The organism is Paenibacillus rhizoryzae, from assembly GCF_059686995.1.
In genome coordinates this window covers 230,687-346,029 of the sequence record NZ_JCAALT010000006.1, presented here as the reverse complement: position 1 = coordinate 346,029, position 115,343 = coordinate 230,687, and the positions used below count along the sequence as shown (strand labels likewise).

Here is a 115,343-nt window from a genome sequence, read left to right as displayed (position 1 = left end):
GGGCTACATGGGACTGGAATACTTCCCGGTTGCCGCGCCGGAGGTTGGGTTAAGGGAGCTGCTTGCTGAATTGAGCGTTTAGTAGCGGCAATAGCAAGCGTTCAGAACAAGTAGCAAAAGCAATGACAGTAGCATCGGCAGAAACAGTAGCAATAGCAGTTCTGTAACGCAAGATAGAGTGCTGTGCATGAAAGACATTGGGAGGAGCATGAATGATGAAGTTGACGGATGAGCAGCTTGCGTTCTTTGACACCTTTGGCTTTATTAAGTTTGCCGGACTCTTGAAGGCTGAGAACAGTTGGATCACGGAAGAATTTGAAGCGGTTTTTCCAATGCTGGAGGAGAAGCATGACGGCTCCAAGCGTACGATGATCGTGCCGTTCGTCGACCAGCGCGAGCGGCTGTGCTCGTTGGTCGACGATCCGCGAATTGCCGGAATCGCGAAATCGCTGCTAGGCGAGGATTTCAATTACATGGGTAGTGACGGGAACTATTACACCGGCGATACGCCTTGGCATCGGGATGGGGAAAATCGGGCGCGGCGGCATATTAAGATCGCGCTGTATCTGGATGAGCTGGATGGGTCAAGCGGTGCGCTTCGTGTGATGCCGGGTACGCATCGGTTGGATGACCAGTACGGACAGGATGCGGCAAAAGTTTGCCGGTCCATCGGACAGCTAGGCATCCATGGTGCAGACCTGCCTGCGCAAGTACTTGATGTCGTGCCGGGCGATGTGCTGGTGTTTGACCACAATCTATTTCACGCTTCCTTCGGAGGAAGCTCACAGCGCAGAATGTTCACCTTGAATTTGTGCCAGCGCTTTAAGGACGAAGACATGGATGAGCTGCGCAGCTATATTCTGATGCATGCCCATTTCCGCCGCGACCACTATTATGGTCAAGCGATGCTAAGCAGCGCCACAGAGGAGCGGCGCACCCATCTGGAGCAGGTCGACGCCATCTGCGGCGACTACGCCAAACGGACCGAGCATCTCCCGCGCCTCCCGATGCGGATCGGAATGCCTTAAATTGCAAAGCCCCACTGAGGAACGGTTATCCGTTCTTTGGTGGGGCTCTTTATTTTTGTGGTGGTGGGAGAGTCGAGCTCTCAGCGAAAGAAGGGTACGAGGGGATCTACAAAAGTAACTAGTCTCGTGAAAGTGTTGCTCATGTAGCTACTCTTTGCTCGATTTAGCGGAATTTCGGTGAAAGTGTTGCTCAGGGAGCTACACATTGCTCGATTTAGCCAAATTTCGGTGAAAGTGTTGCTCTGGAAGCTACTCCTTACTCGATTCTTCGAAACGTGCTCATGAAGCGCACTAGGGGATCTACATGGTAGCGTAATTGGAGGAATGAGCAAAAGAAGGGTACGAAGGGATCAACACAAGTCTGAACGAATGACGCCGGAGCAATTTCGGAACCTATGCGGCTAACATTCCCAACAACAAAAAGGGCAGCAGCCAAGCCATCTCGCGATGAGCCTAAGAGCTGCTGCCCCTTCGTGCGTTTACAATTTAAACCGGTCTACTCGTTCCTGTAAATCTTCGGCCATCTTCGTCAGGAAGGCTGCCGATGCGGCGATCTCTTCCATGGATGCCAGCTGCTGCTGCGCGGCGGCGGATACATTTTGCGTAGCCATTGCGTTCTCTTCCACAACCTCGGAGATGACCCCGATCGCGGCGACGGTTTCCCTTCCATCGCTTGAAATCTGCTGAGAGACATAAGTGACCTCTTTAATCTGCGATTCCACCTCGAGTACGGAGCCTTGAATTTGTTTGAACAACACGCCTGCACGGCTGATAACGGCAATTCCCTCTGTTACTTCAACCGATGTGGCCTGCATAGATTCAACGGCCATATGCGTACTGCTCTGCATCGATTGGACAACCTCGATAACGCCTTTGGAGGAAAGGGCGGTTTGCTCGGCAAGCTTCTTCACCTCTTGAGCGACCACGGCAAAACCTCTCCCATGCTCGCCGGCCCTAGCCGCTTCAATAGAAGCGTTCAAGGACAGCAGGTTGGTTTGGCTCGATATCTCTTGAATCATACCGACCATTTGGCTGATTTCTACCGATTGCTCGGATAAATTAGTAATGACGTGGGACAGATGCTCAAACGTGAGCTCGATGGACTGCATTTGCGCGACCGCAGTTTGAATCGCTTCGTTTCCTTCAGCCGAGATATGGGAGGTTTGAACGGCCACCTCCGTGACTTGCTGTGCATTGGATGCGATTTCCTCCACGCCTTTAGACATCTCATCGACGGAGGAGGAACCGATTTTGACGCTGTTTACTTGCTTCTCGGCTCCGATCGCCATCAGTTGAATATTCTCTGCGATGAACTGCGTAGCGACCGATGTTTGATCGGAGCTGGCGGACAGCTGCTCGGAGGAAGCGGCGAGCTGATGAGAGGTTTCGTTCACCTCAGTCAGCAACGTCTTCAGGGAATGAATCATATCGTTGAAGCTTGTGCCTAGCTGAGAGATTTCGTCATTGTTGCCTCGCGAAGTATCGATAACGACTGTTAGATCACCGCTGCTGATTTGCTTGGAAACGGTAATCAGTCTGCGAATCGGTGCGACGATGGAACGAATAATGAGATAGATGAGCGCTGCGCCGACAACCATGCAGATCACAATAACAAGAATGGTTTGATATAGTATCGCTGCCGCATCCTCATTGATCTCATCCACGCTGAACGTGCCTGCAAGCTTCCAGCCTGTCATCGTGTTCGTAATGACGGATTCCTTCATCGTCTGACCCTTCTCTTCGTAGGTGAAGAAGGCGGAATCAGCACTATACATCGGTGTTGCAATTGCTGTAGGCACGGGAGTACCAGGCTGAGCCTTCGGGTGAATCAAGTAGGTTTTGTCTGCACCGGAGATCGTGACATAACCGTCTTTGCCGATCTTGACCATTTGAATCTGTTTGGATAGCGCGCCTAGATTAAGGTCAACACCGATAACGTACGAATGATCCGGTGCGGATTTAGCAATGGTGACCACGATTTTACCGTCCGTTGCATTCACATAAGGGGCTGTAACGATAATTTGACCGTTCTGTTTCATCGCTTGCTCATACCAAGGGCGTGTCCGCGGGTCAAAATCCTTCGGCAGCTCCTGCTTAGGCGTGAGCAGCATTTCTCCGGTTGCGGTGCCGACAAACGTGTTGTCAATCTCCGGATGAAGATCGCCGAATTTCTCCAGTTTGCCTAGCAGGTCAGAGGGAGCAGCCGCGGATAGACTTTGCGAGAGGAAATCAACGTCTCTGCGAATCGGCTCGACATAGCCGGTAAGCATTTGATCCAGCACCCGAACATTTTCGTTAACGGTGGCGTTCATTCGTTCTTCAATTTGATCCTTGGCCGTTCCGTACGAGAACCAGCCAATAGCCAGGCTCGGGATCAGCAGGATTGCCGTGAAGGCCAGAATAAGCTTGTTCCGAAGCGTTAGTGAGAATAAAGTGCGTTTCATGAATAGGACCAACTTTCTATCGTCTCATTTTATGGAAGCTGTGGTTCATTAAAGGGCGTAGTTGCTGCCTAAATCATTATCCACCTAAACTATTAAATAATTTTGTGAAAAGGCGGGGGAAAAGGATTAGTTTTTTGTTAGTTCTGTTAGAGCATGAGGAAGAGCATAAAAAAACGAGACCCTAATGGTCTCGTTTGATGAGTATCATCGTTATTTGGTAAAGCAAAGCAGATTGTCGTCGCTGTGAAGATGATTAAGAATCGCTTGCTGAATGAGCTCCGGATCCTTGGTTTGAAACGCATCGAGCAGATCCTGATGATCCTTCTCCATGTGGTCTAAGTCGTAGAACGGAAGGTTTTTGGAGAAATGGAGGCGGATCTGATTGACGATGCTTTGCCAGGTGAGCATAACCGTCCGCTCGGTTGCCATCTCCAGAATGGATTGGTGAAAAAGAATATCAAGATCAACGAGACGACTCTTCGCTCCGCTCGCTACCGCTTCTCTCATCTCATCAATGATGCCCTGCTGCTTGCTGAAGAAATGGTCATCCAGCTTGTCTAGGTAGCGCTTCACGACGAACCATTCGATATGGAAGCGGATCGGCATAAGAATGTTCTGGACTTCATCGGCATCCAAATCCGCGACGACGGTTTCCTTATAGGGAACGGAGAGGAGCAGTCCTTCGCGTTCGAGCTGGCGGATCGCTTCGCGAATAGGGCCGCGGCTGACACCCATTTGCTCGGCAATCTCCATCTCTTTAATGCGCGCACCGGGCTGCAGATGACCGTTAAGTATCGCTTCTCGTAAATCATGCGTCACTTTCTCGCGAAGTGACGTATTGGCTTGCTGCTTGAATGTGAAATCAGCCATATCAGAATTGCTCCCTTGTAAGTGTAAGACTCGCATGATGATGCCTATGTAATCGATAAATCCTAGTATACGTTGAATGCTGAAAAAATGCACTTTGTTTGTATTTTGTTAACAATCTACAATATACAATCAGGGTAAATATTGTTGACAATAATTCGAGCCCAGCACTACAATAAGCTTATTCCAATGTAAGCGCTATACTGTTTAGGTGATTAATACAGTCCTAATGCCGCTATTTGCAGGTTGGCAATTATGAATACGATGAACATTTTACGGCATGAAGACACTACGCGAGCAGGGGGAACTGGCTATGAGAATTACAGAAGTGGAATCGATTTATCTGCGTATTCCGGATTTGGATGCTGAACGCTGCGATGGCACGCAGGACACGCTTATGATCCGCATTCATACGGATGAAGGCATTACCGGCTATGGGGAGGTTGACTCTGTTCCGCTCGTGGCGAAGGCTGCCATTGATGCGCCGCCTTCCCATTCGATTGCTACGGGACTTCGTTCGCTTCTTATAGGAGAAAATCCGCTTGAAATCGACCGTCTGTGGGACAAAATGTACCGCGGTACGATTTACTTCGGCCGCGGCGGTCCGGTCATGCATGCGATGAGCGGCATCGATATGGCGCTATGGGATATTGCCGGCAAGAAAGCTGGCCGTCCGGTATCCGAGATGCTCGGCGGCACGTACCGTTCCAAGCTGAAAGCCTATGCAAGCTCGCTTATGCCCGACACGATTGAAGAGGCGGTTCACCTGGCAGGGCAGTTCGCATCGGAAGGCTACAAGGCGATGAAGTTCGGCTGGGGGCCGATCGGCCGCGATCCGAAATTCGATGAGCAGCAAATTCGCGCGATCCGCGAAACCGTTGGCGAAGACATGGATGTGATGATCGACGGCGGTCTGGCTTGGGATCTGAAAGGCGCGCTCCGCATGGCGGAAGTGTATGAGAAGTACGGCGTGTTCTGGCTTGAGGAGCCGCTCCATCCGGAGGATTTGGTTGGCTATCAGGAGCTGTCCAGACGGACGACGCTTCGCATAGCGGGCGGTGAGCAGGAAAGCGGCGTGACTGCGTTCCGCCGGTTAATTGAGGACGGCGGACATGATATTGTCCAGCCGGATTTGGGCCGCTGCGGCGGATTGACCGAAGGTAAGCGTATCGCGTACATGGCGCATGAGCGTCATAAGCTTGTTGTACCGCATGCGTTCAAGACGGGGATTCTGGTTGCGGCGAGCACGCATTTTGCTGCGGCGATTCCGAACGGATTCATGATCGAGCATACCGCATCCACCTCGCCGCTTGCACGCGACTTGGTCTCGGAGGCGATTACGTTCAAGGACGGCTACGTGTATGTACCGGATCGTCCGGGTCTTGGCGTTACGGTCGATGAAGCAGTCGTGGAAAAATATCGCGTCAAATAGGAGGATTCATCTCACATGGCGAAAGCGGGCAGGTTTGACGGCAAGGTGGCGCTGATTACAGGCGGCGCAACAGGTGTCGGCTATGCCACGGCGTGCCGTTTGGCCTCGGAAGGCGCGACGGTCGTCATTACGGGACGCCGCTCGGATGTCGGAGAGCATGCTGCTGCGAAGCTAATTGAGCAAGGCTATCAAGCTAGGTTCATCGCATGCGATGTATCGGATGAAACCGCGGTTGCCGCGATGTTCGCGCAAGTGGAGCGCATCTACGGGCGGCTGGATATTCTGGTGAACAATGCGGCGACGTTCGAACCTATGCGGTTCCTCGGCGCAGAGATAAAGGATTGGCGCAAGGTTTTCGATATTATCGTAAACGGTACCTTCCACTGCACACAAGCCGCTGCGCGCATGATGACGGCCAAGGGCATTCGCGGCTCGATCATCAATGTATCCTCGATTAACGGCAGCCGCGCGCTGGATGAATCATCGAGCTACAATGCGGCGAAAGGCGCGATGGACCAGTTGACGCGCAATACGGCACTGGAGCTAATCGACGTCGGTATTCGCGTGAACTCGGTCGCGCTCGGGTTTATCGAGACGCCGATGTCGGTGGTGGATGGCGTGAAGGAACATGAGACGGACTGGTTCCAAGATATTTACGTCGCCCGCGGCAAAATCGCCCAGCGGCGTCAGGGCCAGCCGGAGGAAGTGGCCGGCGTCATTGCATTCCTCGCATCCGAGGATGCCTCTTATATGTGCGGCGCGGTCATTCCGGTTGACGGCGGATTGTCGATAACCTTTTAAATAAACGAGAGAGGTGCGGGAGAATGGATTCCTTGCGCCTCTTCATCCTGAGAGGAGATTAGAGTCTATGCAGGCACTTATCTATGAAGGTCCGAAGGAAATGAATGTGAGGGAAGTCGAGGCGCCGGTCGCTGGGGAAGACGAAATTGTCATTCAGGTTGCGTTCAGTGGAATATGCGGTTCGGAGCTAAGCGGCTTCTTAGGCAAAAATTCACTACGCAAGCCTCCGATGATCTTCGGCCACGAGTTCTCCGGCACAATTGCCTCCATGGGTAGCCGGGTTGAAGCCTCCGGCGCTTGGGCGATTGGACAGCGCGTCACGGCGAATCCGCTTGTGACCTGCGGCCATTGCGATAAATGCGCGAGCGGCAGGCAGCAGCTATGCGTATCGCGGAAGCTGCTTTCCGCTGCGCTGCCCGGCAGCAACGCGGAATATGTGAAGATTCCGGCAGCCTTCGTCTATGCGGTGCCGGATGGGATGACATTGCAGAAGGCTGCGCTGGCGGAGCCGACTGCTTGCGCAGTGCGTGTTGCGGAGCTCGCCGCCGCGAAGCCGACGGACAAGGTGCTCATTCTCGGCATGGGGCCGATTGGACTGCTGGCTCTTCAAGCCGTATTGCAATATGGCGTTCAGGAAGTGATTGCCGTGGACATGAACGAGGATCGCCTTGCGATTGCGCGGCGTCTCGGCGCGAAGCACGTCATCTGCCCGGCAGGCGTAGATACGCTGGAGGAAGTGAAGCGGTTGACCGGGGGCAGCGGCGTGAACATTGCTATAGATGCGGTGGGCGCTGGCTTGACGCGCAAGCAGTGCGTGCTGGCTTGTGCGACCGGAGGCCGGGTTGTTTTCACAGGGCTGCATGAGGAAGAGTCTGCGCTGCCGATCAATATCGCGATCCGCAGCGAGATTACGATGACGGGCTCTTTTGCTTACTCGGCTACGAATTTCCGTACGGCGCTTCAGTGGTTGGAGGAAGGCCGAATTGGGCTTGATGAAGGTGTAATTGAAGCACCGCTTAGCGATGGCGCGAAATGGTTCGAGGTGTTGCTTGGTTCGCCGGGCAACGTGTCGAAAGTATTGCTAGTTCCCGGAGGTGCATCGTAATGCCGCGTTTTGAAGAATGGCACTCGCCGATTGCCGGCATTAGCCGCAAAATATTCCGCCCCGGCCAAGCGATCATGAGCATGATGCTTACGCTCGATTCGGGCTCGATCGGACCTGCCCACTCACACCCGCATGAGCAGCTTACCTTTGTCATCAGCGGCAAAATCGCCATGACGATGAACGGCGAAACGGCAATTGTCGGCGCAGGCGAGCAAATTCATGTGCCCGGCGATGCGGTGCATGAGGTGAAGGCGCTGGAGGATACGGTGATGATCGAGAACTTCACGCCGCTGCGCGAGGATCTGCTGGCTACGATTACGGAGTAGGGCTTAGAATAACTTAACCTGCTGGGCGAAAGGATCGGAAGGGCGAGATTGAAGTCTAGAGCTTAGTAATCTGCGGGGCGAAGGGGTGGCTTGGCTGTGACTGTTAAGGTGGATACCAATTGGACGTACAACGACATTCGAACGGTGCTGCTGGAGAATGAGCTGATTCGCGTCCTTATTATGCCGGACCTAGGCGCGAAAATATGGCAGATCACGTTCAAGCCGCGCGGCAAGGATCTTCTGTGGCATCATCCTCGCATGAAACCGAGAAAGCTTGCGCTGCATGCCGTCTACGATGATCACTTTTTCGGCGGCTGGGATGAGCTGTATCCGAACGATGTCGCGGAGCCGATCGATGGCGAGATGTTCCCGGATCACGGGGAGATTTGGACGCTGCCGTGGCAATATGCGCTGGAGCGCGTGGATAGCGAAGAGGTTACGCTCCACATGTGGGTGGAAACGCCAATCAGCGCAACCCGCCTGAGCAAGCGGGTTACGCTTCGCGCCGGTGAATCGAAGCTGCGTTTTGCCCATACGATCACGAATATCGGCCGCAAACCGCAGCCGTATTTATGGAAGCTGCACGCGGCGATGGCAGCGGATGAGCATTCGCGGATCGATCTGCCTGCCCGCACCATGGAGATGGAGGGCTTCGGCACGCCGCGTACAGGTAAAACCTCGTACAGCTACCAGTGGCCCTATTCCGAGGATGATGCTGGCAAGGTGCATGATATGCGGCAAGTGCTGCCGCATTCGTCGGGCGTCAGCGAGTTCCAGTATGCCACGGACATGCAGGCTGGATGGTGCGCTCTGACGCATACGCGGGAGGGCATCGGGTTTGGTCTGAGCTATGATAACCGCGTGATGCCAACATGCTGGTTGTTCGCCTCCTATGGCGGCTGGCGGGAGCTCCAAACCGTCGTGCTGGAGCCATGCTCCGGCTATCCGGTCGGCTTGCAGGACGGGCTGGAGCGCGGAACGCATCAGGTTTTGCAGCCTGGAGAGACGGTGTCCTGCACCGTCATCGCTACGGTGTACGAAGGATTGTCTGCCGTCGATCATATCGATGCGGACGGCGAAGTGACGGGTACGGCGGTTTGAGCAACCTGTGCTAAAATGCTACCCCGTAAGCACTAAGGAGTAGTTGGAGGATAGCTGAGAGTAGGATTTTCCTACTCTCGGCTATTTTTATGTGCTGATTTCGCGCTGAGAGTCGGGTTTTCCGCCTCTCGGCCTCAGAACCGGGGGTTAGTTGGTGGGATTGTCCGCTGAGAGTTTGGTTTTGGAACTCTCAGCTGCTTATAGGTGCTGATTTGGTGCTGAGAGTTCGATTTTCGAACTCTCAGACGCCGAGTTGGGGGTTAGTTGGAGGGAATGCCGGCCGAGAGTTTGATTTTGGAACTCTTAGCTGATTATAGGTGCTGGCTTGGTGCTGAAAGTTCGATTTTCGAACTCTCAGACGCCGAGTTGGGGTTAGTTGGAGTGAATGCCGGCTGAGAGTTTGAGTTTCGACTTCTCAGAGGGAGAACATTGCGAGAGTGGAGCAAATATGGAGCAATGGCGACAACTTAAGCGGTATATCCGCTTAAGAACTCCAAAGCAAGCTAGTTTGCACGATATAAGCGGAATAGCCGCTTGCAGCAGATGGACATTACGAGAAAGCAGCAAATATGGAGCGTTCGCGACAGCGCTAGCTTAACAGCCGCTGGAAGGGCATGTAACTTTTCCCCGTGAGCGCCGTCTATAGAGGTGAATCGCAAACGAGAGTTGAGAGGAGCATGTCGCAATGAAATTATGGAAACATACCACGCTTGCGTTGGTGGCGGCTGGTCTGTTGATGTCCGGCACCGCGGTAGCCTCTGCACAAGCAACCGCAGATCCGAATACGAGCTACGATGGCCAAACGATGCCGGCTGTGTCGAATAAGGTTCCTTTTGCTAAGCCGGTTTGGACGGTTGATCTGGACAAACCTACGATAGAGAACAGCTACCAAGTCCCGATTGTGATCGATAACGGTACATTTTATACCATTAAAGCGGGCGTGCTGCAAGCGCGAACGATTCAAACCGGCAAGCTGCTCTGGGCCTACGGCACGAAGCTGCAGACAGGAGCCATTCAACTACTAAACGGCAGCCTATTCGTAAGTGGGCAGGACGGCGCGGTCTATCAAGTGGCTGCCAAAACGGGCACGGCCAAGCGAGTATATCAAGCGAACAAGAAGTCCGCATTCAGCCAGTTCAAGGTGGAAGGGAATACGCTGTATTTTGCCTCCTCGCTGGGGCTCGTCTCGGTCAATCTCGCAACGGGCCATGAGAAATGGCGCAACACGGATGTGAACAGCATCCCTGAGAAGGTCGGCGGCAAGCTGCTCGTGCTGGCGATGGAGTCCGGCGCGATTACGGTGACGACAACGTATGCCATCGATGAAGCGACCGGCAAAACCATGTGGAGGCTGGCGGGCAGCCATTCGCATGTGCTGAAGGCGGATGGAGAGAAGCTTTATTTTGAAAACGATTGGCCGAAGTACGATTCCGCCAAATTTCTTGTAGACCTGGATGTCGTCGATTTGGAGACGGGAAGCGTCGTGGATACCAAATCTTTTGTCCCTGTTAAACAAGGGGAAGACCCGATGTATCAATATGCAACGAAGCTTGTTGTGGAAGGAAACGATGTCTATGTGTCCACCATGGACCATCAGGTTTACCGCTATAATTTGAATGCCGATCCAGCGGTAGTGAAACCGGAGATCATCCAGGATGACGGCACATGGATCGCCGGACCCTACAACGGCAAGCTGATTTATAAGAATGGAGACAACATCGGCCTGCATGCGCGCAAAATAGTCGATCATTCGCCGGTGTTCTATCAGGGGCTCGACAATCCGGCTAGCCGTGTGGATCTTATCGATTCGGGTCTTTATGTCGGGCAAACCGATGGTGAGGTATATGCGCTGAACGTTGCGACTGGCAAAGCCCTTTCTCGTTATCAAACTCCCGCTCGGAGCTATGGCCCTTTCCAAGTGGCGGGAGACAAGCTGCTCGTGCAGGCAGAGGGTAAGCTCTACGCGTTTACGCTTCCGGCCGAATTACGCAAGCCGATCAGCGGCATTGGGCTCGGAACAGGAGCTTACTTAAAAGCGGATGCCAGCCTCTCCATCGATGGCCAGCTGAAGAAATTCGAGCCGAGTATGATGACAACCGGCAATCGGATGCTTGTTCCGCTTCGTTTTCTCGTGAGCGAAATCGGGGCCAAAACCAGCTACAATACACAAACCAAACAAACCACCGTCACGCGGGGCGACCGCTCGATCATTTTGGCGGAGGGAGCTCCTTTTGCAACCGTGGGAAGCGGGCAGACGGCGTTGTCTTTTGCACCTGTTGTGCTAAGCGGCAGCCTATACATCCCGGTCAGCGATATCGGCAAACTGCTCGGAGTTGACGTGAAGTGGGACGGCGGAACGCGAACGGTCGAAGTGAGCACGAAAGGGTAAGTTGGCCATGCCATCAAGCTGGAGATGATGCTATGAAGAAAATGATTTTTTCAATCCTTCTGCTGCTTGTTTGTCTGACGGGGTGCAAGAACGATGAGAGTTCCATCTCGCTCGCTGATGTGAAAGAGATTTTTGGCCATAATGGCATACTCCTCGAGCCGATGCAAAACGGAAATCCGGAGTCTGTATTTGCTAGGGCGTATAATGGCGTCACTCCAAGCCGATTTGTGGTGGATACGAAGCAGACCATTAGCATCTATGTGTATCCTTCCCCGGGGGAGGCTGTTAAGGGGATTAAAGATTTCGAAAACAAGACGGCCGCCGCCGATGTCATTGCGCATACCCGCTATCCAATCAACAATATCGTGCTGTATGACATCACGGATCTCAAGCCGAACAGGGATCATGTAGCGAAGGTGATTCAGGATCTGCGAAGGTATGCTGCCGTGTCGAATCCACCTGTGGAACTGACGGAGGCGAGCAAAGCGAAGTACCGTGAGATCGCTTGGGCTACGGTTGAAGAGGAACAGCGCAAGCATGTGACGGGACGCAGCACAGATGCCGAAGTGACAACGATTATTATGAATAATCAATGGATTACGCCTAATAAAGATCGTACAAAGCTCCGCTATCATAAGCTTGTTACCGTGACGTTCAATACCGATCAAGACGGGCTGCTCGGCCCTATTGTTGTGGTTATTAACCCTGCTAATCATGAGGTGGAAGGGTATTATCCAAGGTTTTAGTTGTCGCGCACGGGCTCTCCCTAATCACCTGTAGAACTGACAAAAACCGCTGGCGTTCGGAGATGGAGCGATTCTGCGGCGAATGCTACGATAGCTTCAGGTTCGACTTGCTTGCGGAAGTTGAGGGGAGAGGGATGACAAGGATGACGACACAACGTTTGGACTTCATTGCGCCAAAGGAAGTTGCTTTTGTAGAGGTGGAGAATAGTCAGCTGGAAGCGAAGGAAGTTAGATTGACGACGCTGTACTCCGGGATTAGCGCCGGAACGCAGTTGACGGCCTATCGCGGCCTTAATCCTTTTGTGAAAAAGCAATTCGATCAAGAACAACGGATCTTCACGGAGCGAATCGAAGAAGAATCGTCCTTGTATCCGGTGCGGGGCTGCTGGGGTTACGAAGAAGTCGGCGTCGTATCGGAAGTAGGCTCGGCCGTTAGCGGCATTAATAAAGGCGATGTCGTGTATGGAACATGGGGGCATAAGAGCTCGCATGTCGTAACGGAGGACTTCGCGCGCGATCATCTGCTGCCGCAAGGACTTGATCCGGTGGCCGGTATTTATTCGCAAATGGGCGCGATTGCGCTGAATGCAATTCTGGATGCGGATATCCACATCGGGGAAACCGTCGCCGTGTTCGGACAAGGTGTACCCGGACAGCTGGTTGCTCAGCTGGCTAGGCTAAACGGAGCGGAAGTGATCGCGATTGATTTGGATGATTATCGGCTTGGGTTCTCCGAGCAATTCGGAGCAGCGCATACGATCAATTCAAGGAATTGCAACGACGTCGCCAGCCGCATTAAAGAGCTGACAGGCGGCAGAGGAGCGGATGTCGCGATTGAAATTTCCGGTGCTTCCGGAGCGCTGCATGAAGCGATTCGCTCGGTCGTCTACAACGGCCGCGTGGTGACTGCAGGTTTCTATCAAGGCGGAGCGAAGGATCTGTACCTCGGTGAGGAGTTCCATCATAATCGCGTGCAGCTCATTGGCTCGCAAATCAGCGGCATCAACCTGCAGCTTACGAATCGCTGGGACCGTCTTCGGATGGAACGGACGATTATGGAGCTGGCGTTATCCGGCCGCTTGAAGCTGGCGGAGCTTATCACACACCGAGTTCCGTTTGAACTAGCGGCAGACGCCTACCGGATGTTAGATGCCAACACGGAAAAGTCCTTGCAGGTGGTATTGAAATTCTAATAATTGCTGAGATAGAAACTCCGGCGAAGTTGCCGGAGTTTTTGTTTAGGCGGTGGGCTGAGGATAGTAAGCGAAGCGAATGGTTATACATTGTGGCAGCACGGAGCTAGATGCTCATTCACGCTAACGAACCGTGAGGGCCTTATTTCAACCATTTGGCTGGTTTTGAAATGCTAACGAACCGTACAGGCGTTATTCGATGTCAAACCCCGTATTTTCGCTTCGATTTCGTACAATAGCGCCCTCACGGTTCGTTAGATTCAAAAAGGGGCTATTATTGTGCGAATAAGGCCCGCAGGGTTCGTTAGCGCGAAAACCATGGGGAAGCTCCTCGAGGTTTTGCATCACCAGTGGACGGAAATCCCCCACCATCAGACAGTTTTCCCTCACGAGGTCAACCAAGCTGTTTGTATAATAGAAGGACAACAGCCCATGCCTCATCTAGCGGGGCAGTGAGGAGTTTTACATGAAGAACAATCATCCGTGGCTTCCGCTTATTGAGAAAGCTTCGCTTCATATGCTGGAGCATGATTTGCACAGACGAACCGAGCTGCGGCAAGTGAACCGCAAACTTCCTTTCTATATTGCTTCCTACATCAAAGAAGGCTCGTGCAGGCTCCATATCGCGGGCCGTGATTATTTTGCCGGCCCGGGGGATGTCGTGTTGATTCCGCCTTACGAGCTGCATGACCATGTCAAAGACACGAACGAGGAAACGGAATTCCTCTGGTGGCATTTTACGCTGCAGGTTGCGGGCTGCATTGATGCCTTGCAGGCTTTTCGCTTCCCGGTTATTTTTCGATTGCCGAAGCCGGAGCAGTTCGAATCGGTGTTCCACGAATACAGCCGGATTGCGGGCGGGATGAGCTCGCTGTCGGACAGCCTGATGAAGAAGGCCAAGGCGCTTGAGCTTGTCGCCATTCTCATCGACGCGGCGATCCATCATCCGGATGTGCTGCTAAAGGCGGAGCATTCCGATCCGTTCATGAGCATCATGACGGAGCTGCTGGACAATCCGGAACGCCGGATCGATCTCGCGGAGCTTGGCAAACGCTATTATATGCATCCCACCTACATTGCGGAGCGCTTCAAGAAGCTGTTCGGCATTACGCCGACCAGGCTGCAGCTGCAGCTTCGACTTCGCAGAGCGAAGCAACTGCTCGAAACCGAGAGCCGTCCGATTACGGAAATCGCGCGGTTGACCGGTTACGAGGACATTGACGATTTTTCGCGCTTTTTCAAAAGCAAAACAGGCCTCTCCCCGCTCAAATACCGGACAAGCCGATTAGCTAGCGGAGTAGGCACCCCATTCAACTAACCCATTGGAGGAAAACATAGCATGCTGAAATCAATTCGAGTTGGTATTGCAGGACTTGGCATGATGGGACAGAAACATGCACGTAATTTGCTGAACATCCCAGGCGTTGAAGTCACCGCGGTTTGCGGCACATCGCTTGAGAAAGCCGAAGCATTCCGTGAAGCGCACACAGGCGGCGCAGCTAACGCCTATGAGGATTTCAACACCATGCTGGAGAAGGAAACGCTAGATGCGGTATACATCTGCCTCCCGCCTTATGCGCATCAAGGTCAGGTAGAAGCGGCGGCGAACAAAGGCATCGCGGTTTTCCTTGAGAAGCCGATCGCGCTGAATACCGAAATTGCCGAGCGCATGACTGCGGCTGTAGAGGGAGCGGGCGTCGTGTCGCAGGTTGGCTACCACAATCGCTTCGGCGCTGCGGTCAAAGAGTTGAAACGACTGATTGAGGACGGTACGGCCGGCATCCCAACGTTATTCGACGGCCGTTACGATTGCAACTCGCTGCATTCGTCTTGGTGGAGTGATCGCAGTCTCTCAGGTGGACAGGTGTTCGAGCAGGTCATTCATACGTATGATCTGGCGATGTATTTCTTGGGTACGCCCGATAAGATCAGCGGCTTTACGGCGAATTTGAACCATCGCGAAGCGGAGGGCTATACGGTTGAGGATACAAGTGCAGCGGTTATTCGTTTCCGCTCCGGCGCGATGGCATCCATTACGGCTTCCAATTGCGCGGTACCGAATGAATGGAACTGCAGCTTCACGGTCATTTGCAGCAAATTGACAGCTTACTTCACAAGCGCGAACGATGCGGAATTCGTGTTTACGGGCGGATCCGAGAACGTACGTCAGACCTTCGCCTCCGAACTCGACGTTTATGAGGACGAAACGGTTGCCTTCATTGCGGCATTGCGCGGAGAAGGACCGGAGGTTTGCCCGATTCGCGAAGGGCTTCGCAGCCTGCGATTAGTCGAGAATGTGATGCAGTCGGCCGATGATGACGGCAGACAGATCGCTTACGTCGAATAAGAACGAACAATTTTGGGGAAAAGGTGTGTGTACGCTCATGCGGGCAAAAGCGATTTGGTACGATGAGTCCGGACAAGGACGCAATCTCTATGCAAGGTTCAGACTGACGCTGGATTTGAGGAGCAAACCGGAGAAAACGATTCTCCATATGTTCGCGGATACGACGTACCAGCTGTACATTAATGGTAAGTATGTCCGTTTGGGCTCGCTGCGATTCGATCCCCGGCATCCGGTGTACGATTCCCATGACCTAAGCGACTTGCTTCATGAAGGTCGCAACGTGATCGCGGTACAGGTCAATTACGTGGGGCACAAAACGTTCATCACGATGCTGTCGCAAGCCGGTTTCACGGCCTGGGGCGAAGTTACGCTTGCAGGCGGCGAGCGAATCGATCTGGCAACAGGAAACGCAGCATGGAAAGCGTCCTCGGCGCCGGCTTTTCGGTATGCGGCCAAATCGAGCCTGTTCTTGAAAGCGGGCGACCTCTATGATCAGCGTTTGGAGGAAAAAAACGACTGGAGCGGGTTCGAGTTTGATGACAGCAGCTGGATCAGCGGCGGCGTAGAGCTCGCGAATCAACAAGCTTGGGGCGAACCGGAGGCACGGGGAATCCCGTATATGTCCGGAGAGCCGGTTCCGGTAGAACGCGTGCTGCATCTGATGCCGCTTGAGATGCAGGAATTGCTCTGCTCATTCAGCGTGCCTATGCCGCATGTGAACGAAATCCATGAGCCGGAGCTGACCAGCCGTTTCATGGCGGTGAAGACATGGATTTATTCACCGGAGGACATCGTCATTACGATGGGACTGTTCTACCAGAACAGCTGGATCAACGGGGAGCCGATTGCCAAAGGACTGTACGCCGATGACAAAAGCATGCGTCTGAATCACCGCGTAAGTCTGCGCAAAGGGTGGAATGCTTATTTTGCCAAATGCGATTCGCTTCAAGATATGTATCACCATTACCTCGCACTGCCCGAAGGCTTCGGGTTAGTCGTATCCGCGGATCGCGATCCGGAAGGTACGGTGCAATTCCACCGTTCGCCGGTTGTCTCGCATGACCTGTACGCATCGGCGCTAAGCGGGCGCGAGCTGCCTTTTGCAATTGATGATGAGCTAGCTGACGTTGGCGGCTGGATTGAAGTCACTGTACATGAACAAGGGGAAAGCCCGACGATGTCCACCGGATGGGACACGTACGGCCATGCTTTTGAATCCATCGAAGCGGACCAATTGACCGATCGTGTCTTCTCCTTAACAGACTATCCGAACGGCTTCTCGCTGCTGCTCGATCTGGGCCTGACTCGGCTTGTACTTCCACGTGTTGTGCTTGAAGGTGCGGGTGGTGCAACAATTGATTTGACCTATGGCGAGCACTTGAACGCGGACGGCAAGCATCTGCGCCATTACCATTGGTATGGGCTTGGCGACAGAGCTTATGGTGACAAACGTCGCACACAATTGGATTGGCGGTTAACGCAGCCGCGGGGCTTCCGTTATGTTCAATTGACAGTACGGTATCCGAAGCAGGATGTGGTGCTGAGAGGCTTGGAGCTTGCATCTGCAAGTTACCCGGTGGAGACAAAAGGAACCTTCCGCTGTTCCGACCCACTGCTTGAGCAGATTTGGGAAATGGGCGTTCGGACAGAAGCGGTTAACATGGAGGATGCCTATACGGATTGCGTGACACGTGAGCGTGGGCAGTACATCCGCGATACCATTATCCAATACCATAACAATCTAGCGGTATTCGGTGATCAAGCGCTTATGAAGCGCAGCCTTCAGCTTATGGGGCAATCGCCGGATGCGACCGGTAAATTCAGAGCGGTTTATCCGAATACGGGCGACTATACGATATCGGATTTTGCACTAAACGCGCTGGAAGGTTTCTGGGCGTACTATGAACAAACCGGCGATGCACAGCTGGTAGAGACGTACTGGAAGGCTATCCGGCATAACTTGGCTTGGTTCCATGAGCTGGCCGATGAGCGGGAAGATCTGCTGCTCGACGCGGAGTGGGATGTGAAGCGCGGTATTAAAGCGCACTACGGCGGTTTCCATGGCGATCTTGCTATTGTGAAAGGGTACATGGACATCACGGGCGTTCACTGTGTGTTCAGCTGTACGTATCTGATTGCGCTGCGTGCCGCGGCGAAGCTGGCGGAAGCCATCGGCAGACATGAGGAAATCGGCGAGCTGGAGCGTAGAATTGCGGTCGTAGAGCGAGCGATCCGCGATACGTTCTGGGATGAGGAGCGCGGCTGCTACAGCGATAACGAGCAGAAGCTGTCGCATTCGGCGCACGCGAGTTTGTTCGCTGCGCGTGCCGGCGTGCTGACGGATGAACAGCTGGAGCCGGTCCGCGCACATGTACGCCGCGATCTCAAATCGCTGTTCGTGAATGGATACGGGCCGGAGGATGGCGTGTATGTATCCCCGAGCTTCTCCTTTTATATTTTCGAAGGGCTGTATTTGATTGGTCTGACGGACACGGCAGAGCGGATGATGCGTCAAGGCTGGGGCTGGTTCCTGCAGAAGGGGCTGAAGCAGACGCCGGAGTATTACGATCTGGGCCAAAGTCTATGCCACGCATGGTCTGCATGCCCGACATACTTCATGTCTACGCATGTACTTGGCGTCCATCTGCCGACGATTGAGAAACCGGAAGAGGTTATCATTCATGTGCAGACGGCAGAGGTAACCGAGGCCGAAGGCGCTGTGCCGCACGCACTCGGACTGATCGAAGTGAAGTGGCATACGGACGAGAATGGAGCGCGCGTCTTCGACTATGTTCGCGTTCCGGAGGGCTTGAGAGCTACGGTTGTGGAGTAACGCCAACAATGTGTAATTGAACACCTCAACTCAGCCGGGAACGGTTGGGGTGAGGTGTTTTTGCGTTGGCTGTGCAGCTGTAATAAGCAGTAATGCTGCACAACCTGCAACATTTGACCCGAAAATCAAAGTTGGTAGTAGCAGATGTTGCGCAGAATGCATCATATTGCGGTCAAAACAGTCTCGTAGAGTCCGACACAAGCGGAAATGTTGCATATCCGGCAGGATTTGGCAAGAACTGCTGTCCGTCGACCGTCTACCACCGCCCCATCTTTTCCCGCTAACGAACCATAAAGCCCTTATTTCAGCGAAATAACGGCATTTGTAAATCTAACGAACCCTACGGGCACTATTACGTGTCGAGAAGCTTCTTTTCGCTTCATTTCTCCTCAATAGCGCCTCCACGGTTCGTTAGCGTCCAGAAAGCGCTATTTTCGTTCAAATAAGGCCCACAGGGTTCGTTAGCGCGACAAGCAATTACTCATCGTCGATTCAACCCAGCGACTCTACTAAAAATTCTCCCCCTCTTTCAAGCAAATTGTCTCATTCACATTTTGTCGTTTCAGGGTATGATAATAAGTTGGGAAGCTCTTTTTCCCATCTGGCGGGTGAAAGCAGAAGCGAGAGAGGGATGATTGCTTACGAAGACGGACTTCTTGCGGCTCAAAAACGTGACCTTTAAAAACAGAATCATAATTATCTTCCTAATTAGCAGCTTGACTCCGTTTATTTGTTTGGGGTTTATATCTTTCTATACGATTGATTCCATCATCAGCAACAAGGTGGAGAGCGCGCTTCAAAGCAATTTGAAGCAGGACTTGATGACGCTGGAGAATGCGATCAACAACTTAAACCATGTCTCCCAGCAGCTGGCTTACGGCGGCGGAACGAATAGGCTGCTCGAACAGCTCGCTGCGGAGCAAGAGCCGTACGAACGGCTGAAGCTCACGAATGATATCAAGACGGAGCTGAACGTCATCTCTTTCTCCAATCCGAATGTCGGCTTAATGATGTTTTACGACCCGGAGAAAGACACGCATGATTTCGAGAACTTCAGAGTTCGCGGAACCTTCGCGCCGAAGCAACTCCCGGTACTGGCGGAATTCCCGGAGATTACGTACTATGGGCCTTATAAAAGCTACAATGGCTCTATTAATCAGTTTGTCTTCAGCATCATGAGGAAAGTGAATTTGCCGGATCAGAACATTTACTTATACATAGAAACAGGTCGAAGCGCCATTGAGTCGTTATTCGCCCCGCAGAATCGCAAAGAAAGCTCGCGCCGCCTGCTCATTCTGGATGATCAGCGGCGGATTGCCTTCAGCGAAGTGCAGGATACTTTTCCGGAAAACAGCGTGTTTCCGGCCTCAGATCAGGCATCCGGGTATCACGGCGAATATTTCTGGAATCGGGAGATCAGCAATCAAGGCTGGAGTATCGTCTCGGTTACGCCGGGGAATGAGCTGAACCAGGAACGGAACCGATGGTTATTTCAGATTACGGGTATTTTCCTAGCTTTCTTTGTGGGTGCCGTCTTCTTCTCCTGGCTGCTGTGGAAAATGGTCTACCGGCCGCTGGATAAGTTTAATACAGAGATTAAATCCTTGATCCACTCCAATGTGAAGGAACATACGGAAGTGACGCATATTCCGGAATTCGATTATTTGCTCTATCAGACGCGAAGCATGAAGGGCAAGATATGGGCTTTATATGAAGAAATCGAAGTGAAGGAGAAGCGGAGGGCGGATTTGGAGGTAGAGAAGCTGCTCTATCAGATCAATCCTCATTTCCTCATGAATACGCTCGATACCGTGCACTGGCTGGCCTTGATGAACGGACAGCACGAGATTGACAAGCTGGTGCTTTCCTTAAATAAATTGCTCTATTACAATCTCGGCAAAATGGGCGAGGTTTCAACGATCGGCGATGAGATTGACGCATTGAAGGAATATTTGCAGCTGCAGCAGATTCGCTATGATTTCCAATTTGATGTGGATCTGGACGTGGACGAGAAGGCGCTGACGATTCCATGCCCGCGGTTTCTCATGCAGCCATTAGTCGAGAATGCGCTCTATCATGGGGTAAGCGACGACGGTTACATCTATGTAGGCGTGCAATGGAATGAGCAAGCGCTGCAGATTACGATTCAGGATAATGGAGCGGGCATGCCGCAGGAAACGATCGATCGGCTGCTGGATGATGAGGCCAAAGACAGCCATAAAGTAGGCATGGGCATCGGCATGCGCTATGTGAAGCGAATTTTGCAAGCCACTTACGGCGAGACGGCAATATTAGAAATCAGAAGCGAGATAGGGAAAGGGACGATTGTATCGCTCCGCCTTCCCATCTTAAGGAGTGGAGTATAACGGATGATTCGCGTATTGATCGTAGATGATGACAAGCTGGTACGCAAAGGTCTTGCTTCGGCCATGCCCTGGAAGGAGTTCGGGATGGAGGTCATAGGCGAGGCGAATAACGGCGAGAATGCGCTCAAATTCATGGAAGAGAGCAAAATCGATCTGCTCATTACCGATTTGTCTATGCCCGTCATGTCCGGTATCGAGCTCATGAGAATCGTCCGGCAGCAATATCCGCATGTTCAAATTGTGGTGCTGACGCTCCATCAGGATTTCGAATATGTGCAGGAGGCGCTGAGGCTCGGAGCCATTGATTATATTGCCAAGGTGCAGCTGGAGAGGGAGCAATTCGAGGAAGTATTGGGCAGAATCAAAACACTGATGGAGCAAAAGGAAGGCTCCAAAGCGGCCACTCTACCGGATGAGGAAGCGGAACAAGCCGATGAATGGTTTGTTCTGTACTCGCTGCATCCGCTGAACGAAGATTCCAAATCGTCGTCTACCGAGTATGCCCTCCCTAATCAGGCGCTGGAAGCGGAGGCCGGTGTCTGGTACTGGACCGGCAGCTTGCCGGTATCCTACCTGCCGGATCCCAATGCGGCACTGGTATGCTTTCAGAGCTTATCCGGGATAGACAAGAAGTCGGTGCTGCAGCTGATAAGAGGATATAGGAAGAGCGATTTGTTCTATGATTTTGACCCCTCGGAGTCTGTTCAATTCGTGAACGCTGCCGAGCTATTGCTTCGGGAGAAGGCGGACAGAAGCTTCGGAGTCGATCAGATAAAGGGGAAATGGCTATCTGCGGACTGGATCTATGAAGCCTCGGTATTCGAGTCGATGATGCGGGAGCTGAAGGGCTACAAGATGCCGCCGATCCGGCTGGCCCGCATCTTCTTCTCGCTGTCCGACGAATGGAACAGGCTGTATCAGCAGATTCTGTCTGAGCCGATCCTGATCGAGGATTTCTTCTCCAGCTGGTTCCGGTTCGAAGAATGGCTAACGGATGTACGCGATAGGATCAGCGCGGCTAATACCAAGCCGCTGTTCTCGAAGGAAATCCAGAACAGCATCGTGAAAGCGATGAATCTGGCGCAGATGAACATCAGCGAGCCGATTGCGGCGGCTGATATTGCCCAGCAGGTGAACATGAGCAGCAGCTATTTCAGCCAATGCTTCAAGCAATATGTGGGCCAGACGTACTCGGACTATGTGCGAGATATTCGCATGGAGAGGGCCAAGGAGTATTTGCGAAACACGACCAAGACGATCCAGTGGATCGCGGAGCAAATCGGCTACAATGACGAGAAATATTTCAGCCGTTTATTCAGGGAGCAGGTGGGGGTTCTGCCGAGCGAGTTCCGGCAGCTCTCGGAAGGACGTACCAAATAGGGTAGAATGCGTACGAAAGATGGGTAGACATTTTTCGTGCGCATTCTTTATTTTGCGAAGAATCGTCTACCTACTACGGAATAGCGCTCTAACTCGGGAGAATAAAGAGCCATGCTATATTGAATTTGTCAGAAACAAACAAACGAAATTTCCACGAGGGGGAGCAAGATGAGAAAGGGTATATTATCGACCATGGCTGTGCTGCTGGTAACGGCAAGTCTGGCCGCTTGCGGTAGCAACAACGACACCAACGGTACAGCGAGCAATAACAAGGCAGAGAACAGCAAGGAAACGGCGAACAACACCAGCAACGCACAGGCTGGTAATAATGCGGCCGCCAACACCGCAGCAGATGAAGTCATCGATCCTTTCGCGAAGTTCGCGGAGCCAACCGAGGTATCGATCGGCAGAGCGATCGACCCGAACTACAAGTTCGACGGTACGGATACGGCAGAAGACAATGTGTACACGCGCTGGTTGAAAGATAAATTCAACATCGTGGTCAAGCATACATGGGAAGCGGCTCAAGGTCCGGACTATCAACAGAAGGTCAGCCTGGCGATCTCCAGTAATGACCTGCCGGATGCGATGGTCGTCAATGAAACGCAGCTGAGACAAATGGTTAAAGCGGGCCAACTGGCAGATTTGAACGAGGTTTATGATAAATACGCAAGTCCGGAATTGAAGGCGGTTTACGATTCCAACCCGGGGTTATTGGATGGCGTAACGTTTGACGGCAAACTATATGCCCTTCCGGAAACGACGCTTCCTTCAGCGCCGCTGACCTGGATTCGAAAAGACTGGCTCGACAAGCTGGGCTTGCAGCCGCCAAAATCGCTGCAGGATTTGGAGAACATCGCCAAAGCCTTCATCGACAACAAGATGGGCGGAGACAAAACAGTCGGGATCGTGGGTACGCAGCAAGGCGGCACGCTCTACTCCACATTCCTGAACTCCACGGATCACTGGTATAACTTCTCTTCCTTATTCTTCGCTAACGATGCTTATCCCGGTATCTGGGTGAAAGACAAGGACGGCAATGCGGTATACGGCTCCACTACACCGGAGACGAAGCAAGCACTGGCGATGATGAAAGACTGGTACGCCAAGGGAATTCTCGATAAGGAGCTGGGTGTTCGCAAAAGCACGGCCGAAGTGGTTGCAGCCGGACAGACGGGCATTTTCTTCGGACCTTGGTGGTCTGCGTATAACAACATCCCGGATAACATCAAGAACGATCCGAAAGCGAACTGGAGACCGTATGCGGCGCCGCTCGATGCTGCAGGCAAATTCAACTCCAACCAAGCTACGGGAAGCAGCTATATCGTGGTAAGCAAAGGCGCTAAACACCCGGAAGCCATCGTGAAGATGACTTCGATTCATAAATGGGGCAAGGACGAGGAATTCAACAAGCTGACAGCAGGTAAGCAAATGACTTCGCAAGAGGTGCCGTTGTTCTTGATTCTTGGCGCCGGCGACCAGCTTGAGTATGCGGTAAACTCCCTGCGCAAGCATTTGAAGGGTGAAATGAAGCTCGAAGATTTCGATCAAGTGAACTATGGCTGGGCTTATGAAATGGCGAAGCACGTAGACGCGATCAAGAAAGAGCCTTTCGACAGCTATGATATCAGCACGTTCGACCAAGCAGCAGACCCTGGATTCTTCACGCATATCTATGCCCATCTGAACGGCGGTTCGACTTTCGTTGACGCGGATATCAATTGGGTACGAAGCATCGCGACGGCTCAAACGAAAACAATGGAATCCAGATGGACGAACCTCAAGAAAATGGAAGACGAAACCTTCCTCAAAATCATCATGGGCAGCGAAGATCTGAGCGCCTTCGATACGTTCGTGACGAAATGGAAGGATCAAGGCGGCGACAAAATCACGGAAGAGGTTAACGAGCTTAAATAGTTCGGAAGAAACGGCTGGCGCCGATCTGAAATGGCGCAGTAAATCTCTTCCATAAACTGGTCAAGACGGGTACTCGCTACTCGTCTTGACTTCCTAATAAGGGGAAATCAAGGATGCAGACACACAAAGGATTCGCGAAACATTATTATCTCATGCTACTGCCCGGACTGGTTTGGTTGTTCTTCTATAATCTGTTTCCTATGTACGGCATCATGACGGCCTTTAAAGATTTTAATCCGGGGATGGGTATATTGAAGTCACCCTGGATCGGTTTGGAAAACTTTCAATATATGTTTGAGCTTGACGACAGCAAGATTATTTTCCGGAATACGATCTTCATTGCATTAGCCAAAATGGTCGGTAATCTCGTTGTTCCGCTGGCATTTGCGCTGATGCTGAATGAAGTGAAGAATAGAGTGTTTACCCGTGCGGTTCAGACCGTCGTGTATCTGCCGCATTTTCTATCCTGGGTCATTGTTGCCGGCATGATGCTGGATATTTTCTCTTACTCCGGTCCCGTGAATCAGATTTTAGCCGGTTTTGGACTGGAGAAGGGATTGTTCTTCGCAGATGCGCACATCTTCCCCGTTCTCGTTGTCGGAAGTGACGTGTGGAAGGAATTCGGCTTTAATGCCATCATTTTCTTCGCTGCTTTAACGTCCATTAACCCCGAAATGTATGAGGCCGCCGCGATTGACGGAGCATCCCAGTGGAAACGATTGACCCGCATTACGCTCCCGAGCATTATACCGGTTGCTGTGCTTCTAGCGACTTTAAGCATGGGCAATATTCTAAACGCAGGCTTCGATCAAATCTTCAACTTATATAATCCAACGGTCTATTCTACCGGCGACATTATCGATACTTGGGTGTACCGGGCAGGACTCATTGATATGCAGTATGGCTTAGCAACGGCGGTGGGGCTCTTGAAATCGGTTGTCGGATTCGTCTTAATTGCCGTTTCGTACAGCTTGGCTTACCGGTTTGCAAACTACCGAATTTTCTAAGGTAAAGGATGAAAGCATGATGATTACCGAACGTTCAGCGGTTTCCAGACTATTCAACGGATTGAATATCATTCTTCTCTTGGCGATTATGCTCTTATGCTTGTTGCCGGTCTGGTATACCTTATCCATTTCATTAAGCGATAAAGCTGCGGCGTCGGCAGGGCAAGTGTTCTTGTGGCCGAAAGGCTTCACGTTCGGTTCTTATGAGACGATCATGAAAGATGGGCAATTTTTCAAATCGTTCTTTATTTCGGTGCAGCGCGTCCTCTACGGATCTGCCATTTCCTTCTTCGTAATTCTGTTAATGGCTTATCCGCTTTCGAAGAGCGGCAAGGAATTTAAAGCCAGAAACGTGATCATGTGGCTTCTGGTTTTCGCGATGCTCTTCAATGGCGGCTTGGTGCCGTGGTATCTGACGATGAAATCGCTCGGCATGATCAACAGCATCTGGGGGTTGGTGCTTGGCGGGGGCTTGCCGGTATTTAACGTCATTCTCGTCATGAACTATTTCCGGAATATGCCGAAGGAAGTGGAAGAATCCGCGCTGATGGACGGGGCGGGGCCGTGGCGGATCTTGTTCAGCATCTTCTTGCCGCTTGCTATGCCCGTGCTTGCTACGGTGCTCGTATTTACGATCGTGTATCATTGGAACGAGTTTTTCCAAGCGCTCGTGCTGATGAATAAATCGGTTCACTACCCGCTGCAATCCTACATCAGGCAGGTCGCGGTGGTGATCGATCCGACCAAGATGGATGAGGAATCGGTCAAACGAATGTCCGAGTTATCCAACCAGACGCTCAATGCGGCCAAAATCTTCATTTCCATGCTGCCGCTGCTCGTCATTTACCCCTTCTTGCAAAAGTATTTTGTCAAAGGGATCACCCTTGGCTCTGTAAAAGGCTAATAAGCGAACGGATGGTGAGTCATAGTCATGAAGCGCTTTGTTGCGCTGCCTCTGGCGGTTTGTCTGCTCAGCTTGGTTGTTCTGGTCTCCGCCTGCAGCAGCTCGAATCGCGAAGCAGAGGTGAAAGCCGCGGCTGATCAGAAGCAGGATGAGGACAAGAAGCCGGTGCAGAAAACCATTGGAACGGCGGTTCCGGAATGGTCAGAGAAGGCCGTCATGTACGAGGTCAATATCAGGCAATACACGAAAGAAGGGACATTCAAGGCATTCGAAGCCCATCTGCCGCGGCTCAAGGAGCTTGGCGTGGATATCTTATGGCTCATGCCCATTCACCCCATCTCCAAGAAGAACCGCAACGGAACCTTGGGCTCCTATTATGCGGTTGATGATTATAAAGCGGTCAATCCGGAGTTCGGGACGGAGGCGGATTTCCAGGCGTTGGTGAACAAAGCCCACGATATGGGCTTCAAGGTCATGCTGGATTGGGTGGCCAATCATACGGGCTGGGACAATCCATGGACAGCGAATCCGGACTGGTATACGACAGATGAGAATGGCCATATCGTGCAGCCTCCGGGTACGAATTGGACGGATGTAGCCGACCTGAATTATGACAATGCGGATATGCAAGCCGCCATGCTCGATGCGCTGAAGTATTGGGCCAAGGAATTTGATATCGACGGCTACCGCTGCGATTATGCCGGCGGTGTGCCAACGGCTTTCTGGGAGAAAGCGCGAATGGAGCTGGAGCAGATCAAGCCGGTCTACATGCTGGCGGAGGATGATCAGCAGATCGGACTCTTGAAGCATGCGTTCAATGCCAATTACGGCTGGCAGCTGTACAACATGATGAATCGGATTGCCAAAGGACTCGGCAATGCGGAGCAAGTAAAGAAATACGGGGAGCGGCTCGCGAAGACATATCCCGGCGGCACCTATCCGCTGAACTTCACGTCCAATCATGACGAGAATTCCTGGACAGGAACGGAGTATGAACGGCTGAAGGATGCGGTGAAGCCGATGGCGGCACTCAGCTTCACCATGCCGGGCATGCCCTTGATTTACTCCGGACAGGAAGCCGGTTTGAACAAGCGGCTTCAGTTCTTCGAGAAGGATGAGATTGCGTGGGATGATTTAGCGATGTCGGCGTTGTACACGGATCTTATTCGATTGAAGCATGACAATCCGGCGCTGTGGAACGGCAATGCAGGCGGTGCTTATCGCACCTTAGCGGCCGCGGGCAACGGCGATATCCTTGCTTTCGAGAGAACGAAAGACAGCAACAGGGTCATCGTCGTTATGAATTTGTCGGATGAACCCGTGAAGAGTGCGATCCAAACAGGAGAAGCTGCGGGAAGCTATAAAGCGTTTCCTTCCGGGGCGGCAGTGGATGTCACGGCCGAGCAAGCGGTCGAGTTAGCCCCATGGGAATACCTGATTTATACGCATTAAGAGAACGGAGTCCGGGGCTGCCCGGGCTCCGAGCGTTAGAAAGCCCAAAATTGGATCAAGGTGGAGTCTATTTATGCGGAAAAGCCAGATGCGCCGATTATCGATGCTCGTTATGGTCCTGTTTGTGCTGGGCACTTACTTCCCTGTTTTTCCCGGTGGGGGAGCCCAGACTGCGGGGGCTGCTGGAGTAGTGGAAGGAAATCAGTCTCAATTCGTGCGGATACAGAACAATTACACGGGGAAGTTTCTGTTTGCCTCGGAAGACGGGAAAGTCGCTTACGGTACGCCTGAAGAGACGGATCAAGCGTCACATTGGGAGCTGGAGGCTGTCTCCTCGGATGGGGATGTGCAGACCGTCCGGATCAAGAATCGCGAGACGGGTACTTATATGTCGGTGGAGAACTGGGAGAATTACGGAAGTCCGGTTCAATTATCGGCTTCAAGTACAGATTCGTCCGTTTTGGAATGGCATGTTTTGAATGCGGTTACAAACGGGTTCGTGAACATTCAAAGCAAGGTGAATCCAGCGAATTATCTACATATGGAGGATAAGACGGGGTATGCCCAATCCAGCTCCATCCCGCCGGAATGGGGTTCTGCGCAGTGGAAGCTGGCGCCGGTAACCGACTATGTCCGGTTCAAGAACTACTACAAGCCCAATCTGGCAGACCCGGATAAATATTTAATGGCAAAGGACGGCAAAGTCGGCTACGGCAATCCGGACCCGGCAGACCCTGCCTCCCATTGGGTGATCGAACAAGATGGCGATCAGGTGAAAATCAAGAACCGGGCAACCGGCCAGTACATGTCGGTGGAGCATTGGACAGATTGGGCAAGTCCGGTTGAGCTGCTGGATGTTGGCGAGAACCCGGCGTATGTGCAGTGGAAGATTCTGGACGCCGTTAATGCCGGCTTCTATGTCATCCAATCCGCAGTCGATGCGAATCGCTATATTCATGTGCAGGACAACACCGGCTATGCCCAAGGGGGCGTCATTCCCCCGGATTGGGGTACCCCGCAGTGGGCGATTGAAACGGTAACCGGTAAGGAGCCGTACAATCCGAATCCCGATCCAGGTGAGTCGGGTCCGGCTTATGTACGCATTAAGAATGATTGGCTGGGCTTGTACATGATTGAAGATAATGGCGAGCTGAAGTATGGCAACGCGCTGCAAGGCAACCGTGCATCGCATTGGTCGGTTGTGAAGGAGGACGGAGTTCAGCGGCTGCAAAATCGGGAGACCGGCCACTATATCAGCCTGTCGGGCATCACTTCTGACATAATGGCGGTCAAGGTCGTGGCGGCGGATGAGAGCGCGCCATCGGAGCAGCTCATTATCGACAACTTGAATACGGCAGGCAACAAGCTAATTCGCAGCGCTTCGGTGGAAGGTCAGTATCTCCATGTAGAGAAGAAGCTTGGTTTTGTACAGTATGGATCGATTCCCGCGGAGTGGGGCAGTCCGAAATGGTCGTTCATTCCGGTACGCGATCAAGATACTCCCCATTATATTCGTTTGAAAAACAGCTACAGAGGCTCGTATTTGGTCGAAGAGAACGGTCAAGTCATGGCCGGTGATGCGGTAGCGGATAACGCGCTGTCCCACTGGCAGCTGGTGGATGCAGGCAACGGATTGATGCGAATTAAGAACCGAGCTACGGGGCATTCCATGAATGTAGAGGGCATGCAGGAAGGGCCGGAACCTCACAAGAATCCGCTGCGCAGCACGGAGGTTGAGGAGAGCTGGACCAGTGCCAAGTGGACCGTATCGGAGCCTTCATCCGGCGTATATGTGTTCAGAAACGGTTATCAGACGGATCAAGTGATTCATGTGGAGGACAATTTGGGCTATGCCCAATCCAGCAATATTCCCGAGTTCTGGGGAAGCGCGCAGTGGGTAGCGGAGGATGCGCCCGCGTCTTCGGAGACGGTGCTGCCGGAAGGATTTGTCCGCCTGAAGAATGCGGATACAGGCTTATATATGCTGGAGAACGAGCATGGCGTTGTCCTCTACGGATCTGCGAATGCGGACGATGCCCGCTCGCATTGGACATTCAGCCAGCTAGGGCAGACGGAAGGGCATTATCAACTGATCAACCGAGCGACAGGGCATGTCGTTGTTATGGACCCTAATCTCCCGTACCTCCAAAGCAAATCGTTAACCGTGAGTACCGCTGCCGATCAATGGACGGTGGAAACGGCGCAGGGCAATTCGAACTTGCTGCTGCGAAGCGTGGAGCATCCATTGGAATATGCCCATGTGCAGGACCGGATGGGATTCGTGCAGCTTGGACTGCGTTCGATAGAGTCCCCGGCGCTGCAGTGGGTCTTAGAGACCGCACCGGAGGAAGGCAGCATTCCGGAGATTGGCAGCGGAACCGAGTCGATCTGGACGGGACGGACCGATGCAGGCTATTTCAAGCTTATTAATGAAGCAAGCGGTAAAGCCGTTGCCGATCTGAACGGTGTTCCGGGAACGGCGGCTTCGGACGCCGGCGCGACGAATATGGATTGGCTGCTGCAGGATGAGAACGGCTACAAGCTGATTCGCAATCTGGCATCAGGGGCATACTTGTCGGCCGATCAGAATGGTGAGCTTGTGATGCATCCGTCCGTAGGAGCCGGCACGGCTTCGGAGGCTGCTATGCAGTGGCGAATGACGGAACGAAATGGCATAACCTTGCTGGAGAGTGTGGACGAAGCAGGAATGCTGCTCCAGGTTTCAGGCAGCGGGGTTGCTCTAGCAGAGGGGCAGGCCGGTTCGCCTGCAGCCGGACAGAAGTTTACCCTTGTTGCGGTGAAGATGGACGTAGACTATGAGGCGGAGCAAGCTTTTGTGGCTGGCGGTGTGGAAGCTTCGATAGAGGCGAAAGGCTACACAGGTACAGGATTTATTGACGGATTCCAGAGCGTTGGCGATGCTGCGGTATTATCCGTATTCGCAGATCAAGCAGGCGAGTATGATGCGGTGATTCGTTATGCGAACGGCTCAGAGTCCGACAAGCGATTAACGGCTAAGGTTAATGGGTTGAAAGCGGACAGTCTTAGCTTCGGCGCGGGATCGTCTTGGGATGATTGGAAGTCGCTTGATCTGAAGCTGAAGCTTCGCAGAGGCTTGAATACAGTAACGATTGCGTATGAAACCGGGGACTCGGGCTCCGTTTTCTTGGACCGGCTGACTTTGAAGAACGCGGTGTCTCCTGCTTATCGGGGAGCGAGTGTAACCTATGATCAATTGGAAGCAGAGCACGCGAATACAAACGGTGAAATTCTCGGACCGGATCGGACCTATCATGAAGCGGTTTCCGAGGCATCGGGCAGGCAAGCGGTGCGCCTCAGCGAGACGGGAGATCGGGTGACATTCACCCTGAACCATCCCGCTAACCGAGTAACAGTCCGTTATTCCATCCCGGATTCGGCAGATGGAGCCGGCACGGAGTCGAAGGTTGGCTTGTATATCAATGGGGAGAAGCAGTCCGACATGGATTTGACCTCCAAGTACGCATGGGTGTATGGCTCTTATCCATGGACGAACCGCCCGGAAGATGGCGATGCCCATCGCTTCTTCGATGAAAGCAGCTTCGAACTCGGCGATCTTCCGGCAGGAGCCACCCTTGAGCTTCGTAAAGAAGCAGACAGCGATGCGGACTACATCCTTGTGGATTTGATCGAAACAGATTGGGCCGATGCTCCTTATGAGATGCCGGCGGGTTTCCTGTCCGTTGCCGTATTTGGCGCGGTTCCGGATGACACGCAAGATGACACGGAAGCGATTCGCAGTGCGATTGCGGCAGCTAAGCAGCAGGGCAAAGGGGTATGGATTCCAAAAGGAACCTTCCGCGTAGACAGCGGGCCAATCGAGCTGTCGGATATTACGCTCCGCGGTGCAGGCAAATGGCATACGGTGCTGGCAGGCGGCGGTTTTATGGGGAAAGGCAATCGCATTCAAGTGTTCGATTTGGCGATTGACGGCGAAGTTACCGCAAGGCGGGATGACAAGCAAGAATCCGGCTTCGACGGCACCTTTGGCGTAGGATCGACCATCCAGCAGGTACGCATTGATCATACAAAAGCTGGCATTTGGGTCACTCGACAAGAGCTGGCTGACGGCACGTCGCTGGCTACGGACGGACTGTACATTGCCGGCGTTCAAATTCGCAACACCTTCGCGGATGGCATCAACTTCAGTACAGGTACGAAACATGCCATGGTCGAGCAGAGCCAACTGCGCAATACAGGGGACGATGCGCTCGCAATATGGGCAAACGGCGAACAGTCCGTAGGCAATACGTTCCGTTTCAATACGGCACAGCTGCCATGGCTCTCCAATACTATTGCGGTTTACGGCGGCCAAGATATCCGGGTAACCGATAATCTGGTTACGGATACGGTAGCCTTCGGGGCAGGAATAAGCGTTAGCACGCGCCATAACCCGCAAGCCTTTGAAGGCGAGACGATCGTGGAACGCAACACGCTTCTTCGAACAGGAGGACGGGAGCATAACTGGCCGGCAGACTTCGGCGGATTGTTCTTGTTCACCGACAGCAGGGAGATGACCGGGAAGATTGCGATTCGGAGCAATCTCATTCAAGACAGCACCTACCAAGGCCTATCGCTGCTCGGCGAGAAAGCAACGGCAGGCATCGTGCTCGAGAATAACGTTGTGGACGGAGCCGGAACCTGGGGCATCCATGCAGCCGGTAATATTAGCGGCACGGCTCTGTTCGGCAATACCGTCGTCAGAGGTGTCCGTGTCGGAGAATTCATGGACGGGGCACAAGGCTTTGAGTTTCTGACAAAGGATGCCGGGTTTAGCTTTGACGCGAAGCCTTTCGAGGTTCTGCTTGACGGGGTTTCCACTTCGGTTGCCTCCTATCAGCTTGAAGCAGGAGCGTCTAAGCAAGCAGCCGTTCGTGTGAATCAGCTTCCGGTTACAGAGGGAGTTAACTGGTCCATTTCCGATTCAGCCATCGCATCTGTGAGCGAGGCTGGTTTGGTAACTGCGAAACGAGCTGGCAGAACGACGATGACCGTTACCAAAGACAGCATGGCCAGAGTGTTCACCTTGGAGGTAACGGATCGGACAGCTCCGAAATGGGATTCCGGCAGCAAGCTGGAGCTTTCGGCGGATACAGGCACCGCTTGGAGTGTTGAATGGCCTGCTGCACAAGATGACAGCGGCGTTTCGGCCTACCGCATTACATGGGGCGGGAAGTACCGAACTGTAGCTGCAAATGTGCTTCAACTGCAGCTAACCGATTTGGCTTCGGGTGCAGGGTACGCAGTCCATGTGGATGCACGCGACTCGTCAGGTAATTGGACGGCGGTTCCGCTTACGGCTTCTTTCACGACCGCGTCGGTATTGCCGCCGTCTGCACCTGGAGGCGTCGCTGAGCATACGTGGATTCGTGAAAGCGAGACAGCACAAGGCATACCAGTATTCACAGTAGATCAAGCGGAGCTGAAGCGCAGATTGCTTGAACTGCAAAGCGGAAGCGAGGCGAAAGAGCTGGTTATTGCGACCGGTTCGAAGGAGCCTGGTGCTGAGGTCTTGCTGCCGGCTACAACTTTGCGTGATGGCGCTGCAGTTGCAGCAGAGACCAGCATCGTGATTAGGCACGCAGGGGCATCCTATGTGCTTCCGCTTAGTAAGATTGCGGCGCTGCTCCCTGCGGATTCCGACGCAGTACTGCGAATTATCATCCGGCAGATCGAACCAGGGGAGGCGGGGATTCCGGCGGCTGGTACGACAGGAATCGAACTGCGCAGCGACATCTTCGATTTCCAATTATCCATGGAGACCAAAGGAGCTGCAGCTGTAGATTTACATGATCTGGGCGGCGTGTATTTCACTAGAGTGATCCCGGTAAACGGCGATCTTTCATTCGATACGGCAACCGGCGTTGTTTATGACGAAGCTGCCAAGCAGTGGCGCCATGTTCCGACGCATTTCGCGAAGTTAGCAAATGGAACGGTAGAAGCGACCCTTCAGAGCGTGACGAACAGCCTGTATGCCGTCATCGACCAACCTGTTTCTTTCAAGGACTTGCAAGGACATTGGGCAGCATCAGCCATCAATGCTTTGGCTTCGAAGCAGATTGTATCGGGATCAGATGGCGCGGCCTTCCGGCCGAATCAAGCCGTTACCCGTGCTGAATTCACCAAAATGATAGCCGAGGCACTGGGGCTGCCGGCTGTCGCAACCAACCTTTTCAAAGACATTCCGTCAGACGCTTGGTACAACGGAGCAGTCGGCGCAGCAGTGAAAACAGGCATCATTAGCGGCTATACAGACGGCAATTTCCGCCCGAAAGACTTGATTACCAGGGAGGAAATGATAGTTATGCTGATGCGGGCTTACCGGGCTACAGGTCATGCTCAGGATACGATTGTAGTAGAGCGCTTATCGTTTAAGGATGCGAATCAAATCGCCGCATGGTCACTGCCATCGTTTAAAGAAGCGGTCGCATTGAAGCTTGTCCAAGGTCATGCGGATGGCAGCATCGGACCGAAGGAGCGGGCAACGCGGGCGGAAGCGGCAATGATGCTGACGAATCTGCTGAAAGCATTGGCATTCCAAAACTAGGTAGCCTATTCGCTAGATTCCACTCGCCCTTCCTATGCGCTAACGGGGGAGGCGAGTGGATATCTACCCGAGCAAATCGTTAAGGAGGTGGGGCCACCAAGCAAGATAGCATCATGGCTAAGGTACAGGGTTACATAAAGGTATTTGTTCCGCGGCTTGGATTGAAAACATCGAGGAGGTCTGTTAATGCGCAGTAGAAGCAAAATATCCGTTTATTTCATGATTATGGCACTAATCCTTTCCCAATTGGTTATCTTCCCGCATATGGCGAAAGCGGCCGGTGGTCCTGAATTGGTTGTAACAGGTATCACATGGACGCCGGCTTCGCCTCAGACCGGCAATGAGGTTACCTTCAGCGCCACGATTAAGAATCAAGGTGCTGATCCGAGTCCGGCAGGCGTTGTCCACGGCGTGTTGTTCGCGATAGACGGCACGTCCGTAAGCTGGAGCGACAATTACACCTCTTCCATCGCGGCGGGGGCATCCGTAACGGTTACGGCTACAGGAGGTCCGAGCGCGAAAGCCTCATGGACGGCAACTTCCGGAACGCATACGGTGAGCGCGTATGTGGATGATGTGAACCGAATTGAGGAATCCAATGAAAACAACAATACATGGAGTCAAAGCATAAGCGTATCCAGCTCGGGAACGCCGGATTTGGTCGTAACCGATATTACGTGGACGCCGGCTTCTCCTCAGACAGGCAATGAAGTGACCTTCAGCGCTGTTATCAAGAACCAAGGAACAGCAGCAACATCGGCGGGTACGATTCACGGCGTGCTGTTTACCGTAGATGGAACATCCGTAAACTGGAGCGATAATTACACTTCTGCCTTGGCCGCCGGTGCATCCGTTACGGTAACGGCTACAGGAGGTCCAAACGCCAAGTCTTCATGGACTGCGGCATCCGGTACCCATACGGTCCGAGCTTTTATCGATGATGTGAACCGAATTGCGGAATCCAATGAGTCGAATAACACGTTTGACAAAAGCATCACTACAGGAGCGGGAGCCGGAACGCCGGACCTCGTCGTCATCGATGTTTCCTGGTCGCCGGCTTCACCGCAGACAGGCAATGAAGTGACCTTCAGCGCCGTCATTAAGAACCAAGGGGCTGCTGCAACTCCTGCGGGAACGATACACGGTGTCGTTTTCTCCATTAATGGGACATCCGTGAACTGGAGTGACAATTACACTTCATCCATACCGGCGGGCAGCTCCGTTACGGTAACGGCTACAGGAGGACCAAACACCAAAGCTACTTGGACGGCTGTGGCCGGCACGCAGACCGTAAGAGCTTTTGTAGATGACATCAACCGCATAACGGAATCGAATGATAACAATAACACCCTCGATGAAAGCATCCTGGTGAGCGTGCCTAGCAAGCCTGACCTCGTCGTAACGGATGTCACATGGTCGCCTGCCTCCCCGGCAGCAGGGAACGCCGTCACCTTCAGTGCTGTCGTGAAGAATCAGGGAACAGCAGCTACAGCCGCTGGAACGGCAAGCAATGTATCGTTCTATGTAAACGGTACTAAAGTAAGCTCGGTCATCAACTACACCACATCCATTGCAGCGGGCGCTTCCGTCACGCTCACGCAAAACTCCGGATCATGGACGGCGGTCAACGGCATTCATACAGTGAATGCTGTCGTAGACGAAACGTCGCTAATCGGCGAGTTGGATGAGAACAACAATAGCTACAGCAAGAGTCTGACGATCGGAGTCGTCCAGAACTATGGCGCTACCGTACCTTACGACAGCTATGAAGCAGAGGACTTAACAATCGTCGGCGGATCCGTAACGGGCCCAAGCACAACCTGGACGTCGGCGGAATCGGAAGCATCAGGCAGAAAAGCAGTACGTCTGGCACAAGGGCAATCCGTTGAATTGACGCTCAGTAACCCTGCGCAAGGCATTGTAGTGCGGTATTCGATGCCGGACAGTGCAACGGGCTCCGATATTTCTCAAAATATCAGCCTCTATGCGGGTACCTCCCATGCGGCAGATATTTCGCTAACAAACCGTTACTCCCACCAATATGGACAATATGGTTCCGACGGCGCTGAAATGCAGTGGTCGAATACGCCGGGAATCAATCACCATCGTTATTTTGACGAAAGTCGCGTCCTTCTGGGCCAGCAATATGCGGCAGGTACGAAGATCAAGCTCCAGTGGGATGCCAATGATTCCAATCCTTCCGGAAACACTTATGTCCTGATTGATTTAATTGAAACAGAAGCCGTTCCTGCGGCGATTGCCAAGCCATCGGATTATGTGTCGATCGCGAACTATGGGGCAACGGCCAATGACGGCGTAGATGACACGGCAGCTATGACCTCGGCTATTGCTGCAGTGAATGGCACTTCCATTAAAGGCGTGTGGATCCCGGAAGGCACCTTCGACTTCAAAACAGGAACAAGAGGCACGACCAAAATCAAACTGCCGAGCGGAGCGTCCGTTAAAGGTGCAGGTATGTGGCGCTCGACGCTGCAGGGCGCTTATGCCGGCATTCTTTTGCAAGGCGGGAATGTGACGCTTTCCGATTTCATGATCAAGGCAGAGGAAACCTATCGCTCGAATGCAACGGGGATTGCCGGCATTGAAGGAAATGCGCTTAATTCTACGATCATGAATATTTGGATGGAGCACACAAAGGTTGGCCTATGGTTGAACGAAGGAACGGCTAATGCTTTGGTTTCTAAACTAAGGATACGGGATACTTGGGCGGATGGAATCAACATTAACGGAGGCACGCTGAATACGATTGTGGAGCAAAGCAACTTCCGTAATAATGGGGATGACGGTATGGCCATGTGGTCGAAATCGCTGAATGGCGGTACGGGAACAGTGGAAGGCAGTACATTCCGCTACAACACGGTGCAGATCCCGAACCTTGCGAACGGCATTGGCATTTACGGAGGCAAAAATAATACGGTAAGCAATAACCTCATCCTGGATACGGTCGATAACGGCTCAGGCATCCAGTTCGGTACCAATCATAGCCCTACGGCGTTCACGGGTACGCTTACGATCACGAATAACAAGCTTGTTCGGAGCGGCTCGTACCATCATGATTACGGCTACCAAATCGGAGCGATCTGGGGGTATTGGGTGAATAATAACGGTCTGGCTCAAGGCTTGACCGTCAATGTAAGCAGCAATGTGATCGACAGCAGCACGTATTCAGGTTTATTCATTGAAGAACCAAGCTCAAGCGCGGTCGTGAATTACACGTCGAATACGATCAATAATTCGGGCACCTATGGCGTCTATATAAGAGGTTCGGCGAATGGATCGGCAGCGTTCAACACTAATACGGTCAATGTCGCTCCATCCGGCAAGTTCAAGAATGATTCGGCGAGCTTTACGGCAACGGGTTCGGGGAACAACTGGTAAGCTCTCAGGTAGATTTGCGTGATCGAACAGGCTGGCGCCTTTAGGGTGCCGGCTTGTTTTATTTGTTGCGAGAGAAGAGGTTAATGGATAGCAAGGAATGTAAATAGGATGCAATAGTAACGCTTATGCGGCGATTGTACAATGAATAGGAAATGTAAGTTTTAGGTAAAAAAATCGAATCAGAGAGGAAAGATGACATGAAGAAGCGGATAGGCGCCTTCGCGATGGCGATGATGATGCTTGCACCCATGAATTCGTTCACGGCCGATGCTGTGGCTGCCCCATCGGATGGAGTCGTTTACGGTAACAATCTTGTTCCTAACGGTGATTTTGAAAGCGGTGCCATTAGTTGGCCGAACTGGGTCAATATTAATATCGGCAAGGAAGCCCCTCACGGGAAAGAGCAGGCTTTGAAAATCCCTGCCGGCTTTGGCATCACCGGACTCGATTTCGGCGCGCTGGAACCGAACCGGACGTATCGTTTTGGTGCTTGGTACAAGTTTGTGAATGGGGATGCCGGCGGTAATTTGAAGCTGACGCTTGGCAAGAATTTCTCGAAGCAGCTGGATTTTACCGAAAATGATGGGGAGTATCACTATATCGAAACGATATTTACCGCGCCGCCCGAGTTGATGCCAACCTCGAATTCGAATTTAACGCTTGTGAAGTGGTCGAACGCGGATTTCTATCTCGATGATGTGGTGCTGGAAAAGGTTTCGAGTGCGGAGGATGTGAAGAAGGAGGCCATCGCGCCTGCTTTCCTGCATGCCACGGATAATTCGGAAACCGCCGTTGATCTGGTGTGGGAGAAGCCGCAAGGAAATCCGGCCGTGAAGTATACGGTGTATCAGGATGATAAGGCAGTCGGAGATACGGAGAAAACATCGTTTACGGTAGAAGGACTAGAGGCTGGCGGCGTATATAACTTTAAGGTGGTTGCCGCTAAGGAGAACCAGACTTCTTTTGCAACGAATACGCTTAATGTGCATACAGTAACTCCGCTTCCTGCGCTGACGAAAGAGTTGTATCCGGGCCAAATCGGCGTAGGTCTGGAAGGGCTTGGCGGGCGTGGGTACGAGTTCGCTGATGCGGCCAAAACATTGCGGCAATGGGTGAAAGCAGACGGCAGCGAAGGTGTGAAGGTGGATGCCAACGGCTGGCCGACGGAGGATGCGGCAACCGTATTCTTCGACCATCGCCCGGTTGCGGCGTGGTTGAATGATATTGATGATCCGACGAAGCAGTTCCCGGATATCAGCGGCGTGTACAAGCTGTCGTTCAAGGGTCAAGCGGTGCTTGGTAATTTGGATGCTTCGAGCCCGTTCCAGGTAGAGAATCAGAGATATGACAAGAAGTCGAATGTGACGACGGCAGATATCGTACTGGCTAAAGGCAGCGGTTTGCTGTATATGACTTTCACGAAGACAAGCGGCGGCGTGAGCGACGTGAAGCTCATGCGTCCGGGTTATTCTGCAGGCGACACATTTACGAAGGAGTTTCTGCAGGCGCTGCAGCCGTTTGGCACGCTTCGTTTCATGGACTGGTTGAGCACGAACAACAACAATCCAACCTATCCGGCCGTTACGGAGTGGAGCGATCGCAAGCTGACGACAGATGCGACGCAGCTGCTTCAAGACGGAACGCATGGTGTGGCATGGGAATATGTCATTGCGTTAGCTAACCAAACGGAGAAGGATATTTGGATTAACATCCCGGTTGCGGCAAGCGATGACTATGTGAAGTCGCTGGCAGCGCTTCTGAAAGCGAAGCTGAATCCGGGGATCAAAATTTATTTGGAGTATTCCAATGAAGTGTGGAACGATCTGTTCACTCAGCAGGCTTATAATAAAGCCGCGGCGATAGCTGAAGGGGCGAAAGAGGGATCGACGCTGAATCAGTATACGATGCAATCGTATTTTGACGATCCGAACGATGGCGATTATACGCCGCAGAAACGTTCTTGGACGCGTCACCGGATTGCGCAGCGATTGATCGAGATTGGTCAGCAGTTCCAGACCGTCTTCGGCGAAGACGCGCTGAACACGCGGGTTAGACCGGTGCTCAGCTGGTTCGCAATCATTCCGGATCAGTACGAGGATATGCTGAACTGGGTCAGCAAAGTGTACGGCGATCCGAAGAACTATTTCTATGCGATCGCGAGCGCGCCGTACTTTAATTCGAGCGCGGCAAGCGACGCAGCATCGACAACCGAGGTGCTGACGGCGATGCAGGAAGATAGCAAACGGTTCAGCAGTCCGGATGGAACGAAGCAGCAACTGATTACGTTGGCGGATCAATATGGCCTCAAATCGTACACGTACGAAGGCGGTCCTGACTCCGGCGGCGGCAGTACGATTAACGTGGAGAATCGGATTGCTGCACATCGTACGGAGCGTATGGGCGATCTCGTTAAATACGACGTCGGCAACAACTTCCTGGATATGAAAGGCGACATGTTCATGTACTTCACGTTGACGAGCGGCTACAACCGTTATGGCATGTGGGGAGCGTCTGAGGATATCCTCGACAATTTGGACACGCCAAAATATGAGGCGCTGACTTCATTGCTTGGCACCGATGCACAGCCGTTCAAAGACGTCGCGAAATCGCATTTTGCCTACGAAGCCGTAAAATCGCTGTATGCCGCTCATATCGTAACAGGCGAGAATGGAAGCTTCCTTCCGAAGCAGGCACTTACGGGCGGCGAGCTCGAAGGGATGCTGAATCGCTTAGCGACCTACGTGCAATCGCGTTCGGTTGCATCGCTTGCCGGTTATAAGGCAGCGGATTTGGGCGAAGGCGTTGTTACTCGCGAGCAGCTGGCCGTGCAGCTGGTGCAAGCTTATGAGGCTGGCACGGGCCGGAAGGTGAAGCATCCTGAAGCGGTGGTGCTGAAGGATGCGAAGCAAGTGAAGGCCGATGCGCTGCCTGCAGTTGAGGCGGCAGTCGCAACCGGCCTCCTGTCGGCAGGCGGGGACGGCAAGTTCAAGCCGCAGGCGCAGGTTACCCGCGCGGAAGCGGCAGTCGCGCTTGCGAGACTGCTCGAGTACGTTCGCTAGGGCGAGGGAACTCGAGGAGTAGGGAGTTAGGCGGAACGGGGCGTTGGCATGCAGTATGGAATGTAGGCATGGAATGCAATGATGGAATGGAATGAGACGGACAAGTTAACCAGTTGCGGTTGGCTTGTCCGTTTTTCTTTGGTGTTGGAGGCGCGCGATGTTGCACTTTCAACTCTCAACCCGTACTTCTGCCGCGCATGAGCACCCTGCCTGAACTTATCTCGACTCCGACTCCAACCCCCGAGCGCCAAATCTCTCTACTACTTCCAACTAACTAGGCTGCTTCAGTAACTTCGACCACCTGGCTTATGCTTAAGCGGCTATTCCGCTAATGAGGTGTAATTTAATTGGTTTTGTTTACTGAAAGCGGATATACCGCTAACAGAGATGGGAAGTGAGAGATTGAGGTTAGTTTGAAAGCTGAGAGTCGGTATTTCCTACTCTCAGCTTCGAAAAGCAAGCTTTAGCGGCTGAAAGTCGGATTTGGCGATTCTCGGAGGCTGTTGCGGGTGAGGTTGGGTTAGTTTGAGAGCTGAGAGTCGGGTAAGCGACTCTCAGCTCTCGTCATATGTAAATGAAATGCAACGGATGTCAATATTGACGCATGGTACCGCAGCGGGGCAGTTGCTACAATCAAGTCAAAGGCCGAATGTGTCCATTTTGGCTGAAGTTCTGGGATAGAAGGGATGAGACGCTACAATGGTTTTAGCTAATGGCAGTCCGGATTGGTCGAACGGGAGAGGGGCACGCCGTCCGTTAACATGGGGGTATGCGCTCGTATGGTACCACGGTTTTATTCGGCAGGGTGACGACTCGGTGCTGGGGAAACTCGACTTCTTGAAGCGGCATGGGCTTGTCACGACCGGCATAGACTTGAGTGAAATGGCAAAAATGGACGAGGCACGCCGTGATTATATAGGTGAAGAGTTGACCAAACATGGGCTGCAGCTGACGCCACGCATCGGATTTGACTACTTAAACGCCAGCAAAGACGAGCGGGAACGGGAGACGGAGCGCATCGAGGAGCAGCTGCGCTTATGCCTGCCGCTTATGCGGGGCCAGATTGTAACGACGGGGATGCGAGCCGGTCATCGTTTTGACCGTGTGATGCCGCTCGAAGACAAGCTTGCTCGCGTATCGGAAGCGATGGCGCCGCTTGCGGCCATTTGCGCCGAGCTCGGAGCACCGCTAAGCGTGGAAAATCACGGCGATTATTACATCGCCGACGTGGTTCAGCTTTGCGAAGCGACCAAACAGCTCTACATTTACTTGGATACCGGCAATACCTACTTAATTGGAGAACGTCCGCTTCCCGCATTCGAACTTGCAGCGCCGTACACCATTGGCACGCACTTTAAGGATCACATCGTAGGACCGCGTCCGGATGTCTATCCGCTTCAATTTGAAGTGAAGGGAGCCGCGCTTGGCGACGGTGACGTTCCGCTGCGCGAATGTTACGAGCTGCTTATGAAGCATGCACCGCTAAAGGATAAGCTGGTCATGGAAGTGGAGATGATTAGCCCTATGGATATGGATCCCCAGCTATGCCTGGAGCGCTCCCTTCGTTTCATACAATCCCTTGAACCTATCGCCAAAGGAGAGATCTTGCAATGAGTGAAGCAAAATTACGCGCAGTCGTGATCGGCTGCCGAATGGGTTTGAACCATGCCAAAGCGATCGCCCTGCTGCCTGAGTTTGAGCTTGCCGGCCTATGCGATCTAAACGCAGATACAGCGCGCGATGCTGCTGCTCAAACCGGCGGTTCTGCGGCGATTTATACGGATTTCACCCTCATGCTGCAAGAGCTGCAGCCGGATGTAGTTATCATCGCTACGCCGACCGGCTCTCACGCGCGTCTTACGATCATGGCCGCGGAAGCGGGTGTGAAGGCCGTTTACTGCGAGAAACCGATGGCGGTTAACATCGGGGATGCCCGCAAAATGATGCAGGTATGTGAAGCTAACGATACCCTGCTCATTATCGGCCACCAGCGCCGGATGTCTGCACCATTTATGACGATGCGCAGACTAATGCAAGAGGGTGCAATCGGCAAGCCGCGCCTGCTGCGTGCAACTTGCGCGGGTGATTTCTTAAGCGATGGCACGCACAGCGTGGATATCCTGCTCAGTCTTACAGGCGACGACAAAGTAAAATGGGTGCTTGCCGCCATGTTCAGACAAGACGTAGAACCCGGCTTACCGGATCAATACGATTACGCCATCTTTACCGGCCGCAGGTACGGTCATGCGGTCGAAAGCGGCATGATGGTGACGCTGGAGTTCGAGAGCGGCATCCGCGCAGAGTTTCTGACAGGCGATGCGAGGCTGCCGGGCAGCGACTACCAAGACATTGAGGCAATCGGCGATCAAGGCCGCTTGTGGCGGGCCGGCGATAGCGCGAACCCTCAGGTACAAATTCAAGATGCGCAGGCCGGTGGTTTCCGCGCCGCCGAGCTGGATGCCCCGAATGACTTTAACGATGGACTCCCCGGCGTGTTCCGCCAGTTGGCAATCTCGATGCAAACCGGCGCTCCGCATCCGCTTGCAGCATCCACTGCAATCAACGTTATGGAGGTTGTCATGGCCGCATACGAGTCGGCAAGACTTGGCCGCAGAATCGAGCTGCCGCTGAACCAAGACCGTTTCCCGCTTGATATTATGCTGGAAGATGCGGTGACAGCGCCATGAGTATCATTGCATGCTCCACCTCCGTCCGCTGCGGCTCCGGCTTTGAAGAGGCACTGGCGTCCATCTCTTCAGCCGGCTTCCGCTACGTAGACATTCTCGCCATCGACGGCTGGGTTCACGTCAACACGAGTGAGCTCCAAACAGAACAAGACCAAGCCGAACAAATTAGCCGGTCCAAGCAACTTTTAGCTCAATATAACCTACAGCCTGTGGCCACCAACAGCGGTGTATCCCCGCAGCTTCATGACCGTTCGCCGGAAGGCATATCCCGCAGGAAGGCGGAAACGGCCGGCTTAATGCAGTGGATGAAAGCACTCCAAATCAACATCGCAGCGATCCAGCCGCGGCAGCCCGATCGTTCCCGTCCTTGGGAAGAGGTGCTGGGCGATTGCATCGCATCCCTTCGAGAGCAACTCGAGATTGCGAATGCAGAAGGCATCCGGATGGCGCTGGAGTTCCACGTAAACAGTCCGTTCGAGACGATGGAGCAGTGCGTTCGCCTTATGGAGCTAATGCCCGAGCTGCCGATCGTTTACGATCCAACCCATTTTGTAATGCAAGGAGTGCCGCTCGAAGAGACGTTTGTATTTCTAGATCGGGCAGCTCACGTTCATCTGCGCGATGCGGCAAGGGATCAGATGCAGGTTCGCTTCGGTACCGGAGAGGTCGATTTCAATCGGGTTCTCGAAGAACTGAAGCAGCGCGGCTATCGGGGCGGCTTCTCCATCGAATATTTGCAGACGGATCAATTCGACGTGATGGAGGATGCCGTGAAGCTTTATGATCGCATTAAGGAAGCTTTTCCGGCGGTAACGACGTAGCTAGTGCAAGGCTAAGCCCGTGGACAATGTTCATGGGTTTTTCGCTGTAAAGGATATTTCATGCTGCTACCGAATGTATGAGGATAGAATGGGAATAGTTGATGGAGGCGTTATAATAATGGCAGAGACCAGAACGGGCCGGTACAACTCGGACATTATTCGCTCCTTGAAGGAGCATCTTCAGACGCTAATTGATCAAGAACGGCTGCAAGGCGCAAGTTTCGTTGTTTCGATTGACGGCGAAGTTGTTGCGAAGGAGGCATTGGGTTCAGCAGACGGTGCAAAAGCAAAGCCGTTCAGCGTGAACGCGATTAGACCCGTCCAATCGATCGTGAAACGACACCGGATTGGAAAACACGCCTCACCGAGCGAAGTCTGGCGACGGAACCAGGCAGCGAGTCAAGCTATTCTAACGTTGGTTTTGTTCTGCTGGGGCTCATTATTGCGCTGGTTTCCGGCATGACCTATGAGCAATTCGTAGAGGAACAGATCCTTAAGCCGCTTGGGATGACGATGACTTCATTTAAGCTTCCGCCTGAACATAAACCGCCTGTTTCGCTTGTATTTCCTCGGGAAGCAGACTGGTTGGATTCGCCTCTTTTTCGCGGAGGGACTATACCAATGGCTTGCGGCGGGTTATTATCTAGTTTGGACGATATACGGAAGATGGCCGAGATGCTCCTAAATAACGGCGTATATGCGGGAAAACGTATCTTAAGCGAGCAACTCGTTCGGCAAATGACGGCGGAAGGACTCGGGCTGTTCTTGGACGGCGAACGCATCGGCACGATGTCGGCGCGAACCTTCTCCCATCACGGCTATGGCTGGTCGATGTTCACCGTCGATCCTGAGCATAACTTGGTTGCGGTCGTATTCGTTCCGGGCATTGAAGATTTTGTACCGGAGTCCTTGCATCCGACCATGACCATAATCGGGTCTGGCGTTCAGTAGAATAAAGAAAGCGAAGTGTCTGTAACATGGTAAAAATCGGTGTCGATGCCGGCGGCACATTAATTAAACTGGCTTATACTTCTAAACAGGACGAGTCAATCTCGTTTATGACGTTTCCGGCAATGCAGCTAGAGCAAGTTGCGAGTTGGATTAAGGCTTTCGGTGACGAGGCGCAGATCAGCATAACAGGTGGAAAAGCTAGCCTGCTGCAGTCCATGCTGGGGAAACCGTCGCTTGGCATGGTGGAGTTTGAAGCCACATGCAGCGGTGTGCGATACCTGCTTCAGCAATCAGGCGTAACCGAAGAGGCGCACATCCTGACCAACGTTGGAACAGGCACGTCGATTCACTATTTCGACCATAGCGCTCAGAAGCGGCTTGGCGGAACCGGCGTTGGCGGCGGAACCCTTATGGGACTGTCTCAGGTGTTAACCGGAATCACGGATTATCATGAGCTCATCCAGCTCGCGGCAGCGGGAGATCGGGACCGTATCGACTTGAAGGTCAAACATATTTATCAAGGCGCGGAGCCTCCGATACCGGGGGATTTGACCGCAAGCAACTTCGGAAGAGTCTTCGCAGTAGCAGCTACCGATACGTTATCTAAGGAAGAGCTGCTAGCTTCCGTAGTGGGGCTTGTTGGGGAGACGGTGGCGACAGCCAGCGTGCTTGCGGCCGCTCAATATGATATTGCGTCTATTATTTTCGTAGGTTCATCGTTTATTCAGAACAATCTCCTAAAAGAGGTTGTCGAAGGGTACACCAGGCTGCGCGGCGCCACTCCGCTATTCATCAAGAATGGCGAATACAGCGGAGCCATTGGTGCGCTTCTGAATGTATCGAATTAACCAGACCGGGAATCCGTTTCGACGGAAACCCGTTTTTTTTCGCTCCAAATCACCGGTAAGATAATGAATTCACCTCGTCCAATCCCACAACAGGAAAAAAAAGTGCTTACAAAAAGGCGGATTTCTCTGATAAACTGAAATACAACTTCACCTACAAGCGCCATCCCCTTCAGAAAACGAGGTAATCCTATGCTGTCGTTGTTGCGAGATTCCATTAAAGGTCGCATGATCGCCATCTTGCTGCTCAGCTCCGTTGTGCCCTTGGCTTTGATCGGGAGCATGTCCTACTATTCGTTTCATTCCTTTATGGAAAACAAGCTGAAGAATGGGATTAACGAGAATGTGAAGAAGGAGCTAGTCAGCCTCGATAATATTTTGAAAAATATGAATTTCGCTTCACAGCAGCTGGCGCTGGACAAAACCATCACCTCGCGCATCCAAGAGTATTTGACCACGGACGATCAGATTCGCAAAACCGATATTTTGCTGCTTGTGCAGGATCGGATGTCGCTTATCAACTACACAAGCCCGTACGCCGGAGCGATTGCCCTGGTAGATGCGAAGAATAATCATTCCTTTATTCAAAGCTATCCGATGATGGACAAGATCACGATGTTCGACAATCCGCTGCTGCTGGAAGCGAACGGTGTCTCCTACTTTGCGCCGCATCGATCGACAGACAAGTATAATACGGACAATACGCAAGTATTCTCCATCGCCCGCAAAGTGAATGATTTTGATACGAATTCCTCGTTTTATGTCTATACGGAAAGCAACTTTAACACTTTGAAGCGGTTGTTCGACGACGTGCAATATGGCGAGCCCGTTAAGCATCTGCTGCTTGATGCCGAGAACCGGATCGTATTTAGCGAAGACCGCGCAAAATTCCCGCTGTTTGCTAAGTTTAGGATGGAAGATAAGGCTTCCGATGATCTGCGGTTCATCGCAGCCAGCGAGCAAGGCTGGAAGATTGCCGTCATTATGAAGGGCGATGCTTTTCAGAAGGAGATCAACTCTTGGCTTGGCAAATTCGTTACCGTCGGTTTGTTTACGCTGCTCCTCAGCTTGCTGCTTGCCTACATCTGTTGGCGGACGGTCTATCGACCGCTTCATGTATTCCGCCGAGAGATTGAGTGGGTAGGGGACAACCCTTCCTATCGTCCGCAGAAATGGCTGCGGCTTCGTGAGTTCGACGAGGTGCTGGGCCGATTCTATGCGATGAAAGAGCGCGTATTCGATTTGCTCAAGGAAATCGAGCGCCGGGAGAAGGCCAGGAGCAATGTGGAGGTCGAGAAGCTGCGGCATCAGATCAACCCGCATTTTATCCATAATACGCTGAACACGGTGCAGGTCATTGCCAAGATGAATAAGCAAAATGAGATTGTGAAGCTGATCACTCATTTCACCCGCATTCTGCATTACAACCTGGGCAAAGAAGGGACGCATGTGCGCGTGCAGGAAGAAGTCGATAATATCAACGACTATATGGCGCTGCAGAGCATCCGTTACAGCCATCAGTTTGAAGTGCAAATGGATGTGAATCCGTCGACGCTGGATGTCCTGATCCCGCGGTTTGTGCTGCAGCCGCTCGTCGAGAATGCGATTTATCACGGCTTCCGCAACCAAGACGGCACCATTAGCGTTCGGATCGAGCCTCATCCGGGGGGCGGGATTACGATGTGCGTATCCGATAACGGGGAAGGCATGTCGGAGGAACGGCTGCAATCGCTGCTCGAAGAGAAACACCCGGACTCACGATCGGTCGGGATGGGCATCGGGTTAAGCTTCGTGCATCGATTAATTCAAGCTTACTATGGAGAGAATTCAGGACTGCGAATCGAAAGCAAGCTTGGCGAGGGGACGGCAATTACAATTGAAATATGGACAGGGAAGGGAGGCGAGCAGCCATGATCCGAGCCATACTGGTCGATGATGAGCATATCGTACGCAAAGGATTAATTCATATTCTTCCATGGCAGAAGCATGGGATGGAGGTTGCCGCCGACTTTGAAGGCGGAGCGAAGGCGCTGGCTTGGATGGAGCATGAGCAGGTCGATTTGCTCGTCACCGATTTGTCGATGCCGGGAATGTCGGGCTTTGAGCTGATGCGCATCGTGAAGGAGCGGTTTCCGAATACGGAAACGGCGATTCTCACCTGTCATCAAGATTTTCAATATGTACAGGATGCGCTGCGGCTAGGCGCGATTGATTATATCGTGAAGACGGAGCTCGACGATGAGAAGCTCGACCGGTTGTTCGGACGCATTGCCGAGCGCCTTCTCGCGGACCGGGAAGAGAAGGCTTCCCGCGCGCAGCCGGCGCCTTCCCCAGCGCAGTCATCGGTTACGCTGCTGCTCGCGCTCAAGGCCGACTGCAAAGTGCAGGAGCTGTACGCGCAGCCCGGCTTGAACGACAAACCGCTCGTCGCCCTGCAAGGCAACGCCTGGTTTACGGAGGAGCTGGCGTTTCAGCCGGAAGGGGAGGCACAGGCGGGTTTGTCGGCACGCTGGGCGGTATTTTGCCTGCATCAGGTTGGCGTGAAGGATCGAAGCCGGCTCAAGTCGGTGCTGGATACCTATATCAAGCGTCACTCCTTCTACGTGATGGCGACAACCCAGTCGGCCGCAGCCGTGCATGATTCCATGCAGGATGTACTGCTATGGGAAACCAAGCCGGTTCGGGAGGACTGGATCAAAGGCTGGCGGAATTTCGACTGGCTGTTTCAGGATGAGGCATTCCAAACGTTTCTCGAGCAAATTGCCGAGCAAAGACCGGATCCCAACAAGCTGTGCGGCATGATTCACCAGACGGTCTGGGCGTGGAGAAGCATGCTGAGATGGACGGAACGGGACGAGCTGCTGCTGGAGCTCGGCGGCTTGCAAACCTGGGCGCAGTGGCAAAACTTCCTGCAGCGCGTTCGTCGTTCCCTTCGAGCTATTCTGGATCAGAGCGGCATCGATAAGGATATTACGGCGAGAATGATCCAATCGATCGAATGGTCGCTGCTGCGCTTGGATGAAGGGGTTACGCAGGAGGAGGCTGCTGCGGAGGTACACCTTAGCCGCGGCTATTTCAGCGACTGCTTCAAACGGACTACCGGCGCTACTTATAACGATTTCATGCGGATGCTTCGGATGGATCAGGCTAAACGATTACTCGTTCATAGCAGTCAAGCCATTCAGGAGATTGCGGCCAAATGCGGGTTCGCCGACGAATCGTATTTCCGTAAGCTATTCCGGCAGGAAACAGGCCGTTCACCGCGAGCTTACCGCGAAGAAGAAGCAGCGCTGGATGAGTTTATGCATTGGCCGCCGGTAGGCAAGTAAGGCGCGAATGTGAAAAATGTCTGCCGACCAGTGAAAATTGTACGATGAAGGACGCATGTTCTGACAAAGTTCAGTCAGGAGATGCGTTTTTTCTGTACTGCCCCCTGCTCAAAGCGCGTTATGATTGGAATCGAATCAAACACTATATTCATTGTCATAGAGAGGGGCTTTTGACAGAATGATTAAAAAGTGGGCAAGTTTGAGTTTGCTTGGGCTTATGGTTTTTGTAAGCGCATGCGGCAACAATGCCGGAAACAACAATGCAGCGAGCAACACGGCGGAAGGCAACAAAACCAATACAACGGCTGAAACGACAGAGACAACAGAACCGGCAGCTGAACCAGCGGTTGCAGCGGATCCATTCGGCAAGTATCCGGAACTGATTGAATTTACAACGATTAGACCGACAATGAACAATCCGAAGTTCCCTGAGGGCGAATCGTATGAAGAGAACGTCTTTAACAAATTCATGGAAGAGAAGTTGAATGTGAAGCCTAAATTCGTGTGGATGGCGCCGCAAGATGGTGACGCTTACAAGAAGAAGCTTGATCTTTCCATTGGCGGAAACGATATCCCGGATGTCTTCCAAATCGTCGGCAAGAGCATCACGGAGGTTCAAGCAACTGTGAAGCGCCTCGTGGAAGCCGACATGATCGAGGATATGACTGCTGTCTATGACCAATATGCTTCACCGGCCATCAAAGAAGCTTTCGCATCCGCAGACAACCGCGGTCTCGATCTATACAAGGTCGATGGCAAGCTTTACGGCATTCCGAGCCAAGGCAGTTTGGAGAACTTCAACTTTGTATGGGTTCGCGACGACTGGCGCAAGAAGCTGAACCTGGCCGAGCCGAAGACGATCGAAGACGTGGAGGCAATCGCCAAAGCGTTCAAAGAGAAAGATCCGGCTGGCAATGGCACAACGGTACCGATGGCGATGCAGATGCAAACGGAGACAGACGGTTTGTTCGGTCCCGGCTACATTTTCGACCAATTCGAAGCTTTCCCTCGCCTGTTCTATAAGGATGCATCCGACAAAGTCGTATACGGCGGTATCCAACCGCAAATTAAAGACAGCTTGAAGCTCATCGCTAACTTCTACAAAGAAGGTCTGATCGAGAAAGACTTCGCGCTTAAAGATACAGGTCAGCTGCAAGAGGTTCTGGCAAGCGGCCGCGCAGGCATCGTCGGTCAAGCATGGTGGGGCGTATGGTATCCATTGTTCATGACGCTGCAGAACGTTCCTGATGCGGATTGGAAGCCATATGCAATCCCTGCCAAAACAAACGGCAAGCTGAACATGGGCGCGATGAACACATCCGGTTCCGTCATGGTCGTTAAGAAAGGCTTCAAATACCCGGAACTGCCAATGAAATGGCTGAATGTCGTCAACGAAAACGACGATACGGAATGGTGGATCAAAACGACGCAAGAAAAGTATAAAGACGCCAACGAGAAAGCAACCGTATGGGGCGGCATGTCGATCCTGCGTACGGACGAAATCCTTAACCAAGCGAATGACATCGTAGCTGCCGTCAACGGCGAGAAGGATCCGGCAACGCTTCCGTTCAAGAACAACGATGCATTCCTGAACATCAAGAAGTTCATTGACGAGCTGCAAACGCAGCCGGCAAGCAAGAACGTGCTGCAATGGCAAAATACGCGCAGCTGGTATGACGCCATGGGTTCCGCATCCAAGCTGGGATTCAATACCGTCTACTCCGCTTTCGACGGCCAAACGCCGACGATGGAGAAGAAGCTGACTGCGCTGAACGAGCTGCAAATGAAGGCCTACCACCGCATCATTATGGGTAAAGCCGATGCAGATGCCGAGTTCGATCAATTCGTGAAGGATTGGAAAGCGCAAGGCGGAGACGATATCTTGAAAGAAATCAACGAAGCATTAAGCAAATAACCTGTACTTGAATGGTGGAAGGACGCGAGGCAGTGTCTTGCGTCCTTCTATTCATTACGAATGATATCTGAAGCGGAGGTAATGCGAGTGCGCCGCAAATGGTCTGAGCAAATCCATTTTAACCTGATGCTGCTCCCCGGCATGTTGCTTGTCTTATTATTTACAATCTGGCCTATGGGCGGCATTGTGCTGGCGTTCAAACATTTTATTCCGACTAAAGGAATTTGGAGTTCGCCATGGACAGGCTGGGAGAACTACTCCTTCGTCTTTGACACGCCTGTAGCGTTACGCGTTTTTAAGAATACGGTCATCATCGCGCTAATGAAGATTGCTTTCGGCTTCTTTATTCCAATCGTATTTGCACTCATGCTCAATGAACTGCGCATCCATTGGTTTAAGCGTACGGTTCAAACCATCGTTTATTTGCCGCACTTCCTTTCATGGGTTCTGCTTGCGGGTATTCTAAGAGATTTCTTCGCCGTAGACGGCATTGTTAATCAATTGCTTGGCAAGTTTGGCGTTAACGAGATTATGTTTATGGGTGACAACTTCTGGTTCCGTACCATCATTGTCGGCTCCGATATATGGAAAGAGTTCGGCTTTGGCACGATTATCTATTTGGCGGCACTGACAGGTATTAATCCTTCGCTATACGAGGCAGCCGACATTGACGGCGCAACTCGGATGCAGAAGCTGAAATACGTCACACTGCCGGGCATCGCAACCACGATCGTTCTGGTCGGCACGCTCAGTTTGCAAAACGTACTGAATGCCGGTTTTGATCAAATATTCAATCTGTACAACACGCTGGTCTACGATTCCTCCGACATCATCGACACGTACGTGTTTAGGGCCGGTATCGAGGAAGGGCATTATGAGGTCGGAACAGCTATCGGTTTATTGAAATCAGGCGTCAGCTTTGTGCTGATTATCATCTCATATGGTCTGGCCAGTCGATTAGCCAACTATCGCATTTTCTAGCAGAAGGAGGAATTCCGCATGGTCCGCAATCAAACGATGGGCACCAAAGCAGCAGAAGCTGTTCTGATTCTCATTCTTGCGCTCATTTCGTTCTCATCTTTGTTCCCGATCATTCATAACTTGGCGATTTCCTTCAGCTCGCCAGCGAAAGCGATGGCCGGCTTTGTCACTTTCTTTCCGAAGGGCTTCACCGTTGATTCTTACATGAAATTGTTTGAGGACAATGTATTCTTTCAATCGTTCTGGATTTCGGTCAAACGGGTAGGCGTCACCTGCTTAATCAGCTTCTTCATTTCGCTGCTGATGGCTTACCCGCTGTCCCGCTCGAAGAGAGAGTTCAAGCTCCGCGACGTCTATATGTGGCTGCTGATCTTCTCGATGATGTTTAACGGCGGATTAATTCCGTTCTACCTCGTTATCCGTCAGATGGGACTGATGAACTCGTTCTGGGTGCTCGTGCTCCCAATGCTGGTTAACGTATTTAACGTCATTCTGATCGTGAACTATTTCCGCAGCATTCCCAAAGAGCTTGATGAGTCGGCCTCGATGGATGGCGCTGGCCCGTGGTTCAAAGTGTTCCGCATCTATATGCCGCTATCCATGCCGGTGCTTGCGACAACGACGCTGTTCCTGATCGTAACCGTGTGGAATGAATTTATGCTCGGACTCATCTTCATCAACCATGAGGACAGTATTCCGCTCCAGACTTACATGCAGCAGATTGTTGTACGGATCGATCCGACGCTGATTAAATCGATTGAAGACGTGAAGCGCTTGGCATCGGTATCTGACAAAACATTGGGAGCGGCCAAAATCTTCGCTTCCATGCTGCCGATCATGCTTGTCTATCCATTCCTGCAGCGGTTCTTCATCTCCGGTATTATGCTGGGTTCCGTTAAGGAATAAGCGAGGGTACCGGCTGGCAAAGGAGGTTTGCAGCTAGCTATGCGACAAACAAACTCGATTAGCTTCGGGGACTTGCTGAAACAGGGAGAAGGCCTTCGGGCCTCCTTGGAAGGCGGCGAGCGGAGCGCGTATTTCAAACAATTCGATTCGCTGTTCGCCGCGATCCCGGAAACGGAGAAAGAAGTATGGCTGGAAGCGTATATGATTTTGGCCGCTCAGTTTCTAGCATTTATGCATAAGAACGGCATCTCCTTCGCGGAGCTTGAGCCGCTGGACGCGGATGCGCTTCTGCGCTGGGATGCCCACAGCTCGGCGAGGCAGGCTGCCGATTACTTGCGGGCATTCGCAGGCGCGCTGCTTCAATGTCCCGGCTACCGGGATGAAGGCGGATGGCTGGAAAGCCTGCACGCCTACATTGAGAAGCATCTCGACGAGGATCTGTCGTTAACGAGGCTCGCCGAGACGGTCTACTTCAATCCGAGCTATCTATGCCGATTGTATAAGCAGACGACCGGGCGCGCGCTGTTCGATTACGTCGCCGAGGCGAAGCTGACGCGGGCGAAGCGATACTTGAAAGAATCGCCGCGATTGAAGGTTCACGAGATCGCGCGCAAGGTAGGGTTTGGCTCTCCCGCGCATTTCACGCGCGTCTTCAAGAAGCATTCGCTGCTTACGCCCGCGCAGTATCGTGAGGCGTATGCGCGATAGAATAGGATGGTACGGAGAACCGCTGTAGCAGGATAATCTGCTACAGCGGTTTTTTCGCGCGCGGAACTCTAGCAAATGAATAAATAATGCTATATTGACAACTATGAAACTTAAGGATACTTTGTATATCTATGGAAGATTTGAGGGTGACTCTAGTACTGACTTTGGAGGAGGACGAACGTGGGCTTACAGAAATTCGGCGAGCAAACGACCGCGCTGTTTCGGGAAGCATTGAACCAGTTCATCGAGAAGGTCAAGAAGGATGATCAAGTGATTGCGGCTGTGCTGCTTGGCAGCTTATCGTATGACCAAGTATGGGAGAAATCGGACATCGATTTAAAGCTGATCGTGCATGATCAGAAGCTGGGTTCGGGTTATATGTGCTTCGTGGAGAATGATGTCCCTATTAACGCCAGCATTCAGACTCGCAATGAGTTCAAGCGCTGGATCGAACGATCCGTGGGCGGCTCCATTTCGCAGTCGATGCTTTATCGCAGTACGCTGTTGTTCACGAAGGATGCTTCGATTACGGAATATTTTGAACAAATACGGATTGTCGGCGAGCGCGACAGGCAGCTTCAGCTGCAGCAGCTCGGAGGGTATTCGCTTGGGCTACTGGCTAAGGCGGAGAAGTGGCTGTATGTGAAACGGGACGCGGTTTACAGTGCTTTCTGGATTATTAAGATGGTCGATGTCTTGTCGCAGATCGAGGTGCTGCTGAACGAGGATGTGCCTATGCGGGAGGCGGTCAAACAGGCGCTCACCTACAACCCGGACTTCTTCCGTGTGATCTACACGGAGATGGTGCTCGGTAAGGTTACGGAGGCTGGCGTTCAATCCGCAATCGATCAGATCAATGGGTATTTGAACGCTAGGGCTGAGAAGCTCTTCCAGCCGATGCTCGCATATTTGAAGGAAGAAGCGGATGTCCGCACCGTCACGGATATTGTTTTGAAGTTTAAGCCGGTTATCGAGACCGACACGGGCTCTGCAACAACGATATGTGATTGGCTTGCGGATCGAGGGCTGCTAATGAAGATGGAATCAGAGACGAAGGCCACGCCGAAGAGCCGGATTATGCTGCTTGAACCGGCGTACTTAGTGGAGAGCGACGAGTTTCCAGAGTGGGAGAGGGGCTAGCGCGGATGAAGAAGTTTATCGAGGTACGCGGTGCAAGGCAGAATAATCTGAAGAACATTGACGTCGATATTCCGCGGGACCAGCTCACGGTCATTACCGGGGTCAGCGGTTCGGGCAAATCTTCATTGGCCTTCGATGTTATCTATGGGGAAGGACAGCGCCGGTTTCTCGAGTCGCTTTCGACCTTCGCCAAAAGCCGGATGAATCAGTTGAAGAAACCGGACGTCGACTTCGTGTTCGGCTTGTCCCCTGTTATCGCCATTGAACAGAAGAAGGGGATCGTCAATCCGAGGTCCACCGTCGGCACCATGACGGATATCTATGACTTCATGCGGCTGCTCTTCGCCTCGGTAGGCGAGGCCTGCTGTCCCTTCTGCGAGCATCCCGTGCCGATTCGGTCGGCGGAGCAGATGATCGATCATATCAAGCAGCTGCCGAAAGGGACGGAGCTTGAGGTGCTGGCGCCGGTGTACAAAATCTTCGGTGAGAACTACGAAACAACGCTGGATGAGATTCGTTCGAAGGGCTTTCGAACCGTTCGTATCGAAGGGACCAGGCATAGCCTCGGTGATCCGATCGAGCTTGAAGAGGAAGCGGAGTATAGAATCGAGGTCGTCGTCGATAAAGTCATCGTCCAAGCGGACGCCTTCAAGGCGCTTGCCAAAACGATCGAGAACAGCTTGAAGCTGGTGGGAGAAGGGTTCATTCGCTTTGAGATCGTTCATGTACCGGATGGTGTACAGGTTGATGAAGATAAGTTCTATCGGGGCTTTGCTTGCCCGGAGCATCATCTGACGATGGGAGAGCTGCAGTCGAGCTATTTCTCCTTCAACGATCCCAATAGCGCTTGCCGGACCTGCGGCGGACTTGGTACATTCATGCGCGCCGAAGTTAAGTTTCTGGTGAAGAACCCGGACAAGAGCATCAACAAGGGAGCGATTGATCAGAAGCTGCTCGGCACCAGCACCGGTACCTGGCATTGGTCGATTGTTCGCAGCGCGGCCGTACACTACGGGTTCAGTTTGGATACGCCTTATAGGGAGCTGTCTGAGGCGGCCAAGAACATTATGATGTATGGGTCGAAAGGAGAGAAGTTCCCTTTCATTCCGGGCGAAGAAGCGACTAAATCGCAAGAACGCCATGCTGGCAAAATGATGACTTTCAACGGTATGGTTCATACCATCAACTGGTGGTATAAGCTTTACTTGAAGCGTAAAGAGCAGTCTGCCGGGGATGACGAGTTCTACAAACGGGTGATGGTTGAACATACGTGCCCGGATTGCGATGGACGCAAGCTGCGGCCTCAGCGATTCGCTGTGAAGGTCGGCGATGCCGATCTGCATCAGCTCTGCAATAGCTCTTTGCTTGAGCTGAGCATGTTCTTGAAGAACATTACGTTCGCGCCTCAACATGCGGTTGTGGGTAAGCAGATCGTCGCGGAGATCGATTCAAGGATCGATCTGCTGCTGGATATCGGCCTTGATTATTTGAGCCTTGGCCGCCGCTCCGATACGATATCGGGCGGTGAAGCGCAGCGTATCCGGCTCTCTACGCAGATCAGCTCGGGTCTGATGGGGATGCTGTATGTACTGGATGAACCGAGCATTGGGCTGCATGCGAGGGATAGTATTCGCATCATCGACACGCTTAAGAAGCTGCGCGATATCGGGAATACGATTATCGTAGTCGAGCATGATTTGGATACGATCAAAAGTGCCGACCATATTATTGAGGTCGGACCGGAGCCGGGGCTGCAAGGCGGCCGCATTACTGCTGAGGGCACTGCAGAGCAGCTGCGGGCGAATCCCGATTCCATCACCGGCTCGTTTCTGGCGGGGGTGCGGCGAATCGAGGTTCCAGCTGCGCGCCGTCAGTCGGATGGCCGGATGCTGTCCCTGCGAGGCGCGAGAGCGAACAATCTGCGCAACGTAGATGTCGATTTGCCGCTAGGCGTGCTCGTCTGCATCACGGGTGTCTCCGGTTCCGGCAAAAGCACGCTGATCAATGAGGTCATCTGCAAGCAGCTCTATGCGACCTTCCAAGATGCGCGTATTGTTCCTGGCGAGCATGACGAGCTGACCGGCCATGAGCATTTGACGGGTATTATCAACATCGACCAGTCTCCGATTGGGCGCAGCTCGCGTTCGAACCCTGCGACGTATGTCGGGTTCTTCGATAAGATTCGTGAGCTTTATGCGGCTGCTGCCAGCGCAGCGGGGAAGTCGCTAGCGAAGAATGACTTCAGCTTTAACCAGAAGAACGGCGGACGCTGCGAGAACTGTCAGGGCGAAGGTATTGTAACGACGGCGCTCCAGTTCATGCCGGATGTCGAGTCGGTATGTCCTGTTTGCAAAGGAGCACGGTTCAACGAGGAAGTGCTCGATGTTCGGATTCGCGAGAAGAATATCGCGCAGGTGCTGGAGATGAGCATCGAGGATGCCGTTCGATTCTTCGATGATCAGTCTTATATTCAACATAAATTGAAAGTGCTGCACCAGCTGGGACTTGGCTATCTGCGCCTTGGCCAATCGTCTACTACGCTGTCCGGCGGTGAAGCGCAGCGGATCAAGCTGGCGACGGAGCTAAGCAAGATTGTCCGGGGCTCGCACAATCTGTACGTGCTGGATGAGCCGACTACAGGTCTGCATCTGAGCGATATTCAGAAGCTCATCGATTGTCTTCATCAGCTCGTAGAAGCGGGGCACACCGTCGTGGTAATCGAGCATCATCTGGATCTGATCAAGGTGGCCGATCATGTCATCGACATGGGGCCGGAGGGCGGCAAGAAAGGCGGCATGGTCGTCGCATCCGGCACACCTGAGGAAGTGGCGCGTACGGAAGGCTCGCTGACCGGTAAGTTTCTGCGCGAAATGTTGGCGGTGGAGTCGCAGGCGGTAGGCTGAGTGGATGAGGGGCAGGTTCTCTTGTTTTGCCGACAGCCGCGTAACTACGCGAAATAGCTCTTATTGTAGAGAAACCCGCCGTTTATTAAACGGCGGGTTTAGGCGTCCTGAATACTCTAACGAACCGTACAGCGCTTATTTGTCCATTTATGGCTCCGAAAAAATGCTAACGAACCGTAGGGGCTCTATTTGACGGTTTTTTGAGTATTAGGATCCCATTATGCCGAAATAACGCCTCTATGGTTCGTTAGATTCTCGAAGCCCCGAAATTCGGCCAAATAACGCCCCTTCGGTTCGTTAGATTTTCGCGGGTGCAAGATGATGGGCGAGAGAAGGAGTTTTTTTCTACTATCTCGACAGCTTAAGGCGGTGCAGATACATAAATCTGCACCACCTTTTTCGCGTTGTTGCTAGAACTGTCTTTCGGCCGCCAGGCGATAGGCTGCTTTGGACCGTAGACCAACCAGTTTATCCATGGGCTGTCCGTTCTTGAAGACAATAACGGTCGGCGTGCCCATGACGCCGGCTGAAGCAGCGGCTTCTGGCAGTTTATCGCAGTCGACGTACGCGATGCGAAGCTGATGCTCCAGTTCCGCGCCTAATTCTTCCAGTACGGGAAGCAGCGCATGGCATGGCGGACAGTGGGGCGCGCCGTAATCGACCAGCACGACCCCATTCTCAACGAGTTGATGCAGATGCTCCATGCTCCGGGCTTGTTCAATTCCCATAAAACTCACTCCTTGCTTGAGGCGATGGTTTCCGACTGAACGGCGGCAATCCGATCGACTAAATTCGTTCGGATTTGATTTAACTGCATAATTTGTGCATCAATCTCTGCCAGCTTCCGTTCATAAACCGGCATGATTTCACTGCAAAATGCTTCCTTGTTCCGCAAGACACAAGTAAGAAACCCGGCAATTTGCTCCGTCGTCAGGCCCAAGTTCAGATAGAGCTTGATCGTCTCCACCGTGTGAACGGTTAAGGGTGAATATTCACGATAACCGTTGGCTTGACGCAGCGGGGAGATCAAGCCTTGCTGTTCATAGTAACGGAGGGAACGAATGCTCACTCCTGTTTCTTTGGCTAATTGACCGATTTTCATGGGCATCCTCTCTTCGCAATACCTGGTTTCCAGCTCATTATAAAGGGTGACATTAATGTCAGAGTCAAGTTCTAATTTATGAAGCTAACTTCATTGCTACAGATATCGCAAGAGCTGATGGAGTTCATCGATATGTCCGAGCGGAACAACGCCTCTTCGTTCCAGCTCCGGTTGATTGGCCTGATAAGCAATAAATCGGATGCCTGCTTCCATCGCGGCTTTACCATCAATCCAGGCATCGCCAACGGACAACCAATCCTCCTGTGAAAGGTGAGGATAGCGTCCAAGAATATGATGGATGCCCAATGGTGAGGGCTTCATGGTTACTGCTTGCTCGCGGCCAATAACATGCTCGAAAAACATCTCGATTCCCGTGGAACGGAGCGCTTGTATGGCGGCGGCATACGAATTGTTAGTGAGAATCGTTAGGTGGAAGTCATCTTGCAGCTGCTTGAGGAGTTCAATGACACCGGGTTCCAGCCCCGCATCCTTCATCCCCACTTGTTCTAACTCCGCCACAATTGTCCAAACCGCCTGCTCTGTTTCTCCCGTGAACTTCGGCGATAACCGGGCATGCTCAATGAGTGTGGACGCCGTAAATTCATTTAGCGGAAGATCTTCCGTGATAATGCCATCTCGGACTAACAACGTGTGAACCTCGTTCTTCATCTGCTTGAAGTCAATGCGCGAGCGGAGAAGCGTGTTATCCATATCCAAAATAATACCTTGTCGCTTTAATGGAACCATAGGAGCAGCCCCTTCATATGGGATTGTTGAATTGGATGATTGCCGGAAGTAGTTGCTGCGTGTGTACGCATTCTATCATGCTTATTTACAAGAAAAAAGCCCCTAAGCTCTCGAATAAGCTTAACCCTGTCTCCGCCAATCCCGCCTCTCCCGTCCTCACCCCCGCCCGAGGAAGCTGAGAGTCACAAAATGTGACTCTCAGTAGCGAAAACAAACCAAAAAGAGCTGAGAGTTCGAAAATCGGACTCTCAGCTCCCAAACTAACCCAACCCGCCCTCGCCGGAGGCTGAGAGTCGCAAAACGCGACCCTAAGCGGCGAAACCGCGCCAAAAAAGAGCTGAGAGTAGGGGAATCCAACTCTCAGCTCCCAAACTAACCCAACCCCTGCCAAAAAGCAGCTGAGAGTACGGAAATCGAACTCTCAGCTCCCCAACTAACGGAATTCCGCCCCCGCCGGAGGCTGAGAGTCTCAAAACACGACTCTCAGCGGTGAAAACCCACCAAAAAAGAGCTGAGAGTAGGAAAATCGAACTCTCAGCTCCCCAACTAACCTAACCCTGCCCTCGCCGGAAGCTGAGAATCGCAAAATGCGACTCTCAGCGGCGGAACCGCGCCAAAAAAGAGCTGAGAGTAGGAAAATCCAACTCTCAGCTCCCGAACTAACCGAATCCCGTGGCCGTGGATTGGTGGACAATCCATATATTATAGACGATCTATTGAATATCACGATAATAGATAGATATATTTTAAATCATCTATGATTTCAGTGCCTGGAGAAGATATGGCACGGAGCAGGAGGCGCACGTGATGTGCATGACAGGAAACCGATACGATCTCAACAACAATTGCTTAATTGAATTCGGTTATCGAGATGGGACTGCAGCGGAATCTACGCATGAATCGCTCTAATTGGCAGATCGTCTTAGTTTTATCCCATATCCTCCAAGATGAACGGACGTTTCGGGTGTAAATTGAAGATATATCCGATTCATAAAGGGGACTTGAGAGCATGTTGAATTCGAAAATCCAACTGACTAACGAGCATGTGGAATTTTACAGAGAAAATGGCTTCGTGCAGGTCGATAATATTCTTTCGCAAGAAGAGCTTGCCGAGCTTCGCGAATATATGGACGAAACGATGAATAACAAAGGCGCTCGCGGGCTGCAAACCGATCAAGCCGGAGGCGCGTATTACAAGGTGCTGAACCAGCGCGTGAACACGTGGCGGGATCATGGAGGCATGGCACGATTCGTGCTCGGAGAGCGTTTCGCGGATATGGGCAAGCAGCTGACCGGGTTCGAAGGCATTCGACTCTTCCATGACCATGCGCTGCTCAAGATGCCGGGGGATTCCAAAGTAACGCCTTGGCATCAAGACAGACCTTACTGGCCGATTAAAGATACGGATCCGATGGTCGCCTTCTCGATATGGATTGCGCTTGACGATGTCGATGAGAACAATGGCTGCATGATGTTCGTTCCGAAATCGCAGAAGATCCGCAACCTGAAAGGCGTTGATCTCGTTACGCCTGAGGATATTTTCTCGCAAGAAGGCGCGAGGGATGCGGACCGCAACACGGCTGTAATCTGCCGTATGAAAGCGGGCAGCTGTACGTTCCACGACGGCATGACCTTCCATTTCGCACATGCGAACAATTCCGAGAAGCCGCGCCGTGCACTTGCCATCGTCTTTCTTAAGGACGGCACGAGCTATAGCGGAGCGGGGCATGTGTGCACAGACGGCCTCGGCTGGGAAGTGGGCGACAAGATTCAAGGAGGCTTAATGCCGAAGCTTGCTTAACATGCATTTATCCAACTTCTGGGTAATTATTGCAACGCAATTGTAATGTAACTGACATGCCAAATTCATCTGGTTTTAATCTTCGGCGCCTATAATAAGACTCAACCCCCTATTATATATATTCTTTTAAGACCCGCGGCCCGTTGCTGCGGGTCTCCTTTTTTGTAGGCCGAAACGCCAAATGTCTGCTTCATCTCCAAATGGTCAATACTGCGCAATAAGAAGATTAATAGACTTTACAAACGATTTTTGCGGGTGTTATGCTGAAGGCATTCAGTTTATGCTAAGAAACATAAAACATATTATAAATGGGGAACGCTCGATGCTGGAACTGTCTATCAACGAACCGGATGAACTAGTTAAGGTGGCGCATGCGCTTTCGTCGCATACCAGATTGAAGATTATTAAGCTGCTTTTGAACCATAACAATATGAACATAAATGAGATCGGCGAGAAATTGGGCATTCCGGTATCCACGGCCGGCGTGAACGTAAAGGTTCTGGAAGAGGCGGGCCTTATACTGACGGAAATTTTGCCGGCAAGCCGCGGCGCGATGAAAGTATGCAAGCGGAATTTCGACGACGTCAGAATGGTATTGAACCCGATCAAGGGCTACATAAAGAAGGAACAAATTTTCGAAATCGAAATGCCGATCGGCCATTACGTCGATGTTGAAGTACACCCGACTTGCGGGATCGCCAATAGCGAGACGATGGTCATTCCCGAAGACGATCCGGCCAGCTTCTTTCATCCGGAATGCCGGACCGCGCAGATCGTCTGGCTGAGACAAGGCTGGATCGAATACCGGTTTCCTCGCTCGCTGCCGCGGAACATTGATATGAAAGCGATCGAATTCTCGCTGGAGCTTTGTTCGGAGGCCCCTAATTTCAATAATGACTGGCCGTCGGATATTACGGTTTGGATCAATGACGTCGAAGTGGGGACGTGGACATCTCCCGGTGATTTCGGCGACAGCAGAGGCAAGAACAATCCGGAATGGTGGCATGACAGCAGCACGCAATACGGACTGTTAAAGACGTTCCGGGTCGACAAGGACAAGAGCACGGTGGATAATCACAAGGTTTCGGATGTAAAGCTGCAAGATCTGCACATCGATGCTCAGCCGAATATACGGTTCAAAGTCGGCGTGAAGCCGGATGCCATCCACAAGGGCGGGCTCAATCTATTCGGCCGCGGATTCGGAAACTATGACCAGGACATTATTATGAAGGTTCATTATGAGCCTGCCATGACTGAGTAAAACAACATAGTTGTTTATAACAGCGCATTAGCGCTTGTTTTTTGTTATTAATAACAATAAAGTTGTTAGAAAGCGTTGACATTGATTGTGAAGAGAACATATAATTTGTTTTATAATGCAAGACATGTTTTGGTTAATGGCATTATTGGCTATCTGGATGGGGGAATGGAATCGTTTCTTGCAAATTCGAGATGGGAATCTGCAAATTTATCATAAGCGGTACTCCAATATTTCGATTGAAACATAAAAGTTGTTTATAACTTTTCCGGACTGGACGGAACGATTCTGGAACACGATGGAAAGCTGTACTTTATGTATGCCGGCTACGGACATTTTCCCGAATATGGCTCTGCGATTTACGCTGCTTTGATGACCAATCCGTGGACGCTGACAGGACCCGAGGTATTGCTGACAAAACCGGAATTCGAGTGGGAGAAGCAAGGCGGAATGGCGATCAATGAAGGCCCTTGTTTCCTCGTTCGAAACGGAAAGGTCTTCCTCATCTACTCTGCCAGTACGACTTGGTCGGACGAGTACTCATTAGGCATGCTTGCGGCGGATACATCAAGCAACCTGCTTGATCCGAATTCATGGACTAAAAGCACTCAACCGGTATTCGCGAAATGTACGGAAAGCGCCGTATATGCTCCCGGCCATAACAGCTTCACGCAATCGCCGGATGGCCTCGAGGATTGGATCGTCTATCATGCGATTCCGCAGTCGGAGGGCGGTGCGGGCATGAGACAGCCTCGCATGCAGAAGTTCGGTTGGACAGCAGCGGGCTATCCGGACTTCGGTAAACCGCTTGCCTCCGGCGTCGACTATCCTGTTCCATCCGGAGAGGGCTCGGAGGAAATTGGCTAATGATGCGAAGCAAACCGAGAATGACGGCCTTATTGCTTATCCTCATCGTTCTAGCTGCAGCCGCTTGGTGGTTCTATCACCATAAGGAACAGCAGAATGGCAATACGGCGTACACCAATCCTATCTTCGATCACGATGCACCTGATCCGACCGCGATGAAAGCGGAAGATGGCTATTATTATGCGATTTCGACCCAAAGTAACTATGACGGCAATGTCGTTACGTTCCCGTTCCCGATTCTGCAATCTGCGGATCTCGTGCATTGGGAGAGGAAAGGAGCCGTATTCACGTCCGAGCAGCTCCCATCTTGGGCAACGCTCGATTATATGTGGGCGCCCCATCTGACCTTCTACAAGGGAAAATATTATGTGTACTACTCTACTAAAGTGAATGACGGCGATCCGTTGAAAGGAATGGGGATTGGCGTCGCGGCCGCGGATCACCCGCTAGGGCCTTAAAAAAACAGATACGGCTTATAAGAGTCGCGTACTGATGCTGGACCGAATCGATTGGACAGACGGATGGCCGGTTATAAACGACGGTCTTGGCCCGAGCTCCGGCTTGCAGAAGGACGGGCCATACACGAACAAAACTACTGGGAGGTAATTTACAACATGATTAAAGGGAATAACGTTAGACCTGAATATCCGCGGCCGAATCAAAAGCGCGAGCAATGGCTCAGCTTGAACGGCGAATGGGACTTTGCTTTCGACGACGAGAGAAAGGGCGAAAGTGACAAATGGTATGGGAATGCAGCGCCATTTTATCTCAAAATTCAAGTGCCGTTCGCTTATCAAAGCGCGCTTAGCGGGATCGGCGATGCATCCTTTCACGATGTTGTCTGGTACCGGAAAATGATCCATGTTCCGAGCGAGTGGAACGGACAGCGGATTATCCTTCATTTCGGCGCGGTCGACTATAAGGCGAAGGTGTGGGTGAACGGACAGCTGGCTGTCATCCATGAAGGCGGCCATACGCCATTCCGTCAGGATATTACCGATCTACTGAAGGATGGCGGCAATGTCATCACGGTAAGAGCGGAAGACGACAGCTTGGATTTGACGCAGCCAAGGGGCAAGCAGTATTGGGAAGAGCAATCGGCCAGCATTTTCTATACGCGTACGACCGGGATTTGGCAAAGCGTGTGGCTGGAGCCCGTTCATGCTATACATACCGATAAATTGAAGTTCAAACCGGATATCGATCGGAACGAAATCGAGATTCGTGCATTTGTATCGGAAGCGGCTGCCCGGCAGGATGTTTGGCTGGAAGCGGCTATTAGCTTCGGCGGCAAGGTAGTAGCGGAAGAAAGATTCAAGGTGAATGGAAGAGAAGAGTCGAGAACGATTCGCCTTCACGATTTTAACGATCATGGATTGGGACGCTGGTGGTCGCCTGAGAAACCGAACCTATACGATATTCATTGTCGCCTAAGCGTAGATGGCAATGTCGTGGATGAATGCGACAGCTACTTCGGCATGCGCAAAGTGTCTATCGAGAACGGCAAGTTCAATTTGAACAATCGTCCGTACTTCATGCGTTTGGTGCTCGATCAAGGCTACTTCCCGGATGGTATTCTGACCCCTCCGTCGGAAGAGGCGATTGTGAAGGACATCGAACTGGCCAAAGCAATGGGGTTCAATGGCGTGCGCAAGCATCAGAAGACGGAAGATCCGCTGTTCCTCTATCATTGCGACCGCAATGGCTTGCTCGTATGGGGAGAATGCGCGAACGCTTATCAATACTCGGAGACGTATGCCGGTCGATTTACTCGCGAGTGGCATGAGATTGTAGATCGCGATTACAACCATCCTTGTATCGTGGCTTGGGTTCCGATTAACGAGAGCTGGGGCGTGCCGAACATTCAAATCGATAGCAAGCAGCAGCAGCATGCGCTGGCGATGTACCATTTGGTCAAATCGCTGGATGAGACGAGGCCGGTTATTGGAAATGACGGATGGGAGATGCTCGAGACCGATCTCGTGGCCATCCATGATTACGAGTGGCGGGAAGAAGTGCTGGCCGAGAGATATGCATCGGTGAATCGTGCAATCGAAGCTATGCCGGCCAATCGCAGAATCTTCGTAGGCGATGCATCATATAAGGGTCAACCCATACTTGTAACGGAGTTCGGTGGCATCTCGTTCCGGAAAAGCGACTGGGAAGGCTGGGGATATTCAGGGGCAAGCGACGACGAGGATTTCCTCAAACGACTCAATGCCGTGTTTCGTCCGCTGCTGCTGTCCCCGATCGTACAAGGCGTTTGTTACACGCAATTAACGGATGTAGAGCAGGAAATTAACGGTTTGCTCACCTATGATCGCGTTCCGAAAGTTCCACTTGAAGCGATTCGTCGGATTGTGTGCGGATTGAGCCCGGGAGAAACGATATGACGACGAAAATGTACATACCGGGATACCCCAGACCTCAATTCGTGCGCGAGCAATGGGCTGATTTGAACGGGGAATGGCGCTTCGGCTTCGACGACGGAGATCGCGGCGAGGCGGAAGGTTGGCCGCGCAGCTTCGGCGGTGACCGAACGATTATCGTTCCGTTCTCCTACGAGACGAAAGCGAGCGGTATCGGCGAAGAAGCCCACCATTCGAATGTCTGGTACAACCGTTCGTTCGATGTGCCTGCCTCTGAGGAAGGCAAGCGTATTTTGCTTCATTTTCAGGCCGTGGATTATACAGCGAAAGTATGGATCAACGGCGAGTACGTCGGTCGCCACGACGGAGGGTATACGGCGTTCTCGTTCGACATAACGCCGTATGTAAAGCTCGGCGGTGCAAATGAGCTGACCGTGAAAGCAGAGGACAGCATGGACGCGACGCAGCCGCGGGGCAAGCAAAGATGGGTGTCCGAGAACTTCGAGTGTTTCTATGTGCAGACGACCGGCATTTGGCAGTCCGTGTGGCTGGAATTCGTCTCTCCCGTTCACGTCGACTATGTCAAAATAACGCCGGATATCGATGCCCGTTCCGTCCGCTTCGAATATCAGGTCAAAGGCGGAGCGCGCGCAGGCGGCGGGTATCGCATCGAGACGCTCGTCATGCTAAAGGGCCGTCAGGTCAAGCAAGCGAGCCTAACAATCGACCGGCCGTGGCTGCAGCTCGACGTTGATCTCGTCCACGAAATGAACGGTCCTTGGAAGCATTGCCACTGGGCGCCGGAGCATCCGAATTTGTACGATGTGGAGTTCGTGCTCTATCAAGGTGACGAAGTGATCGATCGGGTGTACTCGTACTTCGGCATGCGTAAAATCTCGATCGAGAAAGGCAAAGTGCTGCTCAATAACGTGCCGATCTATCAGCGGCTCGTACTCGACCAGGGCTATTGGCCGGACAGTCATCTAACGCCTCCGTCGGAAGCGGCGCTCATCGAGGACATCGACAAGCTGCTCGAGATGGGCTATAACGGCGTCCGCAAGCATATGAAGGTTGAGGATGCACGCTTTCTATACTGGTGCGATGTCAAAGGGGTGCTCGTATGGTCAGAAATGGCGGCGACATTCGAATTCAACGACAACGCCATCCAGAAGTTTACGACAGAGTGGATGGAGGTCGTTCGGCAGCAATATAACCATCCAAGCATTATTACCTGGGTACCGTTTAACGAGTCGTGGGGTGTCATGAACATCTTGCACGACAGGCGGCAGCAGAAGCTGACGGAAGCGGTATACCATCTGACCAAGGCGTTCGATCCGAACCGCCCGGTCATTGCGAACGACGGCTGGGAGCATACCGTATCGGATATTTTGACCTTGCACGACTACGTGGAGACGAAGGAGCAATTTCTGCAGCGTTACGCGAGCAAGGATGAAATCGTTCATAACGAAAAATCGTTCAATCAATGGAAGTACGCGTTCGCCAATGGCTTCTCGTATACCGGGCAGCCGATTATCGTCAGCGAGTTTGGCGGTATCGCTTTACGCTCGGATAAAGGCTGGGGCTACGGCAACCAAGTGGAATCGAAGGACGCTTATTTGGACCGTTTCCGCGGAATACACGAGGCCATTAAGGCTACCGATTATATAGTTGGGTACTGCTACACCCAGATTACGGACGTGCAGCAGGAAGTGAACGGGCTGTTGACCGAGAATCGGGAGTCGAAGGTGCCGCTCGATAAATTACGTGAAATCAATTTGGCTTAGGAGCGATGATCATGGACCGATATAGACCGAGATATCATTTTACGCCGCCGCACAACTGGATGAACGATCCGAACGGGCCTTTTCAATTAGGCGGGGAATACCATTTGTTCTATCAGCACAACCCTTCAGCCCCGGAATGGGGTACGATTCACTGGGGACACGCCAAGAGCACCGACTTGGTGAACTGGACGGATTTGCCGGTCGCGCTTGCTCCGTCCAATGAGCTTGGCGAATCGCATTGCTACTCGGGCTGCTCGGTCGTCAACGGCGACGAGGTGAAATTGTTCTATACGAGCATCGGCGAAGGCGAACGGAATGCGACAAGCGGGGCGCAGCAGTGGACGGCCGGGGCCGGGGCGCAAGATTTGCTCACATGGCGTAAGCCCGGTGATGCCAATCCAGCGCTGACCTCCGAATTACATGGGGAAACGCGCATTACGGAATGGAGAGATCCTTACGTCTGGAAAGAGCAGGACGGATGGCGCATGCTGCTCGGCGGCATTGAAGGTGAGAAAGGCTGCGGCATAATCTACCGCTCCGACGATTTGGAGAATTGGAGCTACAACGGAATTTTCTATAAGGGCGAAGAATGGATCTGGGAATGTCCGCATTTGTTCCGTTTCGACGACGGTAAGACTGTCCTATTCTATTCCCCGAGCGGTCCGGTTCGCTACGTCTCCGGAACGATCCGCGAGGATAGGCTGACGGATGTGATGAAGCATGGCACGGTGGATGGCGGTGGCTGGGAAGGGTATTACGCTTCGACCGGTTTCGTGGATGAGAAGGGCCGCCGCATTCTGCTGGGCTGGGCTCCGGAAGGAAGAGGAGACCACTTCCCGGAGAGTCTAGATTGGGCTGGGACGCTGGCACTGCCGCGCGTTGTCGACCTGAAGCCAAACGGCGCGCTTGCCATGGCTCCGGTTCCTGAGCTGGAGCAGCTAAGAGATGAATGTCGTCGGAGCTTCGCGAAGCTGAGCATCGGGCAAGAGCCAATCCATGCGGGTGTTCGTTCGACGTCTTTCGAATGCGTGGTAGATGTAGATAGACGGACATTGGAAGACGGGCAACTAACCGTTTCCTTGTTTGCTTCGCCATGCGGCCGCGAACGTACGGATGTGCGCCTCGACTTGGCAGCGAATACGGTTGTTATCGACCGCTTGCAATCGAGCTTGTTCCCGAACGTGAATAAGAAGCCTGTTGAAGCCATGCTGCCCCCTGCAGCCGGTGCTGAGACGCTGAGACTGCGCATCTTCGCGGATCAATCGATCGTCGAAGTATTCGCGGATGATGAAACTTGCCTGACGGCAAGGGTCTACCCTTCTTTGGCGGAAAGCAGCGGTATTGAGCTTCGTTCGAGCGGTGCTTCGGCCGTCTGCCAGGTGGAGATTTGGGAGATGAAGGCGGCGGAACTGAAATGACGACAAAGAACGCAGTCAAAGTTACGCAGCGTTATTTAAATATCCCGGTTCATAACGACGCTCCACTGAGCGTCCTCACATTGATTCAGGATGGAGTCGAAGTCAAACGATTCCAATTGAAGCTGGCTTCGCATGACGTTCAATCGTGGTTTACATTAGATGCCAATGATTATAGAGGTTGTGTCTTGGAAGCTAAATTGGGAAACGAAGTGCTCCGCGCGGAGCACTTCGTTTTTCAAAGCGAGCAAGCGGCGGAAGAACTGCACGTATATGGGGAGAAGATGCGTCCCCAATTCCATTTTACAGCGAAGAAGGGCTGGATCGGCCAACCGCTCGACTTCTACCGGGAACAGGGCCAGTGGCATGTCCATTATGAACATCGATTATATGACGATAGCGAAACCGGGCTTTCGGGTCATGCGGTAAGCAAGGATCTCATCCATTGGCACGAGGCAGAGGCGGACTATGATACGCTGCAAATGGAGAATAAGGGCAGCCAAACGCTGTCGCCATGCTTGGTGGAATTGCCGGTGAATGGCGAAGCGGCGCAAACGAAATGGCTTTATCTTCATGAGGACCATACGTATTCGATTGGCTCCTTGGAGGAGCAGCGTTTCGTAGCGGAGAGTGAGCCTGCTATGTTGCGGCACGGGAACCATTCCGATGGGCTGATTTACAAGGCAGAGGATGGCCGCTGTATCATAGTTTGTTTTAGCCGGGGATTGCGTTATCCGGAGATGCCGTTTAGTCAACAGATGCTTATTCCTACCGAGTTGAAACTGCAGCAGACGGAGCAAGGGGTAACCATTCAATCTCAGCCCGTCGAAGAATTGCAAAACCTAAGGATCTGGCAGAGAACATGGTCCGATATCGCATTGGATAAAGAGGGATCAAGCTTTGAAGAAAGCCTCCATTTCCGAATGGCTCCGGCGAATTGGCCGGATGTTCGCATTTTACCGCCTGAAAACAAGCCCGACGATATAACCGCCGATTCGCTGGATGTTGTGCTGGAGATCGAAACGGCGGCGGATTCCAAGCTGGAGATTGGGCTGTACGGGATTCGGATTTTATTAGATACTGGTATGAAAACAATGGAATGTCAGGGCATCGTTGCACCTCTGACGCAGGTGGAAGGACGGATGAAGCTGCGCTTGCTGCTCGATCGAGCTTCCTTGGAGCTATTCGCGTGCGATGGCGCGGTCGCGATGACTGTTGCCGCAGAACCGGACTACACGGAGCGGACTATTCGGTTGTCTTGTCTTAACGGGAGCGCGAAGGTGCATGCGGTGGCGGTGTACGGGCTTCGGGGCATTTGGCCAAGTCCGGAAGAAAGCCGGTTGATTCATGAAGCGGTTAAGGACAACACGGTAGTCTATCAATCGAATAGCTACACGGTGTATAGCAATCGGGTAGAGGACTCCGTCTATGGAGAGCCGCCGGCCTACGTGCCTGACCGCAATACGATCGTATCGCCTACCCGCGCAATCGAGGAGTTCGTCTGGCGCAAGAACTGGGCGAACGATATGAACCGCGTCATTGATCGCGGCAACGTTTGGCGTCCGAAACCGGAGATTTCAAGGCTTCCGGTCATCTTCACCGGCCATGCCACAATCGATGCGGCTTATCGTCTGGCGGCCGATATTTTCTACCGATGCGGCTCCGCCGAGTTTGCCCGAAAGGGCGAGGAAGGCATGTGGACTGCCGGGCAGTTTCAAGGACCGGGCGAAGGTTTTGGCGTGTGGGTGCGCGATACCGCGCATATCGCCATTCGTTCGGGAAGCATTCTGGATCCGGAAGGTGCCAGAAAATCGCTGCTCTTTACGACGAAGGGCGGCTTAGACAACGGCGTTGACGGCATGGCGATGCCGATTGTTGGCATCTGGGATTATTATCTGGCAACGGGCGATCTAACGTTAATCAAAGAATCCTGGCAGGGGCTCAAAGAGCGGATTGCTAAGCTCGATGGATTGTTCGACCCGGATCGGGGCTTAATTCCGGCTGATCAATCGACCTCCAATGATGCTTTTCCTGAGCCGGAATGCGACGGATTCAGCCTTGCGACGGAGATTTATTTCATGGAGGCCTTCCGCGCGATGTCTCGCATGGGAACCTACATGGGGGAGTCCGAGAGCCAAGTCAGCGCATGGGCTGAGAGAGGAGAGCTTCTTCTTCGCAAAATTCAAAGCCACTATTGGCACGAGGAAGCGGGCTTCTATACGAGCGGTCCGATCGGCAGCGAGAGCTACGAGCATGGATATTGGGAGTCCGCCGGACAAGAAATCGCCATGTGGCCAAGATACGGAGTAGCCAGCGAGGAGCAAAGGCGCTCTATGCTGAGTCGACTGCCTGAAGTGGCGATGAATGAATTTGGCGTTAACGTATTCCCGTATCGCCCGGAAACGAACCATTTCTGCAATGCGGCTTGGGTAGTCTGGACAAGCGGGATGGCGGCTGCGGCAGGACGTGAAGGCCGATTGGATCTGCTTACGACTTTCATCGCGCAGCAGGTGCGAAATAGCGTGATGAACAAAACCTTCTATGAAGTAATCGATTATCAGACTGGCAAGGCATGGCGCTGGCCGGGTCAGCTCTGGCATGCAGCCGGCTTTATCTCTTATTTCCTCCTTGGCGTCCTGGGTATGGAATACGACGAACAAGGCGTCACTTTCGCGCCGGCCGTGCCTGAGATGCTGCGCGATCTGAGGCTGGAGAATCTTCGCTATCGGAAGGCCGTGTTTGATATCGTCGTGCATGGCTGGGGCACGACATTCGCGATGCATTGCGACGGACAAGCCATAAAGCAAATCCCCGCGGACATCACGGGCAAACATTATCTTGAATTCTGGGCGACTTCATAATTACAGGTCATTCGTTAAGGAGGACGGAATCGGATGAAGACTATCATGAACCAATTACTATTGCTATTTTCCGTTCGCCGTACGATTCAAGCCCAAATCTTCGTCTCGTTCTTAGTGCTATCCATGCTCACCTTATCCGGCGTCACCTGGATCTGGTACGCAAGTACGGCTGAGACGATCAAACGCAACGCGATTCAGGACGCTCGAAGCAACATTGTCCAGTCGCACAACAACTTAGAGATCGTCCTCAAAGATTTCGTCAGCATCATTACGCTTGTGTCGATCGATCGCACGAATGTGGTGGAAGTGCTTAATCGAAAGAAAGGGCTGACCCCTTATATCGATTTCCTGCTGCAGAAAAAACTGGAGGACTTCGTCGGCAGCTTGTACTCGTACAAACCTTATATTTCAGCCGTTACCATTATCGGATTCAATGGAGAACAGTATAATTCGGGAAGTCCGTTTCGTTATATTTCGTATAAAGACAAGCCTTGGTTTCAGGAAATCGTGAAGGCCAATGGGAAACCTGTCTTTCTAAGAATCGATCGCGACGACTATACGCCGAGCGGCATGACGCTAAAGCCTATGCTGGTGATCGGCCGGGCGATCAAATCCAATGACAAGACAATCGGCGTCGTACTCTTGTATGCCCCATACGATATCATTCGCAAAGTATACGATAACGGACCCCTATCCACGACAAGGTTTATTGTCATGGACAATCACAATCAAACGATGTTCGAATCGCGCGCCGGAGACAAACCTCCCGATTTCCAGGATGTTTTAGAGAAGGATGGGCAATTGTACGTCAAACAAAAATCCGCCTTCTCCGGATGGACCACGATCGGCGCCGTTTCAGTGGATTCCCTTATTCACGATACGGTCACGCTGCGCAACCGGATGTTCGGGGTCATCGGGCTGACACTTGTAGCCGTGCTGCTCGTGTCCATCATCATTTCGCGGCGTATTACGAATAATCTACGGCGTCTGCGCGATCGGATGTTCAAAATCGACGAGGGGAACCTCAACTACGTAACCCCGCTGCAGTCCAAGGATGAAGTCGGCCATTTGAGCCAAGCTTTCAGCCAGCAGATGGGTCAAATCCACAGCTTGCTGGAGGAAGTCAAACGGCGGGAGCAGCAGAAGCGCAAAGCCGAGATTAAAGCGCTGCAGGCGCAGATCGACCCGCATTTTCTGTACAACACGCTCAACACCATCCAATTCTTGGCGCAGCTGCAGCAGGTTCCGAATATCAAAGAGGTTACCACTTCTTTGATCGAGCTGCTGCGAGACATTACGAAGAACGACAGCGAGTTTACGACCCTGCAGGATGAAATCACAAATTTGCAAAGGTATGTGAACATTCAAAGCTACCGGTTGGTCCAACCGGTTAACGTACATTACGAGGTCGAAGAGGAAGCGAAGCATTGCCTTATTCCAAGGATGCTTATCCAGCCGCTTTTAGAAAATGCACTCATTCATGGGGTAGAGCCTACCAAGCGCAAAGGGATCGTCAGTATTAAGATACAAGCTGCGGAGAATCGGCTCATTATCGTTGTAACGGATAATGGAGCAGGCATACCTGAGGATAAACTGGCTCGTCTGGGCAGTTTGCTGCAGGAGCCGCTGCTTCCGCCCGATCAAGGCGCCGGCGATGCTTCGAAGAACCGATTCTCCGGTTTAGGTGTCATTAATGTAGCCCAACGGATCCGTCTGCTCTTCGGAAACGAATACAGCTTGAAGCTGTATAGCCAGCAAGGACTCTTCACGACGGTGGAAATGACGTTACCCATACTGCTGAACAATAGGGAGGATGCCTCATGATTCAGGTGCTGCTGGTCGAAGACGAATTGATTGCTCGTACGCATATCCGATCGCTTGCGGTTTGGGAAGGACACGGTTACCAGCTATGCGGAGAAGCTACGAACGGGGAGGCCGCGATCCGGATGATTGGCGAGCTGGAACCGGATGTGATTCTTTCGGACGTTGCGATGCCCTTAATGGATGGAGTCGCCCTATCCAACTATTTAGTAGAACAGAAGCTTGGCATTCCGATCATTATGCTCAGCAGTTACGACAGCTACGATTATGTGCGTATGACGTTGAACAACGGAGCCGTCGATTACCTGCTTAAGCACAGACTGGACGAAGCCTCCTTGCTGAGCGTGCTGGAGAAGGCGAAGGCTGAAAGGCTGCAAGAACAGAGAATGATCGGCGAGAGCCTGAAGTCTAACGGAACGATTGACCTGCAAACCAAGCAAGCTATCGTAAAAGATTTGGCGCTGGGACACGTGAACGGCACGAAGCAAATGGAGGCCAATGTCCACTTGAACGAGGCAGGCTTCGGTACCCGAAACTTGGTCGTTGGCGCCATGTCGATCGTCCATTACCACATGATGGATTGGCGGCAGCAGGATAAGGATCGCAATATGTTCATCCGTTCAGTGCTTGAACTATGCCAAAGCCAGACGGAAGGCATCGTTACCCACATTGGCGAGGATCAGTTCGCCTTGCTGTTCAGCTTCGAGCGCATACGCAGCGAATCGCAGATCGCTTCGCTGCTTCAAGAGGAGAAAGAGAAGCTCGGAGGCATGTTCTCCAAGTTCATGAACGTTCAGATGAAGATCGAATTCAGCCGGTGCGGGCTTCGGTTAATGGAAGTGCAGGATGGTTACCGGCAGGCTCTAGACAAGCTGCAATCGATGAACGATACCGAATTGGGCCAGGAGCATCAATCGCCTGCAGCCGGTCTCAGCATCAAGATGGAGAAGCTGCTTCTTGGAGCATTCGATCAGAAGGACGAGTTCGATCTGGTCACATTGATCGATCGGATCTTCTCGGAGCTTGCAGAACAAGGCGCATCCCATGAATCCGTTCGGCTAACGCTCGTCGAGATGGTGCAGCTTGCGGCCAAAGTGGGACAGAAGCATGGCGTAGCTGCTCAGACGCTTGAGCGGCTGACCGCGTCGATGCAGACAGGCTTGCGGGATGCCGCCGGACCTTTGGGACTGAAGGACAAAATCATCTGCATGTATAGCGAGCTTGTCGAGACGCTGCGCAACCAGGAGCAGTCCGCCTACAGCGGCTACGTGGGCAAGGCCGTGCGCTTCATCGATTCGCGGTTCCGGGACAACATCTCTCTGCAGCTTACAGCGGAACATGTCGGCATCAATACCTCCTATCTGAGTCATCTGTTTAAGAAGGAAACGGGCATGTCGTTCGTGGAATTCTTGAACCGCAAGCGGATTTTCCGCGCGCAGCAGCTGCTTGAAGAAGGGGTATCGGTCAAGGCGATCTACGAGCAGGTGGGGTTCAATACGTACAATTATTTCTTCAAAGTGTTCAAAGATATTACGGGAACGACCCCGCTTGATTACGAGAAGAGGTCCGCAGAACAGAGCGGATAAGGAGCCTGGCGGACCGCGGTAAGCCCTTTCAAAGATATTGGAGTTTGATTCAAAAATATTGAAATTTGCAGCTGTGATATGGGTGATACAATCAATTTGTAAGGGTTTTCAAAACTTCAAATTGCACTCATAATCGGGGAGGTACACAGATGAAAAAGACAAAGGTTACCGCTACGCTGCTCTCGATGACAATGGTCGGCGCTATGCTTGCCGGCTGTGGCAGCAACAACAATGAAGGCGCTGCTTCGAACACAAACGAAAGTGCTGCCAGCACGAACAATGCAAACAGCGCAAACACTTCGAGCGAGCCGACAGAAAAAACGAAAATCACGTTTTGGAAATGGATTCCGACAGAAGGCCAGATGCCTGAACTGGAAGCGGCATTCGAGAAAGAAAACCCGGACATCGACTTGGAAGTTACGCATGTCGGCGAATCGGGCGCTTATTTCCAGAAGCTGTCCGCCGGCCTTGCAGGCGGCGAAGGTCCGGACGTCATCGCCATGCAAGTCGGTGCCAACGCCAATCAGTATAAAGAGTTTCTTGAACCGCTGGCACCTTACGCCGAGCAGGAGTGGGGCGCCGATTGGAAGAGTAATTTCCTGGATGTCGCGCTGGAGCAAGCGGCTTACTCCGGCGACGATTATCGCGTATTGCCGGGCGGTATGACGGCAACACCGGTCATCATGTATAACGCTACGATGTTCCAGAAGTATGGCCTGCAAGTTCCGAAGACGCTGGACGAGCTGAACAATGTCATCAAGGTGTTGAAAGATAAAGAGCCGGGTAACATTGCCGGGGTCGGCATCGGCGCTAAAGACGGTTGGACGGACCGTGACGTTTTCATGGGAATCGTGAATGAAATTGCGCCGGGCAAAGTTTACGAAGCGCAAGAAGGCAAGCTTGCTTGGACCGATCCGGGCATCGTAGAGGCGTTCAAAGTGTGGGGCGACCTGTTCAAGAATGGCGTATTCTCCGAGGGATCCATGGGGCAGTCCCCATATCCAAACGTTAACGATAATTTCTCCAAAGGTAAGCTCGGCATGTTCTCCATCGGTACTTGGCATTTGAGCGGTTTGACGAAGGTTGCTCATGACCAAATGGTGAAAGACGGCGTTATTACGGAAGATACACACTGGGGTATGTTCCCGTTCCCTCCACTTTCGGGCGGCGAACAGAACATGGTAGCTACAGTCGACATCGCTTGGGGTATGAACGCGGAATCCAAACACAAAGATGCGGTGTGGAAGTTCATTAAGTTTATGTCTGCAGGAGAAGGCCAGAAGCTGTGGACAAACACGCTGCAAGTGCTTCCTTCGCAGAAGGGCGTAGAAGTAACAGCCGAGATGGCGGGCGATACGGAGAAAGAGTCATTGAAAACCGTTTCCGATTTCATGTCCAATCACATAAGCGGAGCACGTGAATTGAAATATCCTGAACTTCAGAATGGCCTCTTCGATGCCCTGCAAGCGGTAGCGCTTGGCGGTAAAACACCGGAGAAAGCTGCTGAAGACTTGGAAGCGATATCTAAAACCGTACAACGCTAATACGAGCATAATGGAAAAAGGGGAGGGTGCCTCCTCTTTTTTCATAAATAAGTCAAGCGTGGGCAGCAGGAGGTAGGAGGAGGTTACCATGATTTCTAAGAGAAAATACGATTATGACGCGTACCTGTATTTGATCCCGGCCGTACTGTTCATCGGCGTATTTATTTATTACGGCGCCTATTTCAACATCTATCACAGCTTCTTTAAATGGAACGGCATATCGAAGAATATGACGTTCATCGGCTTCGACAACTATGTCACGCTGATGAAAGATCCGAAATTTATGAAAGCGGTGACCAATACACTCACATACATGGTCATCACGGTAATTGTGCAAGCGGTTATCGGTTTGTTTGTCGCTGTTGTTAATGATTCGTTATTCTTCGGTAAACGGCTATTTAAATCACTATTCTTCCTGCCAAACATTATGAGCCTTGTCGTTGTGGCGCTCATCTTCACCGAACTATACAGCTACAACACTGGCGCGGTTAACCAAGCGTTTAGAGCCATTGGATTGGACAACCTTGTTCGGGATTGGACCGGCGATCCTAAATTAGCTTTGTACGCCGTTATGATCACGAACATTTTCACTTATATGGGCTTCAGTATGATTATCTATTTCACGGCGATTACCCAATTCAATCAGGAAGTCATCGAATCGGCGAAAATTGACGGAGCCGGCTTTATGCAATTGTTCACGCGTATGATCTTTCCGATGTTGAAGAGCACTCATTCCTTGCTGCTCATCCTGGGCATTATCGGCTCGCTCAAGACGTTCGATCTCGTCTGGCTGATTACCGGAGGCGGACCGGCTCGCTCCAGCGAAGTGGTGTCGTCTTACCTGTACCGCAGCTACGTTCTCGAATATAAGGGCGGCTACAGCGCGGCGATCTCGAACCTGATCATGATCATAGCCCTTATACTGACTTGGGTTCAAAGCCAAATTCAGAAGAGATGGGATGTTTAAGAGGGGAGCTCTACGATGATATTCGATAGAAAAGATCTATTAGGCCGAACGGTTGTACAATTTGTCATTGTCATTATGGGTATTCTCTGGCTCTACCCGCTCGTTCGGATGGTGTTGAAGTCGTTCGAGGGCGGCTTCGTCAACAACTATTCGGCGGTGTTTCTGGATGCAGGCGTGTATCGTTATTTCTGGAACAGCATCGTTGTGGCAGCAATGGACATAGCGCTTACAATTACATGCGTGACGCTTGCTGCTTATGCGTTCTCGCGTTTGCGCTTCCCGCTGCAAATTCCGCTTTTCCTGATCCTGATCGTCGGGATGATGATTCCTGGCGCGGGATTTATTATTCCTTGGTTTCTGACGATCAAGAAGCTTGGGCTGGTCGATAACCCGCTTAGCCTCGTCGGACCTCATGTCGCAGGGGGAATCCCCTTCGGCTTAATGCTCATTCGCTCCTTCTTTGATGGAATTCCGAAGGAAATCAACGAAGCGGCGACGATTGACGGAGCCAGTAAGCACACGATATTCCGGCGCGTTTATTTGCCTTTGGGCATGCCGGCGATAGCGACCGTTACGATCTACACGTTCCTTGGTTCATGGAACGACTATTTGCTGCCATTGATTTTCCTGCAGGATCCGGCTTCGATGACGGTGACGCTGCTGCCGCAGAAATTCGTCGTATTCGCAGGTTCGAACTATGGCAAAATATCCGCAGCACTGATGGCGATCAGTATTCCGATTTTCCTCGTTTATTTCTTCTGCCAGCGCTTCCTCGAGAAGGGGCTTACCGCCGGCAGCGTCAAGTAGGTTGCTAGAGAATTGAAGGAGCCGCAAGAAGACATTCTTCTTGCGGCTCTTTTATATATTCCGAGATTTGCCTCACTCTGTCTAAGTGTAGCTCTGGGAGCAACTCACACACGAAATTTACCTTTACCCAATCATAGAGTAGCTCTCAGGGCTACACATTCTCCAAAATGGACCTCGCCATGCTAAAGTATATCGCTCTGAGAGCAACTCATCCTCCCAATTCGCCCTCATTCCACCCATGTAAAGCTCTGGGTGCCTCTCATCCTCAAATTTGCTCTAACTCTTTCGCTATTTTACCATTCCACCCATGTGTAGCTCTGGTTACTACTCACCATCCAAATTTGGTGGTAAGTAATCAAAGAAGGAGGCGGGTCGCCTCCTTCTAATTGCTTATTTATGCTCTTGATTCCGCGTAGAAGTTATCGAAAGCTGCTGCAGGTCCGGATACGCGAGCACCGAGGCTGCCTGATGTGAAGGAGGCGTCGGTTACATCGATTTTGGGCGTTGCCATATCGTTGACATAGATGCGAATTCTTGTGCCTTCGGCGATGACTTTCAGATGATAGGTTGTTCCGGTGGTGATCGTCATGCCGGTTCCGGTAATGTAGGTCCAATTGTTGTTGAACTTGCCGAGTATGACAGAACCGCTCGTATTAATCGCAGCGTAGTAGCCCTTCAAGCTGTCGGCTCCGGCTGCTGGATCGGATACGCGGAAGAGCAGGCCGGCATCGCCTCCTCCGGAAGTAATGCGAACATCGCCTTCGTACAAGACGTTGCTAAACGACGAGGAAGTGAAGACCGATTTATAACCGCTGCCGGCGTTGACGGTATAGGCTCCGCTGCTAATTCCCCAGCCCCCTCCGTAAGTCGCCCAGCCGTCAGGGTTGCCGTCGCTGAAGCTATCGGCGAACACCGGCGTTGCAACGAGGTTGTCGAACGACACGGCCGAGTTGAATGTGCGCAGTCCGATTCCGCCTGATGCGTAGGAGCTGTCGGTAAAGGTGACGACCGGCGTATCCATATTGGCGACGTAAATCTTGATGCTTGTCCCGCTCGCGACAACCTTCATATGGTAAGTTGTTCCCGGCGTAACGGTGAAGGAGACGCTGGTTAAATACGTCCAGCTGTTGTTGAATTTGCCAAGCACGACCGTGTTGTTCGTATTAAGCGCCGCATAATAACCTTTAAGCGAATCGCCTCCTACCGCTGGTTCCGATACCCGGAAGAGCAGTCCGGCATCGCTGCCGCTCGTGATCTTCACATCGCCCTCATAGACGAAGTCGGACAAGTTGGTGCCATTCGCAACCGCTTTGTATCCAGCGCCGGAATTAACGCCGTAAGCGCCGCTGCTTACACTCCATGTGCCATCGTAAGTCGTCCACCCATTGGCATTGCCATCATTGAAATTATCGTTGTAGGATACGCCAACCCACTCCAGCTCGATGCTGTCGATCTCTGCGTAATTATCTCCTTTTGTAAATTTAATCGTGTTCTGATACCCTTTCTTCAGCTGTGTCTCGAATACGCTGTCGCCGTAAGTCTCCCAGCCGATGTTGCTGTAACTGATGGGAAAAGGCGTGCTTCCGTTAACCGATACATTGTGCGTTGAAGCTGCGCCGGAGCCATTCGTGTATCTCACATGAATTTTGTAGTGGCCTGTTGCCGGTGCATTGATATCCTTGAATAGCACATAGCTGTCGCTGTAATCGATATATCCGACGACTGCTCCGTGGGAAGCGCCTGCCTTTGTGTTGATCAGCGCATTATTTAAGGTTGCATGTTCGGCTTCAATTCGGAATTCACCGGCAGGTACCGAGACCGGTGATGTTGGTGATGTCGGTACTCCCAAATTTGGCGTGCCATTCGCATTCCACGTAAATTGCTGTACACGGGTTGGACGAGGGCCGCAGCCTTGACCTGTGCCTGTATTGGCATGATAAACGAGCCAATCTTGCGTGCCATCCTTCGATTTCGTAAAACTATTGTGGCCGGTTCCGTACACAGTGTTCGCCGGGGAGGATTGAAACACTGGCCCGGTTGATTTTGTCCAGGAAGAGGTGCTTAACAGGTTAGCGGTATCGGATGCCGTTAGCATGCCAAGCCGATAATCGTCCGACCAGCAGGGGAAAGTAGAGTAGGAGATAAAGATTTTGCCATTGCGCTTAATCACTTCCGGTCCTTCGACCAGATCGCTCTCCCAGCTTTGATCGCGCGTTGCGATTTTGGTCAGCGAGGTGGAGAGTGTCCAAGGGTTGCTCATAGCGGCAATGTAGATGCTGGACCAGTTGGAATCATAGCCGGCATAGAGGAAATAGAGTGTCCCGCCATTCTCGAATACGCTGCCATCCAATCCCGAGCCGGAACCCGCGACTTTCCCTTTGCTCGTCCATGAACCTGCGAAAGGGTCGGCCGACGTGTTTTCTACAACGTACACGCCTCGGCAGGAATCGCCGCAGCCGGTATTTGCGGTGTAGTAGATGTACCATTTGCCTCCGATATAGTGAATCTCAGGTGCCCAGATATCGATCGTGCCGCTTGGCGGCGTCCATACGACTTTCTGCTCGCCGCTATCGATGCCGGTCATGGTTCGGGATCGCCAAATGGTCAAATTGTCCCCGTTCGTACGTGTGAAATAATAGTAGCCGTCGTTGTCATGATAGTACATCCACGGGTCAGCCCCGATGCTGTTAACGGGATTGTTGAAATCAGTTGTGGGGGAGGCTGAAACGCTGGCCACAGCGAGCGACAAAGCCATCCAAACAGCAAATAATAGAGTCATTGTTTTTCTCAAACCAAATCTTCCTCTCGTGCGAGAATAGGATAGAATCCGAATTATTGAAAGCGGTTACATAAACATCTGCAAAGCCGAACAAAGAAAAGAAAGTGAGAGGTTTTACCTGCATCAACGTTGTGATTTCGCTACTGTTAGCGCTTGACAGTAACGATAATCATTCACGTTAATGTAAATCTATCATCCGATTTTAAGAGGAGCAACTCCGTAATTTTTGAAAACGACTCCTTAAATATTCGGCAGCACGCAAAAGAAGGCCATACTCATGAACCCATGAGGATAGCCTTCCGTACATGACGAACGATCAGTCTGGACAATGCATCTGAATGCCGTCGGATTGGAATGGAGAGCGCTCAGTTAAGCTGTTCAGCGACACTGTCTCTTCGTTATCCGGTTGATTAAGCGGATAAATCCGCGCGGTATTATTGTCGGTATCGACATGCTGAATATAGATTGGAACTCCGTTGCACGTTACCTCGACCATGGTAGAGGATTCGGCGATTTCTTGTGCGCGCTGCGCGTTCATACGGTGCGGCCCCCTTGGCTGTGAATGTCAGTTACATTGTTCGCGAAGGGCGGTGAGACTATTCAGCTTTTGGCATCTTTTGCAAAATAGTTCGTGACATACTCCCTAAACGAGTGCGCCGCTTGCGAGAGGTAACGCTTCTTCAGCCAGGCAAGCTGAATGGTCCTGCGACAGTTGGGATCATTAATCGGCAGCAGGACGAGAGGAGAGGCCTCTTCCTTCTTGCAGGCAGATAACAGAGCGATCCCAAGACCTGCACCGACGAAGCTCCGCAGTGCTGCAGGTTCATCCACTTCGCAAACGATGTTAGGCTTCATGCCGCGAGAGCGGAAGAACTGATCCATCATAGTGCGCAGGCGCGTACCTTCTTTCATGCCGATGAATGGCTCGTCTGCGATTTCGCTGAGGTTGATCTGAGGGAGGCCGGCAAGTCGGTGATGGGGAGGAACCGCGATGAAAATCTCCTCACGCAGCAGCGGAACACTGCCGATGCCGGGTTTATCGATCGGTGGTGTCGTGTAGCAGAAATCGATCTCGCCCGCCTCGATCAGCGGGATCGCTTCTTCCGCCGATACCTGGGTGATGCGCAGATTGATCTCCGGATACAGCTCCATAAAGGCGCGAATCATCTCGGAGAAACGAGCCAGCGTCGTGGTTGCGATGTGAAGATGCCCGCGCTCGGTACCGCTCATATCATGAATTTCACGTCTGCCCTCATCGAGGGCATGCAGGGCGATATCTACTTTAGCTAGAAAAGCTTGACCGTAGCTGTTCAGCCGAATTTGCCGGCCTTGACGGTGGAAAAGCGGGACGCCGAGATCCTCCTCCAGCCGGGCGATGCTTTGGCTAAGCGCGGGCTGCGCGATGTGCAGCTCCTGCGCGGCTTTCGTCATATGTTCAAGTCGGGCGACTTTTTGGAAATAGTGCAGCTGCAGCAGTTCCATGCTCATTTTGCTCCAATCATTCATAATGTTTATATTATGAATACATAATTTAATATGTATTATACATTATTAGCTTGAGTGGATAAACTGGAGAAAGAAGTAGAGCGTAAAGATTGAACTCGTTGTCCTATTGAGTTGTAGTGAAAGGGGTTTTTAAGAATGAGTAATGGCTTTAGTGAGCAGACAATAAAGGCGATACGCGTTCACCAATATGGCGGTTCAGAGGAGCTGCAGCTTGAAGAAATTTCGCGCCCGCAGCCAGGTGAAGGAGAAGTGCTTGTACGCGTTCATGCCGCAGGCGTGCTGCCGATCGAGTGGAAAGTAAGGGAAGGCATGTTTAAGAAGTTCAGGCCGCTCACCTTTCCTTATACACCGGGATCTTCACTGGCGGGGATCGTGGAGGAAGTTGGTGCGGGAGTGACTTCGTTTGCGAAGGGACAGGCTGTATTCGGAAGAACGACGCACGGGTCCTATGCGGAATATGCCCTCGCATCAGCGGAATTCTTAGCAGCAAAACCCGATGAAATCTCCTTCGATGAGGCGGCTACGATCTCCGGCGGTGCTACGACCGCTTGGTCAGCGCTGTTTGAGGTCGGCGGGCTTAAGGCAGGGGAGCGCGTGCTGATTCACGGCGCTGCCGGCGGGGTCGGTTTGTTCGCCGTGCAGTTAGCCAAATGGAAAGGCGCCGAAGTGATCGGTACCTGCGGCACGGACAACGTCGATTATGCAGCCTCGCTAGGCGCAGACGTTGTCGTGGACTACAAGCAGGCGCGGTTCGAGGATGCGGCGGCTGATGTTGATTTGGTGCTCGATACGGTAGGTGGCGAGACGCAAAACCGATCGTTCGATATGCTGAAGCCGGGCGGCCGGCTGATTTCTCTGGTGAGCCAGCCATCGCCGGAGCGTGCGCAGGAACGCGGCTTCCAAGCTGTTTTCTCGAACAAGCTGCCCGCGGCAGATTCGCTGGATACAATCGCTGCGCTTATGGCGCAGGGCATGGTTAAGACGCATGTCGGCGCACGCTTTCCACTCGCGGAAGCTGCCAAAGCGCAGGACCAGTGCCAATCCGGCCATGGCCGTGGGCGAATTGTTCTGCATGTAGCGGATTAGGGTGCTGCAGCCTGCAAAGGTGGCACAATTACCAGCTTCACTTTGGAGCAAAAACCGCCCATGGGCGGTTTTGTTTTTCATACCCGTGCTATCTATGCGACGTGGGATGTGATGTAGTGTAAGCGGCAAGCGGCAAGTGGCAAGTGGCAGCAAGTAAGGTAACTCGGTCATATATAGTAAATGCTGCATGTAGTGCATCATTTCCGAAGAAAAAGGGCCTCTTGAGCGATAAAGTTGCGGGTTCTGCAACTTTATCAGCTCGAGATGCCCTAGAAACAGCCAATTCCCATTGCATGGTTGCAGAATGTGCAGCATTAGCCGCACGAGACGGTTTGGACGGCCAGATGCTGCATTTCATGCAACATTTTCAGTTCTAGATGCGGTAGGAGATGGAATTTGCAGCAATAAGGCTGTCTAGAAATTCTAACGAACCCTACAGGCGCTATTACATTTAAAAAGCTGCTCTAGAAATTCTAACGAACCTCACGGGTCTTATTCGGTGCTTAAATGCCCTATTTAGTTTGAATTTCCCCAAATAGCGTCTCCACGGTTCGTTAGAATAATTTAAAGCTGTTTTTGCCCCGAATAAGACCCGTACGGTTCATTAGCGCACCGCCACCGCACCGTCACCGCGCCGCCACCGGTTACTTATAGATGTAAACCTTCTTGTTCACACCATCCCACGAAACTTTGGCACCAAGCAGCTCGGCTGAAGAACGAACGGCGATGTACGTTCTGTTGTCGAACAGCAGGTAGTTCGTGACCGGCTTTCCATTCACGTAAGGGGTTGAGGTTTCGGAATCCCAATAAACCGGTACGCCCAGCGACTCGCCGAGCTGCCGCAGCGGCATATAGGTACTGCTATCGACGATGCGGCCGTAAGCAGCTAATTTATCGTTCACCACGATTTTGATCGTATCTTCCGGACTTTGCGGCTGAGGCTGGCCCGGATTGGCGTAGAGGTTATAAAATGCCTGCTCCATCGCATCCAAGTCCACGACGTTGCCGCCGATTCCATCGACACTGCCATCGTCGGAATATTGGAATACGGCCCACTCGCTCCAGGTCGGGTTATCCATCGGTTGGTCCACGTCGTAGTGAGCGACCCACAGCGGCCATTGGCCAAGCGGCTGAGTCAGATTGGTTTTGGCGAAGCTCGCCCCGGTGTAGAGCATGGTTGGATGGCCTGTCAGCCGGTTAACTTCTGTCAACCAGTCCACGCACCACTGCGTAAGCTTGGAAATGGGCACTTGGCCCGCATCTCCCTCCACGTCGAGCACATGAGGAAAATCCGATTTGAAACCTTTGATCGTATTGGCAAAATGAGCTGCCTCCGATTTGGCGTCATTCGACTCGGGATGCACGTAGTGGTAGAATCCCGTCTTAATGCCGGCTGCAGCTGCTGCAGTAGCGTTCGTTGAGAATTTATCGTCTTGAAACGAAGTCCCTTCGGACGCCTTTATGAAAGCAGCTAGTACCCCGGTCGCATGAACCTTCTTCCAATCGATGACGCCTTGATGATGCGATACATCAATGGCTTTCACATTGCTTGGGCTCTTGGCTTGCATCACATTCAGCTCCATTCTAGTAGATGTAGTCGTACTAGCTTATGAGGATGAGAGGCATTTGGATTGATCATCCTGCCTAAATACGGAAAAACATCCCTGAGCCGCCCACAGCCCGGGATGTTCATTAGTCCAATACCGTACTAGCCCCGCAAGAACAATGCCCCGATCGCAAGCGCGCCAATGATGCCCCAAACCGCATTCAGGTTCAAGTAGTACACCATGATGAAGAAAGCAACTGCGAGCAGGAAGGGGATGAAGGTAATCACGCCCGGCGTCGTCTTCATCGCATATTTGGCAAAATCATATGCCAGCATCGCCATCATGACGAAGATGACGGGCTGGATGCCGCGGATCATCCCTTTGATGATCGAATTATTTTGCAGCTTCGACATGACGCCGACGAGCACGATCATCAGCAAAGCCGTTGGCAGCACAACGGCGGCGAGGGCTACCGTAGCGCCGGCCCAGCCGGCTACTTTGAACCCGATATAAGCGGCTAGCTTCGTCGCAATCGGTCCCGGCAGGGAGTTACCGAACGCAAGCGCATGGCCGAAGTCCTCCGTCGTCATCCATTTCATGCGGCTCACAACCTCGTTCTCGTACAGCGGGATGATGGACGGTCCGCCTCCATAGCCCAGCATCGTCGCTCTGCCGAACGAAATAAACAATCTCCACAGCTCACTCCACATGGCTGATCCGTCCTTTCTTCTCTAGATCTTCAATGGACTAATTATAAACATCAGGCGCGCTGGGATACAATGTTATATTGCGCTGTACGGATATTCGGGCGGCTTGGTAAGATGGAGGGGACACCGTTACGGCCAATAAGGTATAAGGAGGTCCCACCCCATGCCCTATCCCATCGAAAATAAATTCGTCATCGCCGTTGCCTCCAGCGCCTTATTCGACCTCGAAGAATCGGATCGCGTCTTCCGCGAACGAGGAGAGGACGAGTATCGCAAGTTCCAGCGCGAGAACGAGAATAATATCTTGGCGACAGGCGTCGCCTTTCCGCTGATCAAACGATTGCTGCGCATCCATGCTTCCGACGAGGAACAGCTCGTGGAAGTGGTGCTGCTCTCGCGCAATGATCCCGATACCGGACTTCGCGTATTCAAGTCGATCGAGCATTATCAGCTGCCGATTAGCCGGGCCGTCTTCGTTACAGGGAACAATCCGTTCCTGTACATGGAAGCCTTCAACGCGTCGCTCTTCCTCTCCGGAAACCCGGAAGATGTGAAAGAAGCCGTCGAGCACGGCTATCCCGCTGGTTGCATCTATCCAACCGATTACGTGGACGATGATGAAGATGAAGAGCTGCGGATCGCCTTCGACTTTGACGGTATCATCGCCGATGACTCGGCGGAGACCGTATTTCAGCGGGGCGGCGCGCTGCATTCGTTTCACGATCATGAGAGGAGCAAAGCAGGCGAGCCGCTGCCGGGTGGACCGCTCTTCCGTTTCTTCGGCGAAATTGCCAAGCTGCAGAAACGCGAAAGCGAGAAGAAGCTGCTTAATCCGGCCTATAAGCCGAAGATCCGTGTCGCCATAGCGACCGCCCGCAATGCGCCGGCGCATGAACGGGTCATCACGACGCTGCGGAAGCAGGATATTCGCGTCGACGAGGCTTTCTTTCTAGGCGGTATCGATAAAGGACGGGTGCTGGGTATCTTCAAGCCCCATATCTTCTTCGACGATCAGGTAGGCCATATCGAAGGTGTCGCGCGCAGCGTGCCTTCGGTGCATGTGCCTTTTGGCATCACGAATACAACAACGAAACGATAAGGAGTTTGCAACCCATGCGCAATATGGAGGAAATCCTCGGCAGGCTGGTAGAGTGGACGCAGAAGCACAGCATGATTCGGGCCGTTATGATGACGAGCTCGCGTACGAACCCGAATGCGCCGGTCGATCTGCTGTCGGACTATGACATCGAGCTGGTGGTAACGGACGTTACTCCGTTTCGCGGGAGTGATGCGTGGATTACGCAGTTCGGCGGGATCATGACGGATTATCGGGAAGATCATGAGCGCTCGATAACGCGGCTGGTGCTATTCGAGGATGGCGTACGGATCGATTTTCAAGTATACCCCGTGGAGCAACTGCAGGAGATGATGAGCATGCCGCTGCTGCCGGAAGAACTCGATATCGGCTACCGCGTACTGCTTGATAAAGACGGCCTGACAGCCAGCATGAAGCAGCCGCAGCATACCGGTTTTATAACCGATAAACCTTCCCGTGAAGACTATCATTCGCGGGTGAACGCATTTTGGTGGGATATCACGTATGTGGCGAAGAGCTTGTGGCGAGATGAGTTGTTCTATGCCAAGTACATGCTGGACAGTGTCATCCGTTTCGACATGTTCATGCCGATGATCGAATGGCATATCGGGGTGAATCAGGATTGGAATGTGAATCCGGGGAAGCATGGGCGATGGTTCAAGCGTTACTTGGACGAGCAGACATGGTCCGAGCTGGAACAGACCTATGCGGGTGCGAGCCGGGAGGACAATTGGCGGGCGCTCTTCGCGATGACGGATTTGTTCCGCAAGCTTGCAACCGAGCTCGGTGAGAAGCTGGGCTACGATTACCCTCACGCGCGGGATCGCAGGGTAATCGCCTATATGCAGAGGATTCAGCAGATTGAGCCGGACGCGCAGCAGTTCTGATTCAATCGGCCCGAGGCAATCTTAGCCCCACAGGCCAAGCACGATAACACCGCAAGTGATCAACACGGAAGACCAGATCCGCTGCTTGCCCTGTTTCTCGTGGAGGATCAGAATGCCCATCAGCGTGCCGAACACGGTGCCGATTTCGCGCATTGGCGCTAGCAGCGAGACAGGGCCAAGCGACAGCGCATATAAGAAAATCAAATAACCGCCGGGCGCGATAACACCGCATAGCAGCATGATTTTGCCATTCCGGCGGAGCTCTCGTTTCATGCCCTTAGAGCGGATAACGGCTGGGGTCAATGCGAGCAGATTGCCTGCCGTTGTCAACGTGTTCAGCACGATGGCGGGCACGTAATCTAGCGCGAGTTTATCTACAATGATATAGCTGGCGATGCAGAGCCCAACTGCCAGAGCGAGCAGTGGCGCGCGCATCGAAGTGCCCACGCCGCCCGATTTGATGTTGCTGAGCGCAACAATTCCGATCACGATGCACACTACGCCCAGATACCCAGCCAAGGTCAGCTGTTCGTTGAGCAAAGTGACGCCGAACCGATCAGCGGGACCAGCAAGGGGCTGGTTCCTCGCATGATGGGATACACCTGGGACAAGTCACCGACGGAGTAAGCGGCTGCCAGCAAGATGGTATATAAACCGTGAAGGGCAGCGGCTGCCGCAATGATCCACCAACCATTGGCGCTTAGGTGCGAGCCATCCCATAGTGCTATTCCCCAGGGCACCATCAGCACAAGTCCAACGAGCTGGCATAACCAGAGGAATACATTTTTATCGAGGCTGCGTTTCGTAAATAAATTCCATACGGAGTGCAGAAATCCGGAGCCAAGTACGAGTAGAAAAGCTGTGCTTAGCATGAGTGAACCGCCCTTTTCCGATTATTGGTAGTAGGCAGAATAATTCGCCCTCGCGCGGTTATTTCCCTGCCCTCTATGTCAGAGAACATGATATAGTGGAACACATAGTCAATCGATTGGAGTGAAAGCGACCATGGATCAGTTCTTATTCACGCAGCTCAAATTTGTGCGAGATCAGACATTGAAGCTATTGGAAGGCGTTACGGAAGAGTCGGCAGACCGGATACCGGACGGATTCCGTAATTCGATTCGCTGGCAGCTGGGACATATCTTCGTCGTGCAGGAACGGTTTGCTTTTCAATACCTGGAGCTTCCGCTTCAGCGGCCCGAAGGGTTTAAGGAATGGTTCGAATTCGGCACTTCGCCGCTTAATTGGGCGGAAGGAGATGCGCTGCCTACGCTTGATGAATTGAAGCAGCTGCTTGGCAGCCAGGTGGAGCGCATCCAGGAGGCCATCTCGCATCGCTTGGAGGAGAAGGTCCCGAAGCCCTATACGACTTCGATGGGGATCACACTTTCATCGCCGGAAGAGTTTCTAAGCCTGAATCTCTACCATGAAGGCATGCATATGAGCATGATTAAAGTATATAAAACGCTGCTCGCTCGAAGCTAAAACGCCATTTATTGGGAATAGTAAGACCACATGGGAGTGTTTGTTTCCTCCATGTGGTTTTTTTATATGCATGAAATTCATCTCATCTTTACATCATCTGCATCTGTTCTTCATTGATTGCCGTTAAACTGATCCTAGAATATCGCGAAACGGGAGCCGGAAATGAAAACCATATTGATCGTCGAAGATGAGGACATATTGCGCGAGATCAGCAAAGACTACTTTCTAAACGAAGGCTATAAGGTGCTTGAGGCGGCCGACGGGAAGGCTGCGCTGAAGTCGTTTCAGGAGCATGAAGTGGATCTCGTCGTACTCGACATTATGCTGCCCGAATTAGATGGGTGGTCGGTTTGCCGCAGGATTCGCAAGCAATCCGACGTCCCGATTATTATGCTGACTGCCCGGGTCGATGAGGATGACACGCTGCTTGGATTTGAGCTCGGCGCCGACGACTATGTGACAAAACCGTACAGCCCGCCCGTCTTGCTCGCAAGGGCGAAGCGTTTGCTTGAAAGCCGCAGCAAGGTCGGCAAGTCGGCGCAGTCGGAGGATTCCTTGACGATAAACGGCATTAAGGTCCACTTTCCGTCGCGAACCGTTACGATCCACGATGCAAGAGTCAATTTCACGCATACCGAGTTTGAAATCCTCGCCTACCTCATGCTTAATCAGGGAAATGTCATTACGCGCGAGCAGCTGATTACAAAAATATGGGGCTATGAGTATGTTGGGGACGATCGTACAGTGAATACGCATATCCGAAATTTGCGCACGAAGCTTGGGGATAAGGCCTCCATGATTGTGACGATTGTACGCACAGGCTATAAGTTCGAGGCCGGGGCATGAGAACCGGAATTGTATTGAAATTGTTCATTCTGACGACAACCTTGTGCATGCTTATCCTAGCAGTCATTTATATCGGCCAAACGATCTTTTTCAAAGAATATTACGCAAACCGGAAAGTGAGCGACTTGCAAGCGAAATTAGCGGCTTTCAAGACGTCCTATATCGATGCGCGAGGCAATTCGCTTGCCATTCAATCGCTGGAGCAGGATTTTTACAGGACGAACAATGTAACCATTACAAGCCTGGATCACGACGGTAACTTAAAGCATGTAAATGACTTCTACCTCGAGCTCAGAATGCTTAAGGCTTTGACGAAAGAGGAGGAGAAGGAGCGCATTAAAGTCCCTCTCTATCAGCTCATCAGCATGGAGGAAGCCGCTTCGGGACAAGCGTTGATTACAACCGGCGTTCAACTGATGATTACGGGAATAAAGAGTCATTCCGTGCTCACGCCGATTGTGCTGCAGCATCCGTCCGGGGAAGTGTTGTATGCCAACGAGCCGTTCAAGCGCAAAGTATTCGGGAGCGGCGAGAGATATAAATTTGAAGAAAAAAGGAAACCGATGGCCCCGGATAAATCGTCTTTCGTGAATCTATTCGGCGTCGTCACGGACGTACGGTTTCCTAAAGGCGGGGGCTCGTCGGACTTTATCTATTCCAACAAGCTCTTCCTGGAACAAATCAATGCCTTTCAAGCGAAGCTGCTATTCGATGACATGCAGCTCACGGATGCGCTTCTCATCCAGGATTACGAGCAAAATAACGTGAAGTACAAACTGTTCATCCAGCCGGTTCATTACGTCAACGGTACGACAAACTATATCTTCGCCATGGCATCGCTGCAGCCGGTAGACGAGGCCGTTCAAATGATGAAGGACTACTATGTCTACATCATCGCGTTCGTGATTGTGCTTATTTTGATTGCGTCGCTGTACTTTTCCATGAAAATCGCAAGGCCATTGCTGCGCATCAATCAGACGACGAAGAAGATCGCAAATCTGGATTTCTCAGAAACGATTCCTGTTCGGTCAAAGGATGAAATAGGCGACCTGTCGCGTAACATCAATCAATTATCCGCTACGCTGCATTCCTACATCGGGAAGCTGCAAGAAGACATCGAGAGAGAGAAACAGCTGGAGAACACGAGGAAAGAGTTTATCTCAGGCGTTTCCCACGAGCTCAAGACGCCGCTTAGCGTCATGAAGAGCTGCATCTCGATTCTTAAGGACGGCGTGGCCGCGCATAAGAAGGATCATTACTTCGAAGCGATGGAGAACGAAGTCGACAAGATGGACCATCTCATCGTAGATATGCTTGAGCTGGCGAAGTACGAGTCCGGCACTTATAAGATGCTGCAAGACGTATTCTCTATCGATAGGTCGGTCGAATCGATCTGCGACCAATTAGCGCCGGGGATGGCGGCAAAACAATTGCGGCTAAGCATTCGGGTGGTTCCCGCACTAGTTGTAGCCAACCAGCATCGGATCGAGCAAGTGATCACGAATTTCATGACGAACGCGGTCCGCTACACGCCGGAGAAGCATGAAATCATTGTCTCCATGATCGAGGAGACGAATCGAATCGTCGTCTGCGTCGAAAACAAAGGCGCCCATATTCCGGAGGATCAGCTGGATAAAGTCTGGGATCGCTTCTACCGGGGAGATACGTCAAGGCAGCGAGCCGATGGCGGCACCGGGCTGGGACTCGCCATCTCCAAAAAAATATTGGAGCTGCACGGGGTCGAATACGGCGCGCGAAATACGAAGGATGGCGTTATGTTTTACTTCAGCTTGAATAAGAACCGTTAGTCGTTCTATCTTAACCGCTTGTCAAGAAGGCGCTCGTCGCCTCTCTGACAAGCGGTTTTTTGTTCGCCATCAATCTTTATTTCATCTTTATTTCTGCTCCATGCTGTCTTTATCGCCTTCAAGTACGATCTAATCATGAAAACAACCACTAAATATGCAGCCATAGCCGTTGTCGGAGTCATCTTGTCTACAAGTTTCTTCCAAATTAAATCAGAAGGAGCAACGAAATCGAAATCGGGCGGTGCTGGTGCGGGTAAACCAAAGACCACTCAGTCCAGTAACGTTTCAAATTTGCCTTTGAAAGGAAAAACGATCGTTCTCGATCCCGGCCATGGCGGCAAGGATGTCGGTTCCATTGGCGGCGCGGGAACTTACGAGAAAGATGTTACGCTCCTTACGGCGTTAAATGTGAGACGGAAATTAATCCAGCAAGGCGCGACTGTTGTCATGACGCGCGATGCCGATTCGACGATCTCGCTGAAAGGGAGAACCGAGGTAGCGGATGCGCAGAATGCGGACTTGTTCATTAGCATTCACTTCGACGCTTTTCAGACCAGCGATGTGCACGGGATGACAACTTACTACAACAAGCCGCAAGATCGGAAAATCGCCCAGACCATTCATGACCAGTTATTCAAGAAGGACATGCCTACGAAGGATAGAGGCATACAGTTCGGCGATTACCACGTGATTCGCGAGAACGCGAAGCCGGCTGTTCTGCTAGAGCTCGGCTACATTTCGAATAAGAACGAAGAAACGAGAATGAAGACCGAGTCGTTTCAAGAGCAAGTATCGACTGCCATTGCTAATGGCGTAATCGAAAGTCTGCGTTAATGGGCGGAGGAGAGATCACGGCCATGTTTCGTAAAGTCATGAGGCGGCACAGCTTCGTTGCCATCTGGTTTCTTGCCCCCAGTGCACTGGGATTTATGGTTTTTTACTTGATTCCTTTTATGATGGGCTTTTATTACTCTTTTAGGGATCGAACGACTGGCGGTTCATTCGTCGGTTTCGCCAATTACAAGGAGCTGCTGGCAAGCGATTCCTTCTTGAAAGCAGCCAAAAACACGTTTCTGTTTACTGCGGTCAGCGTTCCCATCACCATCGCTATATCGTTGTTGCTGGCGTTGCTGTTGAATCAAAGCATTTACTTCCGCAATTGGCTCAGAACTGCATACGTCCTGCCGCTTGTCGTGCCCGTCGCATCCGTTGTCCTGATTTGGCAATTACTATTCGATTGGAACGGAGCGGTGAATAGCTGGCTGCATGGATGGAGCATCGCCCGAATCGATTGGATGAAGTCGGAGTGGGCCAGAGGCGTGATCTCCGTCGTCTATGCTTGGAAAAACATCGGGTACAATATTATCTTGTTTTTGGCCGGCCTGCAGAGTATCCCTCGGGATTATTACGAGACAGCTGAGCTTGAAGGAGCGGGCGCTATCCATAAGTTTAGCCGCATTACGCTTATCTATTTAACGCCAACTCTGTTTTTCGTCATCTTGATGGGGCTTATCAGCTCGTTTCGGATCTTCAGGGAAACCTATCTAATCGCGGGCGATTATCCGCACGACAGCATTTATATGCTGCAGCATTACATGAACAACATGTTTTTGTCTCTCGATATTCAGAAGCTGACGTCCGCCGCTGCATTGATGGTGGTTTGCCTGCTTGTACTGGTATCGGGAATGTTCGCCTTGGAGCGCCGCTTTACTCATTTCTTAGACTGATGGGGAGAAACAATGAAACTGAAAGCTTCTATTTCCAGAGGCGTAATCACGCTTCCGCTGGCGTTGGTCGCGATCCTGATGCTGCTGCCGATTATCGTATCGTTCACCAACTCGCTCATGACGGAGGATGAAATCGGCTCCAACTATGATTTGATCGGGACAATGACGGACGCGGCAACAGGCGGTAAGGACGCATTCGTTAATTTGAAGCTCATTCCCGACTGGGTTTCGTTCGAACAGTACGGGAAAGTGCTGATCGCGACGCCGATTTATTTGAACCTATTCTGGAACTCGGTTTACATGGTCTCGCTCATTATTGCAGGGCAGGTTATCGTGGGCGCTCTTGCGGCCTATGCCTTTGCGAAACTTCGCTTTCGGGGGAGGGACAGGCTGTTCTTCGTTTACCTCATGGCCATGTTGATGCCGTTTCAAGTGACGCTTGTACCGAACTATATCATTGCCGATAAGCTAGGTCTTCTGAACAGCGCAAGTGCCATTATTCTGCCCGGTATCTTCGGAGCCTTCGGCGTGTTCATGCTAAGGCAGTTCATGCTGTCGATCCCGAATGCTTACGTTGAAGCAGCTTATATGGATGGAGCCGGTCATTTTCGCATTTTTCATCAAATCATCGTTCCGCTCATCAAACCGGGCTTCGCGGCGCTCATCGTTTTATTGTTCGTCGATTATTGGAACATGGTCGAGCAACCGCTTATTTTTCTGGAAGACGATTTCAAGCAGCCGCTGTCGGTGTATCTCTCCGTTGTTCAGCAGGAGGCGAAAGGCGTAGGCTTCGCGGCGTCGGTCTTCTATATGTTGCCGATGGTGCTGTTATTTATGAATGCGGAATCTTATTTCATCGAGGGCGTTCAGATGTCCGGCATTAAAGGGTAGGAGGATACACCAAGTGGAAAGGCAAGATACCGAGCAAGTGAATATGGGCAGGAAGAAAAAGGTTCGATTGCTTGCCGCCTTGTTTGTCGGCGCATTAATCGTGCTTACCCTGTTCAGCAATACGCTGCAAATGATGACGTTAACGAAGGTGTGGACAACGGTCGGACGGCAAGGGGAGTTCGTTCGGAGCTATTCCGGAAGCGGTAATTTGGAGCCGGTCATGGAGGCTGCGTTATCGAACAAGGCGGGGTGGATCGTAAGGACCGTCAAGATTAAAGCAGGAGAAAGCGTTAAGAAGGGACAGACGCTGGTCGTTTACGAAAGCCGCGAAGCCGAGAACCGTTATTTAGACGCGAAATCGCAGATGGAGCAGCAGCAATTGTCCATTCAAGGTTTACAGGAACATTACGTTACGGCCGTATCTAGCGGCGATGCGATCCAGATCCGCAGCGCAAAACGGGATCTCCAGAGTGCGCGTATTACGATGGATGTCCAGCACCGAACGCTGGACAGCATGAAGGCGGAATTGGCAGACAATCGCGAGCTGAAAGCTCCCTTCGACGGTATCGTGACGAAAGTAGGTGCCGTGGATGGAATGATTTCTGCGAGCGCCGGTCCCGATATTCAACTGGCTTCCTCCAGTCTAGGTTATCAAATGCAGGTACAGGTACCTGCCGACATTGGCGACCGATTGAAGATTGGTCAGAAGCTGGACATCCAGGTCGGGCCAGCGGATAACGCGGAAGCGATGGTTGGCCTTGTAGCGGGCATTGAAACCAAGGAGTCCCAGCTGATTCTCGTCGTTTCCGTGAAACATGAATCGCTGCGTGGAGGCGAACAAGCGCGTCTTAACCTTGAATTTGCGTCAGCCGATACGGGCGGAATCCTGATTCCGAGCAGCGCCATTCATAGGGAAGGCTCCGAAGCTTACGTTTACGTCATCGAGGAGCGAAAAGGGCCTCTCGGCAATACAAGCCATGTGCGCAAGGCTATGATCGAAATCGGCGATTCGAACGAATTCGAAACGGTCGTGCTTCAAGGGATCTTCCCGGACGCGCCGATTATCGTGGAAAGCAGTGAACCCGTTACTGATGGAGTTCGGGTGCGGGTAATGACGAAATCATGATCATCCAATCAGAAAGAGGGAAATGAAAAATGAAAAAAGCACTGATCTTAATGGTGAGCTGTTTCATGTTGATTTGCTTAACGGCATGTGATGGAAACAGCAGCAACAGTAGCAAAAATAGCAACAGCAGCAACAATAGCAACAATAGCGCTTCTGGGAATTCATCGCAAAATGGCGCACAACAATCGCAAAGCAATACAAGCAATGAATCAAGCACTGCAGCGAATGCCGACGCTGCCCCTCAAGGGCTTGAGCCGCTGGACGATAAACCGAAAACCATTGTCGTATCGATACTTGCCGCTACCGATATCTACAAGCAGGCGAAAGAAAAATACGAGGCGCTGCATCCGAATACGACGATTGAACTTAAAGAATTTGCTCCTAAAAGCGCAATGATAAGTGGTCCGGACGTGGAGAAATATATCAAGTCAACGACGACCGAGGTATTGTCCGGCAAGGGAGCGGATTTATTCGCGTTTACGACGGTCGAATTGCCCATCGATAAGTACGTGAATAAAGGCGCGTTCGAAAACATGGACGATTGGATGAAGCGGGATGCCGGATTCGATCAGCAGCAATACCAGATGAACATTATGGAAGGCTCCAAAATGAACGGCGGCCTCTATATGATGCCAGTTGAATTCTACTTGGAAGCTTTGTACGGGGACGCGGAGGCGATCAAGAAAGCCGGCGTTACGATTGATGATAAGAACTGGACGTGGGGCCAGTTCGTCGAGATCAGCAAGCAGTTGGCAAGCAAGAACGGACAACCTTCCTCCATTGCTTTTTTGCCGCCTGAGGCGATGATCAACAATCTCGTGTCCGACAACTATAACCGATTAATCGATGGAGCGAATGGCAAAGCATCGTTCGATACTCCGTTCTTCACCGATTTACTGACGGATGTAAAGAAGATGTACGGTGAGAAGGCGCTAAACGGCGATACCCCATCACTTACAAAAAGCAGCCTTTCGTATTCATTAATGACGTCCCCAAGCGATTATCTCTTACGACTTGGCTTGTATTACAAGAACGGAAGGGTCTATCAAAAACCGCATGCCGCAGATCAAAAATCGGGCATATCGTTTCTCGTGACGAATCAAATTGCCATGAACGCCAATTCGGAAGTGAAGAGGGATGCTTGGGAGTTTATGAAGTTCCTGCTGTCCGAAGAGATGCAATCGGCCGGATATTCGGGATTCTCGATGAATAAAGCGGTGAATGAAAAGGCGATCGAAGATGTGAAGAAGAATGGTATCGATAAGAACGTAGCTGCCAAAGGCGGCGGCGCTGCGGCCGAAGCGACTGATGCAAATCTTAAGATGCTCCGGGAGATGCTGTCCGAGGCTAGTTTACGAAATATAGGCTATGAAACGACCGTCCAGAAAATCATTGCGGAGGAAGTCAAAGCGTTCTTAACGGGACAGAAAACGGCCGATGCAGTCGCTAAACTGATACAGAATCGGGTTACGACTTATTTGAATGAATAAAAACCGCTTCATGTGATCGTATCGATTGGTTATACTATCCAGTAGAAGATATGATCCATGAAGGAGGTAGCGCCACGATGAATGTACAACCTGCCAGCGAAGCCATCATTTCATTCCAAGGCGTCACCAAGCAGTACGAGGGTGATCCCGCCGTGCTGAAGGACGTCAGCTTTGAGATCGAGCGCGGCAAGTTCTATACGCTGCTCGGTCCTTCGGGCTGCGGTAAAACGACGATTCTGCGATTGATTGCCGGATTTACGGAGCCTACGGAAGGCAAGATTTATTTTAACGGGAAAGTCATCAACCATATTCCTGCAAACAAACGCCAAGTGAACACCGTGTTCCAGGATTACGCGCTCTTCCCGCATCTGAATGTGTTCGAGAACATCGCATTTGGCCTGCGCATTAAGAAAATGAAACAGTCCGAAATCAAGGAGAAGGTGCTTGAAGCGCTCCGTTTCGTCAATCTGGTCGGCTACGAGAACCGTGAAATCAAGGAGATGTCAGGCGGCCAGCGGCAGCGGGTAGCCATTGCGCGAGCGATTGTGAATCGTCCCGAAATCATCTTGCTGGACGAGCCTCTCTCTGCGCTTGATCTTAAGCTTCGTACCGAAATGCAGGTGGAGCTGCGCGATCTGCAGCGACGCCTTGGCATTACGTTCATCTTCGTTACGCATGATCAAGAGGAAGCGCTCGCGATGTCGGATGAGATCTTCGTGCTTAGCGAAGGGGTAATCCAGCAAAGCGGTACGCCGATGGACATCTACGATGAGCCAATTAACCGGTTCGTGGCTGATTTTATCGGAGAATCGAACATTGTAGCAGGCAAGATGACGCAGGATTTCCTAGTCGAGTTTGCGGGAAAATCGTTCGTCTGCGTCGATCAGGGGCTGCAGCGGAATGAACCGGTAGACATCGTCATCCGTCCGGAGGACTTGGAAATTACCCGTCCTGAGGACGGCAAGCTGAACGTGAAAGTAGAAGCGCAGCTGTTCCGCGGCGTTCACTTTGAAATTCAGTGCATCGATGATGCCGGCAACAAGTGGCTCGTTCACTCGACGCGCAGAGCGGAGGTTGGGGAGTCCATCGGGCTGACCTTCGACCCGGAAGCCATTCACGTCATGCGCTTCAACGAGACCGAGGAAGAGTTCGATAGAAGGCTGGAAGCTTACTCATGAGGAACGCAGCGCATGCCCAAATAAACGCACCGATCCAAGCACAGTCACGTTCTCGCAATATGTACCTCATTCCGTATTTGCTGTGGATGCTGCTGTTCGTAGTTGCGCCGATCGTGCTCATCGTCTACGATTCTCTCTTTGATGTGGAAGGCAACTTCACCTTCACCAACTATGCGCATTTCTTCACGCCGGTCTATATGAAGATGACGTTCAGCTCGTTCTGGTACGCTTTCTTAATTACGTTCTTTTCCTTGCTGATCGGTTATCCGGCGGCCTATCTGTTAACCCGCACCAAACATAAACAGCTTTGGCTGCTGCTGATCATTCTGCCCAGCTGGATCAACTTGCTGCTCAAGACCTATGCATTTATCGGCTTGTTCGGAACCTATGGAGCCGTCAACGCGATCCTCGAGCTGATCGGCATCGGGAATCAGCAAATCTTGTTTACGGATTTCAGCTTTATTTTCGTATCGGTCTATATCTTCATTCCGTTCATGATTCTGCCCGTATTCAATGCGCTTGAGGAGCTGAACCCCTCGCTCGTGGATGCATCTCGCGATCTTGGCGCATCGCCATGGACGACCTTCCGCCGGGTCATCTTCCCGCTTACGTTAAGCGGCGTGAAATCCGGCTGTCAGGCTGTGTTTATTCCTGCATTGTCGCTCTTCATGATTACGCGGCTTATCGCAGGAAACCGCGTCATTACGCTCGGAACGGCGATTGAACAGCATTTTCTCGTGACGCAGGATTGGGGCATGGGTGCCACAATAGCTGTATTTCTCATCATTGCGATGGCGGTTATTATGATCTTAACCGGCAATCGCAACAGAAGCAGGAGGTAGGACAAACGATGAATCGTAAACTGAAGCTCTCGAATGTCTATCTCTGGCTCATCTTCATCATCTTGTATGCGCCGATCTTCTACTTGTCCTATTACTCGTTTAACAGCGGGGGGACGATGCACGGATTTGATGGGTTTACGCTGGATTGGTACAAGGAAGTGTTCGCCGATACGCGGTTGCTAATCATTCTGCTCAATACGCTGGTCATTGCACTGCTAAGCGCCGTGATTTCAACGATTCTTGGCGTAATTGGTGCTATTGCCATCCACCGGCTGCGCAAGCGGAAGAATCAGAATGCGCTGCTGTCGCTCAACAATGTGCTTATCGTCAGTCCTGACGTTATTATCGGGGCGTCCTTCTTGATCCTGTTTACGATACTCGGCATTAAGCTCGGTTTTGCTTCGGTGCTGATTTCCCATATTGCATTCAGCGTACCGATCGTCGTTATCATGGTGCTGCCGAAGCTGGAGGAAATGAGCTCTTCGCTGCTTGATGCCGCTCGCGACCTTGGCGCAACCGAATGGGATGTGCTGTCAAAGGTGGTACTGCCGTTTATCAAGTCCGGCATTTTCGCGGGGTTCTTCATGGCCCTGACGTATTCGCTCGACGATTTCGCCGTCACGTTCTTCGTCACGGGTAACGGATTCACGACATTATCGGTTGAGATCTACTCTAGAGCTCGACAAGGCGTATCGTTGTCTATCAATGCGCTGTCGACGCTGATCTTCGTCTTCACGATGCTGCTTGTCGTCGGCTACTATTTCATCAACCGCCGCGGGCAAGTTTCGGGGCGCGGCGACCGCCGCACGGATTGGGGGCTTCCTAACAAATGAAATCGCTCGTTCGGATGCTGCTCGTCGTGCTTGTGCTTGCTTTTGCCTTAATGTACGGCGCTTCGGCGCTCAACTCGTCGCAGGGCTACTCCGGCGACAATACGCTTACGATCTACAATTGGGGCGATTATATCGACCCGGATCTGGTGGCTGCTTTTGAAGAGGAGACCGGCATTAAAGTCATCTATCAAACCTTCGATTCCAACGAAGCGATGATGACCAAAATCGAACAAGGCGGCACAACCTTCGATATCAGCGTGCCCTCCGAATATGCCATCAGCAAAATGAAAGAAGAAGATCTGCTTCTGCCGGTTGACAAGTCGAAGCTGCCGAATCTGAAGTATATTAACCCGCGTTTCATGAATCTCTCCTTTGATCCGGACAATGCCTATTCGATCCCGTATTTCTGGGGAACGGTCGGGATTGTGTATAACACGGAGCTGATGAAGGGGCTGGATTTCAAGAGCTGGGATGATCTGTGGGACCCTAGCTTGCGCAATCAAATTCTGCTCGTGGACGGGGCGCGTGAAGTCATTGGCTTCGGGCTGAACAGTCTGCATTATTCACTGAACGATACGAATGAGGACCATCTGCAGGAAGCGAAAGCGAAGCTGGAGAAGCTGACGCCGAATGTGAAAGCCATCGTGGGCGACGAAATCAAACTGCTGCTGGCCAATGAGGAAGCAGCGGTTGGTGTCGTGTGGTCCGGTGACGCATCGGAAATTATCGGCGAGAATGAGAAGCTCACTTATGTGGTGCCGGAGGAAGGCTCGAACCTATGGTTCGATAACATGGTCATTCCGAAGACGGCGAGGAATATCGAAGGCGCCCATCAGTTTATTAACTTCATGCTGGACCCCGAGCATGCTGCGCAGAATGCGGAGTATGTCGGCTATTCGACGCCAAACGAGAAGGCCATGGAGTTCCTGCCCGAGGAGATCTCCTCGGATGAGCGGTTCTATCCGAAACCGGAGCTTACTGCCAAGCTAGAGGTCTACAAGAATTTGGGCAAAAAAATGCTCTCCCACTACAACGAGCTGTTCCTGGAGTTTAAGATGCACCGGAAATAGCCATAAAATCAGCAGAAGTATGCGGACCCGCTGCCACCTAATTATCGGATCGTATTGAAAGCCGGCGCGTCCGTGATCGGACCGATCTCGCTGACAGGCGTGGCATACGGGCCGGTGCTTTAAGATCAAATGAGAACTGGAAGTCCGTTCGCAGCTGCGAGCGGGCTTTCTTGCGGAGGTGCGAGATGATTTATTTGGAGACGGAGAGACTGCGATTGCGCGACTGGACAGAGGCGGACCTGGTACCATTTGCCGAGCTGAATGCGGACGGAGAGGTGATGAGGTATTTTCCGAAAACCTTATCGGCGGATGAAACGAAGGTGTTCTACAACGCCATAGTGTCTGAGTTTGCGGAGTGCGGATTTGGGTTATATGCCGTGGAAGTGAAAGAAACGAATGACTTTATCGGATTTATTGGCTTCCACCTTGCGACATTTGAGTCGGATTTTACACCGTGTATTGAAATTGGATGGCGGCTGAAGAAGGAGGCTTGGGGCAAAGGCTACGCGACCGAGGGGGCGAAAGCCTGTCTGGATTACGGATTTAGGCAGCTGGGATTCAGCGACGTTTACAGCTTTACGGCGGATATCAACAAACCTTCCAGTCAGGTCATGCAGAAAATCGGAATGCGGTTCATTAAGTCGTTTGATCACCCTAAAATTGAAGCGAGCAGTCCATTACTTAAGCATGTTCTCTACCACATCTCCAGTTTGTACTGATGGACAACGCTTTTACATATTTCTGTTGACAATTTTAACCACGTAATGATACTATCTTCTCCCTGTCGCTTTTCTAAAATCTTCAATTTCTGGAGGTATCGGTACGTGATAACCGTAGAAGGAATCAGTAAGACATTCCTGGTCGCCAAGCGGCAATCAGGTGTTGGCCATGCGCTCAAATCGTTATTCCACCGGGAATACACGGCCGTTGAAGCGCTGCAAAATATTTCGTTCCACATTCCTCCGGGTGAAATCGTCGGGTACATCGGGCCAAACGGTGCCGGAAAATCGACCACGATCAAGATCATGAGCGGCATTCTCGTACCTGACCGAGGCTCCTGTGTAATTAAGGGATTTACCCCGTGGGAGGATCGGGTCAAGTACGTGAAGAACATCGGCGTCGTGTTCGGACAGCGCTCCCAGCTGTGGTGGGATGTCCCCGTCATCGAATCATTCGATCTGCTGCGCGATATCTACAACGTTCCGCAAGCACAGTACCGCGAGACACTTACGCTGCTTACCGAAACGCTGGACCTGGGAAGCATTCTGTACACACCGGTGCGACAGCTCAGCTTGGGGCAGCGAATGCGCTGTGAAATCGCCGCCTCGCTGCTGCACAGCCCAAGCATCTTGTTCTTGGATGAACCGACAATTGGGCTCGATGCCGTTTCGAAGATCGCGGTGCGTCAATTCATTAAGACGATCAACAAAGAGAAGGGTGTTACCGTCATTCTGACCACGCATGATATGAACGATATCGAAGCGCTGGCCAGTCGGATTCTGCTGATCGGAAAAGGAACGCTGCTCTACGATGGCAATGTGCAGGGGCTTCGCAGCCGATTCGGCACGAAACGAACGATAACCGCCGATTATCATGAGAACAGCCGTCCTATTGCCATTCCCGGCGTATCGCTCCTGTCTTGGACGCCGGAACGGGCGATCCTCAGCGTAGATACGGAGCAGGTGATGATCTCGGAGGCGATCGCGCAGCTGTCCGCACAGGTTGAGCTGCTGGATGTGGCGATCGAAACGCAGCCGATTGAAGACATCATCGTGCAGATGTATAAGGAGTATCAGCTATGATGAGGGCGTACATGTCCGTATTCAAGCTGCGAATCACCACCGGGCTGCAATATCGAGCGGCGGCATTGGCCGGAATCGGCACGCAATTTTTCTTCGGGTTTATGTTTATTATGATTTTTGAAGCCTTCTACGCGCATTCCACCGGGCAAGAACCTCCTATGACACTGTCCCAAGTGATCACCTACACCTGGCTGAGGCAAGCTTTTCTCGCTCTGGTGATGTTATGGCTGCGAGATAACGAGCTGTTCTCGCTCATCAAGAGCGGCAACATTGCTTATGAATTGTGCAGGCCCAGCAGTATTTATAACTTCTGGTACGCCAAGCTGCTTGCACAACGATTGTCGAGCGCGCTGTTAAGATGTTCTCCTATTCTGCTAGTCACGGTTTTCTTGCCTCGGCCTTACCGGCTTGAGCTTCCTCCGGATTGGCTTACCTTTCTGATCTTCCTTGCGGTTTTGGTTATAAGTATGCTGATGGTCGTTGCCATCTCGATGCTCATCTACATATCGGTATTTGTTACGATGTCACCGGGCGGTTCCTTGTTGATTTTTAGCGTTTTCGGGGATTTTCTGGCGGGGATGATCGTGCCGATTCCGCTTATGCCGGGGTGGATGCAAGAGATTGTCTATTTGCTGCCATTCCACTGGACGGTAGATTTCCCATTCCGCGTATTTACGGGTGATATCGCGAAGCTGGATGCTTTGAAGGGGCTGGCTATGCAAACGGCTTGGCTGATCGCGTTAGTCGCATTCGGCAAATTCACCATGAACCGCTCGCTTCGGCGCGTCGTTGTGCAGGGAGGGTGAGGAGGCGTCATGAGCTTATATTTGAAATATATGAAAATCATCCTTAAATCGGAGATGCAGTACCGGGTATCCTTCCTGCTGCTGACGCTGGGTCAATGTCTAACCCCGTTTACAACGTTCGCCGGAGTGTACTTTATGTTCGAGCAGTTCGGCCAGCTCAAAGGGTGGAATTTGTATGAGGTCGTGCTTTGTTTTGCCGTGACGCAGATGGCTTTCTCGTTTACGGAATGTTTTGGCCGAGGATTTGATACATTCTCCAGCCTGGTCGTGAGCGGGGATTTCGACCGCTTGCTGGTTCGTCCCCGGGGCACGGTCATCCAAGTATTCGGCTCTCGGTTCGAGTTCGCCCGAATTGGCCGGCTGCTGCTGAGCGGTGTCGTGTTAATCTGGGCTGCAGGCAATATCGAAGTGGACTGGACGCTGCTGAAGGTAACCACGTTGGTATTGATGGTGGTCAGCGGGATCGTCATCTTCACGGGCATCTTTATCCTCGCTGCTTCCATCAGCTTCTGGACGGTGCAGGGGCTGGAGATTGCCAATATCTTCACGGACGGCGGACGCGAAATGACGCAGTACCCGCTGAATATCTATCACAAATGGGTGAAGCGGTTGTTCACCTTCGTCATCCCATTCGGCTGCGTAAACTACCTGCCGCTGCTGTACATTCTGGGCAGAGAAGGCGGCAATCACCCGCTATACGCGATGGTGCCGCTGGCGGGGTTCTTGTTCCTCGTGCCCTGCCTGCTCGTATGGCGCGTCGGCGTACGGCATTATCGGTCGACGGGGTCGTAAGTGCGCAAGAAGAGGTAGCCTAAAAGGTGCCCGGCGGCGCGCCGAAGAACGAGGAAATAAGCCCATGAACGGTACAGGGTACCGCACATGGGCTTATTTTGAAGGGAAAGGTCGCAAGAGCGGTGCTGGTAACCGCACATGAGCCCAATTCAGTGAAAGCTGCTACGGCTGCCGGTACATCGCGATGCAGGCTTCCTTGATGAAAGCCTGCTCCTCGGCGGAGAGCGCGTACAGCTGCGGCTGCTGCTCCGCGGGCAGGGCATTCAACGCCGCCCAAGCCCGCTTCATCCCGGCCGCGATGGCGGGATCGCCCTGCGAACGGCGATTGTTCAGCGCCGTCAACTGCTGCGCCAGCGCGACAGCCTCCGGACCGGTCGGATCCGCGCCGGCTGAGATGAGCCGTTCCAGCTCGGCCCTAAATTGCCTGTAGCTGCGGAAAGACTCCTCCGCGAAAGGCTGCCTGGCCAGCCGCTGCAGCGTCTCCTTCGAGTACGACTTCGCAGCGATATCCTGCACCGTATGCAGCTCCTCCGGAGTCAAATAGGCATGCACCCATGTCGGCTTCAGCTCCGTCTGCATGAGCGCGATCACATGAGCGATCGCCTCCACATTTGGCTCACCGGCAGCAACCAGCTTCTCTGTCTCTTCAATCGCGGCGATAACGGAGTCAAGCTGAGCTCGGCGCTCCAACACCATCTGCTTCTGCGCGGCAAGCGCGCGAGCCAGCGAAGCAGACGAGGCGTCGTCAGCCCGTCCTTGCCGCTGCCTGAGGGCCTTAATCTCGTCCAAAGAGAAGCCAAGAAACTTCAACGCGAGAACCTGTTGTAGCTGCGTCAGATCCTCGTCCGTATACAGCCGATGTCCCGCTTCCGTATGAGCGGAAGGAGATAGGATGCCTTTCTTATCGTAGAACCGCAGCGTTCTCACAGAAACAGATGCTTTCTTAGCGAATTCGCTTGTGCGATACAAATGGCTGCTCACCACGGATGTCCTCCTCTCGTATTGAGAACGATCATAGACTATGACGCTGCGTTATACGCAAGCCACAAACTTCTCCTATGGAGCTGCCTTCCACGTTCATCGGAAGGTAGACGCCTACTCCGCCGCCAAATATACCGCATCCCCAACCTGCACCTGTCCTGTTTGCTTCACCGACGCATAAACGCCAAAATTGAGCTTCAACTGCTCATTCACGGTCCGCAGCAATGAAGCATCGCGCTCAAGCGTCTCGGGATCGATCGTAATCAACGAGCAGCGATCGCAGAACAGATCCACCTGCAGCCGCGCGCTTCCGACCGACAGCTGCTTGCTCAGCCATTCGTATTCATCCGGCGCATTGTCATCCAAGGTCACAAGCAGATTCGCCCGGAAACGGAGCGGGTCGAGCGGTTTCCCCCACATCGCTTCGAGCTTGCGAAGCGAGGAATCCGTAATAATGAGGATGCTCGCGGCATCGACTGCAAGCAGATCGAGCGATTGCGGCGTATGTGCGAGCAGGCTCAGTTTTTGCTTAGAGAACGGTTGAATTTCTTGCAGCAAGTCATCGTTCCATTGCAGGGAACGACCATCCGGCGCCGTAATTCGCAATCCGGCAAAATGGTCCGCTGTTTCCGCGCCAACCGCCAATGCAGCTCTATAGTGCAGCATGGCAGGTGCGGTTCTGGCCGTGAAATATTGATCCCAGCCTTCCTTCGTCTCATCGATGAAGGCGTGCGAGCGATCCCCGTACAAGCCGTAGCTCTCTATGCGGCTGCTTTGGAGCGCTTCTCCTCCCAAGGATTTAACGGGAAAGCGATGGATTGCGGTAATGGTTCCAATACGAGTTTGCGTCACGGAAAAAGCCTCTCTTCATCAGCGTTATTTAGGTATGCCATATGTATTCCCAATTGTGTCCATTATAGACTGGCGCGAGCATTCTGTCACAATCCTGCAACTCCGGAAGCATAGCAAAAGCTGTCCCAGTCGTCATAGGCAGACGTTTGGGACAGCCTACATCTTCATTATTTGAGCGGCGCATTAATTAAGGTGGCAAAGTTAAATCGATGGACGTGACCATCAGCCAGGGTTGTTTTTCCCATTACAAAATGAACATGCTTGCCGTTTCCGACGGGAATTGCGGGGCCGGTCGTGATCTTCTTTAACTTGTGGAAATGGCCGAAGAAATCGGTTCTCGTCAAATCGATCTCATGCACGTGGCTGTCTCCGGATTTAATCGCTTGGCCGGTTACGCCTGCGAATCGATGGTTGTGGCGATCGTCGCCTTCTTCAGCCAATTTGGTGCTGCCCTCGAATTCATGGTCGTGCTTTTGTGCGCGCCTGCAGGTAGTTGCTCTCTTAAAGGTTCGTTTCTTCTGCATATGTTCCGCCTCCCTTGGTAAGGTGACTTCTCCACATGCTATTAATTAAAGCGGCCGGAGGTGTTGGGCATCTACTGTTATACAGCGGTGTAGCAGAGGTTACCCGAAAGGAGGCGGAAACACAGGGAAATCAGGACTGACGTTAAACGTAATATTATTTTCGCTTAAATCCCAAGTTATCAGCTTGCCTGTCATGACGTCGAAGTCTGCAAAAATATTAGCAAAGGTGAACAGCTGACCGCCTGCGAGTTCAACCGTGCGAAGCACGTAAAGCTGCTGCGCGGAAGGGCCATCTGACGAATTCAGTGCAAACGACACCTCAAGCTGCAAACTAACAGGATCAGTGCCGTAGTTAAACACACGCACGTCAAAGGTTTGAAAGACTCTATCCTCATTTTCAACAATAAACGGAATGATAGCCATGTTTATCACCTACTTACTTGTTTAATAGAATAGTATATGAGAATAGAAAGCGGAACGTTCGGACATGGGTTCGAAGGAGAAGCGGGAGAGGGGAAGAGGATGCGGCACAATTTCTTGATCGGGCAATATGGGGGCTTTGATGAAGCGAAATATCGGAGAGATTTTAGAGAGGGCTTCTACGGAATCGAGGCTTGTTTATTTCAAAAGGATTCCGATATCGAAAGGCTCCAATGCCAATCGAAACAAGACGATTTCCGGATCGGCGTTCATTTCCCGCTGCGAGCAGGCAGTTCGCATGTACGGGATGCCCTGTTCCTTGCAAAGGACGAAGCCGTAAGGCGGCAAGCTTTCGCGCGGGTTCAGCATGAGCTCGAGTTGATGACAACGACGATTCAGCCCAGCTATGTGTTATTCCATTATCCCAAGCCCGTTATCTTAGATGATCGGGTGGATTGGGGACGATGGCATTTTGCGGATCGCAGCGAATATGAATTCGAGTCCGCATACCCATTCGAACCGTTTCAGGAGAGAAGCGAAGTGCTGTTCGAGTGGCTGGCGCGTAAAGGGCGGGAGTACCAGTTTACACCGGTGTTGGAGCTGGATGCGCTGAACAGGTACGTGACGGAAACGGATTGTTTGGAGCAATTGCTCGAGAAGCATAACAACATCAAGCTTTGTCTCGACACAGCGAGGCTGTACATACAGGAGAGGATGGACCCTGCCTTCGATGCCAGAGCCGTTATTGAACGGTATGCCGGCTATGCGGAGACGATTCATTTGTCGACCTTGCGCATAACGGAGAGCGGTGAACGCAAGCAAACGCGGCATCCGGTCTTGCCGCATTTAGATCCAAGCGAGGACTGGGCACCGATCGAGGATTATATGCGAATCATCGGGAGACATAATCCGAATGTGAAAATCATGTTCGAGCATCGATCGGAACAAGTGAGCGCTGAGGAGCTGTCAGCATGCTACAACTGGGTAGAGGACTTGCTGCGGTCTTTCACCTAACCGAATAATAAATACATTGAAATGCGGAGCGACTTATTGTTTAATGGAATAAAGATGAATTGTTATTTTGTTACTTGATTAATAATTTAATTAATCCATAAGGAGATGTCTATCCGCATGACGAACCGTACAATCATCAACGCAGACCGCAGCAAAGGCAGCATTAACCGCAATATTTACGGCCATTTCTCCGAGCATTTGGGCCGCTGTATTTATGAAGGCATTTGGGTAGGCGAGGATTCGGATATTCCCAATACGCAGGGGATTCGCAATGATGTGTTGGAAGCGCTTCGCCAATTAAACCTGCCTGTGCTGCGCTGGCCGGGCGGTTGCTTTGCCGATGAATATCACTGGCGAGACGGAATCGGGCCTCGGGAGACGCGTAAACGGATGATCAACACCCACTGGGGCGGTGTCGTGGAGAACAACCATTTTGGCACGCATGAGTTTCTGCTGCTCTGCGAGCTGCTCGGCTGCGAGCCTTATATCAATGGCAATGTAGGCAGCGGAACGGTCCAGGAAATGCAGGAGTGGGTCGAATATATGACTTTCGACGGAGAGTCGCCGATGGCGAATGAGCGGCAGGCCAATGGACGCGAGGAGCCTTGGAAGGTTAGCTATTTTGGCGTGGGCAACGAGAACTGGGGCTGCGGCGGCAATATGCGGCCGGAATATTATGCGGATCTCTACAGGCGCTATCAAACCTACGTGCGCAACTACGGCGATAACAAAATCTTCCGCATCGCGTGCGGCGCCAGCGATTTCGATTACAATTGGACGGAAGTGCTGATGCGGGATGCGGCGCGTTTCATGGATGGTTTGACGCTCCACTATTATACGATTCCGCATAACTGGCAGCAGAAGGGATCAGCTACGGACTTCGAAACATCGGAATGGTTCGAAACGCTGCGCAAAGCGCTTGTGATGGACGAGCTCGTTCAGAAACACAGCACCATTATGGATAAATACGACCCTCAGAAACGAATCAGTCTCATCGTGGACGAATGGGGCACTTGGTACGATGTAGAGCCGGGCACGAACCCGGGCTTCCTCTATCAGCAAAATACGATGCGCGATGCGCTTGTCGCGGCAGCTACGCTGCATATTTTCCATAATCACTGTGACCGGGTGCGGATGGCGAACATCGCTCAGACCGTCAATGTGCTGCAATCCGTCATTCTGACGGAAGGCGCACGGATGACGGTTACGCCGACTTACCATGTCTTCGACATGTTCAAAGTCCACCATGATGCAGAAGCGCTCGATATCCATCATCAAGCGGCATCTTACAGCCTGAACGGTGCTTCGATTCCGCAAACGAGCGTGTCCGCTTCCCGCGGCAAGGATGGGGTGATCCACGCCAGCCTTTGTAATCTGAGCCATGATGAGCCGGCGGAAATCATTTTAGAGCTGAGAGGACTGACGCAGCAAAATATCGACGCGCTGTCGCTCAGCGGAACCGTGCTGCAAGGCAGTGCGTTAAACGCTCATAATACCGTAGAGCAGCCGGAAGAGGTAACTCCTTCGGTGCTGACGGCGATCGAGCAGCATGAAGACGGTACGATTCGCGTGACGCTGCCGCCTGCTTCAGTAGCGGTGCTTCGTGCGGGCTAATGCGCATGGGAGCTGACACGCAGAGACAGGAAGGCTGCAAAGGCTGCAGTGCATCCGTGCATGTGGAGGAAGCGCAGCTGCAGCGGATTCTAAGCAAGCTTGCGCTGCATCCCGGCGATTGTGTCCCGGACGCGCAGTATGAGCGCAGACTCTCGAATTGTGAAGGGTGCGCGTCCCTTCAATACGGCACAACCTGCGCGCATTGCGGCTGCTTCGTGAAGGTTCGAGCGAAGCTCGCGGCGAAGGGATGTCCGCATCCAAGCGGTTCGAGATGGCAATGAAACAAGAAGACCCGAGTCGGCTGCAATGGGAGCCGGTTCGGGTCTTCTCTTTATTTTATCCCCTAGGTATGAAATCGCATTGCCTTTATCCGGCGTCTATCTTATGCTAAAATCTACTGCCGGCAATTACGAGCGAATCTATCTCAAAAGGAGAGGTCGAACGATTATGGAACTCACTTCAGTATCGGTAAAAGGGGTAAGCCCTTGGAATGAGGATGCTATTATTCGCAATGATGAGCTCCAGCTGTTCGGCGTTATAGATGGAGCAACTTCACTTGTCCCGTACAAAGGGCCAGGTGGGGAAAGCGGCGGCTACCTAGCTGCGCAGCTGGTGGCTCGGACATGCAATGAAGCTGCGGCTGAAGAGGCAGCTTCGGATATGCTGATGAATCTGCTCACCCATGCCAATACCTCGCTGCGGGCAGCAATGGTAGAAGCGGGGATATCGCCGGAGCAGAAAGAATCCGTGTGGAATGCTTGTGCAGCCTTGGTACGAGTGCAGCCTAAATGGATTGATTTTGCCCAACTAGGCGATTGTATGCTGGCCGTTTATTACAAGGACGGTTCGATACGTATCATTACGAACGATCAATTGGCACATGTGGATGACCGGACCAAAGCGGTCTGGGCAGAAGGCGTCGCGGCAGGTCTAACGACTCGTGAAGCCCTCTGGGAGCACAGTAAGCCGGTTATTATAGAGGGGCGCGAAGTGGCAAACACGCTTGGCGGATACGGCGTTATTAACGGTGACCCGACGTTTAGTGATTACGCGGAATTCGGCCGAATCAGCCGGACGAATGTGAAATCGCTGCTGCTCTTTACCGATGGCCTCTACATACCTAAGCCTCCGGGAGAGCCGGACAAGGATAGCGCCGCTGAGATTGCATCGCTTGTCCGAGAAATGGGGCTGCCCCGCTATATCGAGTGGCTGACGGAGCTTGAAGAGACCGATCCGGATTGCACGCGTTTCCCGCGCGTGAAGAAATCCGATGATAAAAGCGCAATCTGGATCGAACTATAGCTGCTTCGACTTCGATTAGAAGCCGTGCTTAGCGGCATAACGGCCCCAGTGCGGCCGACTGCCGTCTGCATCAGCGAAGCCGTATTCCTCGGACAAGTCCCACGAGGTCAAAGCTTGGCCGCTTCGCTCAAGCACCTTCGGATCGGATGCGAGTGCAGCGGCAGCTTGACCGACAAGAGCGGGCGTTTCCGATTGGAGAAAATGGGGATCCTTCGCAGCAGCGTCCCGCCAATTGCTTTCCTGCACGCCGAAGTGATCCAGCATCGCCTCTGAACGAAGGAAGCCGGGCGTTAAAGCAACCGCCGCAATATTATGCGGGCGAAGGTCTGCTGCCATCGCTTGCGCCAGATGAATGACGGAAATCTTCGCCAGACTATAGTAGAGATTGCCGCGGTACCGGTAATCGTAGCCGTCGGTGATTTCGATAATCAGCCCGCCGGAGCCATGGGCGACCATCAGCGGTGCGGCGTAGTAGCTCGCCATCATATGCGTATGGACACCGCGCTGCTGAATTAGCAGACCGTTATGCAGCGAATGCTCCCAGAATGGCTCATGCCATACCGTGAGAGGATCGCCGCCCCAAATATCGTTCACTTGGATATCCAGTCGGCCCTGCTGCTCCATGTCAACACGGGCGTATAGCGCGCGGACATCGTCCTCCACTGTATAGTCGCAGCGGACGGGGATGCCTTTGCCGCCTGCTGCAGTCACAAGCTCTGCCGTTTCTTCTATGGTTTCGCTGCGGCCCATGTCTGACAAGCTGCCTCGGACGCTGCGGCCTGTCACATAGACGGTCGCGCCTGCGCGGCCGAGTGCGATCGCAATGCCGCGTCCGGCGCCTCTTGTCGCTCCTGCGACGACGGCTATTTTTCCATCCAGTGGTCTCATTCGGGTATCTTCTCCTTTAATGGGTCGAATTTGTTGGGTGTTTCTATATATTCTACCCTGTCATGACTGACAAAGACGGTCAGTTTCATTTTGTAAATACGGAGGTTAATTTCGTTATGTGGTTGATTTTGTTTATTCTCGCAATTGTAGGGTTTCAGGGGCTGTCGATGCTTGTATCCCGGGACAAGCTGAAGCAGTTCGATGAAGCCATTATTTCCGCGGTGCAAGGGCAGGAGAACGATACGCTGACCTCCATCGCAAAAGTGTTATCCAAAATCGGCTCGTCCTCCACGATGATACCGTTGGTTCTGCTCGTTGCCGTTCTCTTATTCTTTCTATTAAAGCATCGGAAGGAGCTGGTCTTGCTCCTAGGCGGCATGCTAGGCTCAACGCTGTTGAACGAGCTGCTGAAGGCTGTTTATAAGCGTGCACGTCCGGATATTCACCGGCTCGTTGAGCAGCAAGGATTCAGTTATCCGAGCGGCCACTCGATGGCGGCGTTCACGTTCTATTCTCTACTTACTTATTTACTGTGGCGTCACATTCACCGGAGAAGATGGCGCATTGCGCTCTTAATCTTCAGTGCAGCGATGATGATCAGCATTGGCTTATGCCGTATCTATCTCGGCGTTCATTATCCGTCTGATATTCTGGCAGGGTATTGGATAAGCGCATGCTGGGTGGCATTGTGCATCCGGTTGTTCCGAGGCTGGGCACATACAAGCAAGTAGTTAACGCGCGCTAAAGTTAACATTTGGAGCGTTGTAAGTCGATATCTCTCTCGTATACTATTATTAGGCATGTTATCCAATAGGAGAGAATGAAAGTGAGGTTACTTATGAAACGTTTGTTAAGTGTAGTTCTGGCAATTATCGTCGTATTCGCGTCTTTGGCGGGAACCGCTTCCGCGGCAAGCGGAGGTACCGACATCAAAGTGAAACTAAATGGCGAGTGGGTCATCTTCCCCACACCGCCTGTACTACAGAGTGGTAAAACCTACGTGGAATTCCGTACGCTATTTACGAAGCTGGGCTATTCCATTGATTACAACGCTTCGACGAAGCTGATCAAAGCAAAGTCGGCCGTTCGCAGCATTGAGATGAAACCGAGCGGTACGACGGCATTGGTTGACGGTAAGAAGGTCCCGGTCAATGGCGAAATGAAGCTGCTGAACGGCCGTACAATGGTTGGTGTACGCTTCATCGCGACACTATCGGACAAAACGGTCAACTGGGACGGCGTGAAGAAAATCGTTACGATCGTGGATAAAGGGCCAACCGCGCAGCAGCAGGCAGAAGTGTTTGGCGTGCTCGACAAGCTGACTGCGGCAGAGGATGCACAAGATGCGGCAGCTTATATGGCGGTTTTCCACTCCGAGTCTCCGGTTCGTGATTTAATCCGCGATTCCGTGCAGGAAACGTTCGCGAAAGTTCACACGAAGACGACTTTCAGCGAGAAAACAATCGACTCCTATTCATCGGTTGAAGCCGTTGTGTACACGGTAGAGCAATCGGTTAAAGTAGGCGGAGACGGCTTCTTTGCGGATGTGGAGAATGAGATGCTGTACACGCTTCACAAAGAGAACGGCAAATGGGCGATCTACGATGCAGAGCAGATCTCCCATCAAGTGCTCGATCTCGATGGCCTGTGGAAGCAAGAAATCGCAGCGCCTGAAGCGGACAAGGCCGCTATTTCGGCACTGATTGCCGCAAACGCTGCGGCTGTAAATGCGAAAGACCTGAACGCGTACAAAGCGACACTGGTGCCCGGAGCGGACGGCTTCGAGGAAGATGTTGCTTCTATGGATGAATTGTTCAAGGACACCGAAACCAGCTTGAAGATGAGCCTGGAGAAGAATGCCATCGTTGAATTAAACGGTGACAAGGGGCTCCTTCTGACGCTGCACACGTTTGAAGTGACCATCGATGGCGAGATGATGCCGATCAAATCGATCAACTTGTACAACCTGAAAAAGGTGGACAATAAGTGGCTGCTCATGCCGGGCAGCAACGAGCTGTACAACGATATGAACGAAACGGAAGAGTAGCGTTTAAATTGGATAGTTAGAGGACCGTCTCAAAAGTGTGCTTACCCACTTTTGAGGCGGTCTTTTTTTGTATGCACAGGGGAAGGGTAGCAGTTACCGCATATTGGCGTTGGAGCGGGGGAGAGGATACAAGAGAGGTAGCAGTTACCGGGGACACAAGAGAGGTAGCAGTTACTGCTCAATGGCGGGATACCCCGAAAAGTAGCTCCCAGAGCAACACATCAGCAATTAGTTGGTGAATCCAGCGAATGTGTAGCTCCTGGAGCCACACATCTGCAGTTTGTTGGCGAATCCAGCGAATGTGTAGCTCCGAGAGCAACACATCAGCAGTTTGTTGGCAAATTCAGCGAATGTGTAGCTCCCAGAGTCACACATCAGCAGTTAGTTGGCGAATCCAGCGAATGTATAGCTCCGAGAGCAACACATCGGCAGTTGGTTGGTGAATCCAGCGAATGTGTAGCTCCCAGAGCCACACATCAGCAGTTAGTTGGCGAATCCAGCGAATGTGTAGCTCCCAGAGCATTCGCCCACCGTTTAGCCCTAAGCTGGTTCGTTCCGATCCAGCTCCAGAGGCAGGAAGGCGTAATCGCCATGCCGCAC

92 protein-coding genes (2 of these 92 running past the window's edge) are annotated in these 115,343 nt (G+C 52.2%); 74 read left to right on the top strand and 18 right to left on the bottom strand.

Features of this window, described 5'->3' with window-relative positions:
• Together AC6ESO_RS19575 and AC6ESO_RS19570 are read left to right on the top strand one after the other, a co-directional pair.
• Window positions 1–82, top strand: the end of a protein-coding gene (locus AC6ESO_RS19575) for a hydroxypyruvate isomerase family protein (RefSeq protein ID WP_497092825.1). 677 nt of this gene lie to the left of the window's left edge; the window shows 82 of its 759 coding nt (coding positions 678–759); its start codon lies beyond the left edge, outside the window; it ends in the stop codon at window positions 80–82.
• Between the two features lie 130 nt (window positions 83–212).
• Window positions 213–1,028, top strand: coding sequence for a phytanoyl-CoA dioxygenase family protein (locus AC6ESO_RS19570; RefSeq protein ID WP_497092824.1), 816 nt, complete (start codon window positions 213–215; stop codon window positions 1,026–1,028).
• Between the two features lie 479 nt (window positions 1,029–1,507).
• Here the strand turns inward: AC6ESO_RS19570 and AC6ESO_RS19565 are convergent, their stop codons facing one another.
• Both AC6ESO_RS19565 and AC6ESO_RS19560 read right to left on the bottom strand, forming a co-directional pair.
• Window positions 1,508–3,472, bottom strand: coding sequence for a methyl-accepting chemotaxis protein (locus AC6ESO_RS19565; RefSeq protein WP_497092823.1), 1,965 nt, complete (start codon window positions 3,470–3,472; stop codon window positions 1,508–1,510).
• Window positions 3,473–3,682: 210 nt separating this feature from the next.
• Window positions 3,683–4,342: a GntR family transcriptional regulator gene (locus tag AC6ESO_RS19560; RefSeq protein WP_497092822.1), complete on the bottom strand. Its 660-nt coding sequence runs from the start codon at window positions 4,340–4,342 to the stop codon at window positions 3,683–3,685.
• 310 nt (window positions 4,343–4,652) lie between these two features.
• Between AC6ESO_RS19560 and AC6ESO_RS19555 the strand changes: the two genes are divergently transcribed.
• The 34 genes from AC6ESO_RS19555 to uvrA all read left to right on the top strand — a co-directional run bounded on the left by AC6ESO_RS19555 (window position 4,653) and on the right by uvrA (window position 57,868).
• Entirely contained in the window at window positions 4,653–5,771 is a 1,119-nt protein-coding gene (locus AC6ESO_RS19555) for a mandelate racemase/muconate lactonizing enzyme family protein (RefSeq protein WP_497092821.1), read from the top strand.
• A gap of 15 nt (window positions 5,772–5,786) precedes the next feature.
• A complete protein-coding gene (locus AC6ESO_RS19550; protein ID WP_497092820.1) occupies window positions 5,787–6,572 on the top strand; it encodes an SDR family NAD(P)-dependent oxidoreductase in 786 nt (261 codons plus the stop codon).
• Window positions 6,573–6,639: 67 nt separating this feature from the next.
• Window positions 6,640–7,677, top strand: a complete 1,038-nt coding sequence (locus AC6ESO_RS19545) for a zinc-dependent alcohol dehydrogenase (protein WP_497092819.1) — start codon at window positions 6,640–6,642, stop codon at window positions 7,675–7,677.
• Window positions 7,677–8,003: a cupin domain-containing protein gene (locus tag AC6ESO_RS19540; protein ID WP_497092818.1), complete on the top strand. Its 327-nt coding sequence runs from the start codon at window positions 7,677–7,679 to the stop codon at window positions 8,001–8,003. Before AC6ESO_RS19545 ends, AC6ESO_RS19540 begins: the two co-directional genes overlap by 1 nt.
• A gap of 96 nt (window positions 8,004–8,099) precedes the next feature.
• Window positions 8,100–9,104 (top strand): DUF4432 family protein, encoded by a 1,005-nt coding sequence (locus AC6ESO_RS19535; protein ID WP_497092817.1) that lies wholly within the window; start codon window positions 8,100–8,102, stop codon window positions 9,102–9,104.
• Between the two features lie 685 nt (window positions 9,105–9,789).
• Window positions 9,790–11,493: a stalk domain-containing protein gene (locus AC6ESO_RS19530; RefSeq protein WP_497092816.1), complete on the top strand. Its 1,704-nt coding sequence runs from the start codon at window positions 9,790–9,792 to the stop codon at window positions 11,491–11,493.
• Window positions 11,494–11,525: 32 nt separating this feature from the next.
• Window positions 11,526–12,239: a hypothetical protein gene (locus tag AC6ESO_RS19525; protein ID WP_497092815.1), complete on the top strand. Its 714-nt coding sequence runs from the start codon at window positions 11,526–11,528 to the stop codon at window positions 12,237–12,239.
• A 143-nt stretch (window positions 12,240–12,382) separates the two neighbouring features.
• Complete coding sequence (locus tag AC6ESO_RS19520; RefSeq protein ID WP_497092814.1) at window positions 12,383–13,432, top strand: zinc-dependent alcohol dehydrogenase; 1,050 nt, start codon at window positions 12,383–12,385, stop codon at window positions 13,430–13,432.
• A gap of 466 nt (window positions 13,433–13,898) precedes the next feature.
• Window positions 13,899–14,750 (top strand): helix-turn-helix transcriptional regulator, encoded by an 852-nt coding sequence (locus AC6ESO_RS19515; RefSeq protein WP_497092813.1) that lies wholly within the window; start codon window positions 13,899–13,901, stop codon window positions 14,748–14,750.
• 21 nt (window positions 14,751–14,771) lie between these two features.
• Window positions 14,772–15,779 carry a Gfo/Idh/MocA family protein gene (locus AC6ESO_RS19510; protein ID WP_497092812.1) on the top strand — a complete coding sequence of 336 codons (1,008 nt, stop codon included), beginning with the start codon at window positions 14,772–14,774 and terminating at the stop codon, window positions 15,777–15,779.
• Window positions 15,780–15,816: 37 nt separating this feature from the next.
• On the top strand, window positions 15,817–18,612 hold the full coding sequence (locus AC6ESO_RS19505; protein WP_497092811.1) for an alpha-L-rhamnosidase-related protein: 2,796 nt from the start codon (window positions 15,817–15,819) through the stop codon (window positions 18,610–18,612).
• 635 nt (window positions 18,613–19,247) lie between these two features.
• Entirely contained in the window at window positions 19,248–20,978 is a 1,731-nt protein-coding gene (locus AC6ESO_RS19500; RefSeq protein WP_497092810.1) for a sensor histidine kinase, read from the top strand.
• A 3-nt stretch (window positions 20,979–20,981) separates the two neighbouring features.
• Window positions 20,982–22,358: a response regulator transcription factor gene (locus AC6ESO_RS19495; protein ID WP_497092809.1), complete on the top strand. Its 1,377-nt coding sequence runs from the start codon at window positions 20,982–20,984 to the stop codon at window positions 22,356–22,358.
• Between the two features lie 168 nt (window positions 22,359–22,526).
• Complete coding sequence (locus tag AC6ESO_RS19490) at window positions 22,527–24,275, top strand: extracellular solute-binding protein (RefSeq protein ID WP_497092808.1); 1,749 nt, start codon at window positions 22,527–22,529, stop codon at window positions 24,273–24,275.
• Window positions 24,276–24,388: 113 nt separating this feature from the next.
• Window positions 24,389–25,282: an ABC transporter permease gene (locus AC6ESO_RS19485; RefSeq protein WP_497092807.1), complete on the top strand. Its 894-nt coding sequence runs from the start codon at window positions 24,389–24,391 to the stop codon at window positions 25,280–25,282.
• Between the two features lie 19 nt (window positions 25,283–25,301).
• A complete protein-coding gene (locus tag AC6ESO_RS19480; RefSeq protein ID WP_494820986.1) occupies window positions 25,302–26,186 on the top strand; it encodes an ABC transporter permease subunit in 885 nt (294 codons plus the stop codon).
• 27 nt (window positions 26,187–26,213) lie between these two features.
• Window positions 26,214–27,638 (top strand): alpha-amylase family glycosyl hydrolase, encoded by a 1,425-nt coding sequence (locus tag AC6ESO_RS19475; protein WP_497092806.1) that lies wholly within the window; start codon window positions 26,214–26,216, stop codon window positions 27,636–27,638.
• 73 nt (window positions 27,639–27,711) lie between these two features.
• Window positions 27,712–34,224: an S-layer homology domain-containing protein gene (locus AC6ESO_RS19470; RefSeq protein ID WP_497092805.1), complete on the top strand. Its 6,513-nt coding sequence runs from the start codon at window positions 27,712–27,714 to the stop codon at window positions 34,222–34,224.
• Between the two features lie 186 nt (window positions 34,225–34,410).
• A complete protein-coding gene (locus AC6ESO_RS19465) occupies window positions 34,411–37,623 on the top strand; it encodes a CARDB domain-containing protein (RefSeq protein WP_497092804.1) in 3,213 nt (1,070 codons plus the stop codon).
• 197 nt (window positions 37,624–37,820) lie between these two features.
• Window positions 37,821–40,682 carry an S-layer homology domain-containing protein gene (locus AC6ESO_RS19460; protein ID WP_497092803.1) on the top strand — a complete coding sequence of 954 codons (2,862 nt, stop codon included), beginning with the start codon at window positions 37,821–37,823 and terminating at the stop codon, window positions 40,680–40,682.
• Between the two features lie 699 nt (window positions 40,683–41,381).
• Window positions 41,382–42,296 (top strand): sugar phosphate isomerase/epimerase family protein, encoded by a 915-nt coding sequence (locus AC6ESO_RS19455; protein WP_497092802.1) that lies wholly within the window; start codon window positions 41,382–41,384, stop codon window positions 42,294–42,296.
• On the top strand, window positions 42,293–43,369 hold the full coding sequence (locus AC6ESO_RS19450) for a Gfo/Idh/MocA family protein (protein WP_497092801.1): 1,077 nt from the start codon (window positions 42,293–42,295) through the stop codon (window positions 43,367–43,369). Before AC6ESO_RS19455 ends, AC6ESO_RS19450 begins: the two co-directional genes overlap by 4 nt.
• On the top strand, window positions 43,366–44,190 hold the full coding sequence (locus tag AC6ESO_RS19445) for a sugar phosphate isomerase/epimerase family protein (RefSeq protein WP_497092800.1): 825 nt from the start codon (window positions 43,366–43,368) through the stop codon (window positions 44,188–44,190). Before AC6ESO_RS19450 ends, AC6ESO_RS19445 begins: the two co-directional genes overlap by 4 nt.
• Before the next feature lie 118 nt (window positions 44,191–44,308).
• Window positions 44,309–44,653 (top strand): hypothetical protein, encoded by a 345-nt coding sequence (locus tag AC6ESO_RS19440; RefSeq protein ID WP_497092799.1) that lies wholly within the window; start codon window positions 44,309–44,311, stop codon window positions 44,651–44,653.
• The gene (locus tag AC6ESO_RS19435; protein ID WP_497093010.1) at window positions 44,566–45,141 is read left to right on the top strand and encodes a serine hydrolase domain-containing protein; all 576 of its coding nucleotides are present in this window, start codon (window positions 44,566–44,568) and stop codon (window positions 45,139–45,141) included. Before AC6ESO_RS19440 ends, AC6ESO_RS19435 begins: the two co-directional genes overlap by 88 nt.
• A gap of 26 nt (window positions 45,142–45,167) precedes the next feature.
• Window positions 45,168–45,989 carry a type II pantothenate kinase gene (coaW, locus tag AC6ESO_RS19430; protein WP_497092798.1) on the top strand — a complete coding sequence of 274 codons (822 nt, stop codon included), beginning with the start codon at window positions 45,168–45,170 and terminating at the stop codon, window positions 45,987–45,989.
• A gap of 189 nt (window positions 45,990–46,178) precedes the next feature.
• Window positions 46,179–47,900, top strand: a complete 1,722-nt coding sequence (locus AC6ESO_RS19425; protein ID WP_497092797.1) for a cache domain-containing sensor histidine kinase — start codon at window positions 46,179–46,181, stop codon at window positions 47,898–47,900.
• Window positions 47,897–49,315 (top strand): response regulator transcription factor, encoded by a 1,419-nt coding sequence (locus tag AC6ESO_RS19420; RefSeq protein ID WP_497092796.1) that lies wholly within the window; start codon window positions 47,897–47,899, stop codon window positions 49,313–49,315. Before AC6ESO_RS19425 ends, AC6ESO_RS19420 begins: the two co-directional genes overlap by 4 nt.
• A gap of 178 nt (window positions 49,316–49,493) precedes the next feature.
• On the top strand, window positions 49,494–51,230 hold the full coding sequence (locus AC6ESO_RS19415) for a type 2 periplasmic-binding domain-containing protein (RefSeq protein ID WP_497092795.1): 1,737 nt from the start codon (window positions 49,494–49,496) through the stop codon (window positions 51,228–51,230).
• 81 nt (window positions 51,231–51,311) lie between these two features.
• Window positions 51,312–52,211 carry an ABC transporter permease subunit gene (locus AC6ESO_RS19410; RefSeq protein WP_494820943.1) on the top strand — a complete coding sequence of 300 codons (900 nt, stop codon included), beginning with the start codon at window positions 51,312–51,314 and terminating at the stop codon, window positions 52,209–52,211.
• Window positions 52,212–52,229: 18 nt separating this feature from the next.
• Complete coding sequence (locus AC6ESO_RS19405) at window positions 52,230–53,117, top strand: ABC transporter permease subunit (protein WP_494820942.1); 888 nt, start codon at window positions 52,230–52,232, stop codon at window positions 53,115–53,117.
• Window positions 53,118–53,156: 39 nt separating this feature from the next.
• Window positions 53,157–53,825 carry a helix-turn-helix transcriptional regulator gene (locus tag AC6ESO_RS19400; RefSeq protein ID WP_497092794.1) on the top strand — a complete coding sequence of 223 codons (669 nt, stop codon included), beginning with the start codon at window positions 53,157–53,159 and terminating at the stop codon, window positions 53,823–53,825.
• A 180-nt stretch (window positions 53,826–54,005) separates the two neighbouring features.
• A complete protein-coding gene (locus tag AC6ESO_RS19395) occupies window positions 54,006–54,965 on the top strand; it encodes a hypothetical protein (protein WP_497092793.1) in 960 nt (319 codons plus the stop codon).
• Between the two features lie 5 nt (window positions 54,966–54,970).
• Window positions 54,971–57,868, top strand: coding sequence for an excinuclease ABC subunit UvrA (uvrA, locus tag AC6ESO_RS19390; protein WP_497092792.1), 2,898 nt, complete (start codon window positions 54,971–54,973; stop codon window positions 57,866–57,868).
• 410 nt (window positions 57,869–58,278) lie between these two features.
• On the opposite strand, the gene AC6ESO_RS19385 is transcribed toward uvrA, so the two are convergent.
• The 3 genes from AC6ESO_RS19385 to AC6ESO_RS19375 all read right to left on the bottom strand — a co-directional run bounded on the left by AC6ESO_RS19385 (window position 58,279) and on the right by AC6ESO_RS19375 (window position 59,717).
• The gene (locus tag AC6ESO_RS19385) at window positions 58,279–58,596 is read right to left on the bottom strand and encodes a thioredoxin family protein (RefSeq protein WP_497092791.1); all 318 of its coding nucleotides are present in this window, start codon (window positions 58,594–58,596) and stop codon (window positions 58,279–58,281) included.
• A gap of 5 nt (window positions 58,597–58,601) precedes the next feature.
• Window positions 58,602–58,970: a MerR family transcriptional regulator gene (locus AC6ESO_RS19380; RefSeq protein WP_497092790.1), complete on the bottom strand. Its 369-nt coding sequence runs from the start codon at window positions 58,968–58,970 to the stop codon at window positions 58,602–58,604.
• Between the two features lie 96 nt (window positions 58,971–59,066).
• A complete protein-coding gene (locus tag AC6ESO_RS19375) occupies window positions 59,067–59,717 on the bottom strand; it encodes an HAD family hydrolase (protein WP_497092789.1) in 651 nt (216 codons plus the stop codon).
• Between the two features lie 1,009 nt (window positions 59,718–60,726).
• Here AC6ESO_RS19375 and AC6ESO_RS19370 point away from each other — a divergent pair.
• The 13 genes from AC6ESO_RS19370 (at window position 60,727) to AC6ESO_RS19310 (ending at window position 78,797) form a co-directional block, all read left to right on the top strand.
• A complete protein-coding gene (locus AC6ESO_RS19370) occupies window positions 60,727–61,518 on the top strand; it encodes a phytanoyl-CoA dioxygenase family protein (RefSeq protein WP_497092788.1) in 792 nt (263 codons plus the stop codon).
• 322 nt (window positions 61,519–61,840) lie between these two features.
• Window positions 61,841–62,779: an ArsR/SmtB family transcription factor gene (locus tag AC6ESO_RS19365; protein ID WP_497092787.1), complete on the top strand. Its 939-nt coding sequence runs from the start codon at window positions 61,841–61,843 to the stop codon at window positions 62,777–62,779.
• A 243-nt stretch (window positions 62,780–63,022) separates the two neighbouring features.
• On the top strand, window positions 63,023–63,643 hold the full coding sequence (locus AC6ESO_RS19360; protein ID WP_497093009.1) for a glycoside hydrolase family 43 protein: 621 nt from the start codon (window positions 63,023–63,025) through the stop codon (window positions 63,641–63,643).
• The gene (locus tag AC6ESO_RS19355) at window positions 63,643–64,101 is read left to right on the top strand and encodes a family 43 glycosylhydrolase (protein WP_497092786.1); all 459 of its coding nucleotides are present in this window, start codon (window positions 63,643–63,645) and stop codon (window positions 64,099–64,101) included. The genes AC6ESO_RS19360 and AC6ESO_RS19355 overlap by 1 nt, the downstream gene beginning before the upstream one ends.
• A gap of 156 nt (window positions 64,102–64,257) precedes the next feature.
• Window positions 64,258–66,036 carry a glycoside hydrolase family 2 protein gene (locus AC6ESO_RS19350; RefSeq protein WP_497092785.1) on the top strand — a complete coding sequence of 593 codons (1,779 nt, stop codon included), beginning with the start codon at window positions 64,258–64,260 and terminating at the stop codon, window positions 66,034–66,036.
• Window positions 66,033–67,796, top strand: coding sequence for a glycoside hydrolase family 2 protein (locus AC6ESO_RS19345; RefSeq protein WP_497092784.1), 1,764 nt, complete (start codon window positions 66,033–66,035; stop codon window positions 67,794–67,796). Before AC6ESO_RS19350 ends, AC6ESO_RS19345 begins: the two co-directional genes overlap by 4 nt.
• Window positions 67,797–67,807: 11 nt before the next feature.
• Complete coding sequence (locus tag AC6ESO_RS19340) at window positions 67,808–69,214, top strand: glycoside hydrolase family 32 protein (RefSeq protein ID WP_497092783.1); 1,407 nt, start codon at window positions 67,808–67,810, stop codon at window positions 69,212–69,214.
• Window positions 69,211–72,072 carry a GH32 C-terminal domain-containing protein gene (locus tag AC6ESO_RS19335; RefSeq protein ID WP_497092782.1) on the top strand — a complete coding sequence of 954 codons (2,862 nt, stop codon included), beginning with the start codon at window positions 69,211–69,213 and terminating at the stop codon, window positions 72,070–72,072. Before AC6ESO_RS19340 ends, AC6ESO_RS19335 begins: the two co-directional genes overlap by 4 nt.
• A 33-nt stretch (window positions 72,073–72,105) precedes the next feature.
• Window positions 72,106–73,896, top strand: a complete 1,791-nt coding sequence (locus tag AC6ESO_RS19330; RefSeq protein WP_497092781.1) for a sensor histidine kinase — start codon at window positions 72,106–72,108, stop codon at window positions 73,894–73,896.
• Window positions 73,893–75,479: a response regulator transcription factor gene (locus AC6ESO_RS19325; protein WP_497092780.1), complete on the top strand. Its 1,587-nt coding sequence runs from the start codon at window positions 73,893–73,895 to the stop codon at window positions 75,477–75,479. The genes AC6ESO_RS19330 and AC6ESO_RS19325 overlap by 4 nt, the downstream gene beginning before the upstream one ends.
• 149 nt (window positions 75,480–75,628) lie before the next feature.
• A complete protein-coding gene (locus tag AC6ESO_RS19320) occupies window positions 75,629–77,023 on the top strand; it encodes an ABC transporter substrate-binding protein (RefSeq protein WP_497092779.1) in 1,395 nt (464 codons plus the stop codon).
• A gap of 88 nt (window positions 77,024–77,111) precedes the next feature.
• Window positions 77,112–77,990, top strand: coding sequence for a carbohydrate ABC transporter permease (locus tag AC6ESO_RS19315; RefSeq protein ID WP_497092778.1), 879 nt, complete (start codon window positions 77,112–77,114; stop codon window positions 77,988–77,990).
• A gap of 15 nt (window positions 77,991–78,005) precedes the next feature.
• Window positions 78,006–78,797, top strand: a complete 792-nt coding sequence (locus AC6ESO_RS19310; RefSeq protein ID WP_497092777.1) for a carbohydrate ABC transporter permease — start codon at window positions 78,006–78,008, stop codon at window positions 78,795–78,797.
• A 394-nt stretch (window positions 78,798–79,191) separates the two neighbouring features.
• On the opposite strand, the gene AC6ESO_RS19305 is transcribed toward AC6ESO_RS19310, so the two are convergent.
• The 3 genes from AC6ESO_RS19305 to AC6ESO_RS19295 form a co-directional block, all read right to left on the bottom strand.
• Window positions 79,192–81,588, bottom strand: a complete 2,397-nt coding sequence (locus AC6ESO_RS19305; protein ID WP_497092776.1) for a family 43 glycosylhydrolase — start codon at window positions 81,586–81,588, stop codon at window positions 79,192–79,194.
• A 304-nt stretch (window positions 81,589–81,892) separates the two neighbouring features.
• Window positions 81,893–82,114 carry an H-type small acid-soluble spore protein gene (locus tag AC6ESO_RS19300; RefSeq protein WP_497092775.1) on the bottom strand — a complete coding sequence of 74 codons (222 nt, stop codon included), beginning with the start codon at window positions 82,112–82,114 and terminating at the stop codon, window positions 81,893–81,895.
• Between the two features lie 62 nt (window positions 82,115–82,176).
• Window positions 82,177–83,058, bottom strand: coding sequence for a LysR family transcriptional regulator (locus AC6ESO_RS19295; RefSeq protein ID WP_497092774.1), 882 nt, complete (start codon window positions 83,056–83,058; stop codon window positions 82,177–82,179).
• 159 nt (window positions 83,059–83,217) lie between these two features.
• On the opposite strand from AC6ESO_RS19295, the gene AC6ESO_RS19290 reads away from it, so the two are divergent.
• A complete protein-coding gene (locus AC6ESO_RS19290; protein ID WP_497092773.1) occupies window positions 83,218–84,168 on the top strand; it encodes an NADP-dependent oxidoreductase in 951 nt (316 codons plus the stop codon).
• A gap of 644 nt (window positions 84,169–84,812) precedes the next feature.
• On the opposite strand, the gene AC6ESO_RS19285 is transcribed toward AC6ESO_RS19290, so the two are convergent.
• Both AC6ESO_RS19285 and AC6ESO_RS19280 read right to left on the bottom strand, forming a co-directional pair.
• Window positions 84,813–85,736, bottom strand: a complete 924-nt coding sequence (locus tag AC6ESO_RS19285; protein WP_497092772.1) for a GH25 family lysozyme — start codon at window positions 85,734–85,736, stop codon at window positions 84,813–84,815.
• A gap of 140 nt (window positions 85,737–85,876) precedes the next feature.
• Complete coding sequence (locus tag AC6ESO_RS19280) at window positions 85,877–86,425, bottom strand: chromate transporter (RefSeq protein WP_497092771.1); 549 nt, start codon at window positions 86,423–86,425, stop codon at window positions 85,877–85,879.
• A 160-nt stretch (window positions 86,426–86,585) separates the two neighbouring features.
• Here AC6ESO_RS19280 and AC6ESO_RS19275 point away from each other — a divergent pair, with 160 nt between their 5' ends.
• Both AC6ESO_RS19275 and AC6ESO_RS19270 read left to right on the top strand, forming a co-directional pair.
• Window positions 86,586–87,521 (top strand): 5'-nucleotidase, encoded by a 936-nt coding sequence (locus AC6ESO_RS19275; protein WP_497092770.1) that lies wholly within the window; start codon window positions 86,586–86,588, stop codon window positions 87,519–87,521.
• A gap of 14 nt (window positions 87,522–87,535) precedes the next feature.
• Window positions 87,536–88,405, top strand: coding sequence for an aminoglycoside 6-adenylyltransferase (locus tag AC6ESO_RS19270; protein WP_497092769.1), 870 nt, complete (start codon window positions 87,536–87,538; stop codon window positions 88,403–88,405).
• Window positions 88,406–88,426: 21 nt separating this feature from the next.
• On the opposite strand, the gene AC6ESO_RS19265 is transcribed toward AC6ESO_RS19270, so the two are convergent.
• Both AC6ESO_RS19265 and AC6ESO_RS19260 read right to left on the bottom strand, forming a co-directional pair.
• Entirely contained in the window at window positions 88,427–88,894 is a 468-nt protein-coding gene (locus tag AC6ESO_RS19265; protein ID WP_497092768.1) for an EamA family transporter, read from the bottom strand.
• 32 nt (window positions 88,895–88,926) lie between these two features.
• Window positions 88,927–89,277, bottom strand: a complete 351-nt coding sequence (locus AC6ESO_RS19260; RefSeq protein ID WP_497092767.1) for an EamA family transporter — start codon at window positions 89,275–89,277, stop codon at window positions 88,927–88,929.
• Window positions 89,278–89,410: 133 nt separating this feature from the next.
• Between AC6ESO_RS19260 and AC6ESO_RS19255 the strand changes: the two genes are divergently transcribed.
• From AC6ESO_RS19255 to AC6ESO_RS19180, 16 genes are all read left to right on the top strand, one after another.
• Window positions 89,411–89,890, top strand: coding sequence for a DinB family protein (locus AC6ESO_RS19255; RefSeq protein ID WP_497092766.1), 480 nt, complete (start codon window positions 89,411–89,413; stop codon window positions 89,888–89,890).
• A gap of 162 nt (window positions 89,891–90,052) precedes the next feature.
• Window positions 90,053–90,736 carry a response regulator transcription factor gene (locus AC6ESO_RS19250; RefSeq protein WP_497092765.1) on the top strand — a complete coding sequence of 228 codons (684 nt, stop codon included), beginning with the start codon at window positions 90,053–90,055 and terminating at the stop codon, window positions 90,734–90,736.
• Complete coding sequence (locus AC6ESO_RS19245) at window positions 90,733–92,544, top strand: sensor histidine kinase (protein WP_497092764.1); 1,812 nt, start codon at window positions 90,733–90,735, stop codon at window positions 92,542–92,544. Before AC6ESO_RS19250 ends, AC6ESO_RS19245 begins: the two co-directional genes overlap by 4 nt.
• 135 nt (window positions 92,545–92,679) lie before the next feature.
• Window positions 92,680–93,378 (top strand): N-acetylmuramoyl-L-alanine amidase family protein, encoded by a 699-nt coding sequence (locus tag AC6ESO_RS19240; protein WP_497092763.1) that lies wholly within the window; start codon window positions 92,680–92,682, stop codon window positions 93,376–93,378.
• 23 nt (window positions 93,379–93,401) lie between these two features.
• Window positions 93,402–94,271: a carbohydrate ABC transporter permease gene (locus AC6ESO_RS19235; protein WP_497092762.1), complete on the top strand. Its 870-nt coding sequence runs from the start codon at window positions 93,402–93,404 to the stop codon at window positions 94,269–94,271.
• A 12-nt stretch (window positions 94,272–94,283) separates the two neighbouring features.
• Window positions 94,284–95,162, top strand: coding sequence for a carbohydrate ABC transporter permease (locus AC6ESO_RS19230; RefSeq protein WP_497092761.1), 879 nt, complete (start codon window positions 94,284–94,286; stop codon window positions 95,160–95,162).
• A gap of 13 nt (window positions 95,163–95,175) precedes the next feature.
• Complete coding sequence (locus AC6ESO_RS19225) at window positions 95,176–96,288, top strand: efflux RND transporter periplasmic adaptor subunit (RefSeq protein WP_497092760.1); 1,113 nt, start codon at window positions 95,176–95,178, stop codon at window positions 96,286–96,288.
• Window positions 96,289–96,317: 29 nt separating this feature from the next.
• Window positions 96,318–97,778 (top strand): ABC transporter substrate-binding protein, encoded by a 1,461-nt coding sequence (locus tag AC6ESO_RS19220; RefSeq protein WP_497092759.1) that lies wholly within the window; start codon window positions 96,318–96,320, stop codon window positions 97,776–97,778.
• 77 nt (window positions 97,779–97,855) lie between these two features.
• Complete coding sequence (locus tag AC6ESO_RS19215; RefSeq protein ID WP_497092758.1) at window positions 97,856–98,956, top strand: ABC transporter ATP-binding protein; 1,101 nt, start codon at window positions 97,856–97,858, stop codon at window positions 98,954–98,956.
• Window positions 98,953–99,798, top strand: a complete 846-nt coding sequence (locus AC6ESO_RS19210) for an ABC transporter permease (protein WP_497092757.1) — start codon at window positions 98,953–98,955, stop codon at window positions 99,796–99,798. The genes AC6ESO_RS19215 and AC6ESO_RS19210 overlap by 4 nt, the downstream gene beginning before the upstream one ends.
• A gap of 8 nt (window positions 99,799–99,806) precedes the next feature.
• Entirely contained in the window at window positions 99,807–100,631 is an 825-nt protein-coding gene (locus AC6ESO_RS19205) for an ABC transporter permease (protein ID WP_497092756.1), read from the top strand.
• Complete coding sequence (locus AC6ESO_RS19200) at window positions 100,628–101,701, top strand: ABC transporter substrate-binding protein (RefSeq protein ID WP_497092755.1); 1,074 nt, start codon at window positions 100,628–100,630, stop codon at window positions 101,699–101,701. Before AC6ESO_RS19205 ends, AC6ESO_RS19200 begins: the two co-directional genes overlap by 4 nt.
• 185 nt (window positions 101,702–101,886) lie before the next feature.
• Entirely contained in the window at window positions 101,887–102,420 is a 534-nt protein-coding gene (locus AC6ESO_RS19195) for a GNAT family N-acetyltransferase (RefSeq protein WP_497092754.1), read from the top strand.
• A 105-nt stretch (window positions 102,421–102,525) separates the two neighbouring features.
• Window positions 102,526–103,503 carry an ATP-binding cassette domain-containing protein gene (locus AC6ESO_RS19190; protein WP_494820900.1) on the top strand — a complete coding sequence of 326 codons (978 nt, stop codon included), beginning with the start codon at window positions 102,526–102,528 and terminating at the stop codon, window positions 103,501–103,503.
• Window positions 103,500–104,309, top strand: a complete 810-nt coding sequence (locus AC6ESO_RS19185; RefSeq protein ID WP_497092753.1) for an ABC transporter permease — start codon at window positions 103,500–103,502, stop codon at window positions 104,307–104,309. Before AC6ESO_RS19190 ends, AC6ESO_RS19185 begins: the two co-directional genes overlap by 4 nt.
• A 9-nt stretch (window positions 104,310–104,318) precedes the next feature.
• Window positions 104,319–105,101: an ABC transporter permease gene (locus tag AC6ESO_RS19180; RefSeq protein WP_497092752.1), complete on the top strand. Its 783-nt coding sequence runs from the start codon at window positions 104,319–104,321 to the stop codon at window positions 105,099–105,101.
• Window positions 105,102–105,263: 162 nt separating this feature from the next.
• On the opposite strand, the gene AC6ESO_RS19175 is transcribed toward AC6ESO_RS19180, so the two are convergent.
• From AC6ESO_RS19175 to AC6ESO_RS19160, 4 genes are all read right to left on the bottom strand, one after another.
• Entirely contained in the window at window positions 105,264–106,082 is an 819-nt protein-coding gene (locus tag AC6ESO_RS19175) for a MerR family transcriptional regulator (RefSeq protein WP_497092751.1), read from the bottom strand.
• Window positions 106,083–106,196: 114 nt separating this feature from the next.
• Window positions 106,197–106,934: an MOSC domain-containing protein gene (locus AC6ESO_RS19170; RefSeq protein WP_497092750.1), complete on the bottom strand. Its 738-nt coding sequence runs from the start codon at window positions 106,932–106,934 to the stop codon at window positions 106,197–106,199.
• Window positions 106,935–107,101: 167 nt separating this feature from the next.
• Window positions 107,102–107,458, bottom strand: a complete 357-nt coding sequence (locus AC6ESO_RS19165) for a YmaF family protein (RefSeq protein ID WP_497092749.1) — start codon at window positions 107,456–107,458, stop codon at window positions 107,102–107,104.
• A 99-nt stretch (window positions 107,459–107,557) separates the two neighbouring features.
• On the bottom strand, window positions 107,558–107,881 hold the full coding sequence (locus tag AC6ESO_RS19160) for a hypothetical protein (RefSeq protein ID WP_497092748.1): 324 nt from the start codon (window positions 107,879–107,881) through the stop codon (window positions 107,558–107,560).
• A 99-nt stretch (window positions 107,882–107,980) separates the two neighbouring features.
• Between AC6ESO_RS19160 and AC6ESO_RS19155 the strand changes: the two genes are divergently transcribed.
• From AC6ESO_RS19155 to AC6ESO_RS19140, 4 genes are all read left to right on the top strand, one after another.
• Window positions 107,981–108,892: a sugar phosphate isomerase/epimerase gene (locus AC6ESO_RS19155; protein WP_497092747.1), complete on the top strand. Its 912-nt coding sequence runs from the start codon at window positions 107,981–107,983 to the stop codon at window positions 108,890–108,892.
• 117 nt (window positions 108,893–109,009) lie between these two features.
• The gene (locus AC6ESO_RS19150; protein WP_497092746.1) at window positions 109,010–110,506 is read left to right on the top strand and encodes an alpha-N-arabinofuranosidase; all 1,497 of its coding nucleotides are present in this window, start codon (window positions 109,010–109,012) and stop codon (window positions 110,504–110,506) included.
• Window positions 110,507–110,511: 5 nt separating this feature from the next.
• The gene (locus AC6ESO_RS19145) at window positions 110,512–110,787 is read left to right on the top strand and encodes a DUF6171 family protein (protein ID WP_497092745.1); all 276 of its coding nucleotides are present in this window, start codon (window positions 110,512–110,514) and stop codon (window positions 110,785–110,787) included.
• Window positions 110,788–110,953: 166 nt separating this feature from the next.
• Window positions 110,954–111,808, top strand: a complete 855-nt coding sequence (locus AC6ESO_RS19140) for a protein phosphatase 2C domain-containing protein (RefSeq protein ID WP_497092744.1) — start codon at window positions 110,954–110,956, stop codon at window positions 111,806–111,808.
• 15 nt (window positions 111,809–111,823) lie between these two features.
• Here AC6ESO_RS19140 and AC6ESO_RS19135 read toward each other — a convergent pair whose 3' ends face one another.
• On the bottom strand, window positions 111,824–112,696 hold the full coding sequence (locus AC6ESO_RS19135; RefSeq protein WP_497092743.1) for an SDR family oxidoreductase: 873 nt from the start codon (window positions 112,694–112,696) through the stop codon (window positions 111,824–111,826).
• Between the two features lie 116 nt (window positions 112,697–112,812).
• Here AC6ESO_RS19135 and AC6ESO_RS19130 point away from each other — a divergent pair, with 116 nt between their 5' ends.
• Window positions 112,813–113,427, top strand: a complete 615-nt coding sequence (locus tag AC6ESO_RS19130; protein WP_497092742.1) for a phosphatase PAP2 family protein — start codon at window positions 112,813–112,815, stop codon at window positions 113,425–113,427.
• Between the two features lie 107 nt (window positions 113,428–113,534).
• On the top strand, window positions 113,535–114,743 hold the full coding sequence (locus tag AC6ESO_RS19125) for a stalk domain-containing protein (protein ID WP_497092741.1): 1,209 nt from the start codon (window positions 113,535–113,537) through the stop codon (window positions 114,741–114,743).
• A 540-nt stretch (window positions 114,744–115,283) separates the two neighbouring features.
• On the opposite strand, the gene AC6ESO_RS19120 is transcribed toward AC6ESO_RS19125, so the two are convergent.
• Window positions 115,284–115,343, bottom strand: partial view of a Dph6-related ATP pyrophosphatase gene (locus AC6ESO_RS19120; RefSeq protein ID WP_497092740.1) — the 3' end only. Its footprint extends 645 nt past the window's final position; 60 of the gene's 705 nt are visible here — the last part of the coding sequence; its start codon lies beyond the right edge, outside the window — the gene reads right to left on this strand; its stop codon occupies window positions 115,284–115,286.

What these genes read in the sequence shown, in the direction of transcription:
- AC6ESO_RS19490 (WP_497092808.1), top strand. Translation starts at nt 22,527, where the DNA reads ATGAGAAAGGGTATATTATCGACCATGGCTGTGCTGCTGGTAACGGCA.
- AC6ESO_RS19195 (WP_497092754.1), top strand. Translation starts at nt 101,887, where the DNA reads ATGATTTATTTGGAGACGGAGAGACTGCGATTGCGCGACTGGACAGAG.
- AC6ESO_RS19485 (WP_497092807.1), top strand. Translation starts at nt 24,389, where the DNA reads ATGCAGACACACAAAGGATTCGCGAAACATTATTATCTCATGCTACTG.
- AC6ESO_RS19495 (WP_497092809.1), top strand. Translation starts at nt 20,982, where the DNA reads ATGATTCGCGTATTGATCGTAGATGATGACAAGCTGGTACGCAAAGGT.
- AC6ESO_RS19275 (WP_497092770.1), top strand. Translation starts at nt 86,586, where the DNA reads ATGCCCTATCCCATCGAAAATAAATTCGTCATCGCCGTTGCCTCCAGC.
- AC6ESO_RS19165 (WP_497092749.1), bottom strand. Translation starts at nt 107,458, where the DNA reads ATGCAGAAGAAACGAACCTTTAAGAGAGCAACTACCTGCAGGCGCGCA.
- AC6ESO_RS19310 (WP_497092777.1), top strand. Translation starts at nt 78,006, where the DNA reads ATGATATTCGATAGAAAAGATCTATTAGGCCGAACGGTTGTACAATTT.
- AC6ESO_RS19155 (WP_497092747.1), top strand. Translation starts at nt 107,981, where the DNA reads ATGCGGCACAATTTCTTGATCGGGCAATATGGGGGCTTTGATGAAGCG.
- AC6ESO_RS19440 (WP_497092799.1), top strand. Translation starts at nt 44,309, where the DNA reads ATGGCAGAGACCAGAACGGGCCGGTACAACTCGGACATTATTCGCTCC.
- AC6ESO_RS19150 (WP_497092746.1), top strand. Translation starts at nt 109,010, where the DNA reads ATGACGAACCGTACAATCATCAACGCAGACCGCAGCAAAGGCAGCATT.
- AC6ESO_RS19270 (WP_497092769.1), top strand. Translation starts at nt 87,536, where the DNA reads ATGCGCAATATGGAGGAAATCCTCGGCAGGCTGGTAGAGTGGACGCAG.
- AC6ESO_RS19285 (WP_497092772.1), bottom strand. Translation starts at nt 85,736, where the DNA reads ATGCAAGCCAAGAGCCCAAGCAATGTGAAAGCCATTGATGTATCGCAT.
- AC6ESO_RS19405 (WP_494820942.1), top strand. Translation starts at nt 52,230, where the DNA reads ATGGTCCGCAATCAAACGATGGGCACCAAAGCAGCAGAAGCTGTTCTG.
- AC6ESO_RS19515 (WP_497092813.1), top strand. Translation starts at nt 13,899, where the DNA reads ATGAAGAACAATCATCCGTGGCTTCCGCTTATTGAGAAAGCTTCGCTT.
- AC6ESO_RS19330 (WP_497092781.1), top strand. Translation starts at nt 72,106, where the DNA reads ATGAAGACTATCATGAACCAATTACTATTGCTATTTTCCGTTCGCCGT.
- AC6ESO_RS19480 (WP_494820986.1), top strand. Translation starts at nt 25,302, where the DNA reads ATGATTACCGAACGTTCAGCGGTTTCCAGACTATTCAACGGATTGAAT.
- AC6ESO_RS19520 (WP_497092814.1), top strand. Translation starts at nt 12,383, where the DNA reads ATGACGACACAACGTTTGGACTTCATTGCGCCAAAGGAAGTTGCTTTT.
- AC6ESO_RS19125 (WP_497092741.1), top strand. Translation starts at nt 113,535, where the DNA reads ATGAAACGTTTGTTAAGTGTAGTTCTGGCAATTATCGTCGTATTCGCG.
- AC6ESO_RS19415 (WP_497092795.1), top strand. Translation starts at nt 49,494, where the DNA reads ATGATTAAAAAGTGGGCAAGTTTGAGTTTGCTTGGGCTTATGGTTTTT.
- AC6ESO_RS19230 (WP_497092761.1), top strand. Translation starts at nt 94,284, where the DNA reads ATGAAACTGAAAGCTTCTATTTCCAGAGGCGTAATCACGCTTCCGCTG.
- AC6ESO_RS19280 (WP_497092771.1), bottom strand. Translation starts at nt 86,425, where the DNA reads ATGTGGAGTGAGCTGTGGAGATTGTTTATTTCGTTCGGCAGAGCGACG.
- AC6ESO_RS19380 (WP_497092790.1), bottom strand. Translation starts at nt 58,970, where the DNA reads ATGAAAATCGGTCAATTAGCCAAAGAAACAGGAGTGAGCATTCGTTCC.
- AC6ESO_RS19130 (WP_497092742.1), top strand. Translation starts at nt 112,813, where the DNA reads ATGTGGTTGATTTTGTTTATTCTCGCAATTGTAGGGTTTCAGGGGCTG.
- AC6ESO_RS19475 (WP_497092806.1), top strand. Translation starts at nt 26,214, where the DNA reads ATGAAGCGCTTTGTTGCGCTGCCTCTGGCGGTTTGTCTGCTCAGCTTG.
- AC6ESO_RS19565 (WP_497092823.1), bottom strand. Translation starts at nt 3,472, where the DNA reads ATGAAACGCACTTTATTCTCACTAACGCTTCGGAACAAGCTTATTCTG.
- AC6ESO_RS19460 (WP_497092803.1), top strand. Translation starts at nt 37,821, where the DNA reads ATGAAGAAGCGGATAGGCGCCTTCGCGATGGCGATGATGATGCTTGCA.
- AC6ESO_RS19215 (WP_497092758.1), top strand. Translation starts at nt 97,856, where the DNA reads ATGAATGTACAACCTGCCAGCGAAGCCATCATTTCATTCCAAGGCGTC.
- AC6ESO_RS19505 (WP_497092811.1), top strand. Translation starts at nt 15,817, where the DNA reads ATGCGGGCAAAAGCGATTTGGTACGATGAGTCCGGACAAGGACGCAAT.
- AC6ESO_RS19255 (WP_497092766.1), top strand. Translation starts at nt 89,411, where the DNA reads ATGGATCAGTTCTTATTCACGCAGCTCAAATTTGTGCGAGATCAGACA.
- AC6ESO_RS19145 (WP_497092745.1), top strand. Translation starts at nt 110,512, where the DNA reads ATGGGAGCTGACACGCAGAGACAGGAAGGCTGCAAAGGCTGCAGTGCA.
- AC6ESO_RS19570 (WP_497092824.1), top strand. Translation starts at nt 213, where the DNA reads ATGATGAAGTTGACGGATGAGCAGCTTGCGTTCTTTGACACCTTTGGC.
- AC6ESO_RS19290 (WP_497092773.1), top strand. Translation starts at nt 83,218, where the DNA reads ATGAGTAATGGCTTTAGTGAGCAGACAATAAAGGCGATACGCGTTCAC.
- AC6ESO_RS19510 (WP_497092812.1), top strand. Translation starts at nt 14,772, where the DNA reads ATGCTGAAATCAATTCGAGTTGGTATTGCAGGACTTGGCATGATGGGA.
- AC6ESO_RS19355 (WP_497092786.1), top strand. Translation starts at nt 63,643, where the DNA reads ATGATGCGAAGCAAACCGAGAATGACGGCCTTATTGCTTATCCTCATC.
- AC6ESO_RS19425 (WP_497092797.1), top strand. Translation starts at nt 46,179, where the DNA reads ATGCTGTCGTTGTTGCGAGATTCCATTAAAGGTCGCATGATCGCCATC.
- AC6ESO_RS19540 (WP_497092818.1), top strand. Translation starts at nt 7,677, where the DNA reads ATGCCGCGTTTTGAAGAATGGCACTCGCCGATTGCCGGCATTAGCCGC.
- AC6ESO_RS19345 (WP_497092784.1), top strand. Translation starts at nt 66,033, where the DNA reads ATGACGACGAAAATGTACATACCGGGATACCCCAGACCTCAATTCGTG.
- AC6ESO_RS19180 (WP_497092752.1), top strand. Translation starts at nt 104,319, where the DNA reads ATGAGCTTATATTTGAAATATATGAAAATCATCCTTAAATCGGAGATG.
- AC6ESO_RS19135 (WP_497092743.1), bottom strand. Translation starts at nt 112,696, where the DNA reads ATGAGACCACTGGATGGAAAAATAGCCGTCGTCGCAGGAGCGACAAGA.
- AC6ESO_RS19365 (WP_497092787.1), top strand. Translation starts at nt 61,841, where the DNA reads ATGCTGGAACTGTCTATCAACGAACCGGATGAACTAGTTAAGGTGGCG.
- AC6ESO_RS19325 (WP_497092780.1), top strand. Translation starts at nt 73,893, where the DNA reads ATGATTCAGGTGCTGCTGGTCGAAGACGAATTGATTGCTCGTACGCAT.
- AC6ESO_RS19240 (WP_497092763.1), top strand. Translation starts at nt 92,680, where the DNA reads ATGAAAACAACCACTAAATATGCAGCCATAGCCGTTGTCGGAGTCATC.
- AC6ESO_RS19200 (WP_497092755.1), top strand. Translation starts at nt 100,628, where the DNA reads ATGAAATCGCTCGTTCGGATGCTGCTCGTCGTGCTTGTGCTTGCTTTT.
- AC6ESO_RS19335 (WP_497092782.1), top strand. Translation starts at nt 69,211, where the DNA reads ATGACGACAAAGAACGCAGTCAAAGTTACGCAGCGTTATTTAAATATC.
- AC6ESO_RS19400 (WP_497092794.1), top strand. Translation starts at nt 53,157, where the DNA reads ATGCGACAAACAAACTCGATTAGCTTCGGGGACTTGCTGAAACAGGGA.
- AC6ESO_RS19185 (WP_497092753.1), top strand. Translation starts at nt 103,500, where the DNA reads ATGATGAGGGCGTACATGTCCGTATTCAAGCTGCGAATCACCACCGGG.
- AC6ESO_RS19220 (WP_497092759.1), top strand. Translation starts at nt 96,318, where the DNA reads ATGAAAAAAGCACTGATCTTAATGGTGAGCTGTTTCATGTTGATTTGC.
- AC6ESO_RS19545 (WP_497092819.1), top strand. Translation starts at nt 6,640, where the DNA reads ATGCAGGCACTTATCTATGAAGGTCCGAAGGAAATGAATGTGAGGGAA.
- coaW (WP_497092798.1), top strand. Translation starts at nt 45,168, where the DNA reads ATGGTAAAAATCGGTGTCGATGCCGGCGGCACATTAATTAAACTGGCT.
- AC6ESO_RS19245 (WP_497092764.1), top strand. Translation starts at nt 90,733, where the DNA reads ATGAGAACCGGAATTGTATTGAAATTGTTCATTCTGACGACAACCTTG.
- AC6ESO_RS19410 (WP_494820943.1), top strand. Translation starts at nt 51,312, where the DNA reads ATGCGAGTGCGCCGCAAATGGTCTGAGCAAATCCATTTTAACCTGATG.
- AC6ESO_RS19250 (WP_497092765.1), top strand. Translation starts at nt 90,053, where the DNA reads ATGAAAACCATATTGATCGTCGAAGATGAGGACATATTGCGCGAGATC.
- AC6ESO_RS19375 (WP_497092789.1), bottom strand. Translation starts at nt 59,717, where the DNA reads ATGGTTCCATTAAAGCGACAAGGTATTATTTTGGATATGGATAACACG.
- AC6ESO_RS19455 (WP_497092802.1), top strand. Translation starts at nt 41,382, where the DNA reads ATGGTTTTAGCTAATGGCAGTCCGGATTGGTCGAACGGGAGAGGGGCA.
- AC6ESO_RS19295 (WP_497092774.1), bottom strand. Translation starts at nt 83,058, where the DNA reads ATGGAACTGCTGCAGCTGCACTATTTCCAAAAAGTCGCCCGACTTGAA.
- AC6ESO_RS19445 (WP_497092800.1), top strand. Translation starts at nt 43,366, where the DNA reads ATGAGTATCATTGCATGCTCCACCTCCGTCCGCTGCGGCTCCGGCTTT.
- AC6ESO_RS19560 (WP_497092822.1), bottom strand. Translation starts at nt 4,342, where the DNA reads ATGGCTGATTTCACATTCAAGCAGCAAGCCAATACGTCACTTCGCGAG.
- AC6ESO_RS19470 (WP_497092805.1), top strand. Translation starts at nt 27,712, where the DNA reads ATGCGGAAAAGCCAGATGCGCCGATTATCGATGCTCGTTATGGTCCTG.
- AC6ESO_RS19140 (WP_497092744.1), top strand. Translation starts at nt 110,954, where the DNA reads ATGGAACTCACTTCAGTATCGGTAAAAGGGGTAAGCCCTTGGAATGAG.
- AC6ESO_RS19350 (WP_497092785.1), top strand. Translation starts at nt 64,258, where the DNA reads ATGATTAAAGGGAATAACGTTAGACCTGAATATCCGCGGCCGAATCAA.
- AC6ESO_RS19315 (WP_497092778.1), top strand. Translation starts at nt 77,112, where the DNA reads ATGATTTCTAAGAGAAAATACGATTATGACGCGTACCTGTATTTGATC.
- AC6ESO_RS19205 (WP_497092756.1), top strand. Translation starts at nt 99,807, where the DNA reads ATGAATCGTAAACTGAAGCTCTCGAATGTCTATCTCTGGCTCATCTTC.
- AC6ESO_RS19210 (WP_497092757.1), top strand. Translation starts at nt 98,953, where the DNA reads ATGAGGAACGCAGCGCATGCCCAAATAAACGCACCGATCCAAGCACAG.
- AC6ESO_RS19260 (WP_497092767.1), bottom strand. Translation starts at nt 89,277, where the DNA reads ATGCTAAGCACAGCTTTTCTACTCGTACTTGGCTCCGGATTTCTGCAC.
- AC6ESO_RS19160 (WP_497092748.1), bottom strand. Translation starts at nt 107,881, where the DNA reads ATGGCTATCATTCCGTTTATTGTTGAAAATGAGGATAGAGTCTTTCAA.
- AC6ESO_RS19340 (WP_497092783.1), top strand. Translation starts at nt 67,808, where the DNA reads ATGGACCGATATAGACCGAGATATCATTTTACGCCGCCGCACAACTGG.
- AC6ESO_RS19320 (WP_497092779.1), top strand. Translation starts at nt 75,629, where the DNA reads ATGAAAAAGACAAAGGTTACCGCTACGCTGCTCTCGATGACAATGGTC.
- AC6ESO_RS19370 (WP_497092788.1), top strand. Translation starts at nt 60,727, where the DNA reads ATGTTGAATTCGAAAATCCAACTGACTAACGAGCATGTGGAATTTTAC.
- AC6ESO_RS19235 (WP_497092762.1), top strand. Translation starts at nt 93,402, where the DNA reads ATGTTTCGTAAAGTCATGAGGCGGCACAGCTTCGTTGCCATCTGGTTT.
- AC6ESO_RS19525 (WP_497092815.1), top strand. Translation starts at nt 11,526, where the DNA reads ATGAAGAAAATGATTTTTTCAATCCTTCTGCTGCTTGTTTGTCTGACG.
- AC6ESO_RS19555 (WP_497092821.1), top strand. Translation starts at nt 4,653, where the DNA reads ATGAGAATTACAGAAGTGGAATCGATTTATCTGCGTATTCCGGATTTG.
- AC6ESO_RS19385 (WP_497092791.1), bottom strand. Translation starts at nt 58,596, where the DNA reads ATGGGAATTGAACAAGCCCGGAGCATGGAGCATCTGCATCAACTCGTT.
- uvrA (WP_497092792.1), top strand. Translation starts at nt 54,971, where the DNA reads ATGAAGAAGTTTATCGAGGTACGCGGTGCAAGGCAGAATAATCTGAAG.
- AC6ESO_RS19450 (WP_497092801.1), top strand. Translation starts at nt 42,293, where the DNA reads ATGAGTGAAGCAAAATTACGCGCAGTCGTGATCGGCTGCCGAATGGGT.
- AC6ESO_RS19530 (WP_497092816.1), top strand. Translation starts at nt 9,790, where the DNA reads ATGAAATTATGGAAACATACCACGCTTGCGTTGGTGGCGGCTGGTCTG.
- AC6ESO_RS19465 (WP_497092804.1), top strand. Translation starts at nt 34,411, where the DNA reads ATGCGCAGTAGAAGCAAAATATCCGTTTATTTCATGATTATGGCACTA.
- AC6ESO_RS19300 (WP_497092775.1), bottom strand. Translation starts at nt 82,114, where the DNA reads ATGAACGCGCAGCGCGCACAAGAAATCGCCGAATCCTCTACCATGGTC.
- AC6ESO_RS19550 (WP_497092820.1), top strand. Translation starts at nt 5,787, where the DNA reads ATGGCGAAAGCGGGCAGGTTTGACGGCAAGGTGGCGCTGATTACAGGC.
- AC6ESO_RS19420 (WP_497092796.1), top strand. Translation starts at nt 47,897, where the DNA reads ATGATCCGAGCCATACTGGTCGATGATGAGCATATCGTACGCAAAGGA.